The organism is Pseudomonas sp. Y3 TE3536 (assembly GCF_053629175.1).
The window spans coordinates 3,728,316-3,843,658 of the sequence record NZ_JBRJHU010000001.1 but is presented as its reverse complement, the minus strand read 5'-3'; the positions used below and the strand labels follow the sequence as shown (position 1 = coordinate 3,843,658).

Sequence of the window (115,343 nt, the reverse complement as noted above, 5' to 3'; positions counted from 1 at the left end):
TTGACCATGCAGCCGATGTTGCCTTCCAGGGCCACGTAGTTCAGCTCGAAGCTGGCAGCGTGGGCTTCACGAGGATCGTCCTGCGACGGGTCGTGGAAGGTTTTCAGCTTAGGCTGACGGTACATGGCGTTTGCGTCGATGTTGATCTTCGCATCCAGGCAGTGCAGGTCGCCGTCGGCCTTGATGACCAGCGGGTTGACTTCCAGCAGGGCCAGGTCGTGTTCTTTGAACAGCTTGGCCAGGCCTACGAAAATCTTGGCGAACTGTGCAACTTGCTTGCCTTCCAGACCCAGCTGGAATGCCAGTTCACGACCCTGGAACGGCTGAGCGCCGACCAGCGGATCGATAGTAGCCTTGATGATCTTCTCAGGAGTTTCGTGAGCGACTTTCTCGATGTCCACGCCACCTTCGGTGGAGGCCATGAACACGATGCGGCGGCTCGAGCGATCGACTACAGCGCCCAGGTACAGCTCTTTGGCGATGTCAGTGCAGGATTCGACCAGGATCTTGGTCACTGGCTGACCGTTGGCGTCGGTCTGGTAGGTTACCAGGCGCTTGCCCAACCATTGCGCAGCGAACGCCTTGGCGTCTTCCTTGCTGCGAACCAGCTTGACGCCGCCCGCTTTACCGCGACCACCTGCGTGAACCTGGGCTTTAACAACCCACTCGGAACCGCCGATCTTGTCGCAAGCTTCTGCTGCAGCTTCAGGGGTATCGACAGCGAAACCCTTGGAAACTGGCAGGCCGTATTCAGCGAACAGCTGCTTACCCTGATACTCGTGAAGATTCATGCTTTTTACCGTCTTCGTTAGGTACTGCGCTTCGGCGCTGCGCCATTGCTGGCGCCGCACCACCTGTGACCGTTAACCCCGGGTTATCCCGTGTAGTCCGATCCGGCGGACTTTCCGCGGTGAGTCATGCACGCAAGACTCACGACGGGCAGCCCGCCGTGGTTTCTTATAATTAACGCTTCTTACGGTTGGCCACGTGAATGGCGCCGCCATTCACTGCCAGCGCTGCTTCATGCAACGCTTCGGACAGGGTTGGATGGCTGAAGACCATCATGCCCAGATCCTCGGCACTGGTGCCGAATTCCATTGCGATTGCGCCCTGCTGTACCAGTTCGGCAGCCGATGGGCCAATCACGTGCACACCCAGTACGCGGTCGGTCTTGGCGTCAGCGATAACCTTGACGAAACCACCGGTGTCGTTGGCTGCCATCGCACGGCCGCTGGCCGCGAACGGGAAGGTGCCTACGTTAACCTCAACACCCTCGGCCTTCAAGGATTGTTCGGTCTTGCCGACCCACGCGATTTCCGGGTGGGTGTAGATAACCGATGGGATCAGGTCGTAGTTCATCTGGGCCTTGTGACCTTTGATGCGCTCGACAACCATGATGCCCTCTTCCGAGGCCTTGTGCGCCAGCATCATGCCACGTACCACGTCACCGATGGCGAACACGCCCGGCACGCTGGTAGCGCAGTGATCGTCGACGAAGATGTAGCCACGTTCGTCGATGGTGACGCCGCTGTCGGAAGCCAGCAGATCAGTGGTCACTGGACGACGGCCGACCGCAACGATCAGCTTGTCGAAGGTGATCTTCTGTTCGCCTTCGGCATTGGTGTAAGTCACTTCGACTTCGTTGCCGTTGACTTTCGAGCCGGTGACGCGAGCGCCCAGCTTGATGTCCAGGCCTTGCTTGGTCAGGGTCTTCTGGGCTTCTTTCGACACGGCGGTGTCGGCAGCCATCAGGAAGGTGTCCAGGGCTTCCAGGACGGTGACTTCAGCGCCCAGGCGAGCCCATACAGAGCCCAGCTCCAGGCCGATCACGCCAGCACCGATCACACCCAGACGCTTGGGAACCGATTGGAATTCCAGGGCGCCGGTGGAGTCGACGATGACGTTCTGGTCGACCGGAGCCGGCGGAATGTCGATCGGACGCGAGCCGGAGGCCAGGATCACGTTGTCGGCTTCGATGATTTCGGTGGTGCCGTCAGCTTTGGTGACTTCGACTTTCTTGCCGGCCAGCAGTTTGCCGTGGCCCTGGATCGAAGTAACGCCGTTAGCCTTGAACAGGGTAGCAACGCCACCGGTCAGGTTCTTGACGATGCCAGCCTTGCGGCCAACCATCGCGGCGACGTCCATCTTCACTTCGCCAGTGGAGATACCGTGGACGTTGAAGCTCTCTTTGGCTTCCTTGTACTTCCAGGAGCTGTCCAGCAGCGCCTTGGACGGAATGCAACCTACGTTCAGGCAGGTGCCGCCCAGGGCCAGTTTGCCCTCGGCGTCGGTGTATTTCTCGATACAGGCAGTCTTCAGACCAAGTTGGGCAGCCTTGATGGCAGCCACATAGCCGCCAGGACCTGCACCAATCACCACTACGTCGAATTTCTGGGTCATAAAAGATTCCTTATCAGCTACAAGCTACAAGCCGCGAACCGCGCGGCCCCGCCTCTTTCGAAGCCAGGGGCCGAACGGTACGCAGCCAGAGGGTTAGATGTCCAGCAGCAGGCGAGACGGATCTTCCAGCAGGTTCTTGATGGTGACCAGGAAGGTTACCGCTTCCTTGCCGTCGATCAGGCGGTGATCGTACGACAGCGCCAGGTACATCATCGGGCGGATGACCACTTGACCATTGATGGCCATCGGGCGCTGGATGATGTTGTGCATGCCGAGAATGGCAGCCTGCGGCGGGTTGACGATCGGGGTCGACATCATCGAACCGAAGGTACCACCGTTGGTGATGGTGAAGGTGCCGCCGGTCATTTCTTCGATCGACAGTTTGCCATCACGGGCCTTCTTGCCGAAGGTGGCGATGCCGTTCTCGATTTCTGCCAGGCTCATCGACTCGGCGTTACGCAGCACCGGTACTACCAGGCCACGGTCGCTGGAGACGGCAACGCCGACGTCGGCGAAACCGTGGTAGACGATGTCGTTGCCGTCGATCGAGGCGTTCACAGCCGGGAAGCGCTTCAGGGCTTCGGTGGCAGCCTTGACGAAGAACGACATGAAGCCCAGGCGTACGCCGTTGTGGGTCTTCTCGAACAGGTCCTTGTACTTCGAACGCAGGGCCATGACTTCGGTCATGTCGACTTCGTTGAAGGTGGTCAGCATCGCCATGTTGGACTGGGCTTCAACCAGACGCTCAGCGATCTTGGCACGCAGACGGGTCATCGGCACGCGCTTCTCGGTGCGATCGCCAGCGGCGGTCACAACCGGGGCAGCAGCGGCAGCGGCAGGCTTGGCAGCCGGGGCAGCAGCAGGTGCAGACTTCTTGTTGGCGACTGCAGCGACAACGTCTTCCTTGGTGACGCGACCGCCTTTGCCGGTGCCGGCAACGGTAGCCAGGTCGATGCCGTTCTCTTCAGCCAGCTTGCGTGCGGCAGGCGCGGCAACCGGGTCGTCTTCGCCAGCATCGGCGGCAGCGGCAGCCGGGGCAGCAGCGGCCGGAGCAGCAGCAGGCGCAGCGGCAGCGCCACCTTCAACGATCGAACCCAGCAGCTCGTCGGACAGGACGGTATCGCCCTCGCCCTTGACGATGTCACCCAGCACGCCATCGGCGGTGGCCAGGACTTCCAGGACGACTTTGTCAGTCTCGATGTCGACGATCAGCTCGTCACGCTTGACGGCGTCGCCCGGCTTCTTGTGCCAGGTGGCAACGGTGCCGTCGGCGACCGATTCCGGGAAGGTTGGGGCTTTGATCTCGATAGCCATTATCAGTGTTTCCTTAAATTCGGTTTCAGGTGCGCGAAGGCGTTAAACAGTGAAGGCGTCTTGCAGCAGTTTTTCCTGCTGTTCGGCGTGCTTCGAAGCGTAACCACAGGCTGGCGCGGCAGATGCGTCGCGGCCGGCGTATTCCAGGACCAGTGCCTTGTTGTGGCGGCCCAGGATACGGCGCATGTGGTGCTGGCTGCTGTACCAGGCGCCCTGGTTCATCGGCTCTTCCTGACACCAGACTGCATGCTTGAGGTTGGTGTACGGCGCCAGGATTTCGACCAGGTCGTCTTCCGGGAACGGGTACAGCTGCTCGATACGCACGATGGCGATGTCTTCGCGGCCTTCGGCACGGCGTTTTTCCAGCAGGTCGTAGTAGACCTTGCCGCCACACAGCACCAGGCGCTCGACCTTGGCTGGATCCTGGGTGTCGATTTCCGGGATCACGGTCTGGAACGAGCCTTCTGCCAGGTCTTCCAAGGTCGAGACGGCCAACTTGTGGCGCAGCAGCGACTTCGGCGTCAGGACGATCAGCGGCTTGCGCAGCGGACGGATGACCTGGCGACGCAGCAGGTGGTAGATCTGAGCTGGGGTGGTCGGTACGCAGACCTGAATGTTGTGCTCGGCGCACAGCTGCAGGTAACGCTCCAGACGCGCGGAGGAGTGCTCCGGGCCCTGCCCTTCATAGCCGTGCGGCAGCAGCATGGTCAGACCGCACAGACGGCCCCACTTGTGCTCGCCGCTGGTGATGAACTGGTCGATCACCACTTGCGCGCCGTTGGCGAAGTCGCCGAACTGGGCTTCCCAGATCACCAGCGCGTTCGGCGTGGTGGTCGAGTAGCCGTATTCGAACGCCAGTACCGCTTCTTCCGACAGGAAGGAGTCGTACAGGTCGAAGCGCGGCTGGCCTGGGAACAGGTTCTGCAGCGGCACGTAGGTGCTGGCGTCCTTCTGGTTGTGCAACACCGCGTGGCGGTGCGAGAAGGTGCCACGGCCGATGTCCTGGCCGGTCATGCGGATCGGGTGACCTTCGAACTGCAGGGTGGCGTACGCCATGGTCTCTGCATAACCCCAGTTGATCGGCAAGCCACCGGCCTGCATCTTCTGGCGATCTTCGTAGATCTTCGAGACCTGACGCTGAACCACGAAACCTTCTGGCAGCTCGAGCAGCTTGGCCGACAGATCTTGCAGGGTCTTGAGGTCGAAGCGGGTGTCGTGACGCGCAGTCCAGGCATGGCCCAGGTACGGACGCCAGTCGACGAACAGCTCGCGGTTCGGCTCCTTGACCAGGCTCTTGACCACGTGCAGGCCGTTGTCCAGGGCGTTGCGGTACTCGTCGATCTTGGCCTGAGCACGCTCGGCATCGATGCGACCGGCCTGGATCAGCGCTTCGGCATACAGCTCACGGGTGGTGCGCTGCTTGCTGATCTGCTGATACATCAGCGGCTGGGTACCGTTCGGCTCGTCGGCCTCGTTGTGGCCGCGACGGCGGTAGCAAACCAGGTCGATGACCACGTCACGCTTGAACTGCATGCGGTAATCGATGGCCAGCTGGGTCACGAACAGCACGGCTTCCGGGTCATCACCGTTGACGTGCAGGATCGGCGCCTGAATCATCTTGGCAACGTCGGTGGCGTACTCGGTGGAACGCGAGTCCAGCGGGTTGCTGATGGTGAAACCAACCTGGTTGTTGATCACGATGTGCACGGTACCGCCGGTCTTGAAACCGCGGGTCTGCGACATCTGGAAGGTTTCCATCACCACGCCCTGGCCTGCGAACGCAGCATCGCCGTGGATCGAGATCGGCAGCACTTTGTCGCCAACGGTATCGTTGCGGCGGTCCTGACGGGCGCGCACCGAACCCTCGACCACTGGCGAAACGATCTCCAGGTGGGACGGGTTGAACGCCATGGCCAGGTGAACTTCGCCACCGGTGGTCATCACGTTGGAGGAGAAGCCCTGGTGATATTTCACGTCACCGGAGCCCAACTCGTTCATCTTCTTGCCTTCGAACTCGTCGAACAGCTCGCGCGGGTTCTTGCCGAAGGTGTTGACCAGCACGTTCAGACGGCCACGGTGGGCCATGCCGATCACGACTTCCTTGGTACCGTAGGAGCCGGAGCGCTGGATCATCTCGTCCAGCATCGGAATCAGGCTTTCGCCGCCTTCCAGGCCGAAACGCTTGGTGCCTGGGTATTTGGTGCCCAGGTACTTCTCAAGGCCCTCACCGGCCGTGACGCGCTCGAGCAGGTGAGCCTGCACGTCAGCGGAAAATTCCGGACGGCCGCGCACGCTTTCAAGGCGCTGCTGGAACCAGCTGCGCTGCTCGGAATCGACGATGTGGGTGAACTCGGCGCCAATGGTGCGACAATATGTCTTCTGGAGCGCCTCGGAGATCTCGCGTAGGCTCGCTTCCTCTTTGCCGATGAACAGGTCGCCGGCACGGAAGGTCGTATCAAGATCGGCATTGGTCAAGCCGTAGTGATTGATCGACAGGTCTACGGGCGCAGGGCGCTGCCACAACCCCAACGGGTCGAGCTTGGCAGCCTGATGGCCGCGCATACGATAGGCCTGGATCAGTCGCAGAACTTCAACCTGCTTCTTCTCGTGTTCACTGCTCACGCTCCCGGCGGATACCGGTTGGGCGCGGCGCTGGTTCTTTGCCAGCAGTACGAAATGGTCGCGGATTGTCGAGTGCGATACATCGGTAGCGGTGCTGCCGTCGGCTGGCAACTTCTGGAAGTAAGTGCGCCACTCTTCTGGCACAGCGTTAGGGTCGTGCAGGTAAAGCTCGTAGAGCTCTTCCACATATGCAGCGTTACCACCTGAAAGGTGGGCGCTTTCCCACATGCGCTGCATCACGCTTTCTTGCATGCTTGGTCACCCTCGGTTAGGGGACGATCGGCGAGAGCCACAGCAAACCTGGAAAAGTCCGAACACAGCGACTGAACCACGCCACTTGGATCTTGCTGATTTTCCGGGTACCAGCCCGGAAAGCCCCTGCTGGTCTCATATCTTCATAGGTAATGAGCGCGGGCTTTGTGGGCCCTTGCTCGAGTTTTACCTCAGTGCGGGCTCACCACCCGCACCTCGGCTTACTGCAGGTACAACGCTTTGAATCAGGTACCGCTTTGCAGCAGCATGTTACGTACGTGACCGATTGCCTTGGTTGGGTTCAGACCCTTAGGGCAAACGTTTACGCAGTTCATGATCCCGCGGCAGCGGAAGACGCTGAACGGGTCATCCAGGGACGCCAGGCGCTCCTGGGTCTTGGTGTCACGGCTGTCGGCCAGGAAGCGATAGGCCTGCAGCAAAGCAGCGGGGCCCAGGAACTTGTCTGGGTTCCACCAGAACGACGGGCAAGAAGTCGAGCAGCAAGCGCACAGGATGCACTCGTACAGACCGTCCAGCTTGTCACGCTCTTCTGGCGACTGCAGACGCTCGATGGCCGGAGCCGGGGTGTCGTTCTGCAGGAACGGCTTCACCTTCTCGTACTGCTTGTAGAAGATGCTCATGTCGACGACCAGGTCACGAATGACTGGCAGGCCCGGCAGCGGGCGCAGCACCAGCTTGTTGCCCTTGACCACACCCGACAGCGGGGTGATGCAGGCCAGGCCGTTCTTGCCGTTCATGTTCATGCCATCGGAACCGCACACGCCTTCACGGCAGGAGCGACGGTACGAGAAGCCCTCGTCCTTTTCCTTGATCAGTGCCAGTACGTCCAGGACCATCAGGTCCTTGCCGCCGGTATCGACGTCGAACGACTCCATCTTGGGCGCCGAGTCGGTGTCGGGGTTGTAACGATAAACTTCGACTTTCAACATAGCAGCCACCCTTAGTAAGTCCGGATTTTAGGCTCGAAGGCCGGCACGGTCTTCGGCGCAAAGTTGACGCCGCGCTTGGCAACGCGCTTCTCACCCGGGTAGTACAGGGTGTGGCACAGCCAGTTTTCGTCGTCACGGTCTTCGAAGTCTTCACGGGCGTGAGCACCGCGCGACTCTTTACGGGCTTCGGCCGCAATGGCGGTAGCTTCGGCAACTTCCAGCAGGTTCTGCAGCTCCAGCGCTTCGATACGCGCGGTGTTGAAGGCCTGGGACTTGTCGTTGATCTTCACGTTGGCGATGCGGTCACGCAGGCCAGCCAGCTGCTCGATACCCTTCTGCATGTATTCGCCAGTACGGAATACACCGAAGTAGTTCTGCATGCAGCTTTGCAGCTCGCGCTTCAGGCTTGCCACGTCTTCGCCAGTGGTGCGCTCGTTGAGCTTGTTCAGGCGGTTCAGGGCAACATCGACGTCGGTGTCGCTGGCATCGCGGTACTCGACGCCTTCGGTCAGCGCCTTCTCCAGGTGCAGGCCGGCAGCACGGCCGAACACGACCAGGTCGAGCAGCGAGTTACCGCCCAGGCGGTTAGCGCCGTGGACCGATACGCATGCCACTTCACCTACGGCGAACAGGCCCGGAATGATGTGGTCCTTGCCTTCGGCGTCCATGGTGATGGCCTGGCCATGAATGTTGGTGGCAACACCACCCATCATGTAGTGGCAGGTCGGCACGACCGGCACCGGCGCGACCACTGGGTCGACGTGGGCGAAGGTCTTGGACAGTTCGCAGATACCTGGCAGGCGGCTGTGCAGCACTTCCTCGCCCAGGTGGTCCAGCTTCAGCAGTACGTGGTCCTTGTTCGGGCCCACGCCGTTGCCGGCGATGATTTCCTTGACCATGGAACGGGCAACGACGTCGCGGCCGGCCAGGTCTTTCGCGTTCGGCGCGTAACGCTCCATGAAGCGCTCGCCGTGGGCGTTGATCAGGTAGCCACCCTCACCGCGGCAACCCTCGGTGACCAGTACACCGGCGCCGGCGATGCCGGTTGGGTGGAACTGCCACATTTCGATGTCCTGCACCGGCACACCGGCACGCAGGGCCATGCCGACACCGTCACCGGTGTTGATCAGGGCGTTGGTGGTCGAGGCGTAGATACGGCCCGCACCGCCAGTAGCCAGAACGGTGGCCTTGGACTTGATGTACAGGGTTTCGCCGGTTTCGATGCAGATGGCGATCACACCAACGAACGCACCGTCCTGGTTCTTCACCAGGTCAACGGCGTAGTACTCGTTGAGGAAGGTGGTGCCGGCTTTCAGGTTGCCCTGGTACAGGGTGTGCAGCAGCGCGTGACCGGTACGGTCGGAAGCGGCGCAGGTACGGGCAGCCTGGCCACCCTTGCCGAAGTCCTTGGACTGGCCACCGAACGGACGCTGGTAGATACGGCCGGTTTCGGTACGCGAGAACGGCAGGCCCATGTGGTCCAGCTCGAAGACCGCAGCCGGGCCTTCCTGACACATGTATTCGATAGCGTCCTGGTCACCGATGTAGTCGGAACCTTTGACGGTATCGTACATGTGCCAGCGCCAGTCATCGTTCGGGTCGGCCGAAGCGATGGCGCAGGTGATGCCGCCCTGGGCGGATACAGTGTGCGAACGGGTCGGGAAGACCTTGGTCACTACGGCAGTCTTGTGACCACCTTGAGCCAGCTGCAGCGCTGCGCGCATGCCGGCGCCGCCGCCACCAATAATGATGGCGTCGAAGGAAATAGTTGGAATGCTAGCCATGGATCAGATACCCCAGAGAATCTGCACACCCCAGACGAAGTAAGCGAACATCGCAACGCCGCATACCGCCTGGAACAGGAAACGAATCGCAGTTGCCGACTTGCCGAACGCCATTGGCGTCAGGTAGTCGGTGGCAATGGTCCACATGCCGACCCAGGCGTGAGCGCCCAGGGCAACGAGGGCCAGCAGACTGAAGATCCGCATCGCGTTGTTGGAGAACAGACCGTGCCACTGGGCATAGTCGATACCTGGGTGGGCTACGACGTAACCGATCAGGAAGAGGAAGTAAGCCGCGAGAACGACCGCAGAGACGCGCTGTGCCATCCAGTCATAGAGGCCCGAACGCGACAGGTTCGTGACATTGGTTACCATACCCAAACTCCCACCAGAACGATCACCACCACGGAGATGACAATCACGATTTTCGAGCCCAGTTTGCCGCCTTCCAGCGTCTCACCGATGCCCATGTCCATGATCAGGTGGCGAACACCTGCCACCAGGTGATACAGCAGGGCGGACAGCAGGGCCCAGGTCACCAGTTTGGCCAGCGGACTGGTCAGACACGCCTTCACCTCACCGAAGCCTTCCTCGGAACCCAGGGACTTGCCCAATGCATAAAGCATGATGGCCAGGCCGAGGAACAGGATGACGCCGGAGATACGGTGCAGAATGGACGTGTACGCGGTGATCGGGAGCTTGATGGTCCTTAGGTCTAGGTTTACAGGTCGTTGGCTTTTCACGGCTTTTTTCACACTGAAGAGCCCCTAGCGAACAGGGCAAAGTTGTTGGTAAGTGTACTGGTCAGGTACCCACCACCCAGGGAACGGCGACCCCCAGCAGTTCGGGCTTGCAAGCCCCTGGCGGTCGGGTGCCGAGTATAGACAGTTAGGCTGCTTATGACAACGTGATGGGGTAGCCCAAATAGCGCATTGCCTTTAGCGAGCAAAAGGCGTAAATGGGCGACAATTTCGAGAAAAATCAGGCCTCAGGCCCCGTTTCAACCAGCCTTTAGGCAAATTGACATCTGAATTTATCCCTCTATAGTGGTGCGGGCCCTGCGTGGGGGGTCTGTCTGATGATTTCAAGCATTAATAGGAGGCCACATGGCTGACAAAAAAGCGCAGTTGGTCATCGAGGGCGCTGCCCCCGTCGAGCTGCCCATTTTAACCGGCACCGTTGGTCCTGATGTAATCGACGTCCGCGGGTTGGGGGCCACTGGTCACTTCACCTTCGACCCTGGTTTCATGGCGACTGCCTCGTGCGAGTCGAAGATCACCTACATCGACGGCGACAAGGGTATTCTGCTGCACCGCGGCTACCCGATCGAACAGCTCGCCGAACAATCGGACTACCTCGAAACCTGCTACCTGCTGCTCAACGGCGAACTGCCGAATGCCGAGCAGAAGGCCCAGTTCGTCAGCACCGTGAAAAACCACACCATGGTTCACGAGCAGCTGAAGTCCTTCTTCAACGGTTTCCGCCGCGACGCTCACCCAATGGCGGTGATGTGCGGTGTGGTCGGCGCCCTGTCGGCGTTCTACCACGACTCCCTGGACATCAATAACCCGCAACACCGCGAAATTTCCGCGGTGCGCCTGGTCGCCAAGATGCCGACCCTGGCCGCGATGGTTTACAAGTACTCCATGGGTCAGCCGATGATGTACCCGCGCAACGACCTGTCGTACGCGGAAAACTTCCTGCACATGATGTTCAACACCCCGTGCGAGATCAAACCGATCAGCCCGGTGCTGGCCAAGGCAATGGACCGGATCTTCATCCTCCACGCCGACCACGAGCAGAACGCCTCCACCTCCACCGTACGCCTGGCAGGCTCCTCGGGTGCCAACCCGTTCGCCTGTATCGCCGCCGGTATCGCCGCACTGTGGGGCCCTGCCCACGGCGGTGCGAACGAAGCCGTACTGACCATGCTCGATGAAATCGGCGATGTCTCGAACATCGACACCTTCATCGCCAAGGCCAAGGACAAGAACGATCCGTTCAAGCTCATGGGCTTCGGTCACCGCGTTTATAAAAACCGCGACCCACGCGCCACCGTGATGAAGCAGACCTGCGACGAAGTCCTGCGCGAGCTGGGCATCAAGAACGACCCGCAGCTGGAACTGGCCATGCGCCTGGAAGAGATCGCCCTCACCGATCCTTACTTCATCGAGCGCTCGCTGTACCCGAACGTCGACTTCTACTCGGGGATCATCCTCAAGGCGATCGGCATTCCGACCAGCATGTTCACCGTGATCTTCGCCCTGGCGCGTACCGTCGGCTGGATCTCGCACTGGAAAGAAATGCTCTCCAGCCCGTACAAGATTGGCCGCCCGCGCCAGCTGTACACCGGCGAGCAGAAGCGCGACATCGTCGCCCTGACCGACCGCAAGTAAGCTCCTCGAGCCGAACGCAAAAAGGCTGCCCTCGGGCAGCCTTTTTTATTGCCTTTGTCCTGTACCAGAACAGGCAGCGTGAACCCTCAGTTTTTCTCAGCCCGCTCACGCAACCCTTTCAGGGTATTGAACGGCGCATCGACCACGAACTTGTTAGCCACCATCGCCGGTACACTGCCGCCCGGCTCGGTGTGCACCTGGTAGGTCACTTCTGTCGTGTCACCCTTGGGCACCAACTTCCAGAAGCCCTCGACTTTCGCCACCCGCACGAACCCCTTCTCCTCCGGGAGATAGGTCGGCTCTTCCTTCAGGTTACGCGTTAGGCTACCGTCCGCCTCCTTGACCGTGGTGATGTGCAGCACCGAGTCCCGCGGGGTGACCGGCCATGGCGTGTTGAACTGGGTGTAGGTCCAGCTCTGGTCACCTTCGTGCTTGAGCAGCTTCTGCGACTTGCACTCATGAATCCAGGCACACGCCCCGGCTACGTCCTCTTGCAGCGCCTCGACCTTGGCCAGCGGCGCCTTGATCACGGTAACGCCGCGGTAGGCCTTGTACTTGGAGCCCGCCACTTCACTGGTGGAAACCTTGATCCCCTCCTCGTCCTTGGCCACCTGCCAGTTCTCGGCCCAGGCAGCGGGCGCCAACAACACACCCATGCCACACAGCAGTGCAATACGCTTGAACGATCTCATCATCTTTATCCTTATTGTCGAAGATCCAGCCTGTCACGCCGCCGTCATCTGCTCCCACCAACCGAGAATCCTGATTGCCTCATCGCGATCACTGCCGCACACCTCGATGTCTGCCTTGAACCCACCGCACACCGCCGGCCGCTCGGGCTTGCCGAACAGGTCGCAGAGGTTGTCGACGGTCAGGTGCAGGCAGCGCTCGCCGGCCGGCTTGCCTTGGGGCATGCGCGGCATTGCAGAGCTGATGGACGGGGCGATGCAGCAGGCACCGCAACCCTCACGGCAATTCATGGTTATTCACCAAAATCAGGTCTCCCTGGAGCAAAACGGGACGAACGTCCCCGGATAGTAACCGCTCAAACATGCGTTTGAAATTGCTGGCCCGATGAAATATGCCGTGACCCAGCAGTCAGTTGCCTGGCTATTGGCGGTACTCGAACTCGATTGCCGCCCCTTCCACATCGCGGCGGCTTTCATTGCGCAGTTGCAGCTGCATTTCGTTGCTGATCAAGCGGCCGTTGAGCTGGAACGGGCTTTCATCGCTCTGTGGCTTTTCAGTGAACATGGCCGGCAGCAAAGGTTTGCGTCGCGTGGCCGAACTGCCCACATTCGGTTCAAGGTCGTTGACCATGTCGACAGGCAAACTCAGATCCAGCGCGGGCTTGGGCAACGGTGTAGCCACCGCCTTGCTGACCGGTTTATGCGGCGTACGCTTTTTGGCAGGCTTGGCAGCTTTGTTAGCGGCCTGCTTCGACGCAGGCTTGGCCACGGGCTTTTGCACGGGCTTGGCTTGGGAGGCCTGCGCCTGGCCGGCAGGCTGCGCAGCCTGGGCGACGCCGCTGAAACAGCAGATCGGCACCAGGCAAAAACTCAGAGCGATACAGCGCAACAGTTTCATGGACATCGGCAGTCAGGCTGGAAAATGCATATGCTCCCTGTTCCGCCTGCGCCTGACAAGCCTACAAAAGTGAACCTGTAGTCTCTCTGCACAATTGCTGGGCCAAAAGCCCCAGGGTAATCACCGCCCGCTCGGCCTCTTTGTTCCACGGGATGCCGCAGTTAAGCCGGATGCAGTGGTTGAATTGCTCGGTGTTACTGAAGATCAACCCCGGCGCGATACTGATGCCCTGCTCCAGCGCCCGCACATGCAGGTCCTGGGTATTGACCCGCCCCGGCAGGCTCACCCAGAGAATGAAACCGCCGGTAGGCCGGGTCATCTGCGTGCCTTCGGGGAAGTGCTGCTGCACCGCCAACTGGTAAGCACTGAGGTTCTTGCGGTACTCCTGGCGGATGTAGCGCAGGTGCCGGTCATAGCCGCCGTTTTCCAGGTAAGCGGCCACCCCCATCTGCGTCACGCTGCAGGCCGAATGGGTGGTGAAGGTCTGCAGGCGCTGGATTTCGTCCTGGTACCGCCCCGCCACCATCCAGCCGACACGCACCCCCGGCGACAAGGTCTTGGAAAAGCTCGAGCAGTAGATCACCCGGTCTAGCCGGTCGAACGCCTTCAGCGCCTTGGTCTTGCCTTGTTCGAACATCAGTTCGCCATAGATGTCGTCTTCGACGATCTGGATATCGAAGTCCGAAGCCAGGCGCAGCAGCTGTTTTTGCCGCTCCTCAGGGATGGTGCCGCCCAGCGGGTTGCTCAGGCGCGACGTCAGCACCAACGCCTTGATCGACCACTGGTTGGCGGCCAACTGCAAGGCTTCCAGGCTGATCCCGGTGGACGGGTCGCTTGGAATTTCGATCACTTTCAGGCCCAGCAGGTCAGCCAACTGCAGCAAACCGTAGTAAGTCGGCGACTCGGCGGCGATCAAGTCCCCCGGGCGGGTCAGCACGCGCAGCGACATCTGCAAGGCATCGACGCAGCCATGGGTGACGATGATTTCACGCGGGTCGACCAGCACACCGGCATCGCGCATGCGGATGGCGATCTGCCGGCGCAGCGGCTCGAAGCCTGGGCTGAACATGTAACTGAACGCACGTGGGCTATGGAAGCGGGTCACCTTGGCAATCTGCTGGTGCAGGGCGCGCACCGGCAGGTAATCCACATGAGGCACCGCAGCACCGAACGGAAACACGCCGTCGCGGCGCGCTTCGGTCAACACCTGCTGAATGATGCTGGCCCGAGTCACCAGGCCAGGGCGCTCTACCCGGGCGATATCCGGTGTTTGCGCGGTCAAGGCTGGGGTCTGGTGAACGTAGTAGCCCGACTGCGGGCGCGCGCGGATCAGCCCCTGGTCTTCAAGATTGGCATAGGCCTGCAGCACCGTGGCGTGGCTGACATTGAGCTGGGCGCTCATCTTGCGCACGGAGGGCACGCGCTCGCCCGGCTGGTAGACACCGCGGCGGATGTCCTCGGCCAGTTGCTGGGCGATACGCTGGTAAAGCAGCAGGTTGGTCATGGCGATATCTCGACGCGCGGACGGGCTCGTTATTGTTGTGCGACTCACTGACGGCAGAGAATACCGTAACAGTTGCGAAGTGTACTGGGACAGATTGCAGAATAGCCAACACTACAGTCGCGTGACAGTACCCCAGCGCAGGAACTCACCCACTCACCGATAATCGGTGTAGGAGCAGCCTTGTGCTGCGAAGAGGCCGGTAATAACAGCACAATTCTCTAGGGCTGCTACCGGCCTCTTCGCAGCACAAGGCTGCTCCTACAAGGGTCGGGGATCAACGCGCGGGGGCGAGCTTGCCTTTGTCGTCAGAAAAGACGATTTCTACCCGGCGATTCTGCGCCCTGCCCCGCTCCGAGGCATTGGCTTCGATCGGGTACTGGTCACCATAGCCTTCAACCTGCAGACGCTTTTCGTCGATGCCCAGGTCCACCAGCATGTCAGCCACCGCCTGCGCACGATCACGCGAGAGCTTCAGGTTGTCTTCCGGGGCGCCGGTGCTGTCGGTGTAACCCTCGATACGCACCACACGGCGCGGGTTGAGCTGGAGGAACTGCACCAGTTTGAGCACCGTACGGCTGGCCGAATTCTTCAGGTCGGCACGCCCGGTATCGAACAGCACATCGCCCAAGGTCATCACCAGGCCACGGTCCGTCTGCTCCGAAGCCAATGCGGCAATCTGCGACTCGACCCACTTGCCTTGCTGCTGCACGCTGGCAAGCTTCGCTTCACGCAGCGCCAATTGCAGGCGTTGGCGCTCCAGGTCGAGCTTGGCCAGGCGCTCCTGGTTCAATGCAAGCTTGGCATGTTCGCTGGCAATTTCGCTGTAGCGCTGGCTCAGGTAGGCGTAGTGGCGCACATCGGTACCGGTGCCGATATAACTGGACAGGCGCTCGGCCCGCGCCAGCGACTCACCGGCACGAATTACATCGCGCGGCGCACTGCGCAGCACGTCGGAGTCGTCTTTTACCTTCTGGAAGGTGGCACTGGCTTCATCCAGCGCCGCCTCGCTGCGATGGCTGGCGCACCCGTGCAAGCCTGCCGTCAACGCCAGCAACACCAGCGCCGTCATAGGTGTATGGCGCATCATGGCTGCACCTCCAGCTGTTTGCGCAGGCGCGTAACCCGCGATTGCAGCACTTGCAGCTGCTCTTCACTCTTCTGGTTCAGCACCTGGGCCTCGGCCAGGCGTGCATCCAGCTCGGCCTGCTCGGCACGCATGCGCGCATCGCGAAAATCTTCGGTAAGCATGTTGGTCTTGGCCCGGGCCAGCTTGTCTTCGGCCAGCTTGAGCGCCTCGACCTGCTCGGTGGCGCCAACGGCCTTGGCCTGTTCCAGCGCCTGCTCGGAAATGCGCAGTTGCTCGTTCGGCGCCGGGTCGTTGGCGCAACCCGCCAGGCCGAGCATGGCCAGAGCAAGGAATAGTGGTTGGATTCTCACGCAATCTTCCTAATGTTTGGGGGCGTCCAGCGGCACCTGCATCTGCGCCTTCCAGCGCTCGACATTTCGTTGCAGCACAGCCTCGGACGCACCGGAGATCGGCAATTCTGTCAGTTTTTTCGCCAATTGCCCACGCAACCAGCTGTCATTGCACGCCGAGTTGTGCGACACGGCCAGGTACAGCCCTGGGCGATCGACTGGCAGGCCGCGGGCAATCAGGTCGTTGCTCATGCCCAGGCTCTGGGTCATGGCCATGCCGGAATAGCGCCCGGCGAGCACATAGTCCACCTGCCCCAGCACCAGTTTCTGGAATGCCTGGGTCAGGTTTTGCGCAGGCTGCAACTTCAGATGGGCTTTGGCGAACGCTTCAAAGGCCGGCGTGAGACGCGCGCGCTCAGACAAACTGCCCTGGTACTTGGCCAGGTCTGCCGGGCCATCGAAGGCCAGCTCGGCGTCATGCCGCGTCCAGACCAGGTATTCGTTCAACTGCAACGGCGGGTGGATGTAGTCCAGTGCGGTCAGCTGGCCGACCTGCAGGGGCGTATCGAGCAGCAGGTCCATTCGCCCACTGCGCACTTCTTCCAGCGCCTGGTCGCGTCGCCCTGCACTCAGCACGTCCACTTTCACACCCAGCTCACTGGCCACCTGCTGCAACAGGTCGACATTGGCGCCGATCAGGTGCTTGGGGTCTTTCGGGTCCTGCCAGGAATACGGGGGCGCATCGGGGCTGCCGGTCGCGACCAAACGTTCGCACTTGCCTGCCGCCATCGCGCCGGGCGCCAGCAACGCCGCCATGCATGCCAGCACCCCGCCTGCTTTACGCAGCACCATTGCTCACTCCTTGTATTGCTTGGCCCGGACCATCAGGTACACGCCGCACCTGTAGGAGCAGCCTTGTGCTGCGAAAGGGCCGGCATGACCAACAAATTTTTGTGGCTGTGACTGCCTCTTCGCAGCACAAGGCTGCTCCGACAGGAACCGCGACAAGCACTGCATCGGAAAAGGCCATAAAAAAACCCGGCCCTCAGTACGAGGGCCGGGCTTCTTTATAAGTGAAGCAGGCGGATCAGACCAGCTTTTCCAGCTCCGGAACCGCTTCGAACAGGTCAGCGACCAGGCCGTAGTCGGCCACCTGGAAGATCGGCGCTTCTTCGTCCTTGTTGATCGCAACGATCACTTTGGAGTCTTTCATGCCGGCCAGGTGTTGAATCGCGCCGGAGATACCGACGGCGATGTACAGCTGCGGTGCGACGATCTTGCCGGTCTGGCCGACCTGCATGTCGTTCGGCACAAAGCCTGCGTCGACTGCGGCGCGCGAGGCACCGACGGCGGCGCCGAGCTTGTCGGCCAGGCTGTACAGGTGCTTGAAGTTGTCACCGTTGCCCATGCCACGGCCGCCGGAAACGACGATCTTGGCAGCGGTCAGTTCTGGGCGGTCGGACTTGGCCAGCTCTTCACCGACGAAGGTGGAGATACCGGCGTTGTGCGCAGCGCCAACAGTTTCGACAGCAGCGGAACCGCCTTCTGCAGCAACGGCGTCAAAACCGGTGGTACGCACGGTGATGACCTTGACCGCAGCGCTCGATTGCACGGTGGCAATGGCGTTACCGGCATAGATCGGGCGCTTGAAGGTGTCGGCCGATTCAACCGAGATGATCTCGGAGATCTGGTCGACGTCCAGCAGTGCGGCGACGCGCGGCAGGATGTTCTTGCCGTTGGTGGTGGCCGGGGCCAGCACGTGGCTGTAACCCTTTGCCAGCTCGACGATCAGCGGCGCGACGTTTTCTGGCAGGACGTGGGCGTAGGCTGCGTTGTCAGCAACCAGTACCTTGGCAACACCCGCGATCTTGGCAGCAGATTCGGCAACGCCGCCGACGTTCTGGCCAGCGACCAGCACGTGCACATCACCACCGATCTTGGCGGCTGCGGCGACAGTGTTCAGGGTGGACGGGGCTACAGCACCGTTTTCGTATTCAGCGACAACCAGGATAGTCATTTAGATTACCTTCGCTTCGTTCTTCAGCTTCTCGACCAGTTCGGCCACCGACTTGACCTTGATACCTGCGCTGCGTGCAGCCGGCGCTTCGACTTTCAGGGTCTTGTTGGTGGAAGCGAGCGATACGCCCAGCGCGTCTGGCGTAACGGTCTCCAGCGGCTTCTTCTTGGCCTTCATGATGTTCGGCAGCGACGCGTAGCGCGGCTCGTTCAGGCGCAGGTCGGTGGTGACGATCGCTGGCAGGCTCAGCGATACGGTCTGCAAGCCGCCATCGATTTCACGGGTGACGTTCAGCTTGTCGCCAGCGACTTCAACCTTGGAGGCGAAGGTGCCTTGGGCGTAGCCGGTCAGCGCAGCCAGCATCTGGCCGGTCTGGTTGTTGTCGCTGTCGATGGCCTGCTTGCCGAGAATGACCAGCTGTGGCTGCTCTTTGTCGACAACGGCTTTCAGCGCCTTGGCCACGGCCAGCGAATTCAGCTCATCAGCGGCTTCGACCAGAATGGCACGATCGGCACCCAGTGCCAGCGCAGTACGCAGCTGCTCCTGGGCAGTGGTCGGGCCGACGGAAACGACGACGATCTCGGTCGCAACGCCCTTCTCTTTCAGGCGTACGGCTTCCTCAACGGCGATTTCGCAGAAGGGGTTCATGGACATCTTGACGTTTGCAAGGTCGACGCCGGAGTTGTCCGCTTTGACGCGAACCTTGACGTTGTAGTCGACCACTCGTTTGACAGCTACAAGAACCTTCATGGATTCCTCGTTACTCTCCGGTGAATAGAAAGTCGCCTGGGGACATGCCCGGCGATGCGCGTGGGTACAAGGGCACCTCTAAAAACGTACCGGGAGAAGCAAACTTCAAGGTGACCGAGCAGTCTTGTCGCGACGCTTGCGGCAAATACCCGCGGGTCATTTTCTGTGGTGGCGTGTAAACTCCACTACATACCGTGAATTGGCCCGAAAGCCTTACTCCACACCTGGTCTTTAGAGGTGTACCTGCGCCCGGCGGTAAGCCTACGGCGAACGTAAAACCGCTCGTATCTTGACCGCAACACCCAATCCGGTCAATACGGCAAATCGGTCACCCTCCAGCCGTACGCCTGTGATTTTACTGGCCTGCGGCAAATTCAAACAAACGTTTGTATTGGACCCGCCAAGTGGTGTAGATATAATGCGCGGCCAAGACAAAACGGTGTAGTCCATCCTCTGCGCTGCTACAGCTCCGCTCCCGTGAAGCGCGGTGCGCATGATCACCCCACACCCATAAGACAAAGCAACAGCACGAGCCTTGATGAGTAGGAGAGAACCAGTGGAACGCGAATACATGGAATTCGACGTGGTCATCGTCGGCGCCGGCCCGGCGGGGCTGTCCGCCGCCTGCCGCCTGAAGCAGAAGGCCGCCGAAGCCGGTAGCGAGATCAGCGTCTGCGTGGTCGAAAAAGGCTCCGAAGTCGGTGCGCACATCCTCTCCGGCGCGGTGTTCGAGCCGCGCGCACTGAACGAACTGTTCCCTGACTGGAAGGCACTCGGCGCGCCGCTGAACACCGAGGTCAAGCGCGACGATATCTATGTGCTGAAGGATGCAGGCAGCTCGACCAAGGTCCCCGACCTGTTCGTGCCCAAGACCATGCACAACCACGGCAACTACATCATCTCCCTGGGCAACCTGTGCCGCTGGCTGGCCCAGCAGGCCGAAAACCTGGGCGTTGAAATCTACCCAGGCTTCGCTGCCCAGGAAGCGCTGTTCGATGAAAACGGCGTGGTGCGTGGCATCGTCACCGGCGACCTGGGTGTCGACCGCGAAGGCAACCCGAAAGACGGCCTGTACACCCCTGGCATGGAACTGCGCGCCAAGTACACGCTGTTCGCCGAAGGTTGCCGCGGCCATATCGGCAAGCAGCTGATCAAGCGCTTCAACCTCGACAGCGAGTCCGACGTCCAGCACTACGGCATCGGCCTCAAGGAAATCTGGGAAATCGACCCAAGCAAGCACGAGCAGGGCCTGGTGGTGCACACCGCAGGCTGGCCGCTGGACGTGATGAGCACCGAAAACACCGGTGGTTCGTTCCTCTATCACCTGGAAAACAACCAGGTGGTGGTGGGCCTGATCGTCGACCTGTCCTACAGCAATGCCTACCTGTCGCCGTTCGATGAGTTCCAGCGCCTCAAGCACCACCCGGTGATCAGCCAGTACCTTGAAGGCGGCAAGCGCATCAGCTACGGCGCCCGCGCCTTGGCCAAAGGCGGCATTAACTCACTGCCGAAGATGGTCTTCAACGGCGGTGCGCTGATCGGTTGCGATTTGGGCACCATGAACGTGGCCAAGATCAAGGGCAGCCACACGGCGATGAAGTCCGGCATGCTTGCCGCTGAAGCCGTTGCCGACGCCTTGATCGCCGGTAGCGAGGGCGGCGACCAGCTCAATGGCTACGTCACCGCGTTCAAGGCCAGCTGGCTCCACGAAGAATTGTTCGCCAGCCGTAACTTTGGCCCGGCCATGCACAAGTTCGGCCCACTGCTCGGTGCGGCATTCAACTATGTTGACCAGAACTGGTTCGGCGGCAAGCTGCCCTTCACGCTGCACGACACCAAGCCGGACTACGCCTGCCTCAAGCTCGCAGCCGACTCGAAAAAGATCGACTACCCGAAACCGGACGGCAAGCTCAGCTTCGACAAGCTCAGTTCGGTATTCCTCTCCAGCACCAACCATGAAGAGGAACAACCCTGCCACCTGAAGCTGACCGACCCGAACATCCCGATCGCCAGCAACCTGCCGCTGTACGACGAGCCGGCCCAGCGTTACTGCCCTGCCGGCGTGTACGAAGTGGTCAGCCAGGATGACGGCAGCAAGCGCTTCCAGATCAACGCGCAAAACTGCGTGCACTGCAAGACCTGCGACATCAAGGACCCCGCCCAGAACATCACCTGGGTAACCCCTGAAGGCGCCGGCGGGCCGAACTACCCGAACATGTAAGGCCCCCTGCCCTTGCGGCACTAAAAAGCCCCCGCCTCGTCAGAGCCGGGGGCTTTTTGCTGCCTACCTGCATCAGGCAGTGCGTACTTCTTCGAACAGTTCCGGGTGGCGATCCAGCAGTTTGAACAGCTTGACCAACGCCACGGGTGGCCTGGTTTTACCGTTTTCGTAACGGGAGAACGCATTGACGCCACCCCCGAAGATCTCCCCTGCTTCACGCTGGTCGAGATCGAATTTCTTGCGCACTGAGACGATGAAACCCGGGTCGACCGCCGCAGCGTTGACCTGGCGATTGAACGCCGACATCAGGTCACTGATGCGCTGAGCTTCATCCATACTCAGCACACTCTCGCCGCATGCAGCGCAGTAATCGCCGAAGACATCGGGAATTACAGTTGCCTCACCTTTATACCGGTATGGCATGTCATGCGCCTGTGCGACTAGCTCCGCTCCTCCACACATCGGGCATTTCATATCAAAGCTCCTTGAATGACACGATCAGCAGATCATCAATCACCATTAACTTGAGATAGACCCTACCAACAGTAGTTTGGGGGCGATAGACATCTTGCCAAAGGCGGTGATCATGGTAGGTCGTCATGCTTTTATAGAAATCCTTGACGGACAAGCCACGAACGATGTCGACGATGTCAAAGGGCCCTAAACCCAACGCCAGCGCTCCCTGCGTCGCCGATTGTGTTGTATTGACCTTGCCCTGGTTCAACAGCACTCGCACCCGATCGAGTGGGCAATGAGGCGTTCTCTTTTCCATGAGAAATTAACCTTCCAGGTTAAATTTGGCTAATAGGTTATTCCAATAGCCCCCACCCGGAAGTCTGCCTCACCACTTGCCAGTCGCTAGTGGGTCATTTGTCACCGCACATGATTGGCATGGGCTCCGCCGCAAACGCCAAGGGCTCGCGACGCCCGAAGTACAGGGCAGTGAGCAGCCCCACCATGCCCATGATCAGACAAAACCCGACACATACCCATGGGCTCCACGGCATCAAGGCGATCAGCGCCAGCGGCGTGGTGCTGGCCCACAGGGCATAGGCGACGTTATACGTGAAGGAAATGCCCGACACCCGAATCTGCGCAGGGAACAGCCCGACCATCACCGACGGCACCACGCCCACCACGCCACAGCACAGCCCTGCCACGGCATAAGCCAGCCAGGTTGCGCCCCACTGGCCCACCAGGCTTGCATACAACACACCGATGCCCAGCGGCAGCAGCAGGCTGTAGATCATCAGGGCACGCCAGGCGCCCAGGCGATCGACCAGCAGGCCGGCCAGCACACAACCGATATTAAGGAAAACAATGCCCGCACTGCTGAGGGCAAAGGTGTGCCCGGCAGTCATGCCAAAACGCTGTTGCATCACCGTCGGCGTAATCACCACCAGCACCACCACCGCCGACGTCAGCACACAGGTCAGCAGCGCCGCTGGGATCAGCGCCCGGCGATGCTCGCCCAACACGCGCCGCAGCGGGAACGCCACCGGCTGCTCCTGGCGCTCGCGCAAGGCCAGGAACACGGGCGTTTCGCTGAGCCACCGGCGCAGCCACACCCCTATCACGCCAAACACCCCACCCAGCAGGAAGGGGTAGCGCCAGGCATGGTCGAGAATTTCTTCGGGGGTAAACACCTGTGCCAGCAGCGTGGCCGTCAGTGCGCCCAGCAAGTAACCGAAGGTAAGCCCAGCCTGCAAGAAGCCCAGGGCATAGCCCCGTCGCCCAGGTGGCGCATGCTCGGCAACGAACGTCCAGGCACTGGGCACTTCGCCGCCGACAGCCGCCCCCTGCAGAATGCGCAGCGCCAGCAGGATTAACGGCGCCGCGTAGCCGATGTCGGCGTACGTCGGCATCACACCGATCAGCAGGCACGGCAGGGCCATCATCAGGATACTCAGGCTGAACACCCGCTTGCGCCCCAGATGATCGGCGAAATGCGCCATCAGGATACCGCCCAGTGGCCGCGCCAGGTAACCAGTGACGAAGATCCCGAAGCTTTGCAGCAAGCGCAGCCATTCAGGCATTTCTGGCGGGAAAAATAGCTTGCTGAGGGTCAGGGCGAAGAACACGAAGATGATGAAATCGTAGATTTCCAGCGCGCCACCCAGTGCCGCCAGGCCCAAGGTCCGGTGGTCGCCACGGCTGAACCGTGGCGGGCGAGCGGTATCGATGGCAGTCATGGCAGAGTCCGCAGATCGGCAAAGGGCAAGAGGATAGCAAATAGCTGCCCCCTTGCCCCGCCCACATCGGCGCTAGCGGCTGAAGACCGTGTGCGCGAAGTTCACCCGCGGGCGCGGGTGCAGCGCGCTGGCGGGCACGGCAGCTGGCAGGGGCAGCTTGCCGACCAAAAGCGGCGCATCGATGATCGCCATGAACGATTCCAATGCCTCGTTATCGGGCGCTTGCGGCAGGCTCACGCTCACGGATTGGCGCTCGGTTTGCGGCACCGAAGGCACTTGCAACTGCTGGGAGTGGTAAAGCAGGGCGTGCTGGATTTGCGTACTCACCCGGCAGAAACGCGCCAGGTCGACGCCGACGTGGCTGGCCAGTTCAATATTGCCAAGCAACAGATGAAAAGGCTGCAAAGCAGATTGCACCAGGCGTTGCAGCTCCTCGAAGCTGTCCACGGGCGCAATCCGGTAATAGCCCAGGCCATTGAGCAACTTTTCCAGCTGCAAGCGCTGGCTGGGGTGCTCGTCGGCGATGAGGATGCGCAGGGTCTTGTTTGCCATTTTCGGACCTGGGCAGTTAGGTAAAAAGGGACACTCCCTGACCATACTGCGCCAGTAACGGCAATCGCCAAAGCTTTGCCTGGCTGGGGTCTACCTAGATAGTTGTCGGGAAACCTGCATAAATCAAGTCGATGCTTGACGGAATTTTCATTTCTCTTTCACCAGACTTTCAGGATTCCCACTCGCGCATGCGCACACGGCAGTGCTTCATGGCATTGACGATGTGCTTTTCCACCACACTGCGTGACACCCCCAGGTGCTCGGCAATCTGCTGATGCGACAGGCCATCAAGCTTGCGCAACAGGAAGCAGTCGCGGCAGACCTTGCCCAGTTCATCCAGGGCGCGCTGCATCAGCGCCAGGCGCTGATCGAGCTGCATGTCATGGGTGGGCGCTGGGCTATGCCAACGCTCGTCGCTGTCGAGCACCTCCAGTGGCTCGGCCTGGCGAACCTGATGCCGTCGGTGACGGTCGACCACCAGGTTGAGCGCGGTACGGTACAGAAAGGCACGCGGGTGCTCGATCCGTTCCGCATCGGTGCGCTCCAGCACCCGCAGATAAGCATCGTGCGCAACGTCTTCGGCCGCCTGACGACTGCCCAGGCGCGCGGAAAGGAAGCCCACCAGTTCGCGATAGTAATGTTCCACGACGTTACCTGAGAGGGCCCTGCTGCTTTTTCTGAAAGCCTTTTCACAAAGCTGTGCAGGACCGAAGTGATGTCAACGTGCGATCTTACAAATTATAATTATTCTCAGCAACACGACATCCTCCTGCCCTGTACGCTAAATCCCGCCCGCTAGCCTTCGTCTATCTGGGACCTCAGTGCGCGCCGCTTTTGCGCTGCGCGTGGCCTTCACTCCTGGCTGGAAGTCTGCATGCGACGTTTACCCCACACCCGCCGTCGGCTACTGCTCAGTGGCTTGGCCCTGCTGAGCCTGGGCAGTTTGCTGGCCTGGAAGACCCTGCCCTTTGGCGCGCAGCCGATCAGCACAGTCGCCGTCACCCGTGCCGACATCGAAAGCAGCGTGACTGCCCTGGGCACCCTGCAGCCGCGGCGCTACGTCGACGTGGGCGCCCAGGCTTCCGGGCAGATCCACAAGCTGCACGTTGAAGCCGGTGACCAGGTACGCAAAGGCCAACTGCTGGTCGAGATCGACCCGTCCACCCAGCAAGCCAGGCTAGACGCCGGGCGTTACTCGATCGACAACCTCAAGGCACAACTGGCCGAGCAACGTGCACAGTTTCAACTGGCCCAGCAGCAGCTCAAGCGCCAGCGTGACCTGGCGGCCGCCGGTGCGACCCGTGACGAAGACGTGCAGACGGCCGATGCCCAGCTCAAGGTGACTCAGGCCCGCATCGACATGTTCCAGGCGCAGATTCGTCAGGCCCAGGCCAACCTGCGCAGCGACGAGGCGGAACTGGGCTACACGCGCATTTATGCCCCCATGGACGGCACCGTGGTAGCGGTCGATGCCCGAGAAGGCCAGACCCTCAATGCCCAACAGCAGACCCCTCTGATCCTGCGCATCGCCAGGCTTTCGCCAATGACCGTCTGGGCCCAGGTGTCGGAAGCCGACATCGGCAAGGTCAAGCCCGGCATGACCGCCTACTTCACCACCCTGGCCGGCGGCAAGCGCCGCTGGACCAGCACGGTCCGGCAGATCCTGCCGATCCCGCCCAAACCGCTGGACCAGAGCAGCCAGGGCGGCGGCAGCCCGACCAGCGCCACCAATGGCACCACCGGCAGCCAGGTGGTGCAGTACACCGTGCTGCTGGATGTCGACAACCCGGATGGCGCCCTGATGGCCGAGATGACCACGCAGGTGTTCTTTGTCGCCGGCCAGGCCAGCCAAGTGCTGACCGTGCCGCTTGCCGCACTGGACGACAACAATGGCTTGCGCCTCGCCCGGGTACTCAACAGCAAAGGCGAAGTGGAACAACGCCAGGTCCAGACCGGCCTGAGCGACCGGCTGCGGGTGCAGGTCCTTGACGGCCTCAGCGAAGGCGAGCGCCTGGTGATCGGCGCCCCCAGCGTCAGCGGAGGTTGAATGACTACGCCCCTGATCGAACTGATCGACATCCGTAAATCCTACGGCGGCGTCGATACCCCCAAGGTCGACATCCTCCAGGGCATCAGCCTGCGCATCCACCCCGGCGAGTTCGTCGCCATCGTCGGCGCCTCCGGCTCCGGCAAATCGACGCTGATGAACATCCTCGGCTGCCTCGACCGGCCAACCGCTGGCAGCTACCACTTTGCGGGCAAGGACGTGGCCGAGCTGGACAGCGACGAACTGGCCTGGTTACGCCGTGAAGCCTTTGGCTTCGTCTTCCAGGGCTACCACCTGATCCCCTCGGGTTCGGCCCAGGAGAACGTCGAGATGCCGGCCATCTATGCCGGTATCGCCGCCAGCGAGCGGCACGCGCGCGCCACCGCCCTGCTCACCCGCCTGGGCCTGGCCAGCCGCACGGGCAACCGCCCGCACCAGTTGTCCGGCGGCCAGCAACAACGCGTATCGATTGCCCGGGCACTGATGAACGGTGGCCACATCATCCTCGCCGACGAACCCACCGGCGCGCTCGACAGCCACAGCGGCACCGAAGTCATGGCGCTACTCGACGAACTGGCCAGCCAGGGCCATGTGATCATCCTGATTACCCACGACCGCGACGTGGCGGCGCGGGCGCAGCGGGTCATTGAAATCCGCGATGGCCTGATCATCAGCGATTCGGCCGCCGAGCAGCCACCGCCCCCCACACGCCAAGGGCTGCAGGCCGACGACCTGCGCCAGCGCCTGGGCCGCGGCGCCACCCTGCGCGGGGCCTGGAAAGGTGAACTGGTCGAAGCCCTGCAGGCCGCCTGGCGAGTGATGTGGGTCAACCGTTTTCGCACCGCCCTGACCCTGCTCGGCATCGTCATCGGGGTAGCCTCGGTGGTGGTCATGCTGGCCGTCGGCGAAGGCAGCAAGCGCCAGGTCATGGCGCAAATGGCGGCGTTTGGCTCGAACGTGCTCTACCTCAATGGCAAGCCGGCAACGCTGGGTGAACAGGCCGGCACCATCACCCTCGACGACGTCGCGGCCATCGGCGAGCTGCCACAGGTCAAGCACGTCATGCCGGTGATCGGCGACAAACTGATGGTGCGCCACGGCAACAACAGCCAGCAGTTTTATGTCGGCGGCAACAACATCTGGTTCCCGGAGATCTTCAACTGGCCGGCGGTCGAGGGCACCTTTTACACCGAGGCCGACGAAGCCAGTGCCGCGCCTGTGGCGGTGATCGGCCAGAAGGTGCGGGAAAAGATGCTGGACCTTGGGCGCGACCCGCTGGGGCAATACATCCTGATCGGCAATGTGCCTTTCCAAGTCGTCGGCATTCTGGCCGGTAAAGGCGCCAGTTCCGGCGACCAGGACAGCGACGGGCGCATCGCGGTGCCCTACTCCGCCGCGGCTATCCGCCTGTTCGGCCAGCGCGACCCAGACTACATCGCCGTCGCCGCGCACGACTCCACCCGGGTCAACGAAGCCGAAGTGGCCATCGATCACTTGCTGCGCCAGCGTCACCAGGGCCGTCAGGATTTCGAGCTGACCAACGACGCAGCACTGATCCAGGCCGAAGCACGCACGCAGAATAGCCTGTCGCTGATGCTGGGGGCGATTGCCGCGATTTCGTTGTTGGTGGGCGGCATCGGGGTGATGAACATCATGCTCATGACCGTGCGCGAGCGTACTCGTGAGATTGGCATCCGCATGGCCACCGGCGCGCGCCAGCGCGACATCCTGCGGCAGTTTCTCAGCGAGGCCGTGATGCTGTCGATGGTCGGCGGCGTGGCCGGCATCGTCCTGGCCCTGGCCATCGGCGGCGGCCTGATGCTGGCCGAGGTTGCCGTAGCCTTCGCCCTGCCTGCCATATTCGGCGCGTTCGCCTGCGCTGTCGTCACCGGCATCGTGTTCGGCTTCATGCCGGCCCGCAAAGCCGCCCGACTCGACCCGGTCAAAGCCCTTACCAGCGAATAATCCATGACCTTGCCAAGCCGTATCAGCCTGTTGACCTTGTGCCTGAGCCTTGCCGCCTGCAGCACGCCGCCCACGCCTGACAGCGGGATTGCCGCGCCGCACGCCTGGCAAGGCGAGGCCGCGCCGTCATCCACCGAGCTGCCATCAGCACAGTGGTGGCGCGCGTTTGCCAGCAGCGAGCTGGACCGCCTGGTCGAGCGTGCCCGGCTCAACGCCTATGACCTCGCGGCCGCCACGGCGCGTGTGCGCCAGGCCCAGGCCCAGGCCGTCATCGCTGGCGCGCCATTGCTGCCCGAACTGAACCTGGGCCTGGATGGCAGCCGCCAGCGGCTGTTGAAGGGTGAAGGCAACGACCAGCTGGACGTCAGCAGCAGCGAACGCACCAGCACCGCGTTCGACCTGAAACTCAGCGCCAGCTACGAGATCGACTTCTGGGGCGGCCTGCGCGCAGCACGGGCCAGCGCCTTGCGCAGCCTCGATGCCAGCCGCTTCGACCGGCAGACGGTCGAGCTAACCTTGGTCAGCGCCGTGGCCGACAGCTACCTGCAAGGCCTGGCCCTGGAAGCGCAACTGAACATCGCCCGGCTCAACCTGCGCAATGCACGTGACGTGCTGGGCCTGGTCGAAGCCCGCCAGCGCACCGGCTCGGCCACACGCCTGGAACTGGCCCAGCAGCGCAGCCTGGTGGCCGCCCAGGAACGGCAAGTGCCGTTGCTCGAACAGCAGTGGCAAGACAGCCGGGTCACCTTGGCGACGCTGCTCGGCGACCCGGTGCAGGCCCTGCCGCCCAGCCGTGAAGCGTTCGATGCGCTGCAGTGGCCGTCCATTGGCAGCGGCGTCCCTAGCGAACTGCTGGCCCGTCGCCCCGACATCGCCGCCGCCGAAGCGCGGCTGGCAGCGGCCAGCGCCAACGTACAGGTGGCCAGGGCGGCGATGCTGCCCAAGCTGACCCTAGGGGCCAACCTGGGCAGTGGCGCCAATACCTTTGCTCATGTGCTCGACAGCTCTTTTTATACCCTCAGCGCCGGGCTGGTCGCGCCGATCTTCAACAACGGCCGGCTGCGCGCTTCTCGCGACCTGGCCGAGGCCGAGCAAGCTGAGTTGCTGGAGACGTACCGGGGCAGCATCCTGGCCGGTTTCGCCGATGTCGAGAAAGCGCTCAATGCGATTCACGGCGTGGACCGCCAACGCCGGTGGCAGGACGAGGAAGTGCAGGAGGCGCGCCTGGCTTTCGAGCTGGCCCAGCAGCGCTATGGCGCGGGCGCCGAGACCCTGCTCAGCGTGCTTGAAACCCAGCGCACCCTGTACCTGGCCCAGGATCAGCAGGCGCAGCTGCGCTTGGCACGGCTGCAAGGGAGTGTGGCGCTGTACAAGGCGTTGGGGGGTGGGTGGAAGGTTGAGCGGTAGTGTAGGGCGATGGATTTGCTGCGGGTTTAAGATCGAGCGCCGCCCGCGCGGCGCATCGCGAGCAACGCTCGCTCCTACGTTTGTTTCGGGCCAGTTATTCCTGGGACAAATGCGCGCGACCGCCTTGGCGCATGGCGCGATATCGCGTCGAACAAACAAGGCGGTCGCGTGCGCCTGTCACAGGCGTTATTGGCCAAAAACAAACGTAGGAGCGAGCGTTGCTCGCGATGCGCCGCGCGGGCGGCGCTCGATCTAAAACCCACCGAAAATCCCTCCCCCTAAACCCCAGGCCTCCACACCATCACGATCAAAGCGACCGCTGCGCCACCTTCAGATTGCGCGCATACCAAGGCCGCTGGGGCACCTTCGGCCGTAACTTACCGAACAGGTCTTCATCGCTGTAGATGATGCGCAAAGCCAGCTTCATCGTCTCCGGGTCCATCTCGACGCTGCGCCCCGGCCGCAAGCCCGGCACCGTCGAGCAACCATGGGTGTCAGGCCCTAGCCAAGGGTCCGACACTTCGACCCAGCGCCCTGGCGCAAACCAAGGCACGCCATTGACTTCCAGGCGCCGCAACTCGCCGGGGTGAACCCGCTCATGGGCGCGGAACCAGTCCTCGATGCGGTCATCGATCCAGCCATGAAAGTGCCAGAACACCGGGTTTACATGGGATGAAAACGGGTCACCCAGAAAGTCGTTTTCGGCCGCAAACCAACGCGCTGCAAAGTCGTCAGGCGTGCGCGCCGTCGGCACCGGCATGCCGTTGGCCGGGTCACGCGGCACCGAAGCCCAGCGCATGTGCAGCCAGTCATGCAGGCCCAGCTCCACCTCTGAACCGAACTGGCCCAGGGTCAGTGTGCTCAGGTAGTCCGGGTCGCTGTAACGCGACTCCCAGACCTGGAAGTTGCCATGGTAGGTATCCGGGTTCTTGATGTCGCGCACCCACTGGGTGTATTCCGCATCACCACTCGCCAACCAGGTGGGCGGCAAGGCGTTGCCGTCATGGTTGTCCCAATAGCGGGCGAACCCGGCACGGTCGCGCTCAAGCTCCGGTTGTGGCTGCGGAAACCGCGTCCATGAAGGCAGGTCCTGCAAGGCACGGGCACTGCCAAGCATGTGCCGGTGCATGAAAAAGAAATCCTCACCCGAACCGTTGCGATCCTTGTGACGGCCGCGCGCGTCACGCTCCCGATCACGCGGCCCCGGCTGCCAGCCCAAGCCGCGCAGGGCGGCTTGCTTGTCTTTGTCCAGCTTGTGCCATTTGTCACGCGAGGAATGCCACAACTGGTGGAACAGTCGGTGCTCCGGGGTGATCAACCAGGCCAGCAGTTGCGGGCTTAACGGCGTGCGCTCGCGCGCCTCGGGGAAGGTGTGTTTCAGCGCCAGAAAGTGGTTGTCTTGCACCGGCAGCGACAACGCTCGGTCCAGTGGCGCAATGCGCCCGTTGAGGGTCGCAGGCCCGGCATTGCCGAAGCGGCCCCAGACCTCGTCGATGACGATATGGCATTCGTAGCGGGCCTGCACCTCACCTGGCCGGCTCGAGAACAAGCGCCAGCGTAAAGTGCCCGGTTTGTCTGCCAGCAGGTCGCCCACCACACGGTAACGCGGCTGTTCATCGCTGCGTAGGCGCTCGGGGGTATCCAAGTAGCCGCGCAACGCCCGCCCACTGGGCGCAACATCCAGGAACAGCTCCAGCTCGCCCTCAGGCAACCCTTGCAGGCCCGCGTCCTTGCCATGCAAGGTCCAGCGCCAGATCCCGCGCAAGGTGTCACCCAACTGCTGCAGGTGCGTATCAGCCCGTTCGACGACCGCCTCGCCAGGGGTTTCCGGAAACGCCTCGGCGGCCCGCTGGCGCTGTACATACAACGCACCGGGCACCACCACGCCCGTCAATGCCACACCGGCGATGAACCCGCGTCGAGAAATCGTCATTGCAACTACCTGTGCATTTATTGCGGCCGTGGAGCACAGCCCGTCCAAGGCTAGAACGTTGTCCACACCGCGAAATTTACCGCTGCCGACGCAGGGGCGCCGCCACGGCTGGCTAAATTTCCACGGGGTGGGCTCGTTCACTCCAGGTAGCGGCGGCCTCTGTGCCCATCCCTCGACGGTGAACCTACTGAGACCAAGATGACGACTCCACGCTGGAAAAAAGCCCTGTTTATCAGCCTGGCCGCGGCCGTGACCGCAGGTGCCGGATTTGCCGCCTGGCACTACTTCACCACGCCGGCCGGCTACTCCAGAGAGGTGGTGCGCCAGGCCAACGACCTGCAGGAACGCATCATCTCGTTCGACAGCCATGTCACCCTGCCGCTGACTTTCGGCACTGAGGGCAGCGAGGCCGACAAGGATGGCAATGGCCGCTTCGACCTGGCCAAGGCCGCGCGCGGGCGGCTGTCTGGCGCCGCGCTGACGATCTTCGCCTGGCCCGAATCGTGGACCGGCGACGATGGCCCGCACCGGCCGACCGCAGGCTTCGTCGAAGCCGCACGCCACACCCAGGACGTGCGCTACAACGCCATCGACGCCATGGTCCGCGACTTCCCCGAACAGGTCGGTATCGCCTACACCCCGCAAGACATGCGACGCCTGCACGGCGAAGGCAAGTTCGCGGTGTTCCTCAGCATGCTCAATGCCTATGCCCTGGGCGACGATATCGACCAGCTCGACCGCTGGGCCGCCCGCGGCGTGCGCATGTTCGGCTTCAGCTACGTGGGCAACAACAGCTGGGCCGACTCTTCGCGCCCGTTGCCGTTTTTCAATGACACCGCCGATGCTTTGGACGGCCTTTCGCCAGTCGGCAAACGCGCCGTACAGCGCCTTAACGACCTGGGTGTGATCATCGATGTGTCGCAGATGTCGAGCAAGGCACTGAGCCAGGCGGTCAGCCTCAGCCGCGCGCCGGTGGTGGCGTCGCACTCTGCGCCACGCGCCATGGTCGACATTGCCCGCAACCTGTCCGACAAGGAAATGCAACTGATCAAGGACAGCGGCGGCGTGATTCAACTGGTGGCCTTCTCCACCTACCTCAAGCCACTGAGCGCGAAAACCCAGGACAAACTCAACGCCCTGCGCGCCCGCTACGACTTGCCGCCGCTGGCCAACCTCAACTACGCGCTGATGCCGGGTGACCCGGTCATCGCCGGCTGGCCCGAGCAGAAGGTGGGCCAGTACGCCAACGCGTTGTACGGCATCCTCGACGAAGAGCCACCGGCCACGCTCAAGGACTTCGGCGACGCCATCGACTACACGGTGCGCAAGGTCGGCATCGACCATGTGGGGCTGAGCTCGGACTTCAATGAAGGCGGCGGCATCGACGGTTGGCACGACGCAAGCGAAGCGCGCAACGTCACTGCCGAACTGATCACCCGGGGCTATTCCGAGGCCGATATCGCCAAGCTCTGGGGCGGCAACTTCCTGCGGGTGTGGGAGCAGGTGCAGCACGCCGCGCAACCCGCCACCACTTCGTCCCGATAACCCTGCGAGCGCCTTCATGAACGACCGCCGTACCTTCCTCAAGCAGGCAGGCCTGCTGGCCGCGGCCCTGCCCTTGGCCAGCCAGTTGCTGCCGGGCGCTCAGGCCGCGCCATTACCACCCGCTGGCAGCGACGCCTGGGCCGCCTTTCGCGGCCTGTTCGACCTGGACCCCGCCTACGCGCACTTCGCCAACTTTCTGATCACGTCACACCCAAAGCCGGTGCGCGAGGCCATCGAGGCCTTGCGTGCGAGCTTCGACCGCCACCCGGCGCGCAGGGTTGACTGGGACAGCCAGGCGGAGTGGAAGCAAGAGGCCGCAGTGCGTGAATGGGCCGGTCGCTACCTTGAGGTAAACCCCCGACAGATCGCCCTGACCGGCAGCACCACGGAAGGCCTGGGCCTGATCTATGGCGGCCTGAAGCTTGCACCTGGGCAGGAAATTCTCACCACCGTGCACGAGCATTCGGCGGCGCGCCAGACGATGAGTTTCCGCACTGCCCGCGATGGCACGCCGGTGCGCCGCTTGCGCCTGTTCGAGAACCCGTCACAGGTCAGCACCGACCAGGTACTCGGCACCCTGGCTGCGGCCATCAGCGCCAAGACGCGGGTACTGGGCATGACCTGGGTCCATTCGGGTAGTGGTGTGAAGCTGCCGGTGGGTGAGATTGGCGCACTGGTACGCGAGGTCAATCGCCAGCGCGACGAGAACGACCACATTATTTACGTGATCGACGGGGTACATGGCTTTGGCGTCGAGGACATGCGCTTTGCCGACCTGAACTGCGACTACTTCATCGCCGGCACCCACAAGTGGATGTTCGGGCCACGTGGCACCGGGATCATCTGCGCGGCCTCCACCGAGCTCAAGCAGCTGAACCCGACCATTGCCACGTTTTCCGAGAATGAAGACTTCGCCACCGTCATGACCCCAGGCGGCTACCATGCCTTTGAGCACCGCTGGGCGCTGGGCAAGGCATTCGAGCTGCACCTGCAGCAGGGCAAGGCGAATATCCAGGCGCGTATTCATGGGCTCAATGACTACCTCAAGCAGCGTCTTGAGGCGGTTGAAGCGGTCGAACTGGTGACGCCGCGCAGTGCCCAGTACTCGGCTGGGTTTACCTTTTTCAGGGTCAAGGGCCAGGATGCGGATGACGTGGCCGGGTATCTCAACAGCCAGCGCATTGTCGTCGATGCCGTGTCACGTGATGCTGGGCCGGTGGTGCGTACCGCGCCTGGGCTGCTGAACACCGAGGCCGAGATCGACCGCTTGGTCGATGTGCTGGGGCGGCGGGTGAGTTGATCTTGAAGAATGCGGGGGGCGCTTCGCACCCCTTTCGCGACGCAAGGCCGCTCCTACACGTCCAGCGCTATCCTCAGGTGAAGCGCTGCCCTGTAGGAGCGGCCTTGCGTCGCGAAAGGGCCGCAAAGCGGCCCCAGTGCCCCCAAACTAACCCCCAACCTTCCTGAGCCAGCCCCCCACATCCTGATAAATCTCCCCCACCTGCCCCACAATCCCGGACATTCGCAAGAAGTCATGGGTCAGCCCCTCGACCCGAGCAAACGTCACCTCGGTCCCCCCCGCCACCAGCCAGTCTCGGTAGGCAAGCCCTTCGTCATGCAACGGATCGTACTCGGCCACGAACAGGTACGCCGGCGCCAACGGCTCGCGTACCGTCGACAGCAAGGGCGACACACGCCAGTCCAGACGCTGCTCCGGCTGCGGCGCATAGTGCTGGTAGAACCATTCCAGGGTAGGCGTTTCCAGCAGGTACCCCTCGGCATGCTCGCGGTGAGAGTCGCGCTGGCAGGAAATGTCTGTCACCGGGTAGAACAGCAACTGCGCCAGCGGCTTGAACGCCAGCGCTTCGGGCTGCTCGACGACCGTGATGGCCAGCACGGCGGCCAGGCTGGCACCGACGCTGTCCCCGGCCACCACCACCCGGCGGTTGTCCAAGCCCAACGCCCCAGCCTGCTCGGCCAGCCAGTTGGCGGCATCCAGCACATCGTGCAGCGCTATCGGAAACTGCTGCTCCGGCGCCAATCGGTAGTCCGGCGCCAGCACCGCGAACTCGCCCATGGCTGCCAGGCGGCGGCACACCGAATCATGCGAGTCGAGGCTGCCCACCACATAGCCACCACCGTGCAGGTAGAAGATCACCGGCTGCAAGGCATCGCCTGCGCCGCCCTCGCGGTACAGCCGTGCTGGCAGGCTGGCGCCATCGCGCGCCGGGACCTGCAGCTCGCTCACCGCCACGCTGCCGGGCGGGCTTGGGTCGAGCACTTGCGAACTGCCCTCGAACTCGGCCCGGGCCTGGGCCACGTCCATCGCGTGCATGGGCAGGCTTCTGCCCGTCAACCGGCCAAATTCGACCAGCTCCAGAAATCCCGCCAGATCAGGGTGCAATGCCATGTCGGATCCTTGCTTGAACAATATGACTGCTGTCCCTACGGGACGTAGAAGGCCCACCGAAAATTAGCCGTAAGCGCCGCTAAATCGATGGCCGACACACTCGTTATCCCTGCACAACGAAATCCCGTCAGAGGCTAACCGTGGACCTTCAGAGCATCCTCAGCAAACTGTTCGCCAACGCCCATGCCGTCGGCATCGAAGGCGTGTTCCAGTTCGTCTTCGGCCCGGACCGTGCCTTCTGGTCGGAAGTGCGCGACACCAGCCGCACCGGTGCAGGCCGGCACAGCACCCCGGATGTCACCATCGAGGTGGCCGAGCGCGACTTCCTCGGCATCATGGGCGGCACGGCCAACGTCGAGGAGCTGTTCGCCAGCGCACGCCTGAAGATCACCGGCAACATGGGCCTGGCCACCTTGCTACCGCAAATCATCAACAACGCCCGCAAAGGCGCCGCAGCGACCAAGGTGGCGATGAACCAGCGCTACCCAACGCCGGCACGCCTCAGCGAGCGGGTCTCGGCCGCGCTGCCGGTGCAGCGCGAGGTGCAGCGCATTGCCCGGGCAGACATGCCCCTGCAACGGTTTCAAAGCGACTACCTGGCGCACGGCATACCGGTGGTGCTCAGCGATGCCCTGCAGGACTGGCCACTGTTCACCATGGGCCGCGAAGCGTCGCTTGAGCATTTCGCCGAACTGCAAGGCATTACCCGGCACGGTGACTACGTCAAGAAAACCTTCTCTACCGACCGCGACTTCCGCTCGACCTCCATGGCCGATTTCATCGCCTCGCTGGACACCCCGGCCAAGCCTGGCGAAACGCCGGCTTACATGGGCAACAACATCGTCCCGGAAAAGCTCCTGACCCTGATCCGCTTTCCGGACTACTTCGAGCGCCAGCGCTTCATCTCGCCACGCATCTGGATCGGCCCAAAGGGCACCCTGACGCCCCTGCACCGCGACGACACCGACAACCTGTTCGCCCAGGTGTGGGGGCAGAAGTCGTTCATCCTGGCTGCGCCCCACCACCGTGCGGCGCTGGGCACCTGGTCGACCAGCCCCAAGGGCGGCCTGGACGGCTGCGATTTCAACCCCGACGCACCGGACTACCAGCGCTTCCCAGCCGCGCGTGACGTGCCGTTCCTGCGCGTGGTGCTGCAGGCCGGTGACCTGTTGTTCCTGCCTGAAGGGTGGTTCCACCAGGTGCAGTCGGTGTCGACGTCGTTGTCGGTGAACTTCTGGGTGAATTCCGGGCGCGGCTGGTAGCCGCACCTGCGGGGTTAATTTGCAGTGGCGTCGGCTCGTTCCTAGAGAAACCGCTTGCAAGAGGACTCCCGCATGGCCAACCCCACCCGCCTGTCCCAGGCGCTGCAGCAAGGCTTGCGCCGGCTGGTCAAGGGCCGCTCGCCGAGCACCAGCGCCTACCGCGTGTTCGACCTGGTGCTGGCCCGGCGCATCAGCCTCAGCCCGTCGCTGACGCGCCTGGTCTTCACCGGCCCCGATGTTGCGCAAATGTGCACCTTGGCCCCTGACCAGCGCGTGAAGCTGTTCTTCCCGGCCCCCGATGGCTCGCTGCCGAGCCTGCCGAACGAGCTGCACTGGAAGGCCGCGCACAGCGCCCTGCCGCCAGCCCAACGCCCGCCGATGCGTACCTACACCATTCGAGACTTGCGCCGGGAAGCCCTGGAGGTCGATGTCGATTTCGTGTTGCACGGCGTCAACGGGCCTGCCTCGGCCTGGGCCACCCACGCCCAGGTGGGCGATGGCCTGCAAATGGTTGCCCCCAATCTGGCCTATGCCGGTGACCCGGGCGGTTATGAATGGAAGCCGCCGCAAGGCGTACGCAATGTTTTGCTGATAGGCGATGAAACGGCGCTACCGGCCATCGCCGGCATTCTTGAGCAATTGGCCGACATGCAACCCGAGCTTGCGGTGCAAGCCTTTATCGAGGTGCCCCTGGAGGCCGACTGCCTGGCGCTGCGCCACAGCGCCGCCGCCCACGTGCACTGGCTGCCCCGCGAGCTGTTGCACTGCGCGCATGGCCAGGCCATGCAGCATGCCGTGCGCGAACTGGCCAGCCTGCCCAATGGCAGCGCCGCACCCCGGCTGAAACTGGAAGAGGTGGACATCGACACGCGCATCTTGTGGGAACAGGCCAGCACACGCCACAGCGCATTCCATGCCTGGGTGGCGGGCGAGTCGGCGACCGTGATGGATATCCGCCGGTACTTGATCAAGGAACGCGGATTGCCGCGAGACTGCCTGACGCTGATGGGGTATTGGCGAGCCGGGCGCACATTCGACTGATGCAGTAATGCCGGGGGCGCTGTGCGCCCCAATCGCCGGCAAGCCGGCTCCCACAGGGTTCCTCACAAGGTCTGAGCCTGCGCAGTTACCTGTGTGGGCTTGCCCGCGAAGAGGCCGGAACAAGCACCACAAGACAGTTGCTACCAAAGCTCGCGCCGAACCCGGTGGGAGCCGGCTTGCCGGCGATTGGGCCGCAAGGCGGCCCCGGTAATGATCAGACAGCTGCCCTGAGGGCTTCGGCAAACCGCTGCGCCACGTCGTCGATCTGCTCGCCGCTGATGATCAACGGCGGCAGGAAGCGCACTACTGCGCCATGGCGACCACCCAGCTCCAGGATCAGGCCACGCTTGAGGCACTCACGCTGCACCTTCGGCGCAAGCTCACGGTTGGCCACAGGGTGGCCCAGGGCATCGCGCTGGCCCTGCGGGTCGACCAACTCCACCCCAAGCATCAGCCCACGCCCACGGATATCACCCAGTTGCGGGTAATCCCGCTGCAGGTGAAGCAAATGCTGGCGCAGGCGCTGGCCCATGGCCTCGGCATGCTCGGCCAGGCGATGTTCGACCAGGTAATTAATCACTGCGGAACCTGCTGCCATGGCCATCTGGTTACCACGGAAGGTGCCGGCATGGGCGCCCGGCTTCCAGGTGTCCAGCCAGTCGCGGTACACCACCACTGCCAGCGGCAGGCTGCCGCCAATTGCCTTGGACAAGGTCACCACGTCCGGCACGATACCGGCATGCTCGAAGGCGAACATCCGCCCGGTGCGGGCGAAGCCGCTCTGGATCTCGTCGACGATCAGCGCCACCCCCGCTTGCTCGGTGATCCGCCGCACGCCCTTGAGCCACTCGATATCGGCCGGGATCACCCCGCCCTCGCCCTGCACCACTTCAAGAATCACTGCCGCCGGCAGCGGCACACCGCTTTCTGGGTCGAGCAGCAGGTTTTCCAGGTAATGCAGGTTAGCCTTCACCCCCGCTTCGCCACCCAGGCCGAACGGGCAACGGTAGTCGTACGGGTACGGCATGAACTGCACACCGTTGCCCAACAAGGCACCCAACGGCTGCTTGGGCCCGTGGCTGCCCATCAGGCTCAGCGCACCTTGGCTCATGCCATGGTAGGCACCTTGGAAGGCCAGCACGGTGCTGCGCCCCGTGGCGCCGCGCACCAGTTTCAACGCCGCCTCAACGGCATCGGTCCCGGTCGGGCCGCAGAACTGCACCTTGGCTTCCCGGCGCAGCGCCTCGGGCAGCACGCCGAACAGGTCCTGAACAAAGCGGTCCTTGACCGGCGTGGTCAGGTCGAGGGTGTGCAGCGGCAGTTCGTCGGCCAGTACACGCTGGATCGCCTCGATCACCACCGGGTGGTTATGGCCCAGGGCCAAGGTGCCGGCCCCGGCCAGGCAGTCGATGAACTGACGGCCTTCGACATCTTCGACATGGATGCCACGGGCGCGCTTGAGGGCCAGCGGGATGCGCCGCGGGTAGCTGCGGGCGTTGGATTCCTGTTGCTGCTGGCGTTGCAGCAAGGGCGAATCGGTGAACGCGTACAGGGGTTGCGGCGCACTGGCCGGCAAGACCTGGGCAAAGCTGGAAGCGGTCGACATGGGTAGATCCTCGCAAGCAAGCGAAAGTGCCCCGCCACGCCCCTGTAAGCAGATGTGTGCGGGTAGTTGTCGCTTGGAGAACGCTTCAGCGCAAGGAGGATTTAGCGGTTGTTGTGGGATTTTTACAGCCTGGGCCGGCCAATAGGCCGGCCCAGGCCGCATATCAACGCCCCGAACGCGCCGGTACCTGCAACAGCACCCGCAAGCCATCGCCACGGCTGTCGAAGCGCAGGCTGCCGGCACAGCGTTGCACGATTGCCTGGACGATCGCCAAGCCCAACCCACACCCGCCACTCTGGCCGTTGCGCCAGAAACGCTCGGTCAGGTGCTGCAGGTCTGCTTCGGCAATGCCCGGCCCGTGGTCGCGCACCATGAACCCCACCTGGCCGTCAGTCATCTGCACCTCCAGCTCCACCGCGCTATCGCCACCATGGCGCAGGGCGTTGTCCAGCAGGTTGCGCAAGGCCGCAACTGCCAGCGGCGCGGGCATGCCCAAGTAGATTTGCGTGGCCTCCTCGGGCAGGCGCAATACGATGCGACGGTTATCGCCACCGCCGGCATCCTGCACCGCCTGGCGGGCGACCTGCTCGGCGCTGCACTGCACGCCATCCTCGAACGACAGGCTGCCTTCCACACGCGCCAGCATCAGCAGTTGCTCAAGCGTGCGGTGCATGCGGTCGGTACCTTGCTCGGCATGCTCCAGTGCCTGTTCACGCACCGCGCCGTCGGTCATCCGCGCCACCTGCAGGTGAGTCTTGATCGCCGTCAGCGGGCTGCGCAACTCGTGGGCGGCGTCATCGGTCAGGCGCCGTTCGCGCTCGATGGTTTGGGCGATCCGCAGGAACAACTGGTTCTGCGTGTCCAACAGCGGCTGCAGCTCGCTGGGCAGGCCCGCCACCTGCAGGGGCTCGACGCTGTCGGCGCGCCTTCGACGCAAGGCGTCGCGCATCCGGTTGAGCGGCTCCAGGCCCTTGCCCAAGCCGATCCACAACAGGCCGAGGCTGCCGAGCAATGCCATCAGCACCGGCGCCGAGGCGGCCAGCAGGATCGACTGGTTGAGGGCCTCGCGCTCCATGTGGCGGTCGGCGGTGGTGATGCGCACATCGCCGTGGTTGTAGGTGAACGTACGCCACAATGCGCCGTCGATGGTCTGGTCACGGAAGCCGCTGCGCTGGTCATCCATGGCGCCATCATGCTTGTGGTTGCTGGCCAGGATCTCGCCGCGCAGCGAGCTTACCTGGCACGCCATGCCATCCGGCACGCTGAACTGGTCGGCGGAAAAGTGCGCGTCCTCGCCCTTGGCCGCCAGCGGCTGCGGCAACTGGTCGATCAACCCGGCCACCATGCGTGCCGAGGCCACCAGGCGCTGGTCGAGGGAGAACATCATCTGCTGGCGCAGGTCGCGCAGCATCCACGCGGCAGCCAGTACCCAGATAATCACGAAGGCGCTGCCCAGGATCAGGCTCAGGCGTACCCGCAGGCTCATGAAGCAGCCTCTTCCGGTGCTTGCGCCGGGCCAAGCCGGTAGCCCAGGCCGCGCACGGTCTCGACGATACCGTTGCCAAGTTTGCGGCGCAGGTGGTGGATATGCACGTTGAGGGCGTTGCTTTCGACCTCGTCGCTGAAACCGTACACGCAGTCCTTCAACTGCTCGCTGGACAGCACCCGCCCAGGGTTCTGCAGCAATGCCTGGAGCAGCGCCTGCTCACGTCGGGACAGATCGACCGGCTGCCCGGCCAGGAAGGCTTCGCAGCTGCTAGGGTCGTAACGCAGCGGCCCATGCTCGATGACATTCACCGCGCGCCCGGCCACCCGGCGCAGCAGGGTGTGCAGGCGCGCTGCCAGCTCGCGCAGGTCGAACGGCTTGAGCAGGTAGTCGTCGGCACCGGCTTGCAAGCCATCGACCCGGTCGGTGACCGCATCGCGGGCGGTGAGCACCAGCACAGGCAGGGTCTCGCCCTGCTGACGCAAGCGCCGCAACAGCTTCAGGCCATCTTCGTCGGGCAGGCCGAGGTCGAGGATCATCACATCGAACTGCGCGGCCTGGAGCATCGCCCGCGCACCTGCGGCATTGGCTACCCGGTCCACGGTCAGGCCCTGGGCGGTGAGGCCGGCGCAGATGCCGCTGGCGATCAGGTCATCGTCCTCGCAGAGCAGAACGTGCATGGTGGGGGCTCCGGGGTAAGTGAGGCAGATACTGCACCACGGGTGGATTAAGAGGGGATTATGGACCTTGAGCGTGCGTTTAGGCGGATGTAGGACCGGGTTAACCTTGGGTTAATCGACCCAGGCCAGCATGGCCCACTTCATCGTATAGCCAAGGCGAAGACATGCGCGCCCTCTTTCTGTTCCTGGCCCTCCTGCTGGCCGGCCCCCTGCAAGCCAACCCGTTCGAGGTCAAATCCGACTTCCTGCCGGTCGACCAGGCCTTTGTCCTGAGCCACGACCGCCAACCCGACGGCCAGATGCGCCTGTTCTTCCAGATCAAGCAAGGCTACTACCTGTACCAGAAGCGCCTGAAGTTCGACGGCCTGAGCCCCGAGCAGCAGCCACAGCTGCCCCCCGCGCTCAACCACCATGACGAATTCTTCGGCGACAGCGCGGTGTACCGCGACCAGCTCGAACTGCTGATCCCGGCCAGTGCGCAAGGCCAACTGCGCCTGGGCTGGCAAGGCTGTGCCGACGCCGGCCTGTGCTACCCACCGCAGACCACCGCCATCGACTTGGGCGGCAGCGTGGCCCCCGCCGCCGATCAGGCCAGCGACCAGGCCTTGGCCAGCAACCTGCGACAGGGCAACCTGGCCTGGGGCCTGCTGGCCTTCTTCGGCCTCGGCTTGCTGCTGGCCTTTACCCCCTGCTCGCTGCCGATGCTGCCGATCCTTGCCGGGCTGGTGCTCGGCAATGGCGCCAGCGCCCGGCGCGGCTGGCTGCTGGCCGGGGTCTACGTGCTGAGCATGGCGTTGGTGTACGCCGCCCTGGGGGTAGTGGCCGCGCTGCTCGGCGCCAGCCTGCAGGCCTGGTTGCAGCAACCCTGGCTGCTGGGCAGCCTGGCGGTGCTGTTCGTGTTGCTGGCGCTGCCGATGTTCGGCGCTTTCGAGCTGCAGTTGCCCGCTGCCCTGCGCGATCGCCTCGATCGCGCCGGCCAAGGCACTCGTGGCGGCAACCTGTACGGCGCAGCATTGCTCGGGGCGCTTTCTGGCTTGCTGCTCGGCCCGTGCATGACCGCACCGCTGGCCGGCGCGCTGTTGTATATCGCCCAGAGCGGCGACGTGCTGCAGGGTGCGCTGGTGCTGTTCAGCCTGGGCCTGGGCATGGGCGTGCCGCTGCTGTTGCTGGTGACCCTGGGCAATCGCTACCTGCCACGCCCCGGCGCATGGATGAATCGGGTCAAGGGCGTGTTCGGCTTCGTGTTCCTGGCCATGGCCCTGTATACCGTGCGCAGCCTGCTGCCAGAAAGCCTGCTGCTGGCCCTGAGCGGCGCCTGGCTGATCGCCTTGGCCTGGGCCGCCTGGCCGGCCCTGCAACGGTTGCCGGCACTGCGCGCGGTGCCGTTGCTGGGCGCGCTCTGGGGTGCCCTGTTGCTGGTCGGCGCGGCCGCCGGGGGGGATGACCTCTGGCAACCCCTGCGCCCGTTCGCGGGGGGTGCCGCGCCTGCGGGCGGGCAGCACGCCGAGGATGCCTTTGTCACCGTCAACCGCCCCGAGGACTTGCAACGCGAACTGGAGGCCGCCAAAGCCCGTGGCCAGTGGGTGATGGTCGACTACTATGCCGACTGGTGCGTGTCGTGCAAGGTCATGGAAAAAAACGTCTTCACCCGCGCCGACGTGCAAGCCAGCCTGGCCGGCGTGCACCTGCTGCGCCTGGACGTGACCGCCGACACCCCGGCGAGCAAGGCATTGTTGCAACGCTACCAGGTACCCGGCCCGCCCAGCATCATCTGGGTCGGCCCGGAAGGCGACGAACGCCGCGCACGGCGCATCACCGGTGAAGTGGATGCCGCCGCGTTCCTGCAACACTGGACCCAGACCAGGAGCCAAGGCTGATGCTGACCGTAACCCTCGGGCCACTGACCATGGCCCTCAACCACCTGCTGATGCTCACCGCCCTGGTGATCGCCAGCGTGGTCGGCTGGTGGGTCGCCCGACGCGGTGGCGAAAGCCCGGAGTCGGCCCTGTTCAACCTGTTTCTGATCGGTGTGCTGTGCGCGCGCCTGGGCTTCGTCGTGGCCTACTGGCCGATGTACCAGGATGACCTGGTGCAGGTCATCGACATCCGCGACGGCGGCTTCCTGTTCTGGTCTGGCCTTGCCGGCATCGTGCTGGCCGCGCTCTGGCAAGGCTGGCGTCAACCAGGCCTGCGCCGCCCGCTGGGCTGGGCATTGTTCAGCGGCGCGTTGTTCTGGGGCCTGAGCAGCCTGGGCAGCCACCTGTACAGCAAAGGCACCGAGCTGCCTGAGCTGAGCCTGCGCAACGCCGGCGGGCAGACCGTGGCGTTGCACAGTTACCGCGGCAAGCCACTGGTCATCAACATCTGGGCCACCTGGTGCCCGCCGTGCCGGCGTGAAATGCCGGTGCTGCAACAGGCCCAGGGCGACTATCCCCACGTGACTTTCCTGTTCGTCAACCAAGGTGAAACACCCGAGAACGTCAGCACCTTCCTCGCCACCACTGGCTTGAGCCTGACCCACGTGCTGTTCGACGGCGCCGGGCAATTGGCCCAGCGCGTCGGCTCGATGGCCCTGCCCACCACGCTGTTCTACGACAGTAATGGCCGGCTGATCGGCAGCCACCTTGGCGAGCTGTCCCGGGCCAGCCTGCGCCATGCCTTGGAACCTTTCGACCGGGCCACCGCGCCCACCCCTGCCGCACAAGGAAACTAACATGCGATTGACTGCACTACTGCCCCTGTCCCTGGCCCTGCTGGCCGCCCCGCCCTTGCACGCCGAAGACGCGCTGCCCAAGGCGATCCAGCAACTACAAGCCAAGGGCGCCGTGATCAAGGGCAGCTTCGACGCCCCCGACGGCCTGCGCGGCTACGCCGCCGAATACCAGAACAACGGCATCGCCCTGTACCTGACGCCTGATGGCAAGCATGTGTTGGTCGGCAGCTTGTTCGACGAACAAGGCCAAGACCTCAGCGCCGCACCGCTGGACAAGCTGGTGTATGGGCCGATGAGCAAGGAAATCTGGGCGAAGATGGAGAAAACCGCCTGGATCGCCGACGGCAAGGCCGACGCCCCGCGCAAGGTGTACCTGTTCAGCGACCCCAACTGCCCGTACTGCAACATGTTCTGGGAACAGGCGCGGCCGTGGGTCGAGTCGGGCAAGGTGCAGCTGCGCCACATCATGGTTGGCATCATTCGCGAGGACAGCCCCGCCAAGTCGGCGGCATTGCTGGCGGCAAAAGACCCGGCCAAAGCATTGGCAGAGCACGAGAAGGCCGGCAAGGCCAGTACGCTCAAGCCGCTGGAGAAGGTGCCAGAGGCCGTGCAGCAGAAGCTGGCGGCGAACATGGCGTTGATGGAAGAAATGGGGCTGCAGGCGACCCCGGCGATTTTCTATCAGGATGAGCAGGGTAACTTGCAGAGCCAACAAGGGGCGCCGCGGCCGGAGCTGCTTGGGAAGATTTTGGGTAAGCGCTAGCGCATGTGTTGAGTTTTGCAGTGGGGCAGAAATCGAGCGCCGCCCGCGCGGCGCTTCGCAGCACAAGGCTGCTCCTACAGTTGTTCAGGGGCAGTTATTTCTGGGGCAAACGCGCGCGGCCCCCTTTAGTGCCCGCCTCAATATAGAGTCGAATCAACAAGGCGGTCGCGCGCGGAAGGCACAGGCGAAACTGGCCCGAAACAACTGTAGGAGCAGCCTTGTGCTGCGAAGCGCCGCGCGGGCGGCGCTCGATGTCCGCCGCCCCGCAAAACTCAAGGCGAAACCCTAACCCTACAGCCCCTCAAGCTCCGCCATCAGGTCACTCAGCCGGTCAACCTTGTCGTCATCCAGCACACGCCCCTGCAACCCCTCCACATACACCGCCAGTTCCTCCACCGTGCTGCACTCGAACATCGCCCGCAGCGGCACATCCAACTGCAACTGCTTCTGCACCCGCGAAGCGATCTGCGTGGCCAGCAGCGAATGCCCGCCCAACTCGAAGAAGTTGTCGTGTACACCCACCCGTTCGGCCTTGAGCACATCGGCCCAGATACCGGCCAACACCGCTTCCAGCTCGTTGCGCGGCGCCAGGTAGGCCTGGCTGTGCTGGCTGCCGATGTCGATGGCCGGCAGTGCCTTGCGGTCGAGCTTGCCGTTGGCGTTGTGCGGCAGGCTGTCGAACCACCCCCAATGCAGCGGCACCATGTACTCCGGCAATGCCGCGCGCAGGCGCTGCTTGATCTGTTCGAGCAACGCCGCATCAGGGGTTACGCCCTGATGGGCCACCAGGTAGCCGACCAGGTGCTTGCCGTTGGCGCCTTCCTGCACGCCCACCGCGGCATCACGGATTTCGGCCTGTTCATGCAGGCGCGCTTCAATTTCACCCAGTTCGATGCGATACCCGCGAATCTTCACCTGGTGGTCGATGCGGCCCACATACTCCAGCACCCCGTCCAGGCGCTGGCGCGCCAGGTCGCCGGTGCGGTACAGGCGTTCACCCGGCGCGCCATGGGGGTGCGGGATAAAGGCCAGGGCGGTACGCACGGGGTCGCCAACATAGCCACGGCCAACGCCGGTACCGGCAACGCACAGCTCGCCAACCGCGCCCAACGGCACCAGTGCCTGGTCCTCGCCGAACAGGTACAGGCGGTTGTTGTCGGTCGGGGTGCCAATCGGCAGGTAACTGCCGCGCGTGGACTCGACATCGACACGGAAGAACGCCACATCGTCCGAGCACTCCGCCGGGCCGTAGGCATTGACCAGGCCAATGCCTGGGTAACGCTGCAGCCATTGCGCGGCCAGTTCTGGCGGCATCGCCTCGCCGGTCGGCAGCATCCAGCGCAGGCCGTTGAGGGCCTGGTGATCGTTGGCCAGCATGCCCTGGATCAGCGACGGCACGCTTTCCAGCACGGTGATGCCGGTAGCCTGCACATGCGCCAGCAGGCCTTGCGGATCATGGGCGATGGCATTGGGCACGATCTCCAGCCTGGCGCCGAACAACGGCGCGGCCAGGAACTGCCAGACCGAGATATCGAAGCTCTGCGAAGCGGTCTGGGCAATTACGTCCTGCTCGTTCAGGGCCAGGTAAGGCACCTTGCTGAGCTGGTTGTTGAGCATGCCGCGCTGCTCGACCATCACCCCTTTGGGCAAACCGGTGGAGCCCGAGGTGTAGATGACATACGCGAGGTTGTCGGGCCCGCTATGAATACCCGGGTTGTGGCTGGCGATGTTGCTGGCCTGGATGTCTTCCCACACCAACAATTGCGGCCGCGCCACACCCTCCAGTGCGTCCAGCATCTGCCGCCCCTGCTCGGCACAGGCCGCGCTGCATACCAGCACCGGTGTGCGGCTGAGCGCGACGATGCGCTGCAGGCGCGCGCCTGGCAGGCCGGGGTCCAGCGGCAGGTAGCCGGCACCGGCCTTGAAGCTGCCGACGATCATCCCCAGCAATGGCAAACCGCGCTCGGCCAACAGCGCAACCGGCTGATCGACGGTTACGCCTGCGCCGATCAGGGCATGGCCCAGGCGGTTGGCCGCAAGGTTCAGGCCCGCGTAGTCAAAGGACGCGTCCAGGCAACGCGCCACCGTGCGCTCTGGGTGCGCGGCGACCTGCGCCTCGAACTGCTCGACATAGCTCTGTTGCAGCGCGTAGGCGTGCTCGGTGCGGTTGCAGTCTTCGATCAGGAAGCGTTGCTCTTCGGCACCCAGCAGCGGCAAATCGCTTACCTCGCCCTCGAAGCCCTGCACCAGCGCCAACAGCAGGCGCTTGAACTCGGCCAGCAGGCGTTCGACGGTCGAAGTGTCGAAGTAACGTTGGTCGAACGACAGGTGCAGGCCCAGGTCATCCCCCGGGTAGCACACCGCCGTCAACGGGAAGTTGGTGTGGGTGCGGCCCGAGTCGGAGCTGGCGTTGAGGTGCTGAGCGTGGTCCAGCACCGCGGTTTCCACCGGCGCGTTCTCGAACACGAACAGGCTGTTGAACAGCGGCTGGCCCTTGGGCAGTTCGCTGCATTCCTGGATCGCCACCAGCGGCAGGTACTCGTACTCGCGCACTTCCATATTGTGCTCGAGCACGCCTTGCAGCCACTGGCGCACGCTGCAGCGCTCGCCGGCGGCGGGCAGTTGCACGCGCAAGGCGATGCTGTTGATGAACAGGCCAACGGTGCGCTGCATCTGCGGCATGCTCACCGGGCGCCCGGCCACGGTGACGCCGAAGGCCACGTCGCGCTCGCCGCTGTAGCGCGCCAGCACCAGGGCCCAGGCCGCCTGGGCAAAGGTGTTGATGGTCAGCTGATGGGCCTGGGCCAGTTCGCGCAAGCGAACACCGTCAGTGACGTCCAGGCGGGTGTAGCAGTCGCCGACGATCATGCCGTCACCGGCGTGGTCGTGGCGCAACGGGCGGTCGCTGGGGATCGCCGTGGCCCGTTCGAACCCGGCCAGGTTGGCTTGCCACCACTGGCGCGCTTCGTTCAGGTCCTGGCGTTGCAGCCAGCCGATGTAGTCACGGTAGCGTGGCGGCACCGGCAACTGGGCCGGGCGGCCTTCGCCAAGGGCCTGGTAGACCTCGAAGAAGTCGTTCATCAGCAACGAGCGGCACCAGGCATCGATCAAGATGTGGTGGTTGCTCATCATGAACCAGTAGCGTTCATCGGCGACGCGCACCAGGCGCAGGTGGAACGGCGCTTCACGCAGCAGGTCGAAACCGGCCTCGCGCTCCTGTTTGTGCAGGGCTTGCAGGCGGGCTTCCTGGGCACCGTCGTCGAGGCCGCGCCAGTCTTGATAATCCACTGCCGTCTTGCCGGGCTTGTGGATGATCTGCAGCATCGCCTCGCCGGCGTTCCAACTGAACGACGCCCGCAGGGCCTCATGGCGCGCCACCACCGCCTGCCAAGCTTGGGCGAAGCGTTCGGCGTCGAGCGCGCTGTTGATGCGGTAGCGGTCCTGCATGTAGTAAATGCCGGTGCCTGGCTCCAGCAGGGTGTGCAGCAGCATGCCTTCCTGCATCGGCGTCAGCGGGTAGACATCGTCGATCTCGGCGGCAGCGACCGGCAAGTTGTCGATCTGCTCCTGCGTCAGGTGCGCCAAGGGGAAGTCGGACGGCGTGAAGCTGCCGTTGCCGTCGGCCAGGCAGTGGCCGACCAGTGCCAGCAGCTCCTGGCGGTAGCCTTCGGCCAGGGTGGCGATGGTCTGCTCGTCATAGCGCTCGGTGCTGTAGGTCCAGCGCAATTGCAGGGCACCGGCATAGACCTGGCCGTCGACACTCAGCCAATTGGGCAGCGGGGCCTCCAGGTCATGGGCCAGGCCCGCCGGTGCGTCCAGCGGCTGGAACAGCGCATCAGTGTCAAACTGCTGGTCGAACTGCCCCAGGTAGTTGAAGGTGATGCGGGCCTGCGGCAGTGCGGCCATGCACTCGCGCCCGGCCGCGTCGGCCAGGTAGCGCAGCACGCCATAGCCCTGCCCTTTGTGCGGCACCTGACGCAGTTGCTCCTTGACCCGTTTGATCGAGCGGGCGCGGGCGGCATCGTCATCACCCAGCACCGGGCAAAGGCTCAGCGGGTAGGCGTTGGTGAACCAGCCGACGCTGCGGGTCAGGTCCATGTCTTCGAACAACCCGTCGCGGCCGTGGCCTTCGAGCTGTACCAGCACCTCACTGTCACCGCTCCACCGGCACAAGGCCCGGGCCAGGGCTGTCAGCAGCAGGTCGTTGACCTGGGTGTGGTAGGCCGCGGGTGCCTGTTGCAGCAACTGGCGGGTCTGCTCGGCATCGAGGCCGATGGCCAGGGTGCGGGCGTGGCGGTGCAGGTTACCACCCTGCGGGTGATCACACGGCAGTTCGTGGCGCACAGTGCCGAGCTGGGCGTGCCACCAGTCCAGCTCGTCGCGCAGCGAGTCGCTGCCGGCGTAGCTGGCCAGGCGTGCGGCCCAGTCGCCCAGGGTGTGGGTCTTGGCCGCCAACGGCTGGCCACGGTACAGCGCCTGCAAGTCTTCGAGCAGCACACGCCAGGACACGCCATCAACCACCAGGTGGTGAATCGCCAGGAGCAGGCGTTGGCTGCCCTGCCCGTCCGTCACCAGCAAGGCGCGAAGCAGCGGGCCTTGCTCCAGGTCGAGGCTGCGCTGCAGGTCGGTGTACAGCGCCTGGCACTCATCGAAGTCTGCAACCGTGGCCGCCCACAGCAGTTGCTGAGGCGCAGGCTGGGCATACTCGGCCTGCCAGCGGCCATTGGCCTGGCGGAAACGCAGGCGCAGGCTGTCGTGGTGCTGCACCAGTGCAGCCAGGGCCTGCTCCAGTGCCGCGCTGTCCAGAGGCTGGCGCGCCGCCAACAGTACGGCCTGGTTCCAGTGCTGTGGCTGGGCCACTTCGCTGTCGAAGAACCAGTGCTGGATTGGCGTCAGCCCGGTTTGCCCCTCGCGCAAGCCCTGCTCGATACCGCTTGGCGCGGCGCTCAGGCTGACCACCGTGGCCAGGGTCTGGATGGTCTGGTGCTGGAACAGGTCACGCGGGGTGAACTGCAGGCCCACCTGACGGGCCCGGCTGACCACCTGGATCGACAAAATCGAGTCGCCACCGAGTTCGAAGAAGTTGTCCTGCACGCCAACGCGGGCAACGTTGAGCACGTCGCGCCAGATCTGCGCCAGCTGCGCTTCCACTTCGTTGCCTGGGGCCTGGTAATGCTGGTGCGCCTGCTCCAGGTCCGGCAGCGGCAGCGCCTTGCGGTCGAGCTTGCCGTTGCCCATCAGCGGCAGGCTGTCGAGCAGCACCAGGTGCGCGGGCACCATGTAGTCCGGCAGTTGCTGGCGGGCATCGGCCTTGACCGCGTCGCGCAGCGCGGCCTGGGCCTCGCCGTTGGCACCGGCCTGCTTGCACACCAGGTAACCCACCAGTTGTTTGCCGCCCGGCAGGTCGAGGGCCAGGACCACCGCCTCGTCGACATCGGCATGCGCCTGCAGGCGGCTTTCGATTTCGCCCAATTCGATACGGAAGCCGCGAATTTTCACCTGCTGGTCGGCACGGCCAACGTACTCGACCAAACCATCGGCGCCCAGGCGCACCAGGTCGCCGGTGCGGTACAGGCGCCCGCCCTGTGTGCTGAACGGGTCGGCCACGAAGCGCTCGGCGCTCAGCCCCGGGCGGTCGTGATACCCCTGGGCCAGGCCGGCACCGCCGATGTACAGCTCGCCGATGCCGCCTTGTGGCAGCAAGGCCAGGTCCTCATCGAGGATGTACCCATTGCGGGCGCCAATCACGCGGCCGATCGGCACGCTACCCAGGTCGGCCGGCAGCGTGGGTGGCGCCAGGCAGGCCAGGGGCATGACCACGGTTTCGGTCGGGCCGTAGGCGTTGAAGAACTGTTGCGGCGTGAACGCCTGGCGAATGCGCTGCAGGTGCTCGCCGGTCAGCGCCTCGCCGCCGGTGATCACCAGGCGCACCGGCAACTGCTCGCCCTGCCCGGCCAGGTACTGGGCCAACTGGCTGCCATAGCTTGGGGTGAAGCCAAGAATGCTCACCTGTTGCTCGCGCACCAGTTGGCAGATCTCTTCAGCGCCCCACTGGCCTTGGGCACGGATCACCACGCGGGCACCACACAGCAGCGGGGTCAGCAGGCGTTCGCTGGCCGCATCGAAGTTGATCGAGTAGAAGTGCAGTTCGCAGTCGTCGCTGCGCATGCCGAAGGCCTCGATCACGGCCTGGCAATGCATGGCGATTTCACCATGGCTGACCACCACGCCCTTGGGCTTGCCAGTGGAGCCAGAGGTGTAGATCAGGTAAGCCTGGTGCTGCGGCAGGTTGAGATTATCCAGCGGGGCATCGCTGAAGGCGGACAAGCCTGCGGCATCGTCTTCCAGGCTCCAGCGGGCCACGCCGTCTGGCAGTTCGCCAAGGGTTTCCAGCAGCGCGCGCTGGCTGAGCAGCAGGCCGATGCGGCTGTCTTCGATCATGTAGCGCAAGCGGTCGAGGGGGTACTCGGGGTCGAGCGGCACATAGGCACCGCCCGCCTTGAGGATGGCCAGCAGGCCGACGACCATTTCCAGCGAACGCTCCAGGGCCAGGCCGACGCGTACCTGCGGGCCGACACCGCGCTCGCGCAGGGCGCGGGCCAGGCGGTTGGCCTGCTGGTCCAGTTCGGCGTAGCTCAGGTGCTGGCCCGCGAAGGTCAGCGCAGGGGCCTGTGGTGTGCGCGAAGCTTGGGCGGCAAACAGGCCGTGCAAGGTCTGGTCGAGGGCAAAATCCTGCTCGCCTTGTAATTGCCCAACCAGCACTTGCTGCTCGCCCGGGCTCAACATCGGCAGCTCGCACAGGCGCTGTTGTGGGTCGTCCAGCAGGCCGATCAGCAACTGCTGCCAGTGCTCGGCCATGCGCGCAATGCGCGGCGCGTCGAACAGGTCGCGGCTGTAGGTCAGGCAGCAGCCCAGGCGGCCATCGAGGTCAGTGACTTCGAGGTACAGGTCGAACTTGGTGGCGCTGGCGTCGTTGACCAGGTAGTCGACCTGCATGCCCACCAGTTCACGGCTTTGCTGGAACGCCCAGCGCTGGACGTTGCACATCACTTGGAACAGCGGGTTATAGGCGCTGCTGCGCGGTGGCTGCAGGGCTTCGACCAACTGGTCGAATGGCAGGTCCTGGTGCGACTGGCCTTCGATGGCGGCCTGGCGCATCTGCTCCAGCAGCTCGGCGGCGGTCATCTGGCCGTCCAGTTCGCAGCGCAGTACCTGGGTGTTGAGGAAGGCGCCAATCAGCCCCTCGCTTTCCGGGCGGATGCGGTTGGCCACCGGTGCGCCGATGCGCAGGTCACGCTGGCCGCTGTAGCGGTGCAGCAAGGCCGCCAGGGTTGCCGTCATGGTCATGAACAGGGTCAGCCCGCGCTGGCTGTTGAACGCATGCACGCGCGCCACCAACGCCGGGTCGAGCTCGAACCGGTGCAACTCGCCACGGTGGCTCTGCACCGCTGGGCGCGGGCGATCGGACGGCAATGCCAAGACCGGGTGCTCATCGCCCAGGCGGGCTTTCCAGTAGGCCAGCTGCCGCGCGCCTTCGCCGCTTTCCAGCCAGTGCCGCTGCCACACGCTGTAGTCCAGGTATTGCACTGGCAGCGGCGTCAGTGGCGACTCACGGTCATCGACAAAGGCTTCGTACAGCTCGCCCAACTCGCGGGCGAAGATGTCCATGGCCCAGCCTTCGGTGACGATGTGGTGCAAGGTCAGGACAAAGTAATGCTCACGCTCCTCGGCCTTGACCAGGCAGGCGCGCAGCAGTGGGCCACGCTCGAGGTCGAACGGCTGGTGCGCCTGGTCGTCGGCGAGCTGTTGCAGGCGTTGCTGGCGGGCCTCGGCGGGCAAGGTGCTGAAGTCTTGCCAGTCGAGGTGCACGCCGCTGTCTTCGGCCACGCACTGGTACGCCACGCCGTCGATGCTGGGGAACGTGGTGCGCAGGGTTTCATGACGCACGATCAGCGCCTGCAGCGCCCGCTCGAATGCGTCCACGTGCAGCGCGCCACGCAAGCGGGCCATGCCGCCGACGTTGTAGGCGGGGCTGTCGGGCTCCATCTGCCAGAGGAACCACATGCGCTGTTGCGAGTACGACAACGGCACGGCCTGGCGGCGGTCGACGCGGGCGATTTCGCCTTGCAGGTTATGCGCGCCGGCCTCCCGCAGGCGCGTGATCTCGGCGCAGAACGCGCCCAGCTCGCTGGCGTCGAACAGCACTTTCAGCGGCAGCTCGACATCGCACGCCTGACGGGTCCGCGAGACGATCTGGGTGGCGAGCAGCGAGTGGCCACCCAGGGCAAAGAAGTCGTCCTGCAGGCCCACACGCGGCAAGTTGAGCACTTCACGCCAGATCGCCGCGACCTGCTGCTGCACGGCACTTTGCGGCTCGACATGCTCGCGCTGTTGCCACACCGGGGCGGGCAGCGCCTTGCGATCGACCTTGCCACTCGGGCCCAACGGCAGGTGTGCCAGCGGGATCAACTGCGCCGGCACCATGTACGCCGGCAGTTGCTCGGCCAAGGCGGCCAGCAGTGCAGCCGGCTCGGCCGCACCGCTGTAGTAGCCGACCAATTGCGCGCCCACAGCGTCCTTGTGGATCAGCACCAGTGCCTGCTCGACACCCGCTTGCGCCAACAGGCAGGCCTGCACTTCTTCGGGTTCGACGCGGAAGCCGCGCACCTTCACCTGCTGGTCGAGGCGCCCCAGGTATTCCAGCGCTTCCAGCTGGACTTGCCAGCGGGCACGGTCGCCACTGCGGTACAGGCGCTGGCCGTCGCCGTCGGCCTGGGGCACGAAACGCTCGGCCGTCAGGCCCGGACGGCCCAGGTAACCTCGGGCAAGCCCCGCGCCGCCGAGGTACAGCTCACCCGGCACACCGGGCGCGGTGAGTTCCAGTTCATCGTCCAGCACGCGGCACAGCACGTTGCCCAACGGGCGGCCGATCGGCGAGCGCTCGCCGTCTTCGGCCTGGCAGTGCCAGTGGGTGACGTTGATCGCGGTTTCGGTCGGGCCATAACGGTTGTGCAGTTGCACCTGGGGCAACAGCTGCAGCACACGGTCACGCAGGTTGGCCGACAACGCTTCGCCGCCGGAGAACAACCGGCGCAGGCTGGTGCAGGCGGCGGCCTGCGGCTCTTGCACGAACACCTGCAACAGCGGCGGCACGAAGTGCAGCGTGGTCACGCCATGCGCTTGCACCAGCGCAGCGATGCGCTGCGGGTCACGATGCTCGCCAGGGCCAGCCAGCACCAACTTGCAGCCGGTGACCAGCGGCCAGAAGCACTCCCACACCGAGACGTCGAAACTGATGGGTGCTTTTTGCATCAGCACGTCGCTGTCGTTCAGCGCATAGGTGGCCTGCATCCACTGCAGGCGTTCGGCCAGGGCCGCATGGGTGTTGCCCACGCCCTTGGGCTGGCCAGTGGAGCCCGAGGTGTAGATCACATAGGCCAGGTTGTCGCCGTGCAGGTGCAGGCCGGGGGCATGGCTGGGCCAGCTGTCCAGGTGCAACTGGTCGAGGGCGATGGCGCTGACGCCTTCGACCTGCGGCAGCTTGCCCAGCAGGCCGCTGTGGCTCAGCAGCAGGCTGGCATTGCAGTCGCCGAGCATGTAGGCCAGGCGCTCGGCCGGGTAGTCCACGTCCAGCGGCACGTAGGCGCCGCCGGCCTTGAGGATGGCCAGCAGGCCAACCAACAACTGTGGCGAACGCTCGACGGCGATGGCCACGCAGGTATCGGGGCCAACGCCTTTGTCACGCAGGTAATGGGCCAGGCGGTTGGCCTGCTGGTGCAACTCGGCATAGTCCAGGCTGCCGCCCTGCCAGGCCAGCGCGGTTCGCTGCGGGGTCAGCCGGGCCTGCTCGTTGAGCTGTTCGACCAGCAGGCGCTGGGGCGCCGCCGCCGGTGCCTGGCCCCAGCCGAGCAGCTGTGCGCGGTGCTGTTCATCGAGCAACTGCACCTCGCCCAGCGCCAGCTGCGGCCGGGCGCAAACCTGCTCGAGCAAGGCCAACAGGTGGGCGGCCAGGCGTTTTACCGTGCTGGCCTCGAACAGTTCGGCGGCATAGTCGAAGGCCAAGGTCAGGCGGCCTTGATGGTCCTCTTCACTGTGCAGTTGCAGGTCGAACTTGGCTTCGCGGCTGTGCCACGGCAACTCTTCGGCAAGCAAACCTGGCAAGCGGCGCAGCGCCGAAAGGTCACGCTGCTGGTGGTTGAACATGACCTGGAACAGGCCTTGCTCGCGCGCGTCGGGCAGGGCTTCGAGCAGCTGTTCGAACGGCAGGTCCTGGTGGGCCTGGGCTTCAAGGGTGGCCTGGCGAGCCTGGGCCAGCAGGTGCTCGAAGGGCAAGCGGCCATGCAACTGCGCACGCAGCACCTGGCTGTTGATGAAGAAGCCGACCAGGCCCTGGGTTTCCAGGCGCGGGCGGTTGGCATTGGGCACGCCGATGCGCAGGTCTGCCTGGCCGCTGTAGCGGTGCAGCACCGCTTGCCAGCCGGCCAGCAGCACCATGAACAGGCTCGCCTGCTGCTCGCGGGCCAGGGCGTTGAGCGCTTCGGTCAGCTTGGCCGGCACCTTCAGGGTGTAGCGCGCCGCGCGTTTGTCACGCTGGCTGGCGCGCGGCTGGTCGGTGCACAGGTCGAGCACCGGCAGTTCATCACCCAGCTTGGCTTTCCAGTACTGCAACTGGCGTTCGGCCTCGCCGTCGGCCAGCCATTGCCGTTGCCAGGTGCCGTAGTCGGCGTAACCCAGGGGCAGCGGCGCCAGCGTGGCTGTTTGGCCCTGGCAGTGCGCGGCGTACAGTTTGGCGAACTCGTCGAGCAAAATGTTCAGCGACCAGCCATCGGCGACGATGTGGTGCAACGTCACCCACAGCTGGTGGTCTTCATCGTCCAGGCGCGCCAGGGTCACGCGCAGCAGTGGGCCTTGGCACAAGTCGAACGGCTGCTGGGCCTCTGCCTCGCGGCACGCGGCAACCTGCTCGGGGGCCTGGCCTTCGAGGTCCAGGCGACGCAGGCCAAACGGCTGCTGGGCCTGAATTCGCTGCAGGGCTTGGCCATCCACTTCGCTGAACACCGTGCGCAGCGATTCATGGCGCGCCACCAGGGCCTGGAACGCAGCCTCCAGTGCGGCGACGTCCAGCTCACCGCGCAGGCGCAGGCCGGCCGGAATGTTGTAGGCCGCCGATTGTGGCTCCAGTTGCCACAGCAGCCACAGGCGGTTCTGTGCCAGCGATTGCGGCAGCGACTGGTCGCGCGCCAGGGTGGTGATGGCCTGGGCTTGGGCGCCACCCTCAGCGAGGATCGCGGCCACCGCAGCGCTGTACTCGCCCAACAGCGGGGCTTCGAACAGGGTGCGCAGGCTCAGGTTGATGCCCAGCTCATCCGCCAGGCGCGCGGTGGCCTGGGTGGCTGCAATGGAGTTGCCGCCCAGCAGCAGGAAGTGGTCGTCCGCCGCCACGGCTTCGACCTTGAGCACATCGCGCCACACGGCGGCGATACGGGCCTGCAGATCATCTGCCACCGCGCCGCTTGCGGGTTGCTCGCTGGCCTGCGGGAAGCGCGCGTAACAGTCGAGGCTGCCATCGTCCATGCGCTGGCGGCAAGCCGAGCGTTGCAGCTTACCGCTGGAAGTCTTGGGCAGCGCGCCCGGGTTGAGCAACAAGACCACGGCCGGCGCCTGGCGGCAGGCGTCGGCGATGACCTGGCGTAGGGTTTTGATCAATGCCTGGGGCTCGAGGGCTTTTTGCACGTTGCGGCTGATCTCCACCGCCACGCCGATGCCCTCCTCTCCCTGGTGGTCCACGGCAAATACCGCCACGCGGCCTTTGCGCAGCACGTCGACTTCGCGCTCCAGGGTCTTTTCCAGGTCTTGCGGGTAAAGGTTTTGGCCGCGGACGATGAGCATGTCTTTCAAGCGCCCGGTGACAAAGACTTCACCCTCGCGCATGAAGCCCAGGTCGCCGGTGCGCAGCCAGGTCTGGCCATCGCGCTCGACGAACGTGCGCGCGCTGGCCTCGGGGTTGCGCCAGTAGCCCAGGGCGATGCTCGGGCCACCGGCCCAGATTTCACCCACCTGGTTGTCGCCCAGCGCTTCGAGGCGCTGCGGCTCGACGATGCGCACCGCATGCCCGGGCTGCGGGTAGCCACAGCTCATCAGCACGCTGCCGCTGCCGTTTTCGGCGCGGTTGGCGGCAAAGGCTTCGGCGTCCAGCGCCAGGGCGCCGATGCCCTGGCCACGGCGGCTGCCGCTGACGAACAGGGTCGCTTCGGCCAGGCCATAGCTGGCGAAGAAGCTCTGCGGGTCGAAGCCACAGGCCTGGAACTTGTCGGCGAAGGTTGCCAGGCTGTCCTGGCGAATTGGTTCGGAGCCGGAATAGGCCACGCGCCAGCGGCTCAGGTCGAGCCCGGCCAAGGACGCTTCGCTGACCCGTTCGCTGCACAAACGGTAGGCGAAGTCGGGGCCACCGCTGATGGTGCCGCCGTATTCGCTGATCGCCTGCAACCAGCGCAGCGGCCGGGCGAGGAAGTAGCCCGGCGACATCAGCACGCACGGCACGCCGCTGAAGATCGGCTGCAGCAAGCCGCCGATCAGCCCCATGTCGTGGTACAGCGGCAGCCAGCTGACGATGACATCGTCGGGGTTCACATCGATGCCGAAACCGTGACGGATCAACTGCTCGTTGGCCACCAGGTTGCCGTGGCTGACCTGCACGCCCTTGGGCAGCGCGGTGGAGCCCGAGGTGTACTGCAGGAAGGCGATGTCATCGCTGGCCAGGGCAGGTGCCTGCCAGGCATCGGCCAGGCCCGGGTCAAGGCCATCCACGGCCAGCAGTTCAGGGGCGTTGTCCGCCGCCAGCGCGTCCAGGCCCTGCAAGCTGTCGTGCAGGGCCGCGACGGTCAGCAGCAGGCGCGGTTCGGCATCGTCGATGATCGACAGCAGGCGCTCCTGGTGATGGTGACGGGTGGATTCCGGCGGGTACGCTGGCACGGCGATGACGCCAGCGTAGAGGCAACCAAAGAACGCCGCGACATAGTCCGGGCCACTGGGGAACAGCAGCACCGCACGGTCACCGAACCCGGCCCGGGCCTGCAGGGCGGCGGCGATGGTGCGCGCGCGGCGGTCCAGGTCCCGGTAGCTGAGCACGGCCTGCTCGCCAGGAGCGTCGGCGAGAAAGCGCAGGGCTATCTTGTCCGGGGTCTGCGCGGCGCGTTGCGCCAGGGCCTGGACCAGCGAGAGCGGGAGTTCGAAGGCGTCCGTCATGGGGTGTTCCTGCCAGTGTCTGGTGAAGTCGGGCCGGCTGCGCCGCGCACGTAGGCGGGCAGCACTCGGCGGCCGGATGTACACAGGGGAACGGATGGGCGGGGGAAGAAATTAGCGGGGTTTGCCTTGAGAGGTGTGGCGCGTGGGAGACCGTGCGCCGCGCGGGCGGCGCGCAATCCCCCACGCGACACACGTCTCAATCCTTGCTTAGAACCGAAACTTACAGATACTAATTACGTTTCGTATTTGACAATCATTATCATTCTGAATAGCTTGTCGCACGTCTCGGGAAGCTTCCCAACCTTGGGTGCCTCCTCTCCCCTCTGTGACAAGGTGATTTCCATGGCGGAACAACTATCCACAAGTAAGTGCGATTCACCATTACTCCAGGCCTTCGTCGACAATCGCAGCATTCTGGTCAAGATCGCTGCGCGCATCACCGGCTGCCGCTCACGCGCGGAAGACGTGGTGCAGGATGCATTCTTCCGGCTCAGCGCCGCCCCGCAGATCACCTCGTCCTTCAAGGCGCAGCTCAGCTACCTGTTCCAGATCGTGCGCAACCTGGCCATCGACCACTACCGCAAGCAGGCGATGGAGCTGAAGTATTCCGGCAGCGAAGAGGAAGGCCTGAACGTGGTCATCCAGAACGCTTCGCCCGAAGCCACGCACATCAACCTCGCCGCCCTCGATGACATCGCCGAGGCATTGAGCGAGTTGCCCCAGCGCACCCGTTATGCGTTCGAGATGTACCGTTTGCACGGCGTGCCGCAAAAGGACATCGCCAAGGAATTGGGCGTGTCGCCGACCTTGGTCAACTTCATGATTCGCGATGCCTTGGTGCATTGCCGCAAGACGGCCAACCGTCAGGTTTGAATAGCTGAAATGGCTGGGGGGCGCTTCGCACCCCCTTTCGCGACGCAAGGCCGCTCCTACAACGGCGCGATCTCTTGTAGGAGCGGCCTTGCGTCGCGAAAGGGGTGCGAAGCGCCCCCAGCAATCTCAGACCAAGGTACACTGATCGAAAAACCGCTCCCGCCCCAAAATCATCAGCGCCGCGCGCTTGTGCGGGAAGTCGAATTCTTTGTCGCAATGGAAACACTGATCGTGCATGTAGCCGATCATCTTGCCGTTGTCCGCCCGCGGCTCGGCCACCACCCGTTGGGTGCGCGGGTCATCGAGGAACAGGTAGTGCACCAGCGCCGATAACCAGCTGGCCACTTTGTGCGGCCCACGGTGCGCCTCCTCCCCTACCAACATGTGAATGCCGCGGTCGTAATCATCGGCCAAGTAGAACGGCGCAATCCGGTCTTCCTTTGCCCAATACGCCTCGAAGTAGGCGAACGGCTCATCGTCGAAGCAGCCGATGAGCGTGAGGGTATGCGGGTCGGCTTCCAGCTTTTCCAGGTATTCACGGTGCTGCTGTAAAGAGCCGCTTTCCTGCCAGAACGCGTCGACCCGGGGGTTGTTCTGCCAGCGGCTGAAGCGCTCCAAGTCCTGATCGATTTCCAGTGCGCGCAGCGACACCCAACTGCCCAGGCGCGCATCGAAGCGCCGGTACACTTCGCCACGGGGCTTGGGTGCCCGGCGCGGATGGCGCTTGCCGTTGCTGATCTGCATCTGCTGCGGGTAAACACTCGCAGCCGTGTCGCCGAGCCAAGGCTGGGGCAACTGCCAGAACAGCGCACGCTCGCACAGGTACACGCCCGGCTGCTCGCCGGGCAGCAACAGGCCGCTGGCGAGCGCCTGTGGCACGCCCTCGGGCAGGTGCCAAGCCAGGCGCTGGCAAGCAACATCACGCGATAGCAGCCAATAGCAGGCGGCCCACAGGGCCTGATAAGGGCGCTCTGGGCAAAGGCTTTGCAGGTGCACTTCCAGGCACGCACCCGGCACCAGCCGCAATTGGATCAGCGGGCGCCCTTCCAGGGTCAGGCTCAGCCAGCTATCGCCCTCATCGGCGCTGAGGGTGCGCCAGCGTGGCGGTGACAGTGGCTGCGAAGCGGCATCGAACGGCATGGTCTTGGCTCACGAAGATGAAAAGAAGGCTCACCGTGGAAAACGTTGCCGCTGCAGCGGAATTTAGTCGCGCGGCGCCTGCACCGTGATCCGGTAGGGCTGGAAGATACGCGTCAGTTCCCCGTTGTCGCGCAGGGCACGCATCAGGGCCGCGAACGACTGCTCGCCGATGGGTGCGCCCGGGCGTAGCAAGGCGTAGTGGTGATAGACCTGGTCGATACGCTGCGATGCCACCAGTTGCGCCTGGCTGTCGGGGTTGCGCTGCAGAAAGTCGCTTAGGTACGAACGGGTGACCAGGGCGATGTCGGCACGGCCAGCCTGCACCATCAGCAGGTTGCTGTCGTGGGAGTAGGTCAGGGTCGCGTTGAAGGCTTTACGCAAGTAGTCAGGGTCGGCATTGAAGCGGGCGAAGGCGTAGTGATAGCCGTTGAACAGCGCCAGGCGCTTGCCGCGCAGCTCATCGAAGTACCGCGGGTCACGGCCGTTGGCCTGGCTGGCAACGAACACCTCGGCATCCTCCAGGCCCATGTCCACGGTCTGGTGAGCAATGCCCTGCCAGCCCCATTGCGGGTTCTCGAAGATCGCCATGTCGGTGCGGCCCTGCTGCAAATCGCCAAAGCGCCGCTGGATGGAGGTGGGCACCAGCACAAAATGGTAGCCCTGCTGCGCACGGTTCAGGGCTGCGACCAACTGCGGCAACAGACCGGTGTCGGCCCCCTGCTCGGGGCGTACGGTGTAAGGCGGGAAGTGCGCGGCGCCGATCTTCACTTCGATCGCGTCGGCAGCCCAGCCCGGTATCGCCAGCCAGAGCGCGGCCAGCATCAGCAGAATGGGCAAGGCCTTTAAGCCGGGCGCTGGAGTCAAGACGCACACTCATCACGGTTCGTACCTGGTTGCGCCTAAGCTAGGCGTTTTCAGGACAGGGCACAACTGCTGGTCGCCCGCCTTAGTGCCAAAGCAGGCGGCAAATTGCCAGGGGGTGCCGTAAGGCCAGACATTGGCTACGCTCTAGCAGGATCTGCAAGGGAGCCTGGTATGGGCCATTGGTTGGTGATCGACCTGGAAGCCACCACCGACGATGGTGGGTGGCCGGTCACAGAGATGGAAATCATTGAAATCGGTGCAAGCCTGGTAACCCGCGAAGGCCGCGAAGTCGACCACTTCCAGCGTTTCGTACGGCCCCGGCGGCGGCCACAGCTGACGCCGTTTTGCCGCGAGCTCACGCACATCAGCCAGGCCAGCGTCGACAGCGCCGCGCCCTTCCCTGAGGTGTGGGCGCGCTTCGAGCGCTGGCTGGGGCACCACCGCGGGCAGTTGCAGGCCTGGGTCAGCTGGGGCGACTACGATCGCCAGCAGTTGCTGCAGGAATGGCAACAGCATGGGCTCGACAGCCTGCTGCGCAACGTGCCGCACATCAACCTCAAGCAGCGCTTCGCCAAAGCCCGTCACCTGCAGCGGCCGACCGGCCTCAATGGCGCCTTGCAACTGGCCGGCATGCACTTTTGCGGGCAGCAGCACCGGGCCTTGGAAGATGCGCGCAATACCGCGCGGCTACTGCCCTTGAGCCTGCCGGCCAATGGCACCTGAAAGCAGATGACGACGGGGATGGCCTTGGGCATACTGGCCAGCCCTTTTTCATCCCCCTGTTCAGGAGTCGCCCATGTTCCAGGTCAACGAGTACTTCAACGGCACCGTCAAGTCGATCGCATTCGCAAGCGAAGAAGGTCCGGCCACCGTGGGTGTGATGGCACCGGGCGAATACGAGTTCGGCACAGCCAAGCGCGAAATCATGCATGTGATTTCCGGTGCTTTGACCGTCAAGCTGCCGGGTAGCGACAACTGGGAAACCTTCAAGGCTGGCGACAAGTTCAATGTGGCCGCGGACAGCAAGTTCCAGCTGCAAGTGAAAGTGGATACCGCCTACCTGTGCGAGTACCGCGACTAAACGCTGGCCTGCACCGGCCTCTTCGCGGGCAAGCCCGCTCCCACAGGGACATCACAATGCTTGAGTCCTGTGCCACACCTGTGGGAGCGGGCTTGCCCGCGAAGAATCCAGCACTATTTCGACAAAAAGCCCGCCACCTTCTCAGCCGCCGCCTGCAAATGCTGCGCATGGCTGAACCCCGAAGCCTTCAACGGCTTCAGGTCATGATCGCCCGCCACCAGCCAGCTCACCTCGATCGCCGGTGACAGTGCATACCCCGCCACAGCCTCACGGTTACCCAGCGCATCCCGCTCGCCCTGCACGATCAACGTCGGTGTCTTGAGCCCCGCCAGGTGTTCGACCCTGGGCTTCTCCGGCTTGCCCACCGCATAGAACGGATACCCCAGGCACACCAGTGCATCCGCTTCGAGCTCGTCAGCCAACAAGCTGGCCATGCGCCCGCCCATGGACTTGCCACCGATGGCCAGCTTACCTGTGACCAAAGGTCGCACCTGCCGGTACACCTCGCGCCAGCATTCCAGCAGCACCTTCTGCGGATTGGGCGGCCGCTTGCCGCCGTTCACCCTGCGCTCGGCCATGTACGGGAACTCGAAGCGAATCACCCCGACCCCAAGCGCCGCGAGCCTTTGCGCCATCTCGTCCATGAACCCGCTGTCCATCGGCGCACCGGCACCATGGGCCAGGATCAGACAGCCTTTGTAGCCGTCATCCCCTTGAATTTGCGGAAGATCGCAGCGCAAGCCTGGGACATTTCCGACCTTCGCCCATTGATCCCCGTCAATACCGGCACTTTGCCCATTAATCATGCTTGCCTCGCTCTATAGCCTGCCAATAACCGTGGATGGGAACCCATACATGAACACAACCAGCAGTACCGCCTACAACTACAAGGTGGTCCGCCAATTCGCCATCATGACGGTGGTGTGGGGAATCGTCGGGATGGGGCTCGGCGTCTTCATCGCCGCCCAGCTCGCCTGGCCGTCCCTCAACTTCGACCTCCCCTGGACCAGCTTCGGCCGCCTGCGCCCCCTGCATACCAATGCGGTGATCTTCGCCTTCGGCGGCTGTGCACTGTTCGCCACCTCGTATTATTCGGTGCAACGTACCTGCCAGACCACCCTGTTTTCACCCAAACTGGCCGCGTTCACCTTCTGGGGCTGGCAACTGGTGATCTTGCTCGCGGCCATCAGCCTGCCGCTGGGCTACACCAGCTCCAAGGAATACGCCGAGCTGGAATGGCCGATCGACATCCTGATCACCATTGTCTGGGTCTGCTACGCCATCGTGTTCTTCGGCACGCTGATGAAGCGCAATACCAAGCATATCTACGTGGGTAACTGGTTCTTCGGGGCCTTCATCCTGACCGTGGCGATGCTGCACATCATCAACAACCTGGAGCTGCCGGTCAGCCTGACCAAGTCTTACTCGGTCTACGCGGGCGCCACCGACGCCATGGTCCAGTGGTGGTACGGCCACAACGCGGTGGGCTTCTTCCTGACCGCAGGCTTCCTGGGGATGATGTACTACTACGTGCCCAAGCAGGCCGAGCGGCCGGTGTATTCCTATCGCCTGTCGATCGTGCACTTCTGGGCACTGATCACCCTGTACATTTGGGCCGGCCCGCACCACCTGCACTACACCGCGCTGCCCGACTGGGCCCAGTCGCTGGGCATGGTGATGTCGCTGATCCTCCTGGCACCGAGCTGGGGCGGCATGATCAACGGCATGATGACCCTCTCTGGCGCTTGGCATAAATTGCGCAGCGACCCGATCCTGCGCTTCCTCGTGGTATCGCTGGCGTTCTACGGCATGTCCACCTTCGAAGGCCCGATGATGGCCATCAAGACGGTCAACGCCCTGTCGCACTACACCGACTGGACCATCGGCCACGTCCACGCCGGCGCCCTTGGTTGGGTGGCGATGATCTCGATCGGCGCGCTGTACCACACCATCCCCAAAGTGTTCGGCAAAGAGCAGATGCACAGCATCGGCCTGATCAACGCGCACTTCTGGCTGGCGACCATCGGCACCGTGCTGTACATCGCCTCGATGTGGGTCAACGGCATCGCCCAGGGCCTGATGTGGCGCGCGGTCAACAGCGACGGCACGCTCACCTACTCGTTCGTCGAAACCCTGGTGGCCAGCCACCCTGGCTTCATCGTGCGCTTCGTCGGCGGTGCGATCTTCCTCAGTGGCATGTTCCTGATGGCCTGGAACACCTGGCGCACGGTGCGTGCGCCAGCCACTGACGCCGCCCCTGCGAACGCCCAGCTGGCCTGAGGAGACACGCCTGATGAAACATGAAGTCATCGAGAAAAACATCGGCCTGATGGCGCTGCTGATGGTGTTTGCCGTCAGCATCGGCGGCCTGACCCAGATCGTCCCGCTGTTCTTCCAGGACGTCACCAACAAGCCGGTCGAAGGCATGAAGCCCTACACCGCGCTGCAACTGGAAGGCCGCGACATCTACATCCGCGAAGGCTGCGTCGGCTGCCACTCGCAGATGATTCGCCCATTCCGCGCCGAGACCGAGCGCTACGGCCATTACTCGGTCGCTGGCGAGAGCGTGTGGGACCACCCGTTCCTGTGGGGCTCCAAGCGCACCGGCCCGGACCTGGCCCGCGTGGGCGGCCGCTACTCGGACGACTGGCACCGCGCGCACCTGTATAACCCGCGCAACGTGGTGCCCGAGTCGAAGATGCCGTCCTACCCGTGGCTGGTCGCCGAGCAGGTCGACAACAGCCACACCGAATCCAAGATGCGCACCCTGCGAACCCTCGGTGTGCCGTACACCGACGCGGACATCGCCGGTGCCCGCGACGCGGTCAAGGGCAAGACCGAGATGGACGCGCTGGTCGCTTACCTGCAGGTGCTCGGCACCGCGATCAAGAACAAGAGGTGAGTGCGATGGATATAGACATCGGCATGATCCGCGGGCTGGGCACCCTGGTGGTGATGATCGCCTTCATCGGCCTCTCGCTCTGGGTATTCAACCGCCGCCGCGACCGTGATTTCGCCGAAGCGCGCCTGCTGCCCTTCGTCGACGACCGCCTGCCCCCTGCCGGGCAGGAACCTGCTGCCAAGAGGAGTTCCGGGCAATGACCACCTTCTGGAGTACGTACATCAGCGTACTGACCATCGGCAGTTTGATCGGCCTTACCTGGCTGCTGCTGTCGACCCGCAAGGGCCAGAGTACCGACACCACCGACCAGACCATGGGCCACAGCTTCGATGGCATCGAGGAATACGACAACCCGCTGCCCAAGTGGTGGTTCTGGTTGTTCGTGGGCACCCTGGTGTTCTCGGTCGGCTACCTGATCCTCTATCCAGGCCTGGGTAACTGGAAAGGCATCCTGCCGGGCTACGACAACGGCTGGACCGGGGTAAACGAATGGCAGAAGGAAATGGACAAGGCCGATGCCAAGTTCGGGCCGATCTTCGCCAAGTACGCGGCCATGCCGGTCGAGGAAGTGGCCAAGGACCCGCAAGCCCTGAAGATGGGCAGCCGCCTGTTCGCCTCCAACTGCTCGGTGTGCCACGGCTCGGACGCCAAAGGCGCCTATGGCTTCCCCAACCTGACCGACAAGGACTGGCGCTGGGGCGGCGAGCCGGAGACCATCAAGGCCTCGATCATGAACGGTCGCCACGGCGTGATGCCGGCTTGGGCCGAGGTCATTGGCGAGCAGGGCGTGGCCGATGTGGCGGCGTTCGTGCTGACCAACCTGGATGGCCGCAGCTTGCCGGAAGGGGTCAAGGCCGACCCGGCCAAGGGCAAGGAAATCTTCGCCGGCAACTGCGTGGCCTGCCACGGGCCTGAAGCCAAAGGCACCCCAGCCATGGGCGCGCCTGACCTGACTCACCCGCAGGCGTTCATCTACGGCTCGAGCTTCGCCCAGTTGCAACAGACCATTCGTTATGGTCGCCAGGGGCAGATGCCGGCACAGGCCGAGATCCAGGGCAATGACAAGGTGCACTTGCTGGCGGCTTATGTGTATAGCCTGTCGCACGGTGACGCGCCTGAAGCAGTGACTGTTAAGTAATACCAGGGGGCCGCTTTGCGGCCCATTCGCAGCGCAAGGCTGCTCCTACAGGCGATCGCATGCTTCTTGTAGGCGCAGCCTTGTGCTGCGAATGGGCTGCAAAGCAGCCCCCGCGCCCTTCCCCGCCATACCCCTCCCCTTGCACCCCCCCCTAACCGAACTAAGCTTGTTGCCTCAGTGGGCTTCGCTGCCAATCCAGCGAAGCAGACGCGGCGCATAGCCTGGTGCCGTCCGACAAAAAAGCCTGACCGATCGATCAGAAAAAGATGAAAAACGGTACACATTACAAATATTTATTTGTGTACAATCGTTCGAACCCAACACCGCTGGACACAGGTGGACGGGCTTGGACACGGGTCGGCGTACCAAAGTTGCGTTGCGGTAACCCGAGGGGTTATCGATACTGGCGCCGATTTTTCGACCAACAAGAACATCAAAACCGTGGAACCTTAGAATGAGCACAGCAATCAGTCCGACTGCTTATAACTATAAGGTCGTCCGCCAGTTCGCCATCATGACGGTGGTCTGGGGGATCCTTGGCATGGGCCTCGGCGTTTTCATCGCCTCGCAACTGGTATGGCCGCAACTGAACCTGGACCTGCCCTGGACCAGCTTCGGCCGCCTGCGCCCGTTGCACACCAACCTGGTGATCTTCGCCTTCGGCGGCTGTGCGTTGTTCGGCACCAGCTACTACGTAGTGCAGCGCACCTGCCAGACCCGGCTGATCTCCGACAGCATGGCGGCCTTCACCTTCTGGGGTTGGCAAGCGGTGATCGTCGGCGCACTGATCACCCTGCCGATGGGCTACACCACCACCAAGGAATACGCCGAGCTGGAATGGCCACTGGCGATCCTGCTGGCCATTGTCTGGGTGACCTACGGGCTGGTGTTCTTCGGCACCATCGTCAAGCGCAAGACCAAGCACATCTACGTCGGCAACTGGTTCTACGGCGCATTCATCGTGGTCACCGCGATGCTGCACATCGTCAACCACATCTCGCTGCCGGTCAGTCTGTTCAAGTCGTACTCGGCCTACTCCGGCGCCACTGACGCCATGATCCAGTGGTGGTACGGCCACAACGCCGTGGGCTTCTTCCTCACCACCGGCTTCCTGGGGATGATGTACTACTTCGTGCCCAAACAGGCCGAGCGGCCGATCTACTCGTATCGCCTGTCGATCGTGCACTTCTGGGCGCTGATCACCCTGTACATCTGGGCCGGCCCGCACCACCTGCACTACACCGCCCTGCCCGACTGGGCACAGTCGCTGGGCATGGTGATGTCGATCATCCTGCTGGCGCCAAGCTGGGGTGGCATGATCAACGGCATGATGACCCTGTCCGGTGCCTGGCATAAATTGCGCACCGACCCGATCCTGCGCTTCCTCGTGGTATCGCTGGCGTTCTACGGCATGTCCACCTTCGAAGGCCCGATGATGGCCATCAAGACCGTGAACTCGCTGTCGCACTACACCGACTGGACCATCGGCCACGTCCACGCCGGCGCCCTTGGTTGGGTAGCGATGATCTCGATCGGCGCGGTGTACCACATGATTCCCAAGCTGTATGGCCGGGCACAGATGCACAGCGTCGGCTTGATCAACGCGCACTTCTGGCTGGCGACCATCGGCACCGTGCTGTACATCGCCTCGATGTGGGTCAACGGCATCACCCAGGGCCTGATGTGGCGCGCCATCAACGATGACGGCACGCTCACCTACTCCTTCGTCGAAGCCTTGCAGGCCAGCCACCCGGGCTACATCGTCCGCGCGCTGGGCGGTGCATTCTTCGCCTCGGGCATGTTGCTGATGGCTTACAACGTGTTCCGCACCGTACGCGCGGCCAACCCGGTTGAAGCAGATGAAGCCGCCAAGATCGTCGTCGTGGGAGCGCACTGATGAAGCATGAAGCCGTCGAGAAGAACATAGGCCTGCTGGCCTTCTTCATGGTCATCGCCGTCAGCGTCGGTGGCCTGACCCAGATCGTCCCGCTGTTTTTCCAGGACGTCACCAACAAACCCGTTGAAGGCATGAAGCCGCGCACCGCGCTGGAGCTTGAAGGCCGCGACATCTACATCCGCGAAGGCTGCGTGGGCTGCCACTCGCAGATGATCCGCCCGTTCCGCGCCGAGACCGAGCGCTACGGCCATTACTCGGTGGCCGGTGAAAGCGTGTGGGACCACCCCTTCCTGTGGGGCTCCAAGCGCACCGGCCCGGACCTGGCCCGGGTGGGCGGCCGCTACTCTGACGACTGGCACCGCGCGCACCTGTACAACCCGCGCAACGTGGTGCCCGAATCGAAGATGCCGTCCTACCCATGGCTGGTCGAGAACAAACTCGACGGCAAGGACACCGCGAAGAAGATGGAAGTCCTGCGGACCCTCGGCACGCCGTACACCGACGCCGACATTGCCGGCGCGCGGGACGCGGTCAAGGGCAAGACCGAGATGGACGCCATCGTCGCGTACCTGCAGGGTCTTGGCACCATCATCAAAAGCAAACGGTGACGCTGATGGATATCGGGATGATTCGCGGCCTGGGCACCGTCGTGGTGATGGTGGCCTTCGTAGGCCTGGCGCTGTGGGTGTTCAACCCACGGCGCAAGCAGGAGTTCGACGAGGCGACCCGGTTGCCCTTCGCGGATGATCCCGAAGCCACCCGGCACGTCGAGCAAGCGCAAGCAAAAGCTTCTGGGAGCAAAAAACAATGACAACCTTCTGGAGTCTGTACGTCACCGTCCTGACCCTGGGCACCATCTTCTCACTGACCTGGCTGCTGCTGTCGACCCGCAAGGGCCAGCGCGAAGAGGTCACCGACGAGACCGTCGGGCATGCCTTCGATGGCATCGAGGAATATGACAACCCGCTGCCCAAATGGTGGTTCTGGCTGTTCGTCGGCACCATCATCTTCGCCCTCGGCTACCTGGTGCTGTACCCAGGCCTGGGTAACTGGAAAGGTATGCTGCCGGGCTATTCGTACCTGGACACCGACAAGCAGACCGAGTTTGCCAACGGCCAGCCGGGCTGGACCGGTGTGCACGAGTGGGAAAAGGAAATGGCCAAGGCCGATGCCCGCTTCGGGCCGATCTTCGCCAAGTTCGCCGCGATGCCCATCGAGGAAGTCGCCAAAGACCCACAGGCCCTGAAAATGGGCGCACGGCTGTTCGCTTCCAACTGCTCGGTGTGCCACGGCTCCGACGCCAAGGGCGCCTACGGTTTCCCCAACCTGACCGACAACGACTGGCGTTGGGGCGGTGAGCCGGAAACCATCAAGACCACCATCATGGGCGGTCGCCACGGCGTGATGCCGGCCTGGTCCGAGGTGATCGGCGAGCAAGGCGTTGCCGATGTGGCAGCCTTTGTGGTCAGCAAGCTCGATGGCCGCACCCTGCCGGAAGGCGCCAAGGCCGATGCCGAAAACGGGCAGAAGATCTTCGCCGCCAACTGCGTCGCCTGCCACGGGCCAGAGGGCAAGGGTACGCCGGCCATGGGTGCGCCAAACCTGACCCATCCGCAGGCGTTTATCTACGGCTCGAGCTTTGCCCAACTTCAGCAGACCATTCGCTACGGCCGCCAAGGGCAGATGCCGGCGCAGGAACAACTGCAGGGCAACGACAAGGTGCATTTGCTGGCGGCGTATGTGTATAGCCTGTCGCATCAGGAGCAGGAGCCTCAAAAGGCTGAGTAAGCAGGTCCGGCCTCTTCGCGGGTAAACCCGCTCCCACAGGTATCTCGCCGAGCCTGAGGGCAGCGGGGTCCCTGTGGGAGCGGGTTTACCCGCGAAGAATCCAGCACAAGCTGACCTGGATCAATTGACACCCGCCATATCACGATTCATACCACGAACCCAACGCGACTAAAGGTCGCAGTGCAACCCCTGGGTGCCATCACAGGCGTATCATGGGTCGCAGAGCGCTAGCAGATTGCGCGAGACTGCGGCCGGCATGCACTGGCCGCGGCATTTCTCCACTGCCGTGGGACTTGATGATGAGCAAGCAAATTCCGGTACATGACGTCACCCCGCCTGCCAACAAAGGGAAGGATTCCGTCGACCTCTACGCCTCCCGCGAGAAAATCTACACCCGCGCCTTCACAGGCGTGTTCCGCCGCCTGCGCATGGTCGGCGGTGCAGTACTGTTCCTGCTCTACTTCGGCACCGTGTGGCTGAACTGGGGCGGTCACCAGGCCGTCTGGTGGAACCTGCCCGAGCGCAAGTTCTACATCTTCGGCGCCACCATCTGGCCCCAGGACTTCATCCTCCTGTCAGGCATCCTTATCGTCGCCGCGTTTGGCCTGTTCTTCGTCACCGTGTATGCCGGCCGGGTGTGGTGCGGCTATACCTGCCCGCAAAGCGTGTGGACGTGGATTTTCATGTGGTGCGAAAAAGTCACCGAGGGTGACCGCAACCAGCGCATGAAGCTCGACCGCGCCCCCATGAGCGGCAACAAGTTCCTGCGCAAATTCGCCAAGCACAGCCTGTGGCTGCTGATCGGTTTCGTCACCGGCATGACCTTTGTCGGATACTTCTCGCCGATCCGTGAGCTGGCCATCGAGTTCTTCACCGGCCAAGCCGATGGCTGGGCCTACTTCTGGGTCGGTTTCTTCACCCTCGCCACCTACGGCAACGCCGGTTGGCTGCGCGAGCAGGTGTGCGTGTACATGTGCCCCTATGCACGCTTCCAGAGCGTGATGTTCGACAAGGACACGCTGATCGTGTCCTACGACCCGCGCCGTGGCGAAACCCGTGGCCCGCGTAAAAAAGACATCGACTACAAGGCCCAAGGCCTGGGCGACTGCATCGACTGCACGATGTGCGTGCAGGTCTGCCCCACCGGCATCGACATCCGCGACGGCCTGCAGATCGAGTGTATCGGCTGCGCCGCGTGCATCGACGCCTGCGACACCATCATGGACAAGATGAACTACCCCAAAGGGCTGATCAGCTACACCACCGAGCACAACCTGTCGGGGCAGAAAACCCACATGCTGCGCCCTCGGCTGATCGGCTATGCGCTGGTGCTGCTGGTCATGATCGGCGCCCTGGCCACCGCCTTCGCCACCCGCTCGCTGGTCGGCTTCGACGTCAGCAAGGACCGCGTGCTGTACCGCGAAAACGCCCAGGGCCGGATCGAGAACGTCTACAGCCTCAAGGTCATGAACAAAGACCAACGCGACCACGTCTACGTGCTCGATGCCGCCGGCCTGCCAGACCTCAAGCTCGAAGGCCAGCGCGAGATCCGCGTGGCGGCCGGTGACATCGTCAGCCTGCCCGTGCAGCTGTCGATAGCGCCCGAGAAACTGCCATCGACCACCAACGAAATCACCTTCATCCTCAAGAGCGCCGATGACAGCGACGCCCAGGTTGAAGCCAAGAGCCGCTTCATCGGCCCACAGATCCGCTGAGAGAGATTATCGACAATGCCTGCCGCCACCGCCGCCAGCCCCTGGTACAAGCACCTCTGGCCCTGGATCATCATCGGCATCCTCACCACCTCGGTGTGCCTGAGCCTGACCATGGTCAGCATTGCCGTGCGCAACCCGGACAACCTGGTCAACGACAACTACTACGAGGCCGGCAAAGGCATCAACCGCTCGCTGGACCGTGAGCTGCTGGCCCAGACCTTGAACCTCAAGGCCAGCGTGCATTTGGATGAGCTGACCGGCGAAGTCGACCTGCGCCTGACGGGCGACAGCGACCCGCAAACGCTGGAACTGAACCTGATCTCGCCCACCCAGCCGGACAAGGACCGCAAGGTGGCGCTAACCCGTGCCGAGGCTGGGCGCTATGTCGGGCAACTGGACGACAAGGTCGAAGGGCGGCGCTTCGTCGAGTTGCTGGGCAGCCAGCAAGGGCAGGTGTGGCGGTTGTTCGAGGAAGAAAAGGTGGAGCATGGTGTGACCCTGCAGCTGGGCGATGAAGCGTTGCTAGGCGCAGAACACAAATAATCGCGACACCACTGCCCCTGTGGGAGCGGGTTTACCCGCGAATGCGTCAGACCTGTAATCACCACTGCCTGATCTATCGCATTCGCGGGTAAACCCGCTCCCACAGGGTTCGATGCAAACCAGCTGATTTGTGTAAGGCAACAGCCCAATGACCCAACCCACCCCCTGCTACCACTGCGCCCTGCCCGTCCCCGCCGGCAACCGCTTCACCGCCGTGGTCCTCGGCGAGCCCCGGCAGTTCTGCTGCCCAGGCTGCCAGGCAGTGGCCGAGTCCATCGTCGCTGGGGGCCTGGAGCACTACTACCAGCACCGCAGTGACACCAGCGCCAACCCCGAAGCCTTGCCCAGGCAACTGCAGGATGAACTGGCGCTCTACGACCGCAGCGACGTGCAACAAACCTTCGTCCGCCACGCCGGCGAACTGGCCGAAGCCACCTTGCTGGTCGAGGGCATCAGTTGCGCCGCCTGCGGCTGGCTGATCGAAAAGCACCTGCGCAACCTGCCCGGGGTCGCCGAAGCACGCCTGAACCTGTCCAATCACCGCCTGCTGCTGGCCTGGGACGACCACCAGTTGCCCCTCTCGCGCCTGCTCGCCGAGCTGCGCCAGATCGGCTACGCCGCCCACCCCTACCAACCGGACCAGGCCGCCGAGCAGCTGGCCCGGGAGAACCGCAGCGCCTTGCGGCGCCTGGGTGTCGCCGGGCTGCTGTGGTTCCAGGCGATGATGGCAACCATGGCCACCTGGCCCGAATTCAACATCGACCTGTCGCCCGAGCTGCACACCATCCTGCGCTGGGTCGCGCTGTTTCTGACCATCCCGATCGTGTTCTACAGCTGCGCGCCGTTCTTCAAAGGCGCAGCGCGCGACCTGCGCACCCGTCACCTGACAATGGACGTCTCGGTATCGCTGGCCATCGCCCTGGCGTTCGGCGCCGGGATCTGGACCGCGATCAGCGGCAGCGGCGAGCTGTATTTCGATACCGTCGGCATGTTCGCCCTGTTCCTGCTGACCGGTCGCTACCTTGAACGACGCGCCCGCGAACGCACCGCGGCGGCCACCGCGCAACTGGTCAACCTGCTGCCCGCCTCGTGCCTGCGCCTGGACCTCATCGGCCGTGCCGAGCGCATCCTGCTCAGCGAACTGCAGCGCGGCGACACGGTGCAAGTGCTGCCCGGCGCGGTAATCCCCGCCGATGGGCGCATCGTCGAAGGCCGCTCCAGCGTCGACGAGTCACTGCTGACCGGCGAATACCTGCCGCAACCGCGTCGCGTCGGCGATCGGGTCACCGGTGGCACCCTGAACGTCGAGAGCACCCTGAACGTGGAAGTCGAAGCCCTCGGCCACGACTCGCGGCTGTCGGCCATCGTCCGCCTGCTGGAACGCGCGCAGACCGAAAAACCGCGCCTGGCCGAGATCGCCGACCGCGCTTCGCAGTGGTTCTTGCTGTTTACCTTGATAGCCGCCGTGGCCATCGGCCTGTGGTGGTGGCACTTGGCCCCGGACCGCGCCTTCTGGATCGTGCTGGCCATGCTGGTGGCGACCTGCCCTTGCGCCTTGTCCCTGGCCACGCCCACGGCCCTTACCGCCGCCACCGGCACCCTGCACAAACTCGGCCTGCTGGTGACCCGCGGCCACGTACTCGAAGGGCTCAACCAGATCGACACGGTCATCTTCGACAAGACCGGCACGCTCACCGAAGGCCGCCTTACCTTGCGCAACATTCGCCCGCTGGGCGACCTGGCCGCCGACCGTTGCCTGGCCCTGGCCGCCGCCCTGGAAAACCGCTCCGAACACCCCATCGCACGCGCTTTCGGCCGCACCGCCGCGCCTGCGGACGATGTGCAGACCGTGCCAGGCCTGGGCCTGGAGGGGCTGGTTGACGGCCAACGCCTGCGTATCGGCCAGGCCACGTTCGTGTGCGCCCTGAGTGGCGCAGAAATCCCCGGCGTGCCCGAGCCACGCGGCCAATGGCTGCTGCTGGGTGATCGCCAAGGGCCGCTGGCCTGGTTCGGCCTCGATGACCGCCTGCGCGATGACGCCCCGGCCTTGCTCGCTGCCTGCAAGGCGCGGGGCTGGCGGACGCTGCTGCTGTCGGGTGACAGCTCGCCGATGGTCGCCGAAGTGGCGGCGCAACTGGGCATCGACCAGGCCATCGGCGGCCTGCGCCCGGACGACAAGCTGGACCGGCTCAAGGCGCTGCAAGCCGCTGGCCGCAAGGTGCTGATGCTGGGTGATGGGGTCAACGACGTGCCGGTGCTGGCTGCCGCCGACATCAGCATCGCCATGGGCAGCGCCACTGACCTGGCCAAGACCAGCGCCGATGCGGTGCTGCTGTCCAACCGCCTGCAGGCGCTGGTACAGGCCTTCGACCTGGCCCGCCGCACGCGCCGCAACATCCTCGAGAACCTGCTGTGGGCGACCCTGTATAATGGCCTCATGTTGCCGTTTGCCGCGCTCGGCTGGATCACCCCCGTGTGGGCGGCCATCGGCATGTCGGTGAGCTCGCTGATCGTGGTCCTCAACGCCCTGCGCCTGACCCGGCTGCCAGGCGTGGCGGCCACCAGCAGCCACCCGCAACCCGCCACCGCCTGATCAGGAGCCGCCCATGCCAGCCCTCTATGTCATGATCCCGGCCGCCCTGCTGCTTGTCGGCGTCGCCGTGTACATCTTCTTCTGGGCCGTGGACAGCGGCCAGTACGACGACCTCGAAGGCCCTGCCCACAGCATCCTGTTCGACGACCAGGACCCGCGCCACCAGGCTGCGGTCAAGCCGGACGACAGCCTGGCCGAAGACGACAAGGAACCCCCACCCCGTGCCTGACCTGCTGCCCCTGCTCGGCTCGGCGCTGATCCTTGGCCTGCTCGGTGGCGGCCACTGCCTGGGCATGTGCGGCGGCCTGATGGGCGCGCTGACCCTGGCCATCCCGCCCGAGCAACGCGGCCGACGCTTGCAACTGCTGTTGGCGTACAACGTCGGGCGCATTCTCAGCTATGCCTGCGCCGGCCTGCTGGTGGGCCTGGCTGGCTGGGCCGTGGCCAGCAGCCCGGCCGCCCTGGCGCTGCGGGTGGTAGCCGCATTGCTATTGATTGCCATGGGGCTGTACCTGGCCGGCTGGTGGAGCGGGTTGACCCGTATCGAGGCCCTGGGCCGAGGGCTGTGGCGGCATATCCAGCCAGTCGCCTCGCGCTTGCTGCCCGTGTCGAGCCTGCCGCGCGCCCTGTTGCTAGGGGCCTTGTGGGGCTGGTTGCCGTGCGGGCTGGTGTACAGCACGTTGCTGTGGGCTGCGAGCCAAGGGAATGCGGGGTACAGCGCGGCGTTGATGCTGGCCTTCGGGCTGGGCACCTGGCCGGTATTGCTGGCCACGGGCTTGGCGGCGGAGCGGGTCAGCAGCCTGTTGCGACGGCGCAGCGTGCGCATGGCGGGTGGGTTGCTGGTCATCCTGTTTGGCCTGTGGACGCTGCCTGGGCCACACCAGCATTGGTTGATGGGGCACTGAAGCGGGCTGCTGTGCAGCCCATCGCCGGCAAGCCAGCTCCCACTGCTACAGCACAAGCCTTGAGGCAGTGAGGCCCCTGTGGGAGCTGGCTTGCCGGCGATGGGCCGCTAAGCGGCCCTAAAGGCTCTTGATACAAATCAACACAGATTCCTACAGACGGCCATAGACTCCGGACACTGCTCGCTCTATCCGGGGACCGCCCACATGCTCGACGACCTACGTTGGGACACCGACCTGATCCGCCGCTACGACCTGGCCGGACCACGCTACACCTCCTACCCGACCGCCGTGCAACTGCACAGCGAAGTGGGCTCGTTCGACCTGCTCCACGCCCTGCGCGAGAGCCGCCGGGCGGTGCGCCCGTTGTCGCTGTACGTGCACGTGCCGTTCTGCGCCAACATCTGCTACTACTGCGCCTGCAACAAAGTCATCACCAAGGACCGTGGCCGCGCCGCGCCCTACCTGCAACGCCTGGAGCAGGAAATCCAGCTGATCGCCTGCCACCTGGACCCCAAACAACGGGTCGAGCAACTGCACTTCGGCGGCGGCACGCCCACCTTCCTAAGCCCCGTGGAATTGCGCCAGCTGATGGCCACCCTGCGCCAGCACTTCAACCTGCTGGACGATGATTCCGGCGACTACGGCATCGAAATCGACCCACGCGAAGCCGACTGGTCGACCATGGGCCTGCTCCGCGAGTTGGGCTTCAACCGTGTCAGCCTGGGCGTGCAGGACCTGGACCCGGCCGTGCAGCGGGCGGTTAACCGCCTGCAGAGCCTGGAGCAGACCCGCACCCTGATCGAGGCAGCGCGTACCCTGCAATTCCGCTCAATCAACCTGGACTTGATCTACGGCCTGCCCAAGCAGACCCCGGAAGGCTTTGCCCGCACGGTCGAAGAGGTGATCCGCCTGCAACCCGACCGTTTATCGGTGTTCAACTACGCCCACTTGCCCGAGCGTTTCATGCCTCAGCGACGCATCGACAACAATGACCTGCCGAGCCCGTCAGCCAAGCTCGAAATGCTGCATGCCACCATCGACCAGCTGACCGCCGCCGGTTACCGCTACATCGGCATGGACCACTTCGCCCTGCCCGACGATGAGCTGGCCATGGCCCAGGAAGAAGGCACCCTGCAACGCAACTTCCAGGGCTACACCACCCACGGCCATTGCGACCTGGTCGGCCTGGGGGTGTCTGCCATCAGCCAGATCGGCGACCTCTATTGCCAGAACAGCAGCGACCTCAACACCTACCAGGACAGCCTCTCCAACGCCCAACTGGCCACGCAGCGCGGCCTGCTGTGCAACCACGACGATCGCCTGCGCCGGGCAGTGATCCAGCAGTTGATCTGCCATTTCGAACTGGACTACGAGCCGATCGAACAGGCCTTCACCATCGATTTCCGCGGCTACTTCAACGACCTCTGGCCAGAACTGCTGACCTTGCAGAGTGATGGCCTGATCAGCCTGGACGACAAGGGCATCCGCATCCTGCCCGCCGGCCGCCTGTTGGCGCGCTCGGTGTGCATGGTGTTCGACGCCTACCTGGCGATGCAAAACCGCCAGCGCTTCTCACGGGTCATCTGAAAAGCGAGACGTTCAACCGCATGGACAAGTGGGCTTGTGCGGCACACTATGGGTACACGAAAGGCCTCGGCGCGCACCCGCCGAGGCTTCGCCAGCACGCACCACAATAGCGCACGCTGGCCTACAACCTACGCCGTGAGTTACCCTTACGTCTTATGTGTGCTTTCCCACAAGGATCGATTGAAAATGTCCGAGCCAGTTAAACTGCGCCCACATACCCAGGCCCATTGCAAGGATTGCAGCCTGGCCCCCCTGTGCCTGCCTCTTTCGCTGAACCTGGAAGACATGGAAGCACTGGATGAAATCGTCAAACGTGGACGGCCGCTGAAAAAAGGCGAGTTCCTGTTCCGTCAGGGTGACAATTTCGGCTCGGTCTACGCAGTACGTTCCGGCGCCCTCAAAACCTTCAGCCTCAGCGACAGCGGCGAAGAGCAGATCACCGGCTTCCACCTGCCCAGCGAACTGGTCGGCCTGTCCGGCATGGACACCGAAGCCTACCCGGTGTCGGCCCAGGCCCAAGAGACCACGTCGGTGTGCGAAATCCCCTTCGAACGCCTCGACGAACTCTCGGTGCAATTGCCGCAATTGCGTCGTCAGCTGATGCGTGTGATGAGCCGCGAGATCCGCGACGACCAGCAAATGATGCTGCTGTTATCGAAGAAAACCGCCGACGAACGCATTGCCACCTTCCTGGTCAACCTGTCCGCACGCTTCCGCGCACGTGGCTACTCGGCCAACCAGTTCCGCCTGAGCATGTCGCGCAACGAAATCGGCAATTACCTGGGCCTGGCGGTGGAAACCGTGTCGCGGGTCTTCACCCGCTTCCAGCAAAACGGCCTGATTCGCGCCGAAGGCAAGGAAGTGCATATCCTCGACCCGATTCAGTTGTGCGCGCTAGCCGGCGGTGCAATAGAGGCCTGAGCTTTTGTTAACGGGTATACTGGCGCCATCGTTTTTCCAGGATACCCGCAACAATGCATAGCGAAGCCTTCGACCTCAAAGCCCTGATCCGCCCGGTAGTGGACTTCCCCAAACCGGGTGTGATCTTTCGCGACATCACCCCGCTGTTCCAATCCCCACGCGGGCTGCGCTATGTCGCCGACCAGTTCATCGAGCGTTATGTCGAGGCTGAGTTCAGCCACATCGGCGCCATGGACGCGCGCGGCTTCCTGATCGGCTCGATCATCGCCCACCAGCTGAACAAGCCGCTGATCCTGTTCCGCAAACAAGGCAAGCTGCCGGCTGACGTGCTGAGCGAGGGTTATCAGACCGAGTACGGCGAGGCCTTCCTCGAAGTGCATGCCGACAGCCTGTGCGAAGGCGACTCGGTGTTGATTTTCGATGACCTGATTGCCACTGGCGGCACCCTGCTGGCGGCAGCCAACCTGGTGCGTCGTACCGGGGCTCAGGTATTTGAAGCGGCAGCGATCATTGACCTGCCGGAGCTGGACGGTTCGCGCCGGCTGCAGGCTGCGGGTGTGCCGACCTTCTGCCTGACCGAGTTTTCGCTGAACGAATACTGAGTGCATTGCAGCCATCGCTTTTTGTAGGAGCAGCCTTGCGCTGCGAAGAGGCCAATGACAACGAGGCTATTTTCGTTGCCATTACCGGCCTCTTCGCAGCACAAGGCTGCTCCTACAGACCGCGAGTAAGGTCTTTAGAGCGAAATCGGCCTGCGCCCCGCAAAGGCATGCGCCAATGTCCCGCCATCTACCAGCTCCAGCTCGCCACCCAGCGGCACACCGTGGGCAATGCGCGACGCCACCAGGCCTTTCTCGTTCAGCAACTGCGCGATGTAATGCGCCGTCGCCTCCCCTTCCACCGTCGGGTTGGTCGCCAGGATAACCTCGGTAAAGGTGCCCTGCTCCTCGATTCGCGCCATCAGCTGCGGCACGCCGATCGCCTCAGGCCCCAGGCCATCGAGCGGCGACAGATGCCCCTTGAGCACGAAATAGCGGCCGCGGTAACCGGTCTGCTCCACCGCATACACATCCACCGGCCCCTCGACCACACACAACTGCGTGTCGTCACGGCGCGGGTCGGCGCACTGCGGGCACAGTTCCTGCTCGGTCAGGGTGCGGCACTGACGGCAATGGCCAACCCCTTCCATGGCCTGGGTCAACGCCTGAGCCAACCGCAGGCCGCCGCTGCGGTCACGCTCAAGCAGCTGCAGGGCCATGCGCTGGGCGGTTTTCTGGCCGACACCCGGCAGGGTGCGCAAGGCATCGATCAGTTGGCGGATCAGGGGGCTGAAGCTCATGTAGGCAGGCCTGCAAGTCGGGGGAACAGAATGAACAAGGGAGCAACGGCCCCAAGGCCGTTGCTCCCCATTTGACGCAAAAGGTGAATCAGAACGGCATTTTGAAGCCTGGCGGCAACTGCATGCCAGCGGTCATGCCGCCCATTTTTTCCTGGCTGCTCTGCTCGACCTTACGGACCGCATCGTTCAGTGCGGCAGCGATCAGGTCTTCAAGCACTTCCTTGTCGTCTTCATCGGTCGACATCAGGCTTTGGTCGATGCTGACGCGCTTAACGTCGTGACGACCGGTCATCACCACGCTCACCAGGCCGCCACCGGATTGGCCGGTCACTTCGGCGTTGGCCAGTTCTTCTTGCATCTTGGCCATTTTTTCCTGCATCTGCTGGGCCTGCTTCATCAGGCCGGCCATGCCACCTTTCATCATGGGGGTATACCTCGATTGGGTCATGTGATGCGGCCCGGCACCGGGCCAGCCGCATGGTTATCCGTTACTGGCCCTGATTGGCCAGGGCCTCTACAGGCTCAATAGTATCCTGTCGCACCTTGGCACCGAACTGCTTGATCATCTGCTGGATCAACGGATCCTGCTCGATCGACACCACGGCGTCTTGCTGACGCTCGGCACGCTTGCGCGAAGCGGCCTGGGCTGGCGTTTCCTGCTCAGGGCGTATCAGCTCGATACGCAGGTTCAGGGTGCGCCCCAAGTGCTGATTGAGCGCGTCGTTCAAGCGCCGCTGCTGGGTGGCGTTGAACAGTGCGCCCTGGCCTGGGTCCAGGTGCAACAGCCAGTCGTCGCCGTCGGCGGCAATCAGCGTACAGTTTGCGGCGATGTTGCCTGTCATACCGGAGACAGGCAACTGTGGGAATAATTCCAGCCATTGCAGGGCCAGGCCGGTAGCCGGCAGGGCGGCCGGCAGCGGTTCGGCAGCAGGTTTGGGCTGCTCTTCCTGGACGTGCTCGGCCAGTTCATCGAGGTAACTGAAGCCGACGGGGTCGCTGTCACCTACGTAGTAATCTTCGTCCGCTGGCGGTTCATCGTCTCGGTCCATGCCCGCTGCCGCATAGGCCGACGGGTCGAACGGCGGCTCGTCGTAGGCCGGCTGTTCGCGCTGCGGCTCGGCCATGGCTGGCTGGGGCGCGGGTGTTGGCTCAGGCGCAGGCTCAGCCACAGGCACCGGCGAGGCGGCAACCGGCACGGGGGGCGCTACAGGCTCTTCCCAGGGCAGGTCGATGACGTCCTCGACAGGTGCGGGTGCTGGCGCAGCAGGTTCAACTGGCGCTGGCTGGGTAACGGCAGGCGTCGGCTCTACGGCCGGTGCTGCAGGGGGCGGCACCTCCACCGCTTGCGCGACAACCGGCGCCACGGGCGCTGCGGCTGGCTGATGGGCCACTCCCGCAGCTGCCACCGGTGTTGCAGGATCAGCTGTGGCTTGGCTGATCCCCACCGGCTTTAGCACCGGCTTCGGCGCGTCATCGGTGTCGGCCGGGCGGAACGCCAGCATGCGCAACAGGACCATCTCGAAGCCACCCCGCGGGTCCGGCGCCAAGGGCAGGTCGCGGCGGCCAATCAGGCCCATCTGGTAATAGAACTGCACGTCCTCGGCCGGCAATGCCGAGGCCAGCGCCAACACGCGGTCGCGGTCGCCCTGGCCGTTGTCCACCGCCTCCGGCAGAGCCTGGGCAATGGCGACACGGTGCAGCACGTTGAGCATTTCGGCCAGCACACCACTCCAGTCCGGCCCTTGCTCGGCAAGGTTACGCACCGCCTCCAGCAGCGCCCGGGCATCGCCTTCTAACAGCGCCTGCAGCACGCCATAGACCTGGCCATGGTCGAGGCTGCCGAGCATGGCCCGCACATCGGCTGCCAGCACCTTACCTTCACCAAATGCGATGGCCTGGTCAGTCAGGCTCATGGCATCGCGCATCGAACCGTCGGCGGCGCGGCCCAGCAGCCATAGGGCATCTGGCTCGAACGGCACGTTTTCGGCGGTCAGCACATGGCTGAGGTGCTCGACTACCCGCTCCGGGCTCATGTTCTTCAGCGAGAACTGCAGGCAGCGCGACAGGATGGTCGCTGGCAGCTTCTGCGGGTCGGTGGTGGCGAGGATGAACTTGACGTAGGGCGGCGGCTCTTCCAGCGTCTTGAGCAAGGCGTTGAACGAATGGGTCGAGAGCATGTGCACTTCGTCGATCAAATAGACCTTGAAGCGCCCACGGCTCGGGGCATATTGCACGTTATCCAACAGCTCGCGAGTGTCTTCGACCTTGGTGCGGCTGGCGGCGTCGATCTCGATCAGGTCGACGAAGCGGCCCTCGTCGATTTCCCGGCACACTGAACAGGTGCCGCAGGGCGTCGAGGTGATGCCGGTTTCGCAGTTCAGGCATTTGGCGATAATGCGGGCGATGGTAGTCTTGCCCACACCGCGGGTGCCGGTAAACAGGTAGGCATGGTGCAGGCGCTGGTTGTCCAAGGCATTGATCAAGGCCTTGAGCACATGGGCCTGGCCGACCATTTCGCGGAACGAGCGCGGACGCCATTTTCGTGCAAGAACCTGATAACTCATCGAAAAACCATCGTAGCCTGATCGAGCGGAAGATCGCTAATGCTAGCGGAGCGGGGCCGAAATTGCACCCTGCGCGACTGGTCTAAGCTATGAAACTGGCGCGCTATCCAGGGAGGATGTGCCTTGCGAAGACTGTTGCCCCTGCTATTGCTGTGGACCACCCACAGCCTGGCCGACCCACCCGTGCTGCGTTTTTCCGTCGCCGAGAGCTGGAGCATGCCGCTGATGCGCGTCGAAGGCGATCAACCGGTGGAAGGTTTGCTGTTCGACCTGATGCAGGCCATTGCCCGGGAAGTGGGTGTACGACCGGAGTATCACGTACTGGCACGCCTGCGCCTGCAGGAGGCCATGGAAAGCGGCGATATCGACGTGCGCTGCTATGTCAGCACCCAGTGGTTTCAGGATCGGCCGGGCAATTTTGTCTGGAGCATCCCCGTGATCCACCAGCGCGACGTATTGGTTGGCGGCGCTGATGCAAGCAACCCTACCCGCCCAGAGCAACTGGCGCCGCAAGCCATTGGCACTGTGCTGGGTTATGCCTACGGCACCCTGCAACCCTTGTTCGAGCAGGGCCGATTGCACCGCGAAGACAGCCGCAGCCAGCTGCTGGCCCTGCAGAAGCTGCACGCGGGGCGGTATCTGCATGCGGTGAGCAACGAGCAGTCGTTGCAGTGGTTCAACCAAGGCTTGCCGGCGGGGCAACAGCTGCAAACGCTGGCAGTGCTGGAAGAGCAGGACTTGGGATGCATGGTGCGCACTGACCCTGGGGGTACCGACGCAAGGGGTGCTCAGGGCACTGGTGCGCATGAAGCAGTCCGGGGAGATTGAGCGGATCAGCCAGCGGTATGGGGGTGCGGGGTATGCTGGGAATGCCGCAGCGCGGACGCCCTAAATAGAGACGTTTCGCACAATTTGGGGAGCAGGCGTGTGCTGCGAAGAGGGCGTGCACTGCGCTATTCCGTCAAGCCTCTGCCCCTCATGATCCGCTGCAGGTTGTGGGCGTTGACGAAGATCAAGATGCCCAGCAAGACGAAGCCAATCGCAATCGCTTTGGCAATGCTCATCTGCTCGCCAAAAAACAGGTAGGAAGCAACCAGCCCCGATACAGGCACGAGCAGCGAGAGCGGTGCGACCTGGGCAGCCGGGTATTTCTTCATCAAGTTGTTCCATACCAGATAGCCCAGGATGGTTGTGATGTAGCTCTGGAACAGCACAGAGAACAAGGCTTCCCACGCTATACCACCGGCAAGCACTGCGAATGAGGCCCAGCCATTGGCTGCCACTGTCAAAACGAATATCGCCGGGACCGAAAAAAGGCTCGACCAGATAATGAACGCGACCATGTCGGCCGGGCGTTTGAGCTTGACCACCAGGTTGCACAGCGACCAGGCCAGGGCAGCGATAAGTACGAGTAGAACACCGGTAACCGTCGACGACTCACCGCCTAATGCCAAGATCATTATCAGACCGCAGGCGGCTGAGGCCATGCCGCACAGATGGACTCCACTGACTCGCTCGCCCAGAAGGAGGCTGCTGAGGAGGATAGTGAAAAAGGCACTGAACTGCAGAAACACCGAAGACATGCCGGGGGACAAGCCTTGGTACATTGCGAAGTTGACCACCCACCACAAGCCGGCGCCGAACATCACACCGTATAGGGCCAGCACCCCATATGAAATGCCTGCCGGGCGCTTGACGAAGAACACCAGAGGCATAGCGCAGAACACGAAACGCAACAGCGTCAGAAGGTAAGGATCCAGGCTTCTCAAGCCTAGTTCGATGACAGAGAAGTTACAGCCCCATAGGACTGTCACCAGAACACCGGCGACCAAATCCCGCTTGCTCATTTTCATGCCTGCTCTCCCTTGTTGCGGCATGCATTACTGTAATGACATTGATTGCGCCTGGATGCAGGAGGCGTCCTACCGACACGTGGGGCTGCTCTGAGAAATTTCGCCTGCATTAAACATCGCTGTTTAAAGCAGCCCGCTGACTGTGGGCAGACCCCGCTACTTCTGGCGTTCGACAGCCAACGTCACGGCATCCGCCTGGCCCCAGGCGATTTGCATGGCGCGCAGGCCATGCTCCAGAAGCTGTCGCGTTTCTTCGTCCTGAATGCGCTCAAGTACTCGGCGACTATCGCTGTAGGCGAACATCAGGTAGTGGGAGACATTCATCAGCGCGAACTCTATTGGCACGATGCCTTCGCTGATGGCGCGGGAAAGGGATTTGCCAGGTGGCAGGTCGAAGGTATGGGGTGGGTCGGGGACGATTTTTTCATGCAAGCTCCATGTGACCTGAGCTGCACCCTTTTGCTTCCACGCATTAGGGTGACAACTGTACGCGGGGTGGAAGACCAGGCACATGGAAAACCCGGCAGGTACGAGTACCTCCCGCGCACAGCTGCCATAACAGACAACTGCTCCAAGTCATTCCCGGGCTTCCACACCCGATCGCTGAACCGACAGCGACCGCAAAAGCCTATTGGGTGGGGTTTCCAAGGACAATCAGACGGGAGTCGACGGGATGTGTAGGATATTTCTGCAAGCCTTACAAATGCAGCAGGAAACCGCCTATACGAGAGTAGGATCCTTCCTTGTTGGCAATTGGACTACGAAATCTGGTGTATAGAGCGATTCCGACCTCTCGCCTGATGGCGCATAATTTTCGCCACCCCTCAAAAAGACAACTCCCGATGCTCCAAGATGATCGAGACAATCTCGAACTCGACAGACTACAGATCGAGAATCGCAAGCTAGCTGCAGAAGCACTCAAATTCATGGCTGAAGAGCGCAAGCTTAGACAAGAGGCGTTCTGGCACCCCTTCGCAACCGGCTCGGTCATACTGACTGCCATTGCGGGTATCATGGCCCTGCTGGTTAAACTCTAAGCACGCTCGTTTATGGCAAGAGGAAAGATCATGCCCCGTTCCACTCAAGATAGGGTTGAACAATCCCATCGCGAAGTTGAGGCCCTGGCCGAAGAAATGCGTAAGGCAAGAGCCTTTTCTCCTTGGTCAGCGCTTTTGCCGTTCAGCCTAGGTGCGGGCTTTGCTTTGGCGTTACTTCTCGCCGGTCTCTTGATCTTGAGACTGCTGTAATCCCGAGCGCTGTCTTCAACCTGACGCAATCAAACCGGCACTCAAGAACATCCCAACCCCAAACACCGTATGGGTCACCAGACTCTTCAGGCAGTTACGCCCAGGTGTCGGCGTCCGCGAGGCAAAGAACCCCGCCCCCATCACCGGCTGCATGAAGCACAGCGGCGCCACCACCGTCGCCACACCCCAAACCAGCGCAGGCCACAGCGTCGGGGCACTCAGCCAGCCCTCCCCGACCATCCCCACCAGCATCACGGCAAACCACACACCGATTCCGTAGTGGATAACCCACCCCAAGGCCAGTTCGTTCGCAACCGGTTCGGCCTTGGCGATAGCGTCGTGGCGCACCCGCCCCTTCATCAGATGGCCCGCCCAGCGCCCCACCATGGCGAAATTCAAGGTAGGGATACCCAAGCGCCGCAGCAACATCCCCCACAGGTCCATGATCACGGTGGCCCCAACCCCGATCAGCAAAGCGGCTTTTAGCATGGCAAGCGTCATCGATTCAGCCCTCTAAGATTGACGTTCAGCAACATGCCGCGCAGCATAGAAGTTGAAGTCAACTTCAAGTCAAGGCCCAGAATGGACATTGCCGATGTCGCCAAGCGCACAGGCGTACCCGCATCAACGCTGCGCTATTACGAAAAGAAAGGCTTGCTCAAGTCCCTCGCCGGCCGCGGCCAGCGGCGGCAGTTTGCTGCCGACGTGGCGGACCGGCTGGCACTGATTGCCCTAGGCCAGGCCGCAGGCTTTTCCCTGGATGAAGTGGGCGCGATGCTGGTGGACCTGCAGGTCGATCGGCAAATGCTGATAGCTAAAGCGGACGAAATCGATGCACGGGTCAAGCGCTTGCAAGCAATGAGCAAGGGGCTGCGGCATGCAGCGCAGTGCCCGGAGGACGATCACCTGGCCTGTCCGAAATTTCAGCGCTTGATGAAGCTTTCAGCCGCCGGGGTGTTGGGGGAAAAGCACCTACACCAGGGCGGGCCTGGAAAAACGCGAAGCCAGCCACCTCGCCGTACTTAGCCCTACAACCAAAAGCGCAACGCCCTCAATGCTCATCATCATCGCACTGATGCCTAGTTGCGTGATCAATTGACTGGCTACGAAGGGGAACCCGAACACACCGATGAAATACGACAGGCTGAACAGCAGCAGTGCTTGCGCGGTAAGGCCCGCTGGCGCCTCATTGGCAGCCAGCCCGTTGATTACCGAGTAGTTCAAGCCATAACCCACGCCCAACAGCATGGCCATCGCCAGATAGCGTTCGGCGCTGTGCACCCATTGATCAAAGCCCACTACGGCAGTGGCCATGATCAAGGTTAAAACCCACGAAGTCGCCAGCGGCGGTTGCTTCACAACCCAGCCGGCCAGCAAGAGCCTGCAGGCGATCGCAGCGCCCATGAAGCCAATGAAGAAGATCGAGTAATCAAGCCCGAGGCGGTCGGCATAGCTGGTCTGGAAACTGCCCATCGTGCCGAAAATCGCCCCACCCAGCCCTACCATCAAAATCGACAAGCCCGAACGCGAACGCATCACCTTGAGCGCGGACACCAAACCGATCTGCACCTTCTCAGCCGGTCGTTGCCCCAGCGAAGTCGAACCAAGCCAAGCAAAGTACAACCCCGCCAAACCTGCAGCACACGCCGCCACCCAAAAAGCGAGCTGGGTAGGCAGCGCCACGAAGGCCGCGAACTTACCCAGTAATGGCCCGGTACCTATGCCAGTCAACATGCTGCCGGAGAGCAATGCAAAACAGTGCGTGCGGCGTGATGGCTCGACCATTTGAGCAACCATGATCGGCCCTACCGTGTAGAAGAGCCCCCAACCAACCCCAAGCATCAAGCCACACGCCAACAACGCGCCGCCCAGGCCGGGCACCACGGCAAAACCCACTGACGCCACGACCAGGCAGAACGCCCCGACAGCGATAGCGCGAGCAGCGCCAACGCGCTGCAACAGATGCCCCGAGCCCACCACAGACAGCAGCGTACTGAGCATCGCGACTGCAAATACCCGCCCTGCATCGCTCGCAGTGCCGCCCAACGCCTGCACCAGCATAGAGAGCAGAAACGTCGTGCCATAGCTGATGGACAGTAGGAAACAGGCGATGCAGAACACGGTAAAGTGCTGAAACCGTGGCGGGGGTACAGACGACTTCATGTAAGCAGTCCTTGCTGAAAGGTACTGCTTTCTATCACGGCAAGGCACTGGCAAAGGCATGCATTTGCTGACGTTGAGATCGTCACTTCAGTACCTAAACGACCGCCACCCTTTGACGCCACTGATCGCGGCTCAACTCCCAGATCTCTTTGAGCACGGCGCCACAGACGAAATGCCCCGGCTCAGTCCCGACCAGGCGCATGCCTTCGTGCAGGGAAACACTGCGCGACCTGCCATTGCTCGCCGCCTTGGGCACCTGCATGACGCAACGCCCAAGCGTCTCGAACCAATAGTCGTTGATGACCACACAGGCCTCGCGGATGTAGCCGTTTTTTTGCCATGCAGGGGCGAGCCAGAAGCCACGGTTGTTACCCGGCTGGTCATAGAGGCTGATGCTGCCGATGACCTGCGTTGGCGCGGTTTTCAGGCGGATCATCCAGTGCCATTCGCAGCCAGCGTTCATGGCAGGCAATGCGATGTCTCGCACGTATACGAGTGCGCCGTCTTCGGGATAGGGCCATGGCACGCGGCTGTCCAGATAGCGGACAATGTCCCAGTGCGGGAACAGCTGCTGAATAGCGGGGGCGTCGCCAAGCTGCAGCGGCGTGAGTATCAGGCGCGAGGTTTCGAGGGTAGGAAGGCTGTCCATGGCGCAGCGTCCGTTCTGGAGGCGGTATGGCCTTCTGGCATTCTCACAGAGCAGAGGTAGAAACGTCGAGACGTCATGCGCTTTCGCACATTGGCTAAGAGGTATTTTTGAACGAGAGATCCTTGAGAGCTCAAGGATTTAAAGAATGGAGGCAGCCCCACCAGCCACACCCCGGCACTCGATGTTCCCGCTATGGCTGCTCCCTTCCGGGCCTGACCAGGTTAACGGGTAATCAATGCGGGGGGACCGATGGGGCCACCACTGACGCAACTCGCTAAGCAGCGAGCCGCGCCATTGTACCGGTCTGAGGCGAAGTTACAACCTCTGCAGGGAGAAAAAGTCATCATTTCTCAATGAACTTGTTTAAAGGTGGGTCAGATTGCGATGCCCTGCTCCGCCAGGAAGGCGATGAACGCGTCTTCGTCCAGCACCTTCACACCCAGCTCACTGGCCTTGGCCAGCTTGGAGCCCGCGCCAGGGCCGGCGACCACGCAGTGGGTCTTGCCGGAAACGGAACCTGCCACCTTGGCGCCTAGGCTTTCCAGTTTGTCTTTGGCAATGTCGCGGCTCATGCGCTCCAGGGTGCCGGTCAACACCCAGGTCTGCCCGGCCAAAGGCAGGCCTTCGGCGACTTTCTTCTCGCTGTTCCAGTGCATGCCGAACGCCAGTAACTGGGCTTCGATGTCCCGCGCCAGCTTCTGGTTCGCTTCGTCCTTGAAGAACTCGCGCACGGCCTCGGCCTGCTTGGCGGCCAGGGCCTGGCGCAGGTCGATACCGTCGGCGGCGATGATCTTTTCCAGGCTGTCGAGCTTGGCCACCAGCTTCTCAGCGCCGGTCGGGCCGACCGAGGCGATGTCGAGCTTGGCAATCATGCCGGCCAGGGTGGTGCTGGCGGCGAACTCGGCGGCCAAGTCGCCTTCGTCCTGCAACTGCATGCCGCAGGCGAGCAGTTGCTCGATGACTTTGCGGTTGTGCTCGTCTTCGAAGAAGTTGTGGATTTCGTATGCCACTTCAAGCCCGATGTCTGGCAGGTAGGTCAGCACCTGTGGCAGCGCCTGCTGCACCCGCGCCAAGCTGCCCAGCGAGCGCGCCAGGACCTTGGCGGTTTCCTCACCCACATCCGGAATGCCCAGGGCGTAGATGAAGCGCGCCAGGCTCGGGCGCTTGCTGGCTTCGATGGCATCAAGCAGCTTCTTGCTGGAAACTTCGGCAAACCCTTCCAGCCCGACGATCTGGTCGAACTGAAGCTTGTACAGGTCTGCTGGCGAGCCGATCAGCCCTTCGTCCACCAACTGCTCGACGCTCTTTTCGCCCAGGCCGTCGATATCCATCGCGCGGCGCGAAACGTAGTGGATGATCGCCTGTTTGAGTTGGGCGCCACAGGCCAGGCGACCGACGCACCGGTACACCGCGCCTTCACTGGTGGTTTCCTTGCCTTTGCTGCGTTTGACCAGCTGCGTGCGCTCGACCTGCGAGCCACACACCGGGCATGCGCTCGGCACTTCAACCGGGCGGGCATCTTCGGGGCGGCGCTCGAGCACCACTTGCATGACTTGCGGGATCACGTCGCCGGCACGGCGGATGATCACCGTGTCGCCAATGCGCAGGCCCAGGCGGGCGATTTCGTCCATGTTGTGCAGGGTGGCGTTGGACACGGTCACGCCGGCCACTTTGACAGGCTTCAGGCGTGCCACAGGCGTCACCGCCCCGGTACGCCCCACCTGGAATTCCACATCCAGCACCTCGGTCAGCTCTTCCATGGCCGGGAACTTGTGGGCAATCGCCCAGCGCGGCTCGCGCGCGCGGAAGCCCAGTTCACGCTGGGATGCCAGGCTGTTGACCTTGAACACCACGCCGTCGATCTCGTACGGCAGGCTGTTACGGCGCTCGCCGATGTCGCGGTAATACGCCAGGCACTCTTCGATGCCGGCGGCATGCCGTAGCTCACGGCTGATCGGCAGGCCCCAGGCCTTGAGCTGCTCGAGGATGCCAATGTGGCTGTCGCCGATGCTTGCGGACACCTGGCCTACGCCATAGCAGCAGAACTCCAGCGGGCGGCTGGCGGTGATTTTCGAATCCAATTGGCGCAGGCTGCCGGCGGCGGCGTTGCGCGGGTTGGCGAAGGTTTTGCCACCCGCTTCTGCCTGGGCGGCATTGAGCCGATCAAAACCGGCCTTGCTCATGTACACCTCGCCACGCACCTCCAGCACCGCGGGCCAACCTTCGCCCTGCAGCTTGAGCGGGATGTTGCGCACGGTGCGCACGTTGGCACTGATGTCTTCGCCGGTGGTGCCATCGCCACGGGTGGCGCCTTGCACCAATTGGCCGTCGCGGTACAGCAGGCTTACCGCCAGGCCATCGAGTTTGGGTTCGCAGCTGTAGTCGACCGCACCCGGCTGATCGAGGCCATCTACCACACGGCGGCCGAATTCACGCAGATCAGCTTCTTCGAAGGCGTTACCCAGGCTGAGCATGGGCACTTCGTGGCGCACCTGGCTGAATGCAGCCAGGGCCTGGCCGCCGACGCGCTGGGTTGGCGAGTCAGGCGTTACCAAGTGCGGGTGTTCGGCTTCCAGCGCCTTGAGCTCGTTGAACAGGCGGTCGTATTCAGCATCGGGCACGCTGGGCTCATCGAGCACGTAGTAGCGGTAGTTATGCTGGTCGAGCTCGGCGCGCAGGGCGTGGATTCGGGATTCGGCGGTCATTCGTTTGTCTTCTCTTGCAAAGCAAAAGAGCAGCCTGGGGGACGTTGCCTGGGGCCCTGGATCCTTTATCCCTGGTCTGGCCCCTTCGCGGGTAAACCCGCTCCCACAGGTACGCCACTGGGTTCAAAAACAGTGGGGTACCTGTGGGAGCGGGTTTACCCGCGAAGGGGCCAGATCAGACAACCTAGGAGCCCGAACCGGCCAGCACGCCCCGCAGGCTGCTCTTTCGTCTGGATCTATCAGCGTTTCTGGGTCAGCGCGCGGCGCTCGAACTCGACGATGCGCTGGCGGTAGTGCTCGATGGTCTGGGCGGTCAGCACGCTGCGCTGGTCGTCCTTGAGTTCGCCATTGAGCTCATGGGCCAATTTGCGCGCCGCCGCGACCATCACGTCGAAGGCCTGCTTAGGATGACGCGGGCCTGGCAGCCCCAGGAAGAAGCTCACCGCACGGGTGCTGAAGTGGTCGATGTCGTCCAGGTCGAAAATACCGGGCTTCACGGCGTTGGCCATGGAGAACAGCACTTCGCCGTGGCCGGCCATGCTCTCGTGGCGGTGGAAGATGTCCATCTCGCCAAAACGCAGGCCGCTCTCGAGAATGTTCTGCAGCAGTGCCGGGCCCTTGAAACCACCCTCGTCGCGGGAGATGACGCTGATCACCAGCACCTCTTCAGCGGGAGGCAGTTCCTTGACCGTGTTGTTGCTGGACGACGCACCGCTGTTGCGGTTGTTGTCGGCGGCAAAATCATCATCGGCATCGGCGAACAGATCAGGCTCGCGCGCCTCTGCGACCAGGTTCAGGTCACCTTGCGGCACTTCTGCGGCGCGCTTGCCACGCTTGCTGGCCTTGACTGGCTTGGGCTCGCGTTCGCGATCGCGCGACGACGCACTGAGCGAGGGCAGGTCGCTCTCGTCCAGTTCTGGCTCCTTGTGGTTATCCAATACCCGCGATGGGCCGAGCACTTCGGCGCCGCCCTCTTCGTCGGGGACATTGGAATAACTGCGGTCCAGACGGAATTTCAACTTGCCTTTCCCGCCGCGCATGCGGCGCCAGCCGTCGAAAAGAATACCGGCAATGACAATGATGCCGATGAGGATCAGCCACTCGCGCAGACCGATTTCCATGTAATCCCGTGCCTCTATAAAAATATGCTTGAAAACAAAGGGTTCAAAGCCCTTTAACACGTGGCGCCAACTCTATGTTCTGACAGGCGTTTTACCCACGCAAAAAACGAGTGACATTAAGCTAGCACGACCAAAGACAACTTTACACCGTCTGTCGCACATGGCGGGGCCATTTCGCTACAGAATGTGCCCTATCTTCGCGCATCAGGCGTCGACCATGGCCATCGCCTCCTCCACATCCACTGCAACGAGGCGTGAGCAGCCCGGCTCATGCATCGTCACCCCCATCAATTGATCCGCCATCTCCATGGCAATCTTGTTATGGGTGATGTAGATGAACTGCACGCTTTCACTCATTTCCTTCACCAGCCGGGCGTAACGCCCGACGTTGGCATCGTCCAGCGGCGCATCGACTTCGTCGAGCATGCAGAACGGTGCGGGGTTCAACTTGAAAATGGCGAACACCAGCGCCAGGGCGGTCAGTGCCTTCTCGCCACCGGACAGCAGATGGATGGTGCTGTTCTTCTTGCCCGGGGGTCGCGCCATGATCGTTACCCCTGTATCGAGTAGATCTTCGCCCGTCAGTTCCAGATAAGCGCTGCCACCACCGAAAACTTTTGGAAAAAGTGCCTGTAATCCGGCATTTATCTGATCAAAGGTATCTTTGAAGCGGTTGCGCGTTTCCTTGTCGATCTTGCGGATGACGTTTTCCAGCGTCTCCAAGGCCTCGACCAGGTCGGCGTTCTGGGCGTCCAGGTAGCGCTTGCGTTCGGACTGCTGCTCGTACTCTTCGATGGCCGCCAGGTTGATCGCGCCCAGGCGCTGGATACGCGCCTCGGTCTGCTCCAGCGCCTGTTCGGTGCTCTGTTCGGTGGCGTCCGCTTCAAGGGTGGCAAGCACGCCTTGCAGGTCGTAGCCGTCGGCCAGCAGTTGTTCCTGCAGGGTCTTGCGCCGCACATCCAGGCCCTGGCACTCCAGGCGTAGCTGCTCCAGCTGGCCACGCAGCAGTTGGGCTTGCTGCTCGGCTTGGGTGCGGCGTTTTTCCGCGTCGCGCAGGGCGCGGTCGGCTTCGTCCATGTGCAGGCGCGCCTGGCGCATTTCTTCGTCGACGCTCATGCGCCGCTCCAGCAGCTCTTCGAGCTTGAGGCGCAGCTCTTCGAGGGGCGCTGCGCCCTCCTCCAGGTTCAGGCTCAGTTGCTCCTGGCGCTCGGTCAGGCGTGCTGCCTGCTGCTCCAGGCGCTCCAGGGCCTGATGGGTGGAGTCGTGCTGGGCACGCAGCGAGCCTAGGCGCACGGCCAACTGGTGGGCGTGGTCCTTGTGCTGACGGGCCTCCTGACGGATGCGGTCAAGGCCTTCGCGCAGGGTATCGCGGCGAGCCATCAACTGTTCGCGCTGCTCGGTGTCCTGGGCCATCAGGTCCAGGGCTTCTTGCAGCACCAACCGCGCCTCGCCCAGTTGCTCGTGCTCCAGGGCGCGCTGTTCTTGCAGCTCGGTCAGCTCTTCGTGCAGGCGGCGGCGACGCAATTCGACTTGCTCGGCACGGGCCCGGCTGGCCGACAGGCTGGCCTTGAGCTCGCCGTGCTGGCGGCTTTCTTCCTGGGTGCGGCGGCGCAGTTGCTCGCGCTGTTCTTCCAGGCCCAATTGCTGCTCGCGCAAATCTTGTAGCTGTTGCTCAAGGTGCTCCAGGGCGGCTTCCTGCTCCAGCTGTTGCTGGCCCAGGCGCTCGATCTCCTGGCCACGGGCCAACACCCCACCTTCGGCCTCGCCGCCTCGGCTGACCCGCAAAAAATGCCGGCCAACCCAATAACCATCGCGGCTAACCAGGCTTTGCCCTTCAGCCAGGGTCGCACGCAGTGCCAGCGCTTGGGCCAGGTCATCGACCGGTTTGACCTGCCCCAGCCAGGGGGTCAGGTCGGTACGCCCGTCGACTTTGTCCAGCAGGCTGCCCGCCAGCCGCGCACCCTCGCCGCTTGCCAGCAGCAAGCGCAACTCGCCTTGCTCCAGGTCGGCAAAAGCGAGGTTGTTGAAATCATCAACCAGCACGGCCTGCAGATCAGCGCCAAGCACCGTCTCCACGGCCAGCTCCCAGCCCGGCTCGACCCGCAGCCCTTCGGCCAGGCGCGGGCGCTGTGCCAGGCCTTGCTCGCGCAACCAGTCTGCGGCACCCACGCCCGGCTCCAGCGCGGCCTGCTGCAAGGCCTCCAGCGATGCCAACCGCCCGCCCAGGCGCTGCAGGTCACCCTGCGCCTGTTGTTGCGCCTGGGTGGCGTGCTGCAATTGCTCGCGCGTGCCTTCGAGTTGCTCGACCACTTGCTCTTCGGACAGTTGCAACGTTTCGAGCAGCATCTCGCTGCTGGCCAACTGCTCGGACAGCTCGACCAGGGCCGCGTCCTGCGGCTCGGCACCTAACAGGTCGCGCTCTTCCCCCAGCTTGCGCTGGCGCTCCGACAAGCGTTCCAGGCTGGCTTCAAGCTGCTGCAGGCGGGACTGTTGCACTTCTGCCTGACGGCGGGGCTCGGCGGAGCGGGTGTTGAAGGTGTCCCATTGTTCTTGCCAGCCGTGCATGCCCAGCTCGGCTTCTTCGAGGGTGGCAGCGGCTTCTTCGGCGGCCGCCAGGGTCATTTCCTGTTCGGGCTCGAGCATGGCCAGCTCTTCGCCGAGGGTGGCCAGCAAAGTGCGGTCATGACCCAGGTGGGACTCGGTCTCCAAGCGCGTGCGCTCAGCTTCCTTGAAGTCGTCCTGCAACTGGCGAAGGCGCTGCTGGCCGTGCTGGATGCTCTGCTCGACCCGGGCAATATCGCCCGCTACTGAATAGAAGCGGCCCTGCACCTGGTTGAAGCGCTCGGACAATTCGTGGTGGCCATCGCGCAGGCGCTCGATACTCGCGTCGGCGTTGCGCTGCTCGGCCACCAAGGCCTCGTGGGACACGTCCTGATCACCGATCACCGCCTCGCGCTGGCGTACGCGTTCGTCCAGGTCGCGCCAGCGCAGGGCCGACAAGCGGGCTTTCAGCTGGCGTTCCTGGGCCTTGTACTCACGGTACTTTTCGGCTGCCTGGGCCTGACGGTGCAAGCGTTCGAGCTGGCGTTCGAGCTCGTCACGCAAGTCGGTCAGGCGCGCCAGGTTTTCCTGGGTGCGGCGGATGCGGTTCTCGGTCTCGCGGCGGCGCTCCTTGTACTTGGAGATGCCCGCCGCTTCTTCAATGAAGTTGCGCAGCTCTTCGGGCTTGGCTTCGATCAGCTTGGAGATCATGCCCTGCTCGATGATCGAATAGCTGCGCGGCCCAAGGCCGGTGCCGAGGAAAATATCGGTGATGTCCCGGCGACGGCATTTTGCGCCGTTGAGGTAATAGCTGTTCTGCGCGTCGCGGGTCACCTTGCGGCGGATGGAAATTTCAGCGTAAGCCGCGTACTCCCCGACCAAGGTGTTGTCGCTGTTGTCGAACACCAGCTCGATACTGGCCTGGCTGACCGGTTTGCGGCTGGTAGAGCCGTTGAAGATGACGTCGGTCATCGACTCGCCACGCAGGTTCTTCGCCGAACTCTCGCCCATCACCCAGCGTACCGCGTCGATGATGTTGGATTTGCCGCAACCGTTGGGGCCTACCACGGCCGCCATGTTGCTGGGGAAGTTGACCGTGGTGGGGTCGACGAACGACTTGAACCCCGCCAGGCGAATGCACTTGAGGCGCATCGTCAGGCCCGGGCCAACGCCGCCAGCACCAGCTCACAGCTGCGCTGGCAATAGGCGGTGAGCACCTCGCGAATGCGCGGCAGGTCGCGGGCGACCACGGCCTCGAGCAGGCGCGCGAACAGCTCCAGGTAGTCGTCCGTGCTGGCCTGGCGTTGGTCCAGGGCCAGGTAGTAGGCGCGGCTCATGGCCGGCTGCAGGTTTTCGACGGTTTCCTGCAGGTACGGGTTGTCGGCGAACGGGTAGGCAGCCCGCATGACGGCGAAGCTTTCGGCGACGAAGGCCTTGATGTCTTGCTGGTCGCGGGCATGCTGCAAGCGCTGCTGGATCTCCAGAAACGGGCGCAAGTCGGCCTCCAGGCGCCATTTTTGTGCAACGGCGTTGCCCAGCAGGATGTAGAACTCACCCATCAAGTTGCACAGGCTGCGCACACTGCGCTCGTCCAGCTTGGTCACATGCGCACCGCGACGCGGCAAGATCGCTACCAAGTGGCGACGTTCGAGGATCAACAGCGCTTCACGCACCGAGCCGCGGCTGACATTCAGCGCCTGGGTAACCTTCTGCTCCTGAATGCGCTCGCCCGGCGCCAGCTCGCCGCGAATAATGCGTTCGGCCAGGTAATCGGCAATCTGCTCGGAGAGGCTGTCCGGGGCCTTGAACGTCATGGTTTTCCTTCAAAATCATTGAACTGGGCACAAGGGGCGGATTGTAGCGTACTTGACCCGCACTCGCGCAGAGGGACCTTGCGCTTTATTTGGCCTGCCAGGCAGCTGCCTGCACGGCGCGATCTATGCTTGTGATATGGGCAATGTGTTCGGCCGGGTGTAGACATACGCATTTTCCTGACCTTTGAGTCAGAAAAATATTGACCAGTTCGTCAGGTCTGCTTATTGTCCGCCCAACAACAATAAAACCATTGCGAGGCCATCCCCGTGATCCAGTTTCTCGTCAACCAGGAGCTGCGTAATGAGCACGCCCTGGACCCGAACATGACGGTGCTGCAATACCTGCGCGAGCACCTGGGCAAACCCGGCACCAAGGAAGGCTGCGCCAGCGGTGACTGCGGTGCGTGTACCGTGGTGGTCGGTGAATTGACCCAGGACGACCAAGGCCAGGATACCCTGCGCTACCGTAGCCTCAACTCATGCCTGACGTTCGTTTCGTCACTGCACGGCAAGCAGTTGATCAGCGTCGAAGGCCTCAAGCACCAGGGTGAACTGCACAGCGTGCAAAAAGCCATGGCCGACTGCCATGGCTCGCAATGCGGCTTCTGCACCCCAGGCTTTGTCATGTCGCTGTTCGCCCTGCAGAAAAACAGCCAAGGCGCCGACGTGCATCAGGCCCAGGAAGCCTTGGCCGGCAACCTGTGCCGCTGCACCGGCTACCGGCCGATCCTCGATGCCGCCGAGCAGAGCTGCCGCCAGCCTTGCCGCGATCAGTTCGACGCCCAGCAAGCCCAAACCATCAGCCGCCTCAAGGCCATTGCGCCAACCCAGACCGGCGAGCTCAACAGCGGCGACAAACGCTGCCTGGTGCCGCTGACCGTGGCCGACCTGGCCGACCTGTACAGCTCGCACCCCGAAGCACGTCTGCTGGCCGGTGGTACCGACCTGGCGCTGGAAGTGACCCAGTTCCACAAGACCCTGCCGGTGATGATCTATGTCGGCCATGTGGCCGAGCTCAAGCGCATCGACAAAACCGCCAGCCACCTGGAAATCGGCGCAGCCACCCCGCTCACTGACTGCTACGCGGCGCTCAACGCCGAGTACCCTGATTTCGGCGACCTGCTGCACCGCTTCGCCTCGCTGCAGATCCGCAACCAGGGCACCCTGGGCGGCAATATCGGCAACGCGTCGCCGATTGGTGACTCGCCGCCCCTGCTGATCGCCCTGGATGCCCAGGTGGTGCTGCGCCAAGGCGAACGTCAGCGCACCCTGGCGCTGGAGGATTACTTCATCGACTACCGCATCACCGCGCGCCAGGACAGCGAGTTCATCGAGAAGATCATCGTGCCGCGCGCCAGTGAGGATTGGGCGTTCCGCGCCTATAAAGTGTCCAAGCGCCTGGATGACGACATCTCTGCCGTGTGCGCAGCGTTCAACCTGAGCATCGAGAACGGCGTGGTCAGCGGCGTGCGTATCGCCTTCGGTGGCATGGCCGCGATACCCAAACGCGCCCGCGCCTGCGAAGCAGCCCTGCGCGGCAAGCCATGGAACCAGGCCAGCATCGAGCGCGCCTGCCAGGCCCTGGCCGAAGACTTCACCCCGCTCAGCGACTTCCGCGCCAGCAAGGAATATCGCCTGCTGACCGCGCAGAACCTGCTGCGCAAGTACTTCATCGAACAGCAAACGCCGCACATCGAAACCCGGGTGACCGCTTATGTCTAACCATCACGTAGCCAAGAGCCAGGCCGAGATGGCCGAACTGTTCAGCCAGGACCTGACCACCGGGGTCGGCCGCAGCGTCAAGCACGACAGCGCCGACAAGCACGTGGCCGGCGAGGCGGTGTACATCGATGACCGCCTCGAATTCCCTAACCAGTTGCACGTCTATGCGCGCACTGCCGACCGTGCCCATGCGCGCATCCTGCGCATCGACACCACGCCGTGCTATGCCTTCGAAGGCGTGCGCATCGCCATCACCCATGAAGACATCCCGGGCCTCAAGGACATCGGCCCAGTCGTAGCCGGTGACCCGCTGCTGGCCATCGACAAGGTCGAGTTCTTTGGTCAACCGGTGCTCGCCGTGGCCGCCCGTGACCTGGAAACCGCCCGACGCGCCGCCATGGCGGCCATCGTCGAGTACGAAGACCTGGAGCCGGTACTGGATGTGGTCGAAGCGTTGCGCAAGAAGCACTTCGTGCTCGACAGCCACACCCACCAACGCGGCGACTCGGCCGCGGCCTTGGCCAGTGCTCCGCACCGCCTGCAAGGTACCTTGCACATCGGTGGCCAAGAGCACTTCTACCTGGAGACGCAGATTTCTTCGGTGATGCCCACCGAGGACGGCGGCATGATCGTCTACTGCTCCACGCAAAACCCCACCGAAGTGCAGAAGCTGGTGGCCGAGGTGCTGGACGTGCCGATGAACAAGGTCGTCCTCGACATGCGCCGCATGGGTGGTGGTTTTGGGGGCAAGGAAACCCAGGCCGCCAGCCCGGCCTGCCTGTGCGCGGTCATTGCGCGCCTGACCGGCCAGCCGACCAAGATGCGCCTGCCGCGCGTCGAAGACATGACCATGACCGGCAAGCGTCACCCGTTTTATGTCGAGTACGACGTCGGCTTCGATGACAACGGCCGCCTGCACGGCATCAACTTCGACCTGGCCGGCAACTGCGGCTACTCGCCCGACCTGTCCGGCTCGATCGTCGACCGCGCCATGTTCCACTCCGACAACGCCTATTACCTGGGCGATGCCACCGTGCATGGCCACCGCTGCAAGACCAACACCGCCTCCAACACCGCCTACCGCGGCTTCGGCGGCCCACAGGGCATGGTCGCCATCGAACAGGTGATGGACCACATCGCCCGCCACCTGGGCCGTGACCCGCTGGCCGTGCGCAAAGCCAACTATTACGGCAAGACCGAGCGCAACGTCACCCACTACTACCAGACCGTCGAGCACAACATGCTCGACGAGATGACCGCCGACCTGGAAGCCAGCAGCGATTACGCCGAACGCCGTGAGTCGATCCGCCGGTTCAATGCCAACAGCCCGATCCTCAAGAAGGGCCTGGCGCTGACCCCGGTCAAGTTCGGCATTTCGTTCACCGCCACCTTCCTCAACCAGGCGGGGGCGCTGATCCACATCTACACCGACGGCAGCATCCACCTGAACCACGGCGGCACCGAGATGGGCCAGGGCCTGAATACCAAAGTCGCCCAGGTGGTCGCGCAGATCTTCCAGGTCGATTTCGACCGTATCCAGATCACCGCCACCAACACTGACAAGGTGCCCAACACCTCGCCTACCGCGGCCTCCAGCGGCGCCGACCTGAACGGCAAGGCAGCGCAAAACGCCGCCGAGATCCTCAAGAAGCGCCTGACCGAATTCGCCGCGCGGCACTATCAGGTGACCGAGGAGGACGTCGAGTTCCGCAATGGCCATGTGCGCGTGCGCGACCAGATCGTCAGCTTCGAGCAACTGGTGCAGCAGGCGTACTTCGCCCAGGTGTCGCTGTCGAGCACCGGCTTCTACCGCACGCCGAAAATCTTCTACGACCGCAGCCAGGCCCGCGGCCGGCCGTTCTACTACTTCGCCTTTGGCGCGGCCTGCGTGGAAGTGATCGTCGACACCCTGACCGGCGAGTACAAGATGCTGCGCGCCGACATCCTGCATGACGTGGGCGACTCGCTAAACCCGGCCATCGACATCGGCCAGGTCGAAGGCGGCTTCATCCAGGGCATGGGGTGGCTGACCACCGAGGAACTGGTGTGGAATGCCAAGGGCAAACTGATGACCAACGGCCCGGCCAGCTACAAGATCCCGGCAGTAGCCGACATGCCGCTGGACATGCGCGTGAAGCTGGTGGAAAACCGCAAGAACCCGGAGGACACGGTGTTCCATTCCAAGGCCGTGGGCGAGCCGCCGTTCATGCTCGGCATCGCCGCCTGGTGTGCGATCAAGGACGCCGTGGCGAGCCTGGCCGACTACCGCGTGCAGCCGAACATCGACGCACCGGCGACCCCGGAGCGCGTGTTGTGGGGCTGTGAGCAGATGCGCCAGGCCGTGGCTGCGGCGCAGCCTGCTACGCAGGAACTGGAAACCGTGACCCACTAACACCGAGCCCCTTGTAGGAGCGGCCTTGTGTCGCGAAAGGGGCGCGAAGCGGCCCCAAAATTTCAGCTTCGACTGAAGCATTGCCGGGGCCGCTGCGCGGCCCTTTCGCGACACAAGGCCGCTCCTACAAAAAGCGGACCGCGTTGTCCTGAAGAGGAATTGAATCATGCACCAATGGATCAACGCCCTCGCCGATCACCAGTCCCGTGGCGAACCCTGCGTACTGGTCACCATCATCGAGGAACGCGGCTCTACCCCGCGCAACGCCGGCTCGAAAATGGTCGTCAGTGCCACCGCGCTGTTCGACACCATCGGCGGCGGCCACCTGGAATACAAGGCCCTGCACATCGCCCGGCAGATGCTCGAAGCACAACGCACCACCCCGCACCTGGAGCGCTTCAGCCTCGGTGCCAGCCTCGGCCAGTGCTGCGGCGGCGTCACCGTGCTGCTGTTCGAACCGATGGCCGCAGTGCAGGCGCAGATCGCGGTGTTCGGTGCGGGCCATGTCGGCCGCGCTCTGGTACCCTTGCTCGCCGCGCTGCCCTGCCGGGTGCGCTGGATCGATTCGCGCGAACAGGAATTCCCCGAGCTCATCCCCCCTGGGGTGACCAAGGTGGTCAACGAGGAGCCGGTCGATGAAGTGGCCGAGCTGCCAGCCGGTTGCTATTGCATCGTCATGACCCATAACCACCAGCTCGACCTGGAACTGACCGCCGCCATTCTCAAGCGCAACGATTTCACCTGGTTCGGCCTGATCGGCTCGAAGACCAAACGGGCCAAGTTCGAGCACCGCCTGCGCGAGCGCGGCTACGACGCTGCCGTCATGGCCCGCATGCGCTGCCCGATGGGCATTGCCGAGGTCAAGGGCAAGCTGCCGATCGAGATCGCCGTGTCCATCGCCGCGGAAATCATTGCCACCTACAACGCCTGCTTCGGCCAGCATGACGCTGCCGCCAACGCCGGCCCCATTGCCCAGTTGCTGCCGCCCTCCCGGCGCAGCCAAGCCATTTGACGAGCGCTTTATGACCGCAACCCGCAAAGCCTACCGTGCCGCCATCCTGCACAGCATCGCCGACCCGGCCGAGGTCGGCCTGGAGGCCTCCCATGAATACTACGAAGACGGCCTGCTGGTGGTCGACGATGGCCGCATCAGCGCCATCGGCCACGCCAGCGAGCTGCTGCCGACCCTGGATGCCGGTATCGACGTGGTGCATTACCAGGATGCGCTGATCACCCCGGGCTTCATTGATACCCATATTCACTTCCCACAGACCGGCATGATCGGCTCCTACGGCGAACAGCTGCTGGACTGGCTCAACACCTACACCTTCCCGTGCGAGAAACAGTTCGCCGACAAAGGCCACGCCGACCAGGTCGCGAAAATCTTCCTCAAGGAACTGCTGCGCAACGGCACCACCACGGCCCTGGTATTCGGCAGCGTGCACCCGGAGTCAGTCAACGCCCTGTTCGAAGAAGCCGAACGCCTCGACCTGCGGATGATCGCCGGCAAGGTGATGATGGACCGCAATGCCCCTGATTACCTGACCGACACGGCCGAGTCTGGTTACACCGAAAGCAAGGCACTGATAGAGCGCTGGCACGGCAAGGGCCGCCTGCACTATGCGGTCACCCCGCGCTTCGCACCGACCAGTACCCCAGCGCAACTGACCCTGGCCGGCCAACTGCTCAAGGAGCACCCAGGTGTGTACCTGCACACGCACCTGTCGGAGAACCTCAAGGAAATCGACTGGGTCAAGTCGCTGTTCCCCGAGCAGAAAGGCTACCTGGACGTCTATGACCACTTCGAGCTGCTGGGCGAGCGCTCGGTGTTCGCCCACGGCGTGCACCTGTGCGACGACGAGTGCCAACGCCTGGCCGAAACCGGCTCGGCCGTGGCCTTCTGCCCGACCTCCAACCTGTTCCTGGGCAGCGGTTTGTTCAACCTGCCGCAGGCCGAGCGCTTCAAGGTCAACGTTGGCCTGGGCACCGACGTGGGCGCCGGCACCAGCTTCTCGCTGCTCAACACGCTGAACGAGGCGTACAAGGTCATGCAACTGCAGGGCGCACGCCTGCACCCGTACAAGTCGCTGTACCTGGCCACCCTCGGCGGCGCCCGCGCACTGCGCTTGGACGACCGCATTGGTAGCCTGCGCGCCGGCAACGATGCCGACTTCGTGGTGCTCGACTACAAGGCCACGCCGCTGTTGGACTACCGTATTCAGCAGTCCAACAGCATCGAAGAGACCTTGTTCGTGCTCACCACCCTGGGCGATGACCGCACCGTGCGCGAAACCTACGCCGCTGGGCGTTGCGTGCACCAGCGCTAAGGCTCTTTCGCCAGCCCCCGGTACAACGCGCCGCCGATCGCTGCCCCGATCAGCGGCGCCAGCCAGAACAGCCACAGCTGCTGCAGGGCCCAACCACCGACGAACAGTGCCGGCCCCGTGCTACGCGCGGGGTTGACCGAGGTATTGGTCACCGGGATCGAGATCAGGTGGATCAGGGTCAGGGCCAGGCCGATGGCAATCGGCGCAAAGCCTGCCGGGGCGCGGGCATCGGTGGCCCCCATGATCACCACCAGGAACATCGCCGTCATCACCACCTCACTGACAAACCCCGCCCCCAGCGAATAGCCGCCGGGCGAATGATCGGCGTAGCCGTTCGACGCCAACCCCGACGACAGCTCGAAACCGGCCTTGCCGCTGGCGATGAAATAGATCACCGCTGCCGCAAGGATGGCGCCAATCACCTGGGCGATGACGTAGGGCAGCAGTTCTTTGGCGGGGAAGCGCCCGCCCACCACCAGCCCGAACGACACGGCGGGGTTGAGATGACAGCCAGAGATGTGACCGATGGCGAACGCCATGGTCAGGACAGTGAGGCCAAACGCGAAGGCGACACCGAGAACGCCGATGCCAAGCGGGGAACTGGCTGCGATTACCGCACTGCCGCAGCCACCGAGGACCAGCCAGAAGGTGCCGATCAGTTCGGCCCCCATGCGTGTACCGAGGGACATGCTCATGAACCCTTTCCTCAAGAAGTTGAACGCAACGAATGCGCAAGCCCAACTGCTTGATGAAGGTTTGCTCACAAGAATTTAGCAGACGTTTGGTTTATGGCCAGTAACGACCAAGGGCCGCTTCGCGCCCCATTCGCAGCACAAGGCTGCTCCTACAAAGGATTGCGTAACCCCTGTAGGAGCAGCCTTGTGCTGCGAATGGGGCGCGAAGCGGCCCCCTAGTTCATACAAGCAAACGATCAACCCTTGGCAGCAACCTTGGGCTTTTTCAACAGATGCGAAAACACCGCATGCAGATCGTCCGAGGCACTTTCTTCGTCCAGGTTCAGCTTGCTGTCGATGTGGTCCATGTGATGCATCATCAGGCTTACCGCCTGCTCGGCGTCACGCGCCTCGATGGCATCGATCAGCTGCATATGCTCGTCGTACGAGCAATGCGAGCGGTTGCCGCTTTCGTACTGGGCAATGATCAGCGAGGTCTGCGACACCAGGCTGCGCTGGAAACTGACCAGCGGCGCATTACCCGCCGCCTCGGCCAGCTTCAGGTGGAATTCGCCCGACAGGCGGATGCCCGCGCCGCGATCACCACGGGAGAAGCTGTCGCGTTCCTCACGCACCATCTGACGCAGCTCGTTGAGCTGCTCAAGGGTAGCGTGCTGCACCGCCAGTTCGGTGATGGCGCGTTCAACCATGCGCCGAGAGAAGAACACTTGGCGTGCCTCTTCCACCGTCGGGCTGGCCACCACCGCACCGCGGTTGGGCCGCAGCAGCACCACGCTTTCGTGGGCCAGGCGCGACAGAGCGCGACGGATGATGGTGCGGCTGACGCCAAAGATCTCGCCCAGCGCTTCCTCGCTCAACTTGGTGCCCGGCGCCAGACGCTGTTCGAGGATCGCCTCGAAAATATGCGCGTAGACGATGTCGTCCTGGGTACCGCTGCGGCCGGCCTTGCCAGCGCGCACAGGTTTTTTCAGAGGTTGCAGCTGTTCGTTCATGGGCTCTCGAGGCACGAAGGAAAGTATGGCGCCATTGTACACAGGCTGAGCCGTTTCTGCAGGTGGCCTTTTACCTATATAGCCGTTGTACGACGCATTGCGCACACAAAAGATAAAACATTATTTGCTTTCTTTGTACACAAAAGCATAATCCACCGTGCAACTTCCTGACCCACAAGTCAACAAAACGGTCAGGCGTCTGCCTTCCCTCGCGGAGCCGCCAAGTGCAAGCGCAGGACAATGGCTCCAAAACAACAAGAAAGACTTGAGGAGTACCCGCTGTGGAAAGCCGCAAATCCGAAGCCCCTACGCTGGATCTCGCCCCACCGCTCGAAACGAGCTGGCTGGAGCGGATTTTCAAACTCAAGCAACATGGCAGCACTGTCAAAACCGAAATGATCGCCGGGGTGACCACCTTCATCACCATGGCGTACATCATCTTCGTCAACCCCAACATCATGGCTGACGCCGGCATCGACCACGGCGCGGCGTTCGTCGCCACCTGCATCGCCGCCGCGCTGGGCTGCCTGCTGATGGGCCTGTACGCCAACTGGCCGGTGGGCCTGGCGCCTGGCATGGGCCTGAATGCCTTCTTCACCTACACCGTGGTCGGCACCATGGGCTACAACTGGGAAACGGCACTGGGCGCGGTGTTCGTCTCGGGTGTGCTGTTCATGTTCCTGACCTTGTCAAAAGTGCGCGAGTGGCTGCTCAACAGCATCCCGCTGAGCCTGCGCCATGCAATGGGGGCCGGCGTCGGATTGTTTCTCGGGCTGATCGGCCTCAAGACTGCAGGCATCATCGTCGACAGCCCGGCCACGCTGATCAAACTGGGCTCGCTGCATGAACCCGGCCCACTGCTGGCGGCGCTGTGCTTCCTGTCGATTGCCATCCTCAGCTACAAGCGGGTGTTCGGCGCGATCCTGATCAGCATCATCGGCGTCACCCTGGCCGGCTGGGGCCTGGGCTTGGTGAAATTTGGCGGGGTGATGTCGATGCCGCCAAGCCTGGCACCGACCTGGATGGCGATGGACGTGGCCGGCGTGTTCAACGTCAGCATGATCAGCGTGGTGCTGGCGTTCCTGTTCGTGCACATGTTCGACACCGCCGGCACCCTGATGGGCGTGGCGCAACGTGCCAACCTGGTGGCGGCGGATGGCCGCATCGAAAACCTGTCGCGGGCGTTGAAGGCCGACAGTGCATCGAGCGTGTTCGGTGCCGTGGTCGGCGTACCGCCAGTGACCAGCTATGTGGAAAGTGCTGCGGGGGTTGCGGCGGGTGGCCGTACGGGCCTGACTGCCGTCGTGGTCGGCCTGCTGTTCGTCGCCGCGATGTTCTTCGCGCCGCTGGCGGGGATGATTCCTGCCTATGCCACTGCCGGTGCGCTGATCTATGTAGCGATGCTGATGATGGGCAGCATGGCCCACATCCACTGGGACGAAGCCACCGACAGCATTCCCGCGATCGTCACGGTGATCATGATGCCGCTGACCTTCTCGGTCGCGGACGGTATTGCCATGGGGTTCATTACCTATGTGGCGCTGAAGGCTGGGACTGGCAAGTACAAGGAAATCTCGGCCAGCCTGTGGGTGCTGTGTGCGATTTTCATTGCCAAGTTTGTGTTCCTCTGACTCTCACTGCACCAGCCATGGGCGCCTCGGCGCCCATTCCATTTTATGCGGCGGGCGCTGGTTTCTTTTTCAGCTCATAGGACGCCTCACGAAGCTCCACTACCTTTCCGTCAAGCGGAGACAACTCACGCACCTGAAGATGAGGGAATACCGTTGGCTTGAACACTATTCGACCTGCTATGTCCTTTCCATATCCAGTAGTTTGAACCAAGCTAATACCATCTTCCAAAAACACCCCCAAGACCACACCAGGTCCATCGGCCTTTTCAGCGTATGCCTTGGCTTGGTGAATGTCATCCGTGCCATAGAGCCCCTCACCTTGAAGCCGCCTGTTGGGCAATGAATGTCCTCGCGAAACACCCCGCTTGAACGACGCTATATTTGAAATCTTCGTACCATGGTACGCCACCAAGCGAGTAAATTTCTTTGGAATAAAAGGTTCTGCTGCGGCCAGCACTACCTTAGCGTTGGTCCCGCCTATATTAAGAAACTTATCCCATAGCCCATGACCACTTGGATCACGAAAATTCACTGGGTCTCCCTGACAGTAGGCATATGCGTTTAGACCACCTAGCGCGAACGGGCTCAAGCTATCCGGGCCATTGAAACGCATTAATACTGAATTGTACGCCCTGTAACCATTGCCCAAATGATAATGACCAGTGACCAAATCCGGTCGCTCACCATTGAAGCCGAGCCTCCCCTGATGAGACAGATGGTAGCCATAGGGCGAATACGCATTCTGAACGCTCATCAAACGACCCCCTCTGACGCGATTGGAGCACCGATTGTCTCAAACCCGACCTAAAGGGACGACTGGCAAAAATGTCAGTCGCGCAGTGCAATCCACCTGTAGATACAAAAACACCAGACGAAAAAAAGCCCGCCAGTGTGAGAGCGGGCCAAAGGACCTACGAAGATTCTTCTAGCGACCAACTAGCTTCCGCGATAGGTCGAATAGCTGTACGGCGAGATCAGCAGCGGCACGTGGTAATGCTCCTGTTTCTCATCGATGCCAAAGCGCAGCACGACAACATCCAAAAACGCCTGGGCCGGCAGTTGCACACCGCGAGCGCGGTAGTAATCGCCAGCGCTGAACTGCAACTGGTAAACGCCCGTGCGGTAATCGTCACCCTGCAGCAACGGCGCATCAACACGGCCATCGCTGTTGGTCAGGGCGGTGTTCACCAGCTCCAGCTGTTGGCCTTCGACACGGTACAACTCGACCTTGATCGAGCTGCCCGGGCAGCCATGCGCGGCATCCAGTACGTGTGTGGTCAAACGTCCCATTGCTTGTCGCCTCTTGTTCAATCTGTGGGCAAAAAATACACGGCCATCATCACGCCAACCGGCCTGCGATGTGCGGGAATGACGTTATTAAGACATTCCATCGCCAAATTGTACACAATTTTTTGAACCCGTCTGTCGCGGCGCTGGCAAACCCGCCAACAGTCGCAAATACAGGCACCGTGCCGAGGCCAACGTCATTAGCTGACCAATCAGGCAGGTTTATTGCAAGGGATTCTCAGGCGACAAAAGGGAAGAAATGCGGAAAAACAGGCTTACAAAAGATTTCAGAAGTTGTATACAATCAGCCCATCCGGTGGTGCGACATACCGACGCGGCCCGCCCACCCCGCACTAACACACAAGAAGGAAGACTGCAGTGAGCGCTGACTATCCTCGCGACCTGATCGGTTACGGCAACAACCCACCTCACCCGCAATGGCCGGGCAACGCCCGCATTGCCCTGTCTTTCGTCCTCAATTACGAAGAAGGTGGCGAGCGCAACATCCTGCACGGTGACAAAGAGTCCGAAGCCTTCCTGTCCGAGATGGTCGCCGCCCAGCCGTTGCAGGGCCAACGCAACATGAGCATGGAGTCGCTGTACGAATACGGCAGCCGTGCCGGCGTGTGGCGCCTGCTCAAGCTGTTCAAGGACAGCGGCGTACCGCTGACCGTGTTCGCCGTGGCCATGGCCGCCCAGCGCCACCCGGATGTGATCCGCGCCATGGTCGAAGCCGGCCACGAGATCTGCAGCCACGGCTACCGCTGGATCGACTACCAGAACATGGACGAGGCCCAAGAGCGCGAGCACATGCTCGAAGCCATCCGCATCCTCACCGAACTGACCGGCGAGCGCCCTGTGGGCTGGTACACCGGCCGCACCGGCCCGAATACCCGCCGCCTGGTGATGGAGGAAGGTGGTTTCCTCTATGACAGCGACACCTACGACGACGACCTGCCCTACTGGGAGCCGAACAACCCCACCGGCAAGCCGCACCTGGTGATCCCCTACACCCTGGACACCAACGACATGCGCTTCACCCAGGTACAAGGCTTCAACTGCGGCGAGCAGTTCTTCCAGTACCTCAAGGACGCCTTCGATGTGCTGTACGCCGAAGGCGCCGAAGCGCCGAAGATGCTCTCCATCGGCCTGCACTGCCGGCTGGTCGGCCGCCCGGCGCGCCTGGCCGCGCTCAAGCGCTTCGTCGACTACGCCAAGAGCCATGACCAGGTCTGGTTCGCCCGTCGCGCGGACATCGCCCGCCACTGGCACACCACCCACCCGTACAAGAAAGAGAACGCCTGATGACCGCTTTCAAGACCCTCACGCCATCGACCCTGGGCCGCGACGCCTTCGTCGCCGCCTTCGCCGACATCTACGAGCACTCGCCGTGGGTCGCTGAAAAAGCCTATGGCCTGGGCAACCTGAGCGAGCTGGACGAGATCGAAGTGCTGCACCAGCGCATGAGCGACATCCTGCTCAGCGCCAACCACGCCGACCAGCTGGCGCTGATCAACGCTCACCCGGACCTGGCCGGCAAAGCCGCCATCCAGGGCGAGCTGACCGAATCGAGCACCAACGAGCAGGCTGGCGCCGGTATCCACCAGTGCACCGCCGAAGAGTTCGCCCGTTTCACGGAGCTCAACGACGCCTACAAGGCCAAGTTCCAGTTCCCCTTCATCATGGCCGTGAAGGGCAGCAACCGGCACCAGATCCTCGCCGCTTTCGAAAAGCGCATCCACAACGACGCGGATGCCGAATTCAAGGAAGCCCTGGCGCAGATCAACCTGATCGCCCTGTTCCGTCTGCTGCAGCTGTAAGCAACAGCCGAACCTCATTCAGAAAACGAACAATAGAAGAGATAACCGCATGCGCACCCTGATGATCGAGCCCCTGACCAAAGAAGCCTTCGCCCCCTTCGGTGACGTGATCGAAACCGATGGCAGCGACCACTTCATGATCAACAACGGCTCGACCATGCGCTTTCACAAGCTCGCCACGGTCGAAACCGCCGAGCCTGAAGACAAAGCGATCATCAGCATCTTCCGCGCCGACGCGCTGGACATGCCGCTGACCGTACGCATGCTGGAACGCCATCCGCTGGGCAGCCAGGCTTTCATCCCGCTGCTCGGCAACCCCTTTCTGATCGTGGTCGCGCCCGTTGGCGATGCACCTGTATCAGGCTTGGTCCGCGCCTTCCGCAGTAACGGCAGGCAGGGCATCAATTACCATCGCGGCGTTTGGCACCACCCGGTGCTTACGATCGAAAAGCGGGATGATTTCCTGGTGGTTGATCGCAGTGGTTCTGGCAACAACTGCGATGAGCATTACTTCACCGAGGAACAGATGCTGATCCTCAATCCCCACCAATAAGAAAAGGTCGATCATCGTAAGGTGATCGGCAGAGGTACATACTGTGGAAGCACACCTTCACGAATGGCTGAACCTGAGCATTCGCTGGGTTCACATGATCACCGGTGTCGCCTGGATCGGTGCATCGTTCTACTTCGTCTGGCTGGAAAACAACCTGAACCGGAGCAATCCGCGTGACGGGCTGTCGGGTGACCTTTGGGCCATCCACGGCGGTGGTATCTACCACCTTGAAAAGTACAAGCTGGCACCCCCGAAAATGCCCGAGAACCTGCACTGGTTCAAATGGGAAGCCTACTTCACCTGGATGTCCGGTATCGCCTTGCTGTGCGTGGTGTTCTACTGGAACCCGACCCTGTACCTGCTGGCCCCTGGCAGCACCCTGAGCGGTGCCGAGGGCGTGGCCATTGGTATCGGTTCGCTGGTGGCCGGCTGGTTCATCTACGACCTGCTTTGCGACTCGCCGCTGGGCAAGCGCCCGGCATTGCTGGGTGGCGTGCTGTTCGTGCTGATCATCGCTGCGTGCTGGGGCTTCAGCCTGGTATTCAGCGGCCGTGGCGCATACCTGCACACCGGCGCGATCATCGGCACCATCATGGTCGGCAACGTGTTCCGCATCATCATGCCGGCCCAGCGCCAGCTGGTGGCAGCGATCGAGAACAACACCACGCCTGACCCACGCCTGCCGGCCAAAGGCCTGCTGCGTTCGCGTCACAACAACTACTTCACCCTGCCGGTGCTGTTCATCATGATCAGCAACCACTTCCCGAGCACCTACGGTAGCCAGTACAACTGGCTGATCCTGGCCGGCATTGCAGTGGCGGCGGTATTGATCCGTCACTACTTCAACACCCGCCATGACAGCAGCAAGTACGCCTGGACCCTGCCCGTCGGCGCTCTGGCGATGATCTGCCTGGCCTACGTCACCGGCCCCAAGCCGATGGCCGTCAGCCCTGAGCAAGCAGCCGCGAAGATCGAGTACCAGCCGCTGCCCGCCACCGCCGTCGGCGGCAAGACGGCTGCCGAGCTGCGCGCCGAGGAGGCCAGCAAGCCCGCCGAAGCCCCTGCGGCACCGGCGCAAGCCACTGCCCAGGCAAGCGGCGACAGCTTCGACAAGATCCACAATGTCATCCAGGAACGCTGCACCGTGTGCCACTCGTCCAAGCCGACCAGCCCACTGTTCAGCGCCGCCCCTGCCGGCGTGATGTTCGACACCCCGCAGCAGATCCAGGCCCAAGCCGCGCGCATCCAGGCGCAAGCGGTCGCCAGCCAGATCATGCCGCTGGGCAACATCACCCAGATGACCACCGAAGAGCGCAAGCTCGTCGGTGACTGGATCGCCAAAGGCGCCCCGGTCAACTGACCCATCGGGCACACACCGCTCCCGGTGGGAGCGGGTTTACCCGCGAAGAGGCCGGCCTGTCCGGCCTCTGTTTCAAGGCAATACGCAACCAGCAAGCATCGAGCGCCCAGGCCTGCAGCCTGGCGTTTGGATCCGAGAATAAAAACAAAACTCGAGGTGCTGCATGTCCGAGTCACGCAAGGCGTACATTCCCGTTGCGCCGCCGCGTCAGCCTCTGCCCCTGTTCCAACTGATCCTGGTAGGCCTGCAACATGTGCTGTTGATGTACGGAGGCGCGATTGCCGTGCCTTTGATCATTGGCCAAGCCGCCGGATTGTCCCGTGAAGAAGTCGCCTTCCTGATCAACGCCGACCTGCTGGTCGCAGGCGTCGCCACCATCATCCAGTCGTTCGGTATCGGCCCGGTGGGCATCCGCATGCCCGTGATGATGGGCGCCAGCTTCGCTGCCGTCGGCAGCATGGTGGCCATGGCCGGCATGCCCGGCGTCGGCCTGCAGGGGATCTTCGGCGCGACCATCGCCGCCGGGTTCTTCGGCATGCTGATCGCGCCGTTCATGTCCAAGGTCGTACGCTTCTTCCCGCCCCTGGTTACCGGTACCGTCATCACCTCGATCGGCCTGTCGCTGTTCCCGGTCGCGGTCAACTGGGCCGGTGGCGGCCATGAGGCAGAAGCCTTCGGCTCGCCCATCTACCTGATGGTCGCAGGCCTGGTACTGGCCGTGATCCTGCTCATCAACCGCTTCATGCGTGGCTTTTGGGTCAACGTTTCGGTGTTGGTGGGCATGGGCCTGGGTTACATCCTGGCCGGCTCCATCGGCATGGTCGACCTGACCGGCCTGAAAGACGCACCGTGGCTGCAAGTGGTCACCCCACTGCACTTCGGCATGCCGACCTTCAGCCTGGCACCGATCCTGTCGATGTGCCTGGTGGTGGTGATCATCTTCGTCGAGTCCACGGGCATGTTCCTCGCCCTGGGCAAGGTGACCGATCGTGAAGTCACGCCTGGCATGCTGCGTCGCGGCCTGCTGTGCGATGCCGGCGCGTCGTTTGTCGCGGGCTTCTTCAACACCTTCACCCACTCCTCGTTCGCCCAGAACATCGGCCTGGTGCAGATGACCGGGGTACGCTGCCGCTACGTCACCGTGGTGGCCGGCGCGCTGTTGATCCTGCTCAGCCTGCTGCCCAAAGCGGCCTTCCTGATTGCTTCGATCCCGCCTGCGGTACTGGGCGGCGCGTCCATCGCCATGTTCGGCATGGTCACCGCCACCGGGATCAAGATCCTTCAAGAAGCAGACATCGGCGACCGCCGCAACCAGCTGCTGGTTGCGGTGAGTGTCGGTTTCGGGCTGATCCCCGTGGTACGCCCGGAGTTCTTCGCACAGATGCCCCAGTGGATGGAACCGATCACCCACAGTGGCATCGCCATGGCCACGGTCAGCGCCCTGGTGTTGAACGTGCTGTTCAACATCCTCGGGGGTGCCGACCGCGCGGCGCATAACGACGCCTGTCACCAGCACTGAGCCAGACGGGGCGGCGCAATGGCCGCCCCTGACTCACACCCGCAGTAACCGCTACACCGTCGGCCCGCCGGAATGGGCCGCTCGGGGCGCCCCTGCGCGCTAAAAAAACCGCCAACAAAAACAATAAGTCCGGGAATCACGACATGAAGCGCATCACCACGTCCCTGTTATTGGGCAGCAGCCTGCTGGCCACCCTCCCCTCGCATGCAGGCGAATGGCTGCAATGGCACGGCGAAAGCCTGAGCTACCTGTACGGCAAGGACTTCAAGGTCAACCCTGATATTCAGCAGACCATCACGTTCGAGCACGCCAACAAATGGAAGTACGGCGACACCTTCATGTTCGTCGACAAGATTTTCTACAACGGCAAGGCCGACCGCAGCAAAGGCGTGACCACCTACTACGGTGAGTTCAGCCCACGCCTGTCGCTTGGCAAGATGACCGGCCATAAATTCGAATTCGGCCCGATCAAAGACGTGCTCATCGCCATGACCTACGAGCGTGGCGAAGGCGACAACGAGGCTTACCTGATCGGCCCCGGCTTCGACCTGGCCGTCCCCGGCTTCAACTACTTCACCTTGAACTTCTACGTGCGCAACACCGAGGGCAGCCGCCCTGGCGACAACGTCTGGCAGATCACCCCGGCCTGGTCGTACACCATTCCCGTGGGCAGGTCCGACATCCTCATCGACGGCTACATGGACTGGGTCGTGGACAACGACCAGACCCGCCGTGGCACCTACCACGCCAACCTGCAGTTCAACCCGCAGGTCAAATACGACCTGGGCAAGGCCCTGAACCTGGGTGCCAAGCAGTTGTACGTAGGCTTTGAATACAGCTACTGGAAGGACAAATACGGCATTGACAGCCGCGGCAATGTGGACAGCAACCAGAGCGTTGCAAGCGCCCTGATCAAAGTCCATTTCTAATAACCTGACCAAACGCACAAGTTTGATTCACACCGCTCCAGGACGGAGCACTTGAGGACCGGCGCGCAAGCCAGTAATCTGCGCGCCCCCTCGATCAGGGCAGAACGGATTCTGCCTGCGTTTACTGACCGCTCAGTCAATGAATACGGGCGGTTGGCCAACGTGTTGCCAGCCTGAAAGACCCTTTTCATCCGTTCAGAACGAAGTCGAGCAGGAAGGTTGTGCCAGCCCGGAAAAGTTGGCTCAGCTCTTGCCAAACAGCTGTGGCCTATCGAAAAAAGCTGACTCAAAAGACAAAAACAGCGCCAACACCGAGCGCTGACAACAGATCAATCAAGGGAGCGACACTCGCAATGCGTACCATCAACAGCCTGATCCTCGCCGGCGGCCTGCTGGCCTGCGGCACCACCTTCGGCGGCGACCTGCTGCAGTGGCAGAACAACAGCCTCACCTACCTGTGGGGCAAGAACTTCAAGGTCAACCCCGAGATCCAGCAAACCGTGACCTTCGAGCACGCCGATGGCTGGAAGTACGGCGACAACTTCATTTTCGTCGACAAGATCTTCTACCAAGGCAAGAAAGACGCGGGTAACGGCCCCAACACCTACTACGGTGAAATCAGCCCACGCCTGTCGTTTGGCAAGATCTTCGACCAGAAGCTGGCGTTTGGCCCGGTCAAGGACGTGCTGCTCGCGATGACCTACGAGTTCGGCGAGGGTGATACCGAGTCCTACCTGATCGGCCCAGGCTTCGACCTGAACATCCCAGGCTTCGACTACTTCCAGCTGAACTTCTACCAGCGCACCACCGACGGCAGCCGCGCGGGTGACAACGTTTGGCAGATTACCCCGGTCTGGTCCTACACCATTCCTGTGGGCTCGTCCGACATCCTCATCGACGGCTTCATGGACTGGGTGGTGGACAACGACGAGAACCGTCGCGGCACCTACCAAGCCAACCTGCACTTCAACCCACAGGTCAAATATGACCTGGGCAAGGCGTTGCACCTGGGTGAGAAGCAACTGTATGTAGGTTTTGAGTACGATTACTGGAAGAACAAATACGGCATCAAGGACTCCGATGCCTTTACCACTGACCAAAACACAGCGAGCTTCTTGGTAAAAGTACACTTCTAAGCCGCTGAAACGTGACAGCGTTGCTAACCGGTGACGCTGTCACGCACTAAGTTGCAAGAAAGTTCTTACAAGCTTTTAGGAGAAAACCTACCTAACAAATAACTTGCCTTGTAGGTCAGAACAACCCCAGCCGGCAGAACAATGCCTACTATCACCAATGCCATCTCCACCTGATGGTGCTCAAGCATCTGCATGATATCCACCACCAGCATCACCACACTGATGGTCAGCGCCACGCCGAACATCGCGCAGCCCTTGTAGAGCGCCTGAACGTCTATCCCACGCAGCAGGAAGCCAAAGCCCAGACTCACCCAGGCAATCGCCGTGATCAGATACAACGCCAAGTGATAGGCGTCGTAGGTCAATACATTGCCGAACATGTGCACACCTCCCATCAAGTCTGTTAGCGACAGTGCCTAACTATAATTCTGACATTCCATGTGCGCACCGCAAAATTTTGACATTTTTTTTGCAAACGCTGATCTAACCTGCCGCCCTCTGCACAACTAAAAAAGACAACAGGGCTATTTGATGCGCACTACCCTCGCCGCCCCTTGGCGCTACTTGGTACTACTTTGCTCACTCTGGTTCGGCATTTTCCTACTGACGCGGTTGGTATTGCTGGTAACCCACCTGGATGAAGTCAGTGGTAATTACTTCTCATTGTTTTTTGACGGGGCAATCTACGACCTGAGTTTTCTTGTCTATGCTGCCCTGCCGATCGGCGTATGCCTGGCGCTTTGCCCGACCTCGCTGTGGCGTACGCGCGCCCATCGTGGGCTGCTGAACGGGCTGCTGGTGGTCAGCCTGTTCGTGATGCTGTTCGTCGCAGTGTCGGAATGGCTGTTCTGGGACGAATTCGGTGTGCGCTTCAACTTCATCGCCGTCGACTACCTGGTCTACTCCAAGGAAGTATTGGACAACATTCGCGAATCCTACCCCTTGCCCACGCTGCTCAGCGCCATCGCGTTGGTCGCAGT

The 115,343-nt window shown here is 63.0% G+C and carries 94 protein-coding genes, 1 other RNA gene and 2 pseudogenes (2 of these 97 cut by a window edge); 48 read left to right on the top strand and 49 right to left on the bottom strand.

Features of this window, described 5'->3' with window-relative positions:
• The 8 genes from sucC to sdhC all read right to left on the bottom strand — a co-directional run.
• A protein-coding gene (gene sucC, locus AB7M33_RS17350) for an ADP-forming succinate--CoA ligase subunit beta (RefSeq protein WP_008091914.1) crosses the window boundary here: on the bottom strand, nt 1-791 show its 5' portion. Its footprint begins 376 nt before the window's first position; only the first 791 of its 1,167 coding nucleotides appear in the window; it begins with the start codon at nt 789-791; its stop codon lies off the left edge, out of view.
• 172 nt (nt 792-963) lie between these two features.
• Nucleotides 964-2,400 carry a dihydrolipoyl dehydrogenase gene (gene lpdA, locus AB7M33_RS17345; protein WP_027592872.1) on the bottom strand — a complete coding sequence of 479 codons (1,437 nt, stop codon included), beginning with the start codon at nt 2,398-2,400 and terminating at the stop codon, nt 964-966.
• 93 nt (nt 2,401-2,493) lie between these two features.
• Nucleotides 2,494-3,714 (bottom strand): 2-oxoglutarate dehydrogenase complex dihydrolipoyllysine-residue succinyltransferase, encoded by a 1,221-nt coding sequence (gene odhB / locus AB7M33_RS17340; RefSeq protein WP_027592873.1) that lies wholly within the window; start codon nt 3,712-3,714, stop codon nt 2,494-2,496.
• 42 nt (nt 3,715-3,756) lie between these two features.
• Complete coding sequence (locus AB7M33_RS17335) at nt 3,757-6,588, bottom strand: 2-oxoglutarate dehydrogenase E1 component (protein WP_027592874.1); 2,832 nt, start codon at nt 6,586-6,588, stop codon at nt 3,757-3,759.
• 245 nt (nt 6,589-6,833) lie between these two features.
• Entirely contained in the window at nt 6,834-7,538 is a 705-nt protein-coding gene (locus AB7M33_RS17330; protein WP_008091906.1) for a succinate dehydrogenase iron-sulfur subunit, read from the bottom strand.
• Between the two features lie 11 nt (nt 7,539-7,549).
• Nucleotides 7,550-9,322, bottom strand: coding sequence for a succinate dehydrogenase flavoprotein subunit (gene sdhA / locus AB7M33_RS17325; protein WP_027592875.1), 1,773 nt, complete (start codon nt 9,320-9,322; stop codon nt 7,550-7,552).
• 3 nt (nt 9,323-9,325) lie between these two features.
• Entirely contained in the window at nt 9,326-9,694 is a 369-nt protein-coding gene (gene sdhD / locus AB7M33_RS17320) for a succinate dehydrogenase, hydrophobic membrane anchor protein (RefSeq protein WP_027592876.1), read from the bottom strand.
• A complete protein-coding gene (gene sdhC, locus AB7M33_RS17315; RefSeq protein WP_077068487.1) occupies nt 9,688-10,074 on the bottom strand; it encodes a succinate dehydrogenase, cytochrome b556 subunit in 387 nt (128 codons plus the stop codon). Before sdhC ends, sdhD begins: the two co-directional genes overlap by 7 nt.
• Nucleotides 10,075-10,425: 351 nt before the next feature.
• On the opposite strand from sdhC, the gene gltA reads away from it, so the two are divergent.
• Nucleotides 10,426-11,715, top strand: a complete 1,290-nt coding sequence (gltA, locus tag AB7M33_RS17310; protein ID WP_027592878.1) for a citrate synthase — start codon at nt 10,426-10,428, stop codon at nt 11,713-11,715.
• Nucleotides 11,716-11,801: 86 nt separating this feature from the next.
• Here the strand turns inward: gltA and AB7M33_RS17305 are convergent, their stop codons facing one another.
• The 9 genes from AB7M33_RS17305 to AB7M33_RS17265 all read right to left on the bottom strand — a co-directional run bounded on the left by AB7M33_RS17305 (nt 11,802) and on the right by AB7M33_RS17265 (nt 18,989).
• On the bottom strand, nt 11,802-12,407 hold the full coding sequence (locus AB7M33_RS17305) for an START domain-containing protein (protein WP_027592879.1): 606 nt from the start codon (nt 12,405-12,407) through the stop codon (nt 11,802-11,804).
• A 33-nt stretch (nt 12,408-12,440) separates the two neighbouring features.
• Nucleotides 12,441-12,695, bottom strand: coding sequence for a YkgJ family cysteine cluster protein (locus tag AB7M33_RS17300; RefSeq protein WP_027592880.1), 255 nt, complete (start codon nt 12,693-12,695; stop codon nt 12,441-12,443).
• Nucleotides 12,696-12,825: 130 nt separating this feature from the next.
• On the bottom strand, nt 12,826-13,302 hold the full coding sequence (locus AB7M33_RS17295) for a hypothetical protein (protein ID WP_099428720.1): 477 nt from the start codon (nt 13,300-13,302) through the stop codon (nt 12,826-12,828).
• Nucleotides 13,303-13,363: 61 nt separating this feature from the next.
• Nucleotides 13,364-14,806 (bottom strand): aminotransferase-like domain-containing protein, encoded by a 1,443-nt coding sequence (locus tag AB7M33_RS17290; protein WP_027592882.1) that lies wholly within the window; start codon nt 14,804-14,806, stop codon nt 13,364-13,366.
• A gap of 274 nt (nt 14,807-15,080) precedes the next feature.
• Complete coding sequence (locus AB7M33_RS17285; RefSeq protein ID WP_027592883.1) at nt 15,081-15,893, bottom strand: OmpA family protein; 813 nt, start codon at nt 15,891-15,893, stop codon at nt 15,081-15,083.
• Nucleotides 15,890-16,243: a DUF4398 domain-containing protein gene (locus AB7M33_RS17280; RefSeq protein ID WP_027592884.1), complete on the bottom strand. Its 354-nt coding sequence runs from the start codon at nt 16,241-16,243 to the stop codon at nt 15,890-15,892. The genes AB7M33_RS17285 and AB7M33_RS17280 overlap by 4 nt, the downstream gene beginning before the upstream one ends.
• Before the next feature lie 9 nt (nt 16,244-16,252).
• Nucleotides 16,253-17,074: a substrate-binding periplasmic protein gene (locus tag AB7M33_RS17275; RefSeq protein ID WP_099428718.1), complete on the bottom strand. Its 822-nt coding sequence runs from the start codon at nt 17,072-17,074 to the stop codon at nt 16,253-16,255.
• 235 nt (nt 17,075-17,309) lie between these two features.
• On the bottom strand, nt 17,310-18,239 hold the full coding sequence (locus AB7M33_RS17270; protein ID WP_027592886.1) for an electron transfer flavoprotein subunit alpha/FixB family protein: 930 nt from the start codon (nt 18,237-18,239) through the stop codon (nt 17,310-17,312).
• The gene (locus tag AB7M33_RS17265) at nt 18,240-18,989 is read right to left on the bottom strand and encodes an electron transfer flavoprotein subunit beta/FixA family protein (RefSeq protein WP_027592887.1); all 750 of its coding nucleotides are present in this window, start codon (nt 18,987-18,989) and stop codon (nt 18,240-18,242) included. It abuts the gene before it with no gap.
• Between the two features lie 538 nt (nt 18,990-19,527).
• Between AB7M33_RS17265 and AB7M33_RS17260 the strand changes: the two genes are divergently transcribed.
• The gene (locus tag AB7M33_RS17260; protein ID WP_085272561.1) at nt 19,528-21,210 is read left to right on the top strand and encodes an electron transfer flavoprotein-ubiquinone oxidoreductase; all 1,683 of its coding nucleotides are present in this window, start codon (nt 19,528-19,530) and stop codon (nt 21,208-21,210) included.
• A gap of 72 nt (nt 21,211-21,282) precedes the next feature.
• On the opposite strand, the gene AB7M33_RS17255 is transcribed toward AB7M33_RS17260, so the two are convergent.
• The 5 genes from AB7M33_RS17255 to AB7M33_RS17235 all read right to left on the bottom strand — a co-directional run bounded on the left by AB7M33_RS17255 (nt 21,283) and on the right by AB7M33_RS17235 (nt 24,600).
• Nucleotides 21,283-21,684, bottom strand: a complete 402-nt coding sequence (locus AB7M33_RS17255) for a type II toxin-antitoxin system MqsA family antitoxin (protein WP_265967939.1) — start codon at nt 21,682-21,684, stop codon at nt 21,283-21,285.
• 1 nt (nt 21,685) lies between these two features.
• Nucleotides 21,686-21,982, bottom strand: coding sequence for a type II toxin-antitoxin system MqsR family toxin (locus tag AB7M33_RS17250; RefSeq protein WP_454243177.1), 297 nt, complete (start codon nt 21,980-21,982; stop codon nt 21,686-21,688).
• A gap of 94 nt (nt 21,983-22,076) precedes the next feature.
• Complete coding sequence (locus tag AB7M33_RS17245; protein WP_099454840.1) at nt 22,077-23,402, bottom strand: MFS transporter; 1,326 nt, start codon at nt 23,400-23,402, stop codon at nt 22,077-22,079.
• 72 nt (nt 23,403-23,474) lie between these two features.
• Nucleotides 23,475-23,954 carry a response regulator gene (locus AB7M33_RS17240; RefSeq protein ID WP_027592892.1) on the bottom strand — a complete coding sequence of 160 codons (480 nt, stop codon included), beginning with the start codon at nt 23,952-23,954 and terminating at the stop codon, nt 23,475-23,477.
• A 169-nt stretch (nt 23,955-24,123) separates the two neighbouring features.
• Nucleotides 24,124-24,600 carry a sigma-70 family RNA polymerase sigma factor gene (locus AB7M33_RS17235; protein WP_027592893.1) on the bottom strand — a complete coding sequence of 159 codons (477 nt, stop codon included), beginning with the start codon at nt 24,598-24,600 and terminating at the stop codon, nt 24,124-24,126.
• Between the two features lie 228 nt (nt 24,601-24,828).
• Here AB7M33_RS17235 and AB7M33_RS17230 point away from each other — a divergent pair, with 228 nt between their 5' ends.
• Genes AB7M33_RS17230 through AB7M33_RS17220 form a run of 3 tightly spaced genes read left to right on the top strand, consistent with a single transcriptional unit; the run spans nt 24,829 to nt 29,373 of the window.
• Entirely contained in the window at nt 24,829-26,001 is a 1,173-nt protein-coding gene (locus tag AB7M33_RS17230; protein WP_099428715.1) for an efflux RND transporter periplasmic adaptor subunit, read from the top strand.
• Nucleotides 26,002-27,966, top strand: coding sequence for a MacB family efflux pump subunit (locus tag AB7M33_RS17225; RefSeq protein WP_454243176.1), 1,965 nt, complete (start codon nt 26,002-26,004; stop codon nt 27,964-27,966).
• Nucleotides 27,967-27,969: 3 nt separating this feature from the next.
• Nucleotides 27,970-29,373 (top strand): efflux transporter outer membrane subunit, encoded by a 1,404-nt coding sequence (locus AB7M33_RS17220; protein WP_027592896.1) that lies wholly within the window; start codon nt 27,970-27,972, stop codon nt 29,371-29,373.
• Between the two features lie 307 nt (nt 29,374-29,680).
• On the opposite strand, the gene pvdP is transcribed toward AB7M33_RS17220, so the two are convergent.
• Complete coding sequence (gene pvdP / locus AB7M33_RS17215; protein ID WP_454243175.1) at nt 29,681-31,306, bottom strand: pyoverdine maturation tyrosinase PvdP; 1,626 nt, start codon at nt 31,304-31,306, stop codon at nt 29,681-29,683.
• 198 nt (nt 31,307-31,504) lie between these two features.
• Between pvdP and pvdM the strand changes: the two genes are divergently transcribed.
• Both pvdM and pvdN read left to right on the top strand, forming a co-directional pair.
• A complete protein-coding gene (gene pvdM, locus AB7M33_RS17210; RefSeq protein ID WP_454243174.1) occupies nt 31,505-32,851 on the top strand; it encodes a pyoverdine-tailoring dipeptidase-like protein PvdM in 1,347 nt (448 codons plus the stop codon).
• Between the two features lie 16 nt (nt 32,852-32,867).
• Nucleotides 32,868-34,151: a pyoverdine-tailoring periplasmic protein PvdN gene (pvdN, locus tag AB7M33_RS17205; RefSeq protein WP_454243173.1), complete on the top strand. Its 1,284-nt coding sequence runs from the start codon at nt 32,868-32,870 to the stop codon at nt 34,149-34,151.
• Nucleotides 34,152-34,298: 147 nt separating this feature from the next.
• Here pvdN and AB7M33_RS17200 read toward each other — a convergent pair whose 3' ends face one another.
• Nucleotides 34,299-35,261 (bottom strand): alpha/beta hydrolase, encoded by a 963-nt coding sequence (locus tag AB7M33_RS17200; protein WP_454243172.1) that lies wholly within the window; start codon nt 35,259-35,261, stop codon nt 34,299-34,301.
• 140 nt (nt 35,262-35,401) lie between these two features.
• Here AB7M33_RS17200 and AB7M33_RS17195 point away from each other — a divergent pair, with 140 nt between their 5' ends.
• The gene (locus AB7M33_RS17195; RefSeq protein WP_265970107.1) at nt 35,402-36,523 is read left to right on the top strand and encodes a cupin-like domain-containing protein; all 1,122 of its coding nucleotides are present in this window, start codon (nt 35,402-35,404) and stop codon (nt 36,521-36,523) included.
• Between the two features lie 72 nt (nt 36,524-36,595).
• Nucleotides 36,596-37,564 carry a siderophore-interacting protein gene (locus tag AB7M33_RS17190; RefSeq protein WP_454243171.1) on the top strand — a complete coding sequence of 323 codons (969 nt, stop codon included), beginning with the start codon at nt 36,596-36,598 and terminating at the stop codon, nt 37,562-37,564.
• A 214-nt stretch (nt 37,565-37,778) separates the two neighbouring features.
• Here the strand turns inward: AB7M33_RS17190 and AB7M33_RS17185 are convergent, their stop codons facing one another.
• The 3 genes from AB7M33_RS17185 to AB7M33_RS17175 all read right to left on the bottom strand — a co-directional run bounded on the left by AB7M33_RS17185 (nt 37,779) and on the right by AB7M33_RS17175 (nt 41,336).
• Nucleotides 37,779-39,170, bottom strand: a complete 1,392-nt coding sequence (locus AB7M33_RS17185) for an aspartate aminotransferase family protein (protein WP_027592902.1) — start codon at nt 39,168-39,170, stop codon at nt 37,779-37,781.
• Nucleotides 39,171-39,333: 163 nt separating this feature from the next.
• A complete protein-coding gene (locus AB7M33_RS17180; protein WP_454243170.1) occupies nt 39,334-40,656 on the bottom strand; it encodes an ATP-binding protein in 1,323 nt (440 codons plus the stop codon).
• The gene (locus AB7M33_RS17175) at nt 40,653-41,336 is read right to left on the bottom strand and encodes a response regulator (RefSeq protein WP_027592904.1); all 684 of its coding nucleotides are present in this window, start codon (nt 41,334-41,336) and stop codon (nt 40,653-40,655) included. Before AB7M33_RS17175 ends, AB7M33_RS17180 begins: the two co-directional genes overlap by 4 nt.
• Nucleotides 41,337-41,500: 164 nt before the next feature.
• On the opposite strand from AB7M33_RS17175, the gene dsbD reads away from it, so the two are divergent.
• From dsbD to dsbG, 3 genes are read left to right on the top strand one after another with little or no spacing between them, the layout of a single operon-like run.
• On the top strand, nt 41,501-43,213 hold the full coding sequence (gene dsbD / locus AB7M33_RS17170; protein ID WP_454243169.1) for a protein-disulfide reductase DsbD: 1,713 nt from the start codon (nt 41,501-41,503) through the stop codon (nt 43,211-43,213).
• Nucleotides 43,213-44,049, top strand: a complete 837-nt coding sequence (locus tag AB7M33_RS17165) for a prolipoprotein diacylglyceryl transferase family protein (protein ID WP_454243168.1) — start codon at nt 43,213-43,215, stop codon at nt 44,047-44,049. The genes dsbD and AB7M33_RS17165 overlap by 1 nt, the downstream gene beginning before the upstream one ends.
• Before the next feature lies 1 nt (nt 44,050).
• On the top strand, nt 44,051-44,812 hold the full coding sequence (dsbG, locus tag AB7M33_RS17160) for a thiol:disulfide interchange protein DsbG (protein WP_099454857.1): 762 nt from the start codon (nt 44,051-44,053) through the stop codon (nt 44,810-44,812).
• 291 nt (nt 44,813-45,103) lie between these two features.
• Here dsbG and AB7M33_RS17155 read toward each other — a convergent pair whose 3' ends face one another.
• Nucleotides 45,104-58,057, bottom strand: coding sequence for a non-ribosomal peptide synthetase (locus tag AB7M33_RS17155; RefSeq protein WP_454243167.1), 12,954 nt, complete (start codon nt 58,055-58,057; stop codon nt 45,104-45,106).
• A 342-nt stretch (nt 58,058-58,399) separates the two neighbouring features.
• Here AB7M33_RS17155 and AB7M33_RS17150 point away from each other — a divergent pair, with 342 nt between their 5' ends.
• Entirely contained in the window at nt 58,400-58,930 is a 531-nt protein-coding gene (locus tag AB7M33_RS17150; protein ID WP_027592914.1) for an RNA polymerase factor sigma-70, read from the top strand.
• Between the two features lie 126 nt (nt 58,931-59,056).
• Here the strand turns inward: AB7M33_RS17150 and AB7M33_RS17145 are convergent, their stop codons facing one another.
• Both AB7M33_RS17145 and AB7M33_RS17140 read right to left on the bottom strand, forming a co-directional pair.
• Nucleotides 59,057-60,070: a GNAT family N-acetyltransferase gene (locus tag AB7M33_RS17145; RefSeq protein WP_454243166.1), complete on the bottom strand. Its 1,014-nt coding sequence runs from the start codon at nt 60,068-60,070 to the stop codon at nt 59,057-59,059.
• 63 nt (nt 60,071-60,133) lie between these two features.
• Entirely contained in the window at nt 60,134-60,934 is an 801-nt protein-coding gene (locus tag AB7M33_RS17140) for a substrate-binding periplasmic protein (protein ID WP_454243165.1), read from the bottom strand.
• A gap of 171 nt (nt 60,935-61,105) precedes the next feature.
• On the opposite strand from AB7M33_RS17140, the gene AB7M33_RS17135 reads away from it, so the two are divergent.
• Both AB7M33_RS17135 and ppnP read left to right on the top strand, forming a co-directional pair.
• Nucleotides 61,106-61,657: an exonuclease domain-containing protein gene (locus AB7M33_RS17135; RefSeq protein ID WP_027592917.1), complete on the top strand. Its 552-nt coding sequence runs from the start codon at nt 61,106-61,108 to the stop codon at nt 61,655-61,657.
• Between the two features lie 73 nt (nt 61,658-61,730).
• Entirely contained in the window at nt 61,731-62,015 is a 285-nt protein-coding gene (gene ppnP, locus AB7M33_RS17130; protein ID WP_027592918.1) for a pyrimidine/purine nucleoside phosphorylase, read from the top strand.
• Nucleotides 62,016-62,128: 113 nt separating this feature from the next.
• Here ppnP and AB7M33_RS17125 read toward each other — a convergent pair whose 3' ends face one another.
• Complete coding sequence (locus tag AB7M33_RS17125) at nt 62,129-62,821, bottom strand: alpha/beta family hydrolase (protein WP_085272546.1); 693 nt, start codon at nt 62,819-62,821, stop codon at nt 62,129-62,131.
• Between the two features lie 49 nt (nt 62,822-62,870).
• On the opposite strand from AB7M33_RS17125, the gene ccoN (AB7M33_RS17120) reads away from it, so the two are divergent.
• From ccoN (AB7M33_RS17120) to AB7M33_RS17045, 16 genes are all read left to right on the top strand, one after another.
• Entirely contained in the window at nt 62,871-64,295 is a 1,425-nt protein-coding gene (gene ccoN, locus AB7M33_RS17120) for a cytochrome-c oxidase, cbb3-type subunit I (RefSeq protein ID WP_027592920.1), read from the top strand.
• Between the two features lie 13 nt (nt 64,296-64,308).
• On the top strand, nt 64,309-64,917 hold the full coding sequence (gene ccoO / locus AB7M33_RS17115; protein ID WP_454243164.1) for a cytochrome-c oxidase, cbb3-type subunit II: 609 nt from the start codon (nt 64,309-64,311) through the stop codon (nt 64,915-64,917).
• A gap of 5 nt (nt 64,918-64,922) precedes the next feature.
• Nucleotides 64,923-65,117, top strand: coding sequence for a cbb3-type cytochrome oxidase subunit 3 (locus AB7M33_RS17110; protein WP_454243163.1), 195 nt, complete (start codon nt 64,923-64,925; stop codon nt 65,115-65,117).
• Nucleotides 65,114-66,055 carry a cytochrome-c oxidase, cbb3-type subunit III gene (gene ccoP, locus AB7M33_RS17105; RefSeq protein WP_027592923.1) on the top strand — a complete coding sequence of 314 codons (942 nt, stop codon included), beginning with the start codon at nt 65,114-65,116 and terminating at the stop codon, nt 66,053-66,055. The genes AB7M33_RS17110 and ccoP (AB7M33_RS17105) overlap by 4 nt, the downstream gene beginning before the upstream one ends.
• Before the next feature lie 454 nt (nt 66,056-66,509).
• Nucleotides 66,510-67,952 (top strand): cytochrome-c oxidase, cbb3-type subunit I, encoded by a 1,443-nt coding sequence (gene ccoN, locus AB7M33_RS17100; RefSeq protein ID WP_027592924.1) that lies wholly within the window; start codon nt 66,510-66,512, stop codon nt 67,950-67,952.
• Nucleotides 67,952-68,560 carry a cytochrome-c oxidase, cbb3-type subunit II gene (ccoO, locus tag AB7M33_RS17095; protein ID WP_003254286.1) on the top strand — a complete coding sequence of 203 codons (609 nt, stop codon included), beginning with the start codon at nt 67,952-67,954 and terminating at the stop codon, nt 68,558-68,560. The genes ccoN (AB7M33_RS17100) and ccoO (AB7M33_RS17095) overlap by 1 nt, the downstream gene beginning before the upstream one ends.
• Nucleotides 68,561-68,565: 5 nt before the next feature.
• Nucleotides 68,566-68,763, top strand: a complete 198-nt coding sequence (locus AB7M33_RS17090) for a CcoQ/FixQ family Cbb3-type cytochrome c oxidase assembly chaperone (RefSeq protein WP_033699345.1) — start codon at nt 68,566-68,568, stop codon at nt 68,761-68,763.
• Nucleotides 68,760-69,740, top strand: coding sequence for a cytochrome-c oxidase, cbb3-type subunit III (ccoP, locus tag AB7M33_RS17085; protein ID WP_027592926.1), 981 nt, complete (start codon nt 68,760-68,762; stop codon nt 69,738-69,740). Before AB7M33_RS17090 ends, ccoP (AB7M33_RS17085) begins: the two co-directional genes overlap by 4 nt.
• Before the next feature lie 299 nt (nt 69,741-70,039).
• Nucleotides 70,040-71,455, top strand: coding sequence for a cytochrome c oxidase accessory protein CcoG (ccoG, locus tag AB7M33_RS17080; protein ID WP_027592927.1), 1,416 nt, complete (start codon nt 70,040-70,042; stop codon nt 71,453-71,455).
• A gap of 15 nt (nt 71,456-71,470) precedes the next feature.
• Nucleotides 71,471-71,998: a FixH family protein gene (locus tag AB7M33_RS17075; RefSeq protein ID WP_085272544.1), complete on the top strand. Its 528-nt coding sequence runs from the start codon at nt 71,471-71,473 to the stop codon at nt 71,996-71,998.
• A 148-nt stretch (nt 71,999-72,146) separates the two neighbouring features.
• Entirely contained in the window at nt 72,147-74,591 is a 2,445-nt protein-coding gene (locus AB7M33_RS17070; protein ID WP_454243162.1) for a heavy metal translocating P-type ATPase, read from the top strand.
• Between the two features lie 13 nt (nt 74,592-74,604).
• On the top strand, nt 74,605-74,820 hold the full coding sequence (gene ccoS / locus AB7M33_RS17065; protein WP_027592930.1) for a cbb3-type cytochrome oxidase assembly protein CcoS: 216 nt from the start codon (nt 74,605-74,607) through the stop codon (nt 74,818-74,820).
• Nucleotides 74,813-75,496 (top strand): sulfite exporter TauE/SafE family protein, encoded by a 684-nt coding sequence (locus AB7M33_RS17060; RefSeq protein ID WP_454243161.1) that lies wholly within the window; start codon nt 74,813-74,815, stop codon nt 75,494-75,496. Before ccoS ends, AB7M33_RS17060 begins: the two co-directional genes overlap by 8 nt.
• A 204-nt stretch (nt 75,497-75,700) precedes the next feature.
• The gene (gene hemN, locus AB7M33_RS17055) at nt 75,701-77,083 is read left to right on the top strand and encodes an oxygen-independent coproporphyrinogen III oxidase (RefSeq protein WP_265969795.1); all 1,383 of its coding nucleotides are present in this window, start codon (nt 75,701-75,703) and stop codon (nt 77,081-77,083) included.
• A gap of 186 nt (nt 77,084-77,269) precedes the next feature.
• Nucleotides 77,270-78,004 carry a Crp/Fnr family transcriptional regulator FnrA gene (gene fnrA, locus AB7M33_RS17050; protein ID WP_027592933.1) on the top strand — a complete coding sequence of 245 codons (735 nt, stop codon included), beginning with the start codon at nt 77,270-77,272 and terminating at the stop codon, nt 78,002-78,004.
• A gap of 53 nt (nt 78,005-78,057) precedes the next feature.
• Nucleotides 78,058-78,606: an adenine phosphoribosyltransferase gene (locus tag AB7M33_RS17045; RefSeq protein WP_252825231.1), complete on the top strand. Its 549-nt coding sequence runs from the start codon at nt 78,058-78,060 to the stop codon at nt 78,604-78,606.
• Nucleotides 78,607-78,740: 134 nt separating this feature from the next.
• Here AB7M33_RS17045 and recR read toward each other — a convergent pair whose 3' ends face one another.
• The 3 genes from recR to dnaX all read right to left on the bottom strand — a co-directional run bounded on the left by recR (nt 78,741) and on the right by dnaX (nt 81,907).
• Nucleotides 78,741-79,343: a recombination mediator RecR gene (gene recR / locus AB7M33_RS17040; protein ID WP_027592934.1), complete on the bottom strand. Its 603-nt coding sequence runs from the start codon at nt 79,341-79,343 to the stop codon at nt 78,741-78,743.
• Nucleotides 79,344-79,431: 88 nt separating this feature from the next.
• The gene (locus AB7M33_RS17035) at nt 79,432-79,767 is read right to left on the bottom strand and encodes a YbaB/EbfC family nucleoid-associated protein (RefSeq protein WP_008093501.1); all 336 of its coding nucleotides are present in this window, start codon (nt 79,765-79,767) and stop codon (nt 79,432-79,434) included.
• Between the two features lie 64 nt (nt 79,768-79,831).
• Complete coding sequence (gene dnaX / locus AB7M33_RS17030) at nt 79,832-81,907, bottom strand: DNA polymerase III subunit gamma/tau (RefSeq protein WP_454243160.1); 2,076 nt, start codon at nt 81,905-81,907, stop codon at nt 79,832-79,834.
• 123 nt (nt 81,908-82,030) lie between these two features.
• On the opposite strand from dnaX, the pseudogene AB7M33_RS17025 reads away from it, so the two are divergent.
• Nucleotides 82,031-82,799 (top strand): annotated as a pseudogene (locus tag AB7M33_RS17025) (substrate-binding periplasmic protein).
• A gap of 61 nt (nt 82,800-82,860) precedes the next feature.
• On the opposite strand, the gene AB7M33_RS17020 reads toward AB7M33_RS17025, so the two are convergent.
• Complete coding sequence (locus AB7M33_RS17020) at nt 82,861-83,760, bottom strand: EamA family transporter (protein WP_454243159.1); 900 nt, start codon at nt 83,758-83,760, stop codon at nt 82,861-82,863.
• A 156-nt stretch (nt 83,761-83,916) separates the two neighbouring features.
• Complete coding sequence (locus AB7M33_RS17015) at nt 83,917-84,192, bottom strand: hypothetical protein (RefSeq protein ID WP_265969803.1); 276 nt, start codon at nt 84,190-84,192, stop codon at nt 83,917-83,919.
• 410 nt (nt 84,193-84,602) lie between these two features.
• Between AB7M33_RS17015 and AB7M33_RS17010 the strand changes: the two genes are divergently transcribed.
• Nucleotides 84,603-84,797, top strand: a complete 195-nt coding sequence (locus tag AB7M33_RS17010; protein WP_085272539.1) for a hypothetical protein — start codon at nt 84,603-84,605, stop codon at nt 84,795-84,797.
• 30 nt (nt 84,798-84,827) lie between these two features.
• Nucleotides 84,828-85,007, top strand: coding sequence for a hypothetical protein (locus AB7M33_RS17005; RefSeq protein ID WP_085272538.1), 180 nt, complete (start codon nt 84,828-84,830; stop codon nt 85,005-85,007).
• Between the two features lie 15 nt (nt 85,008-85,022).
• On the opposite strand, the gene AB7M33_RS17000 is transcribed toward AB7M33_RS17005, so the two are convergent.
• Entirely contained in the window at nt 85,023-85,496 is a 474-nt protein-coding gene (locus AB7M33_RS17000) for a DUF2938 domain-containing protein (RefSeq protein ID WP_454243158.1), read from the bottom strand.
• Nucleotides 85,497-85,589: 93 nt separating this feature from the next.
• Between AB7M33_RS17000 and AB7M33_RS16995 the strand changes: the two genes are divergently transcribed.
• A complete protein-coding gene (locus AB7M33_RS16995) occupies nt 85,590-86,033 on the top strand; it encodes a helix-turn-helix domain-containing protein (protein ID WP_027592941.1) in 444 nt (147 codons plus the stop codon).
• Here AB7M33_RS16995 and AB7M33_RS16990 read toward each other — a convergent pair.
• The 7 genes from AB7M33_RS16990 to AB7M33_RS16960 form a co-directional block, all read right to left on the bottom strand.
• Nucleotides 85,980-87,170: an MFS transporter gene (locus tag AB7M33_RS16990; RefSeq protein ID WP_454244229.1), complete on the bottom strand. Its 1,191-nt coding sequence runs from the start codon at nt 87,168-87,170 to the stop codon at nt 85,980-85,982. The genes AB7M33_RS16995 and AB7M33_RS16990 overlap by 54 nt on opposite strands.
• 94 nt (nt 87,171-87,264) lie before the next feature.
• Nucleotides 87,265-87,819 carry a GNAT family N-acetyltransferase gene (locus AB7M33_RS16985; RefSeq protein ID WP_454243157.1) on the bottom strand — a complete coding sequence of 185 codons (555 nt, stop codon included), beginning with the start codon at nt 87,817-87,819 and terminating at the stop codon, nt 87,265-87,267.
• A 155-nt stretch (nt 87,820-87,974) separates the two neighbouring features.
• An RNA gene (ffs, locus tag AB7M33_RS16980) (signal recognition particle sRNA small type) lies at nt 87,975-88,071 on the bottom strand.
• A gap of 122 nt (nt 88,072-88,193) precedes the next feature.
• The gene (gene ligA / locus AB7M33_RS16975; RefSeq protein WP_085272535.1) at nt 88,194-90,524 is read right to left on the bottom strand and encodes an NAD-dependent DNA ligase LigA; all 2,331 of its coding nucleotides are present in this window, start codon (nt 90,522-90,524) and stop codon (nt 88,194-88,196) included.
• A 239-nt stretch (nt 90,525-90,763) separates the two neighbouring features.
• A complete protein-coding gene (zipA, locus tag AB7M33_RS16970; RefSeq protein WP_085272534.1) occupies nt 90,764-91,645 on the bottom strand; it encodes a cell division protein ZipA in 882 nt (293 codons plus the stop codon).
• Nucleotides 91,646-91,849: 204 nt separating this feature from the next.
• Nucleotides 91,850-95,338, bottom strand: coding sequence for a chromosome segregation protein SMC (gene smc / locus AB7M33_RS16965; RefSeq protein WP_454243156.1), 3,489 nt, complete (start codon nt 95,336-95,338; stop codon nt 91,850-91,852).
• Nucleotides 95,339-95,340: 2 nt separating this feature from the next.
• On the bottom strand, nt 95,341-96,000 hold the full coding sequence (locus tag AB7M33_RS16960) for a GntR family transcriptional regulator (RefSeq protein WP_027592947.1): 660 nt from the start codon (nt 95,998-96,000) through the stop codon (nt 95,341-95,343).
• 267 nt (nt 96,001-96,267) lie between these two features.
• Here AB7M33_RS16960 and xdhA point away from each other — a divergent pair, with 267 nt between their 5' ends.
• From xdhA to guaD, 4 genes are all read left to right on the top strand, one after another.
• Nucleotides 96,268-97,722 carry a xanthine dehydrogenase small subunit gene (xdhA, locus tag AB7M33_RS16955; protein WP_454243155.1) on the top strand — a complete coding sequence of 485 codons (1,455 nt, stop codon included), beginning with the start codon at nt 96,268-96,270 and terminating at the stop codon, nt 97,720-97,722.
• Entirely contained in the window at nt 97,715-100,114 is a 2,400-nt protein-coding gene (xdhB, locus tag AB7M33_RS16950; protein WP_454243154.1) for a xanthine dehydrogenase molybdopterin binding subunit, read from the top strand. The genes xdhA and xdhB overlap by 8 nt, the downstream gene beginning before the upstream one ends.
• Nucleotides 100,115-100,280: 166 nt before the next feature.
• Nucleotides 100,281-101,126, top strand: coding sequence for a xanthine dehydrogenase accessory protein XdhC (xdhC, locus tag AB7M33_RS16945; RefSeq protein WP_085272530.1), 846 nt, complete (start codon nt 100,281-100,283; stop codon nt 101,124-101,126).
• Nucleotides 101,127-101,136: 10 nt separating this feature from the next.
• On the top strand, nt 101,137-102,441 hold the full coding sequence (gene guaD, locus AB7M33_RS16940; RefSeq protein WP_027592951.1) for a guanine deaminase: 1,305 nt from the start codon (nt 101,137-101,139) through the stop codon (nt 102,439-102,441).
• On the opposite strand, the gene aqpZ is transcribed toward guaD, so the two are convergent.
• Complete coding sequence (aqpZ, locus tag AB7M33_RS16935) at nt 102,438-103,136, bottom strand: aquaporin Z (RefSeq protein ID WP_027592952.1); 699 nt, start codon at nt 103,134-103,136, stop codon at nt 102,438-102,440. The genes guaD and aqpZ overlap by 4 nt on opposite strands.
• Nucleotides 103,137-103,372: 236 nt before the next feature.
• Nucleotides 103,373-104,128, bottom strand: coding sequence for a GntR family transcriptional regulator (locus AB7M33_RS16930; RefSeq protein WP_027592953.1), 756 nt, complete (start codon nt 104,126-104,128; stop codon nt 103,373-103,375).
• A gap of 281 nt (nt 104,129-104,409) precedes the next feature.
• Between AB7M33_RS16930 and AB7M33_RS16925 the strand changes: the two genes are divergently transcribed.
• A complete protein-coding gene (locus tag AB7M33_RS16925) occupies nt 104,410-105,759 on the top strand; it encodes an NCS2 family permease (RefSeq protein WP_454243153.1) in 1,350 nt (449 codons plus the stop codon).
• Nucleotides 105,760-106,260: 501 nt separating this feature from the next.
• Here the strand turns inward: AB7M33_RS16925 and AB7M33_RS16920 are convergent.
• Nucleotides 106,261-106,498: pseudogene (locus AB7M33_RS16920) on the bottom strand (RHS repeat-associated core domain-containing protein); the annotation flags it as partial.
• Between the two features lie 197 nt (nt 106,499-106,695).
• Nucleotides 106,696-107,049, bottom strand: a complete 354-nt coding sequence (uraH, locus tag AB7M33_RS16915) for a hydroxyisourate hydrolase (RefSeq protein ID WP_027592955.1) — start codon at nt 107,047-107,049, stop codon at nt 106,696-106,698.
• A 375-nt stretch (nt 107,050-107,424) separates the two neighbouring features.
• Between uraH and puuE the strand changes: the two genes are divergently transcribed.
• From puuE to AB7M33_RS16880, 7 genes are all read left to right on the top strand, one after another.
• Complete coding sequence (gene puuE, locus AB7M33_RS16910; protein WP_027592956.1) at nt 107,425-108,351, top strand: allantoinase PuuE; 927 nt, start codon at nt 107,425-107,427, stop codon at nt 108,349-108,351.
• Nucleotides 108,351-108,866, top strand: coding sequence for a 2-oxo-4-hydroxy-4-carboxy-5-ureidoimidazoline decarboxylase (uraD, locus tag AB7M33_RS16905; RefSeq protein WP_027592957.1), 516 nt, complete (start codon nt 108,351-108,353; stop codon nt 108,864-108,866). The genes puuE and uraD overlap by 1 nt, the downstream gene beginning before the upstream one ends.
• 49 nt (nt 108,867-108,915) lie before the next feature.
• A complete protein-coding gene (locus tag AB7M33_RS16900; RefSeq protein WP_027592958.1) occupies nt 108,916-109,419 on the top strand; it encodes an ureidoglycolate lyase in 504 nt (167 codons plus the stop codon).
• Between the two features lie 43 nt (nt 109,420-109,462).
• Entirely contained in the window at nt 109,463-110,779 is a 1,317-nt protein-coding gene (locus AB7M33_RS16895; RefSeq protein WP_099428683.1) for a urate hydroxylase PuuD, read from the top strand.
• 163 nt (nt 110,780-110,942) lie between these two features.
• Entirely contained in the window at nt 110,943-112,298 is a 1,356-nt protein-coding gene (locus AB7M33_RS16890; RefSeq protein ID WP_027592960.1) for a nucleobase:cation symporter-2 family protein, read from the top strand.
• A 143-nt stretch (nt 112,299-112,441) separates the two neighbouring features.
• Entirely contained in the window at nt 112,442-113,227 is a 786-nt protein-coding gene (locus AB7M33_RS16885) for an outer membrane protein OmpK (protein WP_085272528.1), read from the top strand.
• A 353-nt stretch (nt 113,228-113,580) separates the two neighbouring features.
• Nucleotides 113,581-114,363: an outer membrane protein OmpK gene (locus AB7M33_RS16880; RefSeq protein ID WP_099428682.1), complete on the top strand. Its 783-nt coding sequence runs from the start codon at nt 113,581-113,583 to the stop codon at nt 114,361-114,363.
• A gap of 65 nt (nt 114,364-114,428) precedes the next feature.
• On the opposite strand, the gene AB7M33_RS16875 is transcribed toward AB7M33_RS16880, so the two are convergent.
• Nucleotides 114,429-114,743: a hypothetical protein gene (locus AB7M33_RS16875; RefSeq protein ID WP_454243152.1), complete on the bottom strand. Its 315-nt coding sequence runs from the start codon at nt 114,741-114,743 to the stop codon at nt 114,429-114,431.
• A gap of 151 nt (nt 114,744-114,894) precedes the next feature.
• Between AB7M33_RS16875 and AB7M33_RS16870 the strand changes: the two genes are divergently transcribed.
• On the top strand, nt 114,895-115,343 hold the 5' end (the start) of the coding sequence (locus AB7M33_RS16870) for an LTA synthase family protein (RefSeq protein ID WP_454243151.1). The gene runs 1,495 nt beyond the window's last position; only the first 449 of its 1,944 coding nucleotides appear in the window; its start codon is at nt 114,895-114,897; its stop codon lies beyond the right edge, outside the window.

Coding starts and splice junctions, on each gene's coding strand:
- uraH (WP_027592955.1), bottom strand. CDS start 107,049: ATGGGACGTTTGACCACACACGTACTGGATGCCGCGCATGGCTGCCCG.
- AB7M33_RS16960 (WP_027592947.1), bottom strand. CDS start 96,000: ATGACGTTCAAGGCCCCGGACAGCCTCTCCGAGCAGATTGCCGATTAC.
- AB7M33_RS17275 (WP_099428718.1), bottom strand. CDS start 17,074: ATGGTGCTGCGTAAAGCAGGCGGGGTGCTGGCATGCATGGCGGCGTTG.
- smc (WP_454243156.1), bottom strand. CDS start 95,338: ATGCGCCTCAAGTGCATTCGCCTGGCGGGGTTCAAGTCGTTCGTCGAC.
- AB7M33_RS17035 (WP_008093501.1), bottom strand. CDS start 79,767: ATGATGAAAGGTGGCATGGCCGGCCTGATGAAGCAGGCCCAGCAGATG.
- AB7M33_RS17305 (WP_027592879.1), bottom strand. CDS start 12,407: ATGAGATCGTTCAAGCGTATTGCACTGCTGTGTGGCATGGGTGTGTTG.
- AB7M33_RS17180 (WP_454243170.1), bottom strand. CDS start 40,656: ATGAGCCTGCGGGTACGCCTGAGCCTGATCCTGGGCAGCGCCTTCGTG.
- ccoG (WP_027592927.1), top strand. CDS start 70,040: ATGAGCAAGCAAATTCCGGTACATGACGTCACCCCGCCTGCCAACAAA.
- pvdN (WP_454243173.1), top strand. CDS start 32,868: ATGAACGACCGCCGTACCTTCCTCAAGCAGGCAGGCCTGCTGGCCGCG.
- AB7M33_RS17125 (WP_085272546.1), bottom strand. CDS start 62,821: ATGATTAATGGGCAAAGTGCCGGTATTGACGGGGATCAATGGGCGAAG.
- sdhA (WP_027592875.1), bottom strand. CDS start 9,322: ATGGCTAGCATTCCAACTATTTCCTTCGACGCCATCATTATTGGTGGC.
- AB7M33_RS17290 (WP_027592882.1), bottom strand. CDS start 14,806: ATGACCAACCTGCTGCTTTACCAGCGTATCGCCCAGCAACTGGCCGAG.
- AB7M33_RS16995 (WP_027592941.1), top strand. CDS start 85,590: ATGGACATTGCCGATGTCGCCAAGCGCACAGGCGTACCCGCATCAACG.
- aqpZ (WP_027592952.1), bottom strand. CDS start 103,136: ATGAGCATGTCCCTCGGTACACGCATGGGGGCCGAACTGATCGGCACC.
- AB7M33_RS17240 (WP_027592892.1), bottom strand. CDS start 23,954: ATGGCAAACAAGACCCTGCGCATCCTCATCGCCGACGAGCACCCCAGC.
- AB7M33_RS17150 (WP_027592914.1), top strand. CDS start 58,400: ATGGCGGAACAACTATCCACAAGTAAGTGCGATTCACCATTACTCCAG.
- dsbG (WP_099454857.1), top strand. CDS start 44,051: ATGCGATTGACTGCACTACTGCCCCTGTCCCTGGCCCTGCTGGCCGCC.
- recR (WP_027592934.1), bottom strand. CDS start 79,343: ATGAGCTTCAGCCCCCTGATCCGCCAACTGATCGATGCCTTGCGCACC.
- AB7M33_RS16990 (WP_454244229.1), bottom strand. CDS start 87,170: ATGAAGTCGTCTGTACCCCCGCCACGGTTTCAGCACTTTACCGTGTTC.
- AB7M33_RS17190 (WP_454243171.1), top strand. CDS start 36,596: ATGGCCAACCCCACCCGCCTGTCCCAGGCGCTGCAGCAAGGCTTGCGC.
- ccoN (WP_027592924.1), top strand. CDS start 66,510: ATGAGCACAGCAATCAGTCCGACTGCTTATAACTATAAGGTCGTCCGC.
- ccoP (WP_027592923.1), top strand. CDS start 65,114: ATGACCACCTTCTGGAGTACGTACATCAGCGTACTGACCATCGGCAGT.
- AB7M33_RS16985 (WP_454243157.1), bottom strand. CDS start 87,819: ATGGACAGCCTTCCTACCCTCGAAACCTCGCGCCTGATACTCACGCCG.
- ligA (WP_085272535.1), bottom strand. CDS start 90,524: ATGACCGCCGAATCCCGAATCCACGCCCTGCGCGCCGAGCTCGACCAG.
- ccoP (WP_027592926.1), top strand. CDS start 68,760: ATGACAACCTTCTGGAGTCTGTACGTCACCGTCCTGACCCTGGGCACC.
- AB7M33_RS17295 (WP_099428720.1), bottom strand. CDS start 13,302: ATGAAACTGTTGCGCTGTATCGCTCTGAGTTTTTGCCTGGTGCCGATC.
- AB7M33_RS17135 (WP_027592917.1), top strand. CDS start 61,106: ATGGGCCATTGGTTGGTGATCGACCTGGAAGCCACCACCGACGATGGT.
- AB7M33_RS17200 (WP_454243172.1), bottom strand. CDS start 35,261: ATGGCATTGCACCCTGATCTGGCGGGATTTCTGGAGCTGGTCGAATTT.
- odhB (WP_027592873.1), bottom strand. CDS start 3,714: ATGGCTATCGAGATCAAAGCCCCAACCTTCCCGGAATCGGTCGCCGAC.
- AB7M33_RS17330 (WP_008091906.1), bottom strand. CDS start 7,538: ATGTTGAAAGTCGAAGTTTATCGTTACAACCCCGACACCGACTCGGCG.
- dsbD (WP_454243169.1), top strand. CDS start 41,501: ATGCGCGCCCTCTTTCTGTTCCTGGCCCTCCTGCTGGCCGGCCCCCTG.
- fnrA (WP_027592933.1), top strand. CDS start 77,270: ATGTCCGAGCCAGTTAAACTGCGCCCACATACCCAGGCCCATTGCAAG.
- guaD (WP_027592951.1), top strand. CDS start 101,137: ATGACCGCAACCCGCAAAGCCTACCGTGCCGCCATCCTGCACAGCATC.
- AB7M33_RS17300 (WP_027592880.1), bottom strand. CDS start 12,695: ATGAATTGCCGTGAGGGTTGCGGTGCCTGCTGCATCGCCCCGTCCATC.
- AB7M33_RS17010 (WP_085272539.1), top strand. CDS start 84,603: ATGCTCCAAGATGATCGAGACAATCTCGAACTCGACAGACTACAGATC.
- pvdP (WP_454243175.1), bottom strand. CDS start 31,306: ATGACGATTTCTCGACGCGGGTTCATCGCCGGTGTGGCATTGACGGGC.
- AB7M33_RS17155 (WP_454243167.1), bottom strand. CDS start 58,057: ATGACGGACGCCTTCGAACTCCCGCTCTCGCTGGTCCAGGCCCTGGCG.
- ccoO (WP_454243164.1), top strand. CDS start 64,309: ATGAAACATGAAGTCATCGAGAAAAACATCGGCCTGATGGCGCTGCTG.
- lpdA (WP_027592872.1), bottom strand. CDS start 2,400: ATGACCCAGAAATTCGACGTAGTGGTGATTGGTGCAGGTCCTGGCGGC.
- AB7M33_RS16875 (WP_454243152.1), bottom strand. CDS start 114,743: ATGTTCGGCAATGTATTGACCTACGACGCCTATCACTTGGCGTTGTAT.
- AB7M33_RS17225 (WP_454243176.1), top strand. CDS start 26,002: ATGACTACGCCCCTGATCGAACTGATCGACATCCGTAAATCCTACGGC.
- sdhD (WP_027592876.1), bottom strand. CDS start 9,694: ATGGTAACCAATGTCACGAACCTGTCGCGTTCGGGCCTCTATGACTGG.
- pvdM (WP_454243174.1), top strand. CDS start 31,505: ATGACGACTCCACGCTGGAAAAAAGCCCTGTTTATCAGCCTGGCCGCG.
- AB7M33_RS17145 (WP_454243166.1), bottom strand. CDS start 60,070: ATGCCGTTCGATGCCGCTTCGCAGCCACTGTCACCGCCACGCTGGCGC.
- ccoN (WP_027592920.1), top strand. CDS start 62,871: ATGAACACAACCAGCAGTACCGCCTACAACTACAAGGTGGTCCGCCAA.
- AB7M33_RS16900 (WP_027592958.1), top strand. CDS start 108,916: ATGCGCACCCTGATGATCGAGCCCCTGACCAAAGAAGCCTTCGCCCCC.
- AB7M33_RS17260 (WP_085272561.1), top strand. CDS start 19,528: ATGAGTAGGAGAGAACCAGTGGAACGCGAATACATGGAATTCGACGTG.
- xdhB (WP_454243154.1), top strand. CDS start 97,715: ATGTCTAACCATCACGTAGCCAAGAGCCAGGCCGAGATGGCCGAACTG.
- AB7M33_RS17230 (WP_099428715.1), top strand. CDS start 24,829: ATGCGACGTTTACCCCACACCCGCCGTCGGCTACTGCTCAGTGGCTTG.
- ppnP (WP_027592918.1), top strand. CDS start 61,731: ATGTTCCAGGTCAACGAGTACTTCAACGGCACCGTCAAGTCGATCGCA.
- AB7M33_RS17285 (WP_027592883.1), bottom strand. CDS start 15,893: ATGATGCGCCATACACCTATGACGGCGCTGGTGTTGCTGGCGTTGACG.
- AB7M33_RS16930 (WP_027592953.1), bottom strand. CDS start 104,128: ATGAACGAACAGCTGCAACCTCTGAAAAAACCTGTGCGCGCTGGCAAG.
- gltA (WP_027592878.1), top strand. CDS start 10,426: ATGGCTGACAAAAAAGCGCAGTTGGTCATCGAGGGCGCTGCCCCCGTC.
- ccoS (WP_027592930.1), top strand. CDS start 74,605: ATGCCAGCCCTCTATGTCATGATCCCGGCCGCCCTGCTGCTTGTCGGC.
- zipA (WP_085272534.1), bottom strand. CDS start 91,645: ATGGAAATCGGTCTGCGCGAGTGGCTGATCCTCATCGGCATCATTGTC.
- AB7M33_RS17005 (WP_085272538.1), top strand. CDS start 84,828: ATGCCCCGTTCCACTCAAGATAGGGTTGAACAATCCCATCGCGAAGTT.
- xdhC (WP_085272530.1), top strand. CDS start 100,281: ATGCACCAATGGATCAACGCCCTCGCCGATCACCAGTCCCGTGGCGAA.
- ccoO (WP_003254286.1), top strand. CDS start 67,952: ATGAAGCATGAAGCCGTCGAGAAGAACATAGGCCTGCTGGCCTTCTTC.
- AB7M33_RS17175 (WP_027592904.1), bottom strand. CDS start 41,336: ATGCACGTTCTGCTCTGCGAGGACGATGACCTGATCGCCAGCGGCATC.
- dnaX (WP_454243160.1), bottom strand. CDS start 81,907: ATGAGTTATCAGGTTCTTGCACGAAAATGGCGTCCGCGCTCGTTCCGC.
- AB7M33_RS17250 (WP_454243177.1), bottom strand. CDS start 21,982: ATGGAAAAGAGAACGCCTCATTGCCCACTCGATCGGGTGCGAGTGCTG.
- AB7M33_RS17255 (WP_265967939.1), bottom strand. CDS start 21,684: ATGAAATGCCCGATGTGTGGAGGAGCGGAGCTAGTCGCACAGGCGCAT.
- AB7M33_RS17070 (WP_454243162.1), top strand. CDS start 72,147: ATGACCCAACCCACCCCCTGCTACCACTGCGCCCTGCCCGTCCCCGCC.
- AB7M33_RS17110 (WP_454243163.1), top strand. CDS start 64,923: ATGGATATAGACATCGGCATGATCCGCGGGCTGGGCACCCTGGTGGTG.
- AB7M33_RS17090 (WP_033699345.1), top strand. CDS start 68,566: ATGGATATCGGGATGATTCGCGGCCTGGGCACCGTCGTGGTGATGGTG.
- AB7M33_RS17000 (WP_454243158.1), bottom strand. CDS start 85,496: ATGCTAAAAGCCGCTTTGCTGATCGGGGTTGGGGCCACCGTGATCATG.
- AB7M33_RS16890 (WP_027592960.1), top strand. CDS start 110,943: ATGTCCGAGTCACGCAAGGCGTACATTCCCGTTGCGCCGCCGCGTCAG.
- uraD (WP_027592957.1), top strand. CDS start 108,351: ATGACCGCTTTCAAGACCCTCACGCCATCGACCCTGGGCCGCGACGCC.
- AB7M33_RS17185 (WP_027592902.1), bottom strand. CDS start 39,170: ATGTCGACCGCTTCCAGCTTTGCCCAGGTCTTGCCGGCCAGTGCGCCG.
- AB7M33_RS17270 (WP_027592886.1), bottom strand. CDS start 18,239: ATGACTATCCTGGTTGTCGCTGAATACGAAAACGGTGCTGTAGCCCCG.
- AB7M33_RS16880 (WP_099428682.1), top strand. CDS start 113,581: ATGCGTACCATCAACAGCCTGATCCTCGCCGGCGGCCTGCTGGCCTGC.
- AB7M33_RS16885 (WP_085272528.1), top strand. CDS start 112,442: ATGAAGCGCATCACCACGTCCCTGTTATTGGGCAGCAGCCTGCTGGCC.
- hemN (WP_265969795.1), top strand. CDS start 75,701: ATGCTCGACGACCTACGTTGGGACACCGACCTGATCCGCCGCTACGAC.
- AB7M33_RS17265 (WP_027592887.1), bottom strand. CDS start 18,989: ATGAAGGTTCTTGTAGCTGTCAAACGAGTGGTCGACTACAACGTCAAG.
- AB7M33_RS17075 (WP_085272544.1), top strand. CDS start 71,471: ATGCCTGCCGCCACCGCCGCCAGCCCCTGGTACAAGCACCTCTGGCCC.
- AB7M33_RS17245 (WP_099454840.1), bottom strand. CDS start 23,402: ATGACTGCCATCGATACCGCTCGCCCGCCACGGTTCAGCCGTGGCGAC.
- AB7M33_RS17335 (WP_027592874.1), bottom strand. CDS start 6,588: ATGCAAGAAAGCGTGATGCAGCGCATGTGGGAAAGCGCCCACCTTTCA.
- AB7M33_RS17220 (WP_027592896.1), top strand. CDS start 27,970: ATGACCTTGCCAAGCCGTATCAGCCTGTTGACCTTGTGCCTGAGCCTT.
- AB7M33_RS17165 (WP_454243168.1), top strand. CDS start 43,213: ATGCTGACCGTAACCCTCGGGCCACTGACCATGGCCCTCAACCACCTG.
- AB7M33_RS17045 (WP_252825231.1), top strand. CDS start 78,058: ATGCATAGCGAAGCCTTCGACCTCAAAGCCCTGATCCGCCCGGTAGTG.
- AB7M33_RS17020 (WP_454243159.1), bottom strand. CDS start 83,760: ATGAAAATGAGCAAGCGGGATTTGGTCGCCGGTGTTCTGGTGACAGTC.